We start from the raw sequence: 115343 nt of genomic DNA, 5'->3' as shown, positions 1-115343 counted from the left end.
ATAGCTAGAACATCAGATTTTTTCTCTAAAAGCGGACCTTGAATATATTTTATTTTAGAATTTGTAACATTTGCAATAATATTTGCTAATGTTGTCTTCCCCATCCCAGGTGGTCCATAAAATAATATATGATCCAATGAATGGTTTCTCTTTTTAGAAGAAGCAATTAAAATTCGAAGTGTTTCTATTAATTTTTTTTGACCTATAAAATTTTCAAAACTATTAGGTCTAATTTCTAAATTCTCTTGCATTTGAAATTATTTTAATAGCTTGTTCTATTAAATGCTCAAAATTTTCCGAAGGTTCTACATTTGCCAACGCATAATTAATTTGCTTTTTTTGAAAACCAAGAGTTTTAAGTGTGTTTTCAAGCTCAACTGCAATTTTTTGTTCTAAATTAGTTTTCTGAAAAATTTGTTCAATAATTTCTTCATCTGTTGGCAGTTTATTGGAATCACCATTATTTTGAATTGTTTTTGTAGTTTCTGCCATTTTGGCATATTTTTTTTGAAATTCAAAAACAACTTGTTTGGCATTTTTTTCACTTACATATTGAATTTTAGCAATATTTTTTCATTGACCCAAAATTATATAATCGATAATCTTAGTCCAACCATGATTTAAAGCAGAAATTGCTGTTTTGGGGCCTATTCCCTGAATTGATATTAAATCCTCAAACAAAATACGCTCCTTAAAATTTTCAAAACCATATGTTATTTTGGAATAATCATTTTCGTACTCATAAACATAAATTTTGCGAGTTTCATCTTTGTTAAATCGCTCTATGAAAGGCACATATATCAAAAAACCATTGCTACCTTGTTCAAGAATTAAATAATTTTTATTTTTAGAAACTATTTTACCTATTTTATAAATCTGCATTTGACTCCTTTTGTATATTCACCTAAAATATAGTTTTTTTTAATTTTTTTTCAAAAAAAAGACAAAAATAGGAAAAAATAGGTATTTTTACTCATTTTCTCATGTGTAAATGTTCAAAAAATGATCAAAATTATCTTTATTAATTTTTAAATTGGGTGGTAAAACTAAGTTAATTTTTTCTTTAGACAAATAATCTGTTAAAAAACTAAATATAGTATGTTCACTACTTTGATCTTTTATATCTAAAGAAGAATTTATAAAAAGGTATTTTGGTTTATATAAAGTTAATACAAAAAATAATCTATCATCCAAAGTAGCAGAATATGAAAATTTGATTTTTTTAGAAAAAAATACTAATTCAGAATCTGTAAGATCATTTAAAAAAAAGTCAATATCATTTGTATCTAAATTTTCTTTTAAAATTTCTTCAAGAATTTTTTTATTTATATAATAAATTTTACCTTGATGAATCAGTCTATGAGAACTCTTGAAAAAATTTATAATTTGCTCAATTTTTTCATTATTAAAAATATTCAAATTAATTAGCTTTAAATTAATATTAGAATTAGATTTTCATATTTGTTTAGATACGCGTTCAAAATTTATTTTTTTATGACTATCAATGTCTAATTCTTTTAAATCGGAATGTTTAAATAAATAAAAACCATTATTAGATGAAGCTCTTTCTAAACAAATGGAAACAATATCTGCAATATTTTCCTTATAATTACTAATATCTACAATTGCTCAATGTCTAAATATTTTTGAACGTGTTTTAAAAAACTTAATTGTCTGTTCTATTTTCATTTTTGCATCTAGCGAAGTCTTGAATGCATAATTTACAATTATTATCTGATTAATATGTGAAATTTTAAACTTAATACCTTTAATTTTTTTTAAAAACAAAGAATTAAAAGATAAGAAAAATTCTTGAATTTGAAAGTTAGATAAATTTGAATTTAAATAAAATAAAAATAAAAATTCATATTTAGTATTCAAAATGTTAATCTTATTATCAACTTCAAAATTACTTTTTTTTATTAAAAAATTAGTAAGCTTATATGTTTTTTGTATAGGTATTAAAACAAAACTTTTGTGTGGGTCATTTGAAAATAAAATTTCAAATTCTTTTTTAGCAAAAAGTTTTGTTTTTAAATAAATATTAGTTTTGTTTTTATTTCAATTTTGTAATAAAATTGCCAACTTAATAGAAGAAGATTTTTTTAACATAGCCAAAAAATCTTCTTCCGAAACTCACATACATTCTGAAAAATTTTTATTACTAAACACTTTGCTAACAAACTTAGAAGATTCTATATTTGAAATTCTTAATCTTTTTTTTAATTTATCATATGTTATTGGAATTGCATAATACTTTGAATTTTGTTTTTCTTTGTAATTTAAAAAAACTATTCAAGAAATAAAAACGAATAACAATAACAAAAAGAAAAAAACAATAATAATTAGAAAGAAAAAAGCCATTATTTATTAACTTTAGATAAAAATTTGTGAGTTTTAATAATAGTTCTATACTCTTTGTTATCTTTAGCAAATTTAATTTGTAATGAGTCGTGCTCAACAACAATTACAACACCTTCACCAAAGGTTGTATGGTAAACTTTATCGCCCTCTTCATAATCTTCAGCACTAACTTTATGGTAATTTAATTTACCATGCATATCAAGTTTCGTAAATTGATAAACTTGCTCAGCATGTAATTTCATCTCACCAACGAAATTAGAAATTTCTCCTAAATTGTGTGAATTTTTTTCTTTTTCTCAAGGTTTTCTATCAGTATTGTTGATAAAGCGTTTAGTTTCAGCATTGCTTATAAATAATTTATTTTTAGCTCTCGTAATCGCAACAAAAGCTAGTCTTCGTTCTTCTTCATAAGCATCTACATCATTTGTTTTAAGAACTTTTACTGAAGGAAATATTCCTTGTGTCATTCCAACAAGAAATACACTTTCAAACTCTAGCCCCTTTGAAGCATGAACAGTCATAAGTAAAACTTGATTTTTTTCTATTTTATCACTTACACCATCAAGTGCTATATCATCAATAAAATCTCTAAGTGTTTTTGTTGAATTGTTTTTTTGTCATTGATCCATTTGTGCATAAAAATCAACAAATTTTTTTTCAATATCAGCACTCTCCTTACTATCTTTAAAACTTTCAAAAAAACCAATTCCACTTAAAAAAGTCTTTAAAATAGAAGAAAATTGTTTAATTTTGGGTTGATTTTTAGCTTCGTTAATATTTGTTGATACATTAGTATCATCAATTTGAGAATTAGTATAAACTTCTATTTCATTTTTTTTCTTATTAGCTCATAAAATATGACTTAATAGACTACTAATTTTTTTCTGAACTTCTATTTTTAATGGAATTTTTTTGTCAGAATTTAACTTAATTTTATTAGTATAATATTTTAGAAAAAAATCAATTAATGAATGACCATGCTCTCTTGCTAAATCATTTAATTTTTCTAATGTTGTTGGTCCAATTTTTTTAGATGGTACATTTAATATTTGTTGAAAAGCGAAGTTATCAAAATTGTTGATTACTTTTAAAAAATAAACAGCATCTTTAATAGATTTATTGTCAGTTAATGATATATTTCCAAAAGCTCGATAAGGAATTCCTTTTTTTAACAAAATATCTTCAATAGTACGAACGTAGTTGTGATTACGATATAGAATTGCAATATCTGAATATTTACTTTTTTGCTCAGAAACTATTTTTTGAATTTGAGAACAAACTCATTCTGCCTCACCCATTGGCGAATCTCCATGATAAAATTTAATTTCCATTTTATCATTATTATTAGATATTAATTTTTTATCTATTCTATTTTTATTGTTAGCAATAAGTTCATTTGCAGCATCTAAAATTTGTTGATTAGAACGATAATTTTTATTTAAAATAATAGTTTCTAATTCTGAAAAATCTTGATTTAAATTTAAAATTAAACCAGGTTCTGCTCCACGTCAACTATAAATGGTTTGATCTGGATCGCCAACAACTACCAATTTGTTATTATCTTTTATGAAGAATTTTAAAATTTCATATTGAATGGATGATGTATCTTGAAACTCATCAACAAAAATAAGCTTAAATTTTTTTTGTCATTTTAGTGCAATTTCAGAATTTTTTTCAAATAATAATTTAACAAAAATCTGAAGATCATCAAAATCTATAACACCTAACTCAGCGGTTTGATTAATGTATTTATCATAAATTTGAGCATAGATTTTTGTTTCAATAGTTTTAGATTTTTGATAAACTTCTTCAATGGTAATCTCTTTATTTTTATTTTTACTTATAAAATCTAAAGCATGAGCATATGGATATGTATCAGCCCCAATATCTAGCTTATCATAAATTGTGCTCAAAATTTTTCGTTGATCATTATCATCTATAATGTTGAAGGAACTATCTTTTAAAGGTATTTCATCAATTTTTGCAATATTTTTTGCTTCATATTTTAAGATAATGTTGCAAAGTGAATGAAAAGTATAAATTCAAACACTTTCAGCTTTTTCACCAACCAATTTTGCAAGTCTTTCGCGCATTTCAGCTGCCGCCTTATTAGTGAATGTTAATGCTAAAATTTCTTGTGGATAAGCATCTTTTGCATCATTTATTGCATATGCTATTTTAGATGTTAAAACACTAGTTTTTCCTGTTCCAGCACCAGCAACTATCCTTAAATATTGCTTAGAACTAATAACTGCTAATTTTTGCTCTGCATTTAAATTTTGTAAAATATGAGTGTTAGATTTTGCCATTTAAATTTCTTCCTTTCATTCAACTGTTTGTCAATTTGATAAAATTGGCTTTATTTCAAATGTTTCAAATGAACTTAATTCCTTATATTTGTAAACAATTTTAGTTTTAGCCAAACGGTCAGCAAAACTAGAATGTTTTTTGTTAAATAAAATAGAAATAGCATTAATTAAAAAAGTAAAGCCTGTTATTTTCGACATCAAAACAACAATAGACAAAATAATCCTTTTATCTAATGGTAAATTTTGATTAGATAAATAAAATTGTCCAAAATTAGTATTTAATTTTTGTGCAAAATTTGGATAAATCATCAATATTGAAATAAAAAAAACAATAAGTCAATTTAAGCTAATTAATAATTCACGTAGTATTATTTGTTTTATTAATTGTTTTGAATTTATTATTTTTATTTCAAAATTTATTTCAATTTTCAAAAGTTTTTGAGCCAAACTTTGATTTGTGAAAAAAGGAAACACCAACCTAAGGAATAAAACTTCAGCAATAGTTAGCAATCCTCATAAATAATATTTTCAAGCTGCAAAATTTTGATTTCAAAACAAAAAGTAAGCAAATATAAAAGATATGCCTGCAATAATTACAATATCTACAAACCCCGAAATAAATCTAATTCAAAAACCTGCAACTTTTTTCATTACATTAAAACATTTTTGTTAGTTCTAGGGTAAGGAATAACATCACGAATGTTATCAATTCCAGTTACATACATAACTAGTCTTTCAAATCCAAGACCAAAACCAGCTGAACCAGCATTTCCGAACTTACGCAAGTCTAAGTATCATTGCAAGTCTTCTTGATTCATTCCAAGTTCATTAATTCTTTGTTCTAGTTTTTCATAACGAACTTCACGTTGTGAACCCCCAATTAATTCCCCAATTCCTGGGACTAAAAGATCAAAGGCTGCAACTGTTCTACCATCATCATTTTGGTGCATATAAAAAGCCTTAATATCTTTTGGATAATTTGTAATTGCAACAGGTGCTTTAAAAACTTGCTCAGCCAAAAATCTTTCATGTTCAGTTTTTAAATCTGCTCCAAACTCTAAATCTTGATTTTCAAACTGATCTTTGTGCTCTCTCAAAATTTTTAAAGCGTCTTCATAATTAACTTTTTCAATTTGATTTTTTGAAAAGTCAATCAAACGTTTACGCAAATTAATTCCAGTGTATTTTTCTAAAAAATCAAATTCATTACTATGTTTAGAAATAACATTGACAATAGAAGTTTTGAGCATTTTTTCACCTAAATTAATAATGTCATTTAAATCAAAAAACGCAACTTCTGGTTCAACCATTCAAAATTCAGCAGCGTGTTTTTTTGTATTTGATTTTTCGGCTCTAAAAGTAGGTGCAAAAGTATAAACTTTTTGAAAACCAAGAGCATAGGATTCAGCATGTAATTGCCCTGTAACACCTAAAGTAGTTTTTTTGTTAAAAAAACCACCTTTTTCATCATCAACAATAAAAGTTTCACCCGCTCCTTCACCATCATTTGATGTCAAAATAGGTGCAGAAAAGTTAATAAAACCTTCACTTTGAAAGAAATTATTAATTTCAAAAAAAAGTGCTGAACGCAATATCATAATAGACTTGAATAATCTTGTTCTATGGCGTAAATGTGGCATTTGTCTCAAAACTTCAACACTAATTTCTTTGTTTTGAATTGGATACTCATCTAACTTAACCAAAGATAAAATTTCAATTTTTTCAACAGAAACTTCAGCTTTTTGTTGCTTATCAGGTGTTGAAATAAACAATCCAGTGATTTCAACACTTGAACCAAGTCCTAAATTTTCTATAGATGCAAGGTCATAATTATCATTTTTTAAAACACACTGTAAATTTAAAACAGTGGAACCATCATTAATTTCAATAAATTTAACTTTAGCGTTTCCACGTACATTAGACACTCAACCTTTAAATTTTACTTGTTGCCCGTTAAACATTTCAGGCTGTTTTAAAACTTCTTTGACAAACATAAAACCTCACTTTAAATAATCAATAATTTTACCATAAAAATGAATAAACACAACTATCAGACCAAAAACTTGGAAAAAAAATTTTTTATATTATAATTAACTTACTCATTAACAGTGGAAGGCCAAGCCGTTAAAACCACTAAGAGATTTTTTATTTATCGAAAGGATGCTCGAAATGGCAAAAAAAGAAATTGTTAGAATCGCTAAATTGCAATTCAATGCAGGGCAAGCGAAACCCGGACCAGCTCTTGCTGGTTTAGGAATTGTAATGCCTGAGTTTACTAAAAAATTTAATGATGAAACTAAAAATAGAGGAAGTGAACCAGTTCCAGTAAAAATTACTGTTTACAAAGACAAAAGTTTTGACTTCCAATTATTTACTTCACCTGCTTCTTACAAAATTAAACAAGCTGCTAAAATTGAATCAGGTTCTAAAGAAACTAAAAACAAAGTAGCAAAAATCACTTTAGATCAACTTAGAGAAATTGCTGAATACAAATTAGTGGACCTAAACACCAAAGATGTAAATAAAGCAATTTTAACTATCTATGGAACTGCAAAACAAATGGGTGTTGAAGTTGAAGGTATTGAAGAATTTATTAAACAACAAGGAGCTAAATAATAATGAAAAAAATTAGTAAAAAACTTGCAAACGCTCGCGCCTTAGTTGAAAAAGATCGCTTTTACTCACTAGAAGAAGCTATGGATCTTGTTAAAAAAACTTCATATACTAAATTTGATGGATCAGTTGATTTAGCTGTTAAATTAAATTTAGACACTAGAAAAACTGAACAACAACTTCGTGGAAGTATTTTATTACCACATGGTACTGGTAAAAATATTCGTGTTTTAGTTGTTTCAGATTCACAAGAAACTACTAACAAAGTTAAAGAAGCTGGAGCTGATTTAGTTTACACACCAGGAGAATTAGAAGAAAATCTAAAAGTTGATAATTTTAATTTCGATGTCTTAGTTGTTGAACCTAAATTCATGCCTCTATTAGGTAAATATGGTAAAAAACTTGGGCCTAAAGGTTTAATGCCAAACCCTAAAACAGGAACAGTTACTCCTACTCCTGAAAAAGCAGTTGCTGAACTTAAAAAAGGTAAAGCAAACTACCGTGCTGATAAATATGGAATTGTGCACTCATTAGTAGGTAAAACTTATATGGATGTAAATCAATTAGTTGAAAATGCACAAACTTTAATTCAATTATTACGTAAATTAAAACCATCCACAGTTAAAGGTGCTTACTTCAAAAACCTTACTGTTTCTGCTTCAATGGGACCTTCTATTAAAATTAAATTTGATAATCTTTAATATTCGAATATATAATTAAATAAAAAATACTACACATCTAGTTGTAGTATTTTTTATTTCAAAAATTGACAAATACACTCATCATATATAAATAGTCATCAAATTTTTGACTATCCAATTCAAAATAATCAATAATTATACTTTTATCAATGTTGAGGTTCAAGTGCAGGCATACAAAATCAATATATTCACTTCCTAATCTTACTCATTCAAAATCAATTAAATCTATCTTTGTTTTTGTTGCTGTTTCATTAATTATTATATTTTTAAACTGCAAATCACAATGAACAACAACCAAATTATCTTCTTTATATTTATCAACTAGTTGAAAATATTTAAAATCATTTATATTATCTAGAAATCAATCAAATTTTTCTAAATTAAAAATTTTTAATTTATGAAAATTTTTTATTGTTGAAAAAAGCAAATTTGTATGCTTAACTAAATCCTTTTTGGTTAGCACATTTCCATCTATTCACTTTTTTATAAAATTACCTTTTTTATAAAATAAAAAAGTATTAGAAAAATATTTAACAACTTTTTCTTCATTAGTTCAATTAACAAATTTATTTTGAGTTATTCTTATTTGAACTTTATCTCCATTTAAGTAACCGATGTAAGTTTTATTGTGTAATCCAGAGTAAAATTTAACAACTTTTGTTATTTTTTTCAAGTATTCTAAATTTAAATTAAAAATCATTTCTTATTATTATATACTTAAATTGAAACATCTATTTTTTGTATACTATTTTTAAAAAATAATATACAATATTATTAAAATTATTAAACCACAAAAACAAGGTTGTTTGCTAGCAACCTTTTATTATTTTTATATAAAAGGAGTTTTTGAAATGAGTATTAACAAAAAAAGTTCAACTAAATCTGCTTTTTTTCAACAATTTGAAGATATTTCAAGTAAACATAAAATTTCAGTAGAAGAAGTAATTCAACTTTTTTCTGCTGCAATTGAAAAAACAATTTTAAAAAGAATAGATCCTGATGCGGAACTTGAAATAATTTCTGATCCAAAAAAACAAATTTTTCAAGTTTTCAACAAAAATGGAGAAGTAGTTGAAAATGATTTTTTTCTTGGACCTATTTCTAATTACGAAAAAGTTATTTATATAACAGAAAAAATGGCTAAAGAAAATGATCCAAATGCTAAAATTGGAGACACTTTTACCATTGAAATAAAAATTGATGAATTTGACAAAGATATACACGAGCCTTTAAGTCAACTTTTTAAGCAAAGCATTTCAGATGTTGCACGTCAAAAAATTTATGAAAAATATTTTCCTTTAAAAGAACAAGTTGTGATGGCTACACTAACAAATAAAATTTCATCTGGTTTTATCTATGAAATTGATGGTGATAATGTTGCCGCTTTTATGCCAAGCAACTATGCAACCGATAAAAATATAACAATAGGTACTCGTGAAGAAGTTGTTATCGAAGATGTTAATAAACACGCAAAACAAACACAAATCGTAGTATCTAGCAAGTCAATTCAAATTGTTAAATCTAAAATTATTGAAGCTATTCCTGAATTACAAACTAACCATTTAGAAATTGCATCAATTGCAAGATCTCCTAAAGAAAAATGTAAGGTTGCTATTCGTAAAGTAGAGGGTTCAGACTCTCAAAATATTTCAGAAATTGGTTCAATTATTGGTTTAATGGGTTCAAGAGTTGAAGCAATTTCAAAAGAATTAAATGATGAAAAATTAGAAATTATTAAACATGATGACAATATTTTAACATTTATTTCAAACGCTATTGCACCTGCTAGAGTAATTTGTGTCAAAGAAATGAAGACAAACTCAAAAAACAAAAAATACACTGTAGTTGTTCCTGATTTCCAACATAGTTTGGCTATTGGTAAAAAAGGTGTTAATGTTCGTTTAGCTAGCGACCTAACTCGCGCTAACCTAGAAATTTTACCTTACTCACAAGTGTTAAAAGATGGTAAATTTAAAATTGAATGAAATGGAAACATTCAAGATGAAAATGAAATTTTAAGTTTAAAAAATGAGTATTTAAATCGTCGTCAAACCACACATAATTTATCAAAAGAATACAACAATGAAAATTTTGATTTATTTTTAGAAGAATTTGAACATGAAATGCACAATTTTGAACAAGATCAATCTTTTGAATATAATCAAGAAACAGAAAATAAAACAATTTTATCCACACCTACTTCTTCTCAGGAATTATCCGAACCTAAAAAACTAAAAAATACTACTAAAGCGCAGACAGAAACAAAATCTAATAAAATAAAATCCAATAAAATAAACGAATCTAAAGGCGATCTTTTTGATGCTGATAACATTTTACAAAATGCTCTTAATGAGTCTATTACTCAAAACAAATTGATCGACCAACTTCAAGAGCAATATGATGAAACTAAAACTGCACAAAATTCAGATTTAGAAACATCAAAATCTGACAAAATCAGCAAAAATATAAATTTAAAAAATACAAAAAATTCTCAAATGAATGAAAATGAATTTGAAAACACTTTAACTTCATTAACTAATGAAGTTAAAAATAATATTGAAATTAATAACAAAGTTTTAACAAAAACTTCTAAATCTCAAACTATAGCAACTGAATCTAGGTTTATTCAACGCGAAGTACAAAACTTCAAATCAGATAAAGATCTTGAAAGTTATAGTGGAGTAGATGAATTAGATCTAGATTTAGATGACCTTGATGGTTTTAAGTAATATAAATGAATTTCAATCATAGTCGCAAGTGCATTGTTTGCCAGCAAATTTTCCACATTAATGAGCTATTACGTTTTGTTTATAAAAATAAGCAAGTTTTTTTAGATAATTTTTTACAAAACACTAAAATGTCTGGTCGTGGAGCTTATGTTTGTAAACAAGAAGACCAAATTGCACTTCTTTTTAAAAAAAAGCTATTAAATGGGTCTTTTAAGACTAAAATTAATAGTGAAGTTTATGAGCAATTATTAATAGAGGTAGAAAAAAATGGCCAAAAAAGAACATCGTAAATCAAATATTGAGCAAATAAAATCTCAACTAAATCCCGTAAAAGTAGAAGTGCAAGATGGAGTTTTTGTCTTTAGTGGTCCAATGAGCATTGCGGATTTAGCAAGTAAAATTAACAAAAGTGTTAATGACATTATTACTTTGTTTTTCAAACAAGGAAAAATGTACAACCTAAACCACATTGTAAACGAAGAAGAAATTGGTGAAGTTTGTGTGGAATTTGGTTTGTATTTTGAACACAAAAAAGAAGTAAACGCTAGTAATTTCATGGAAGAAATTAGCATTGTTGATGACAACAATGAACTAGAAAATCGCCCACCAATTATTACTGTAATGGGCCATGTTGATCATGGTAAAACCTCTTTATTAGATTATATTCGTAAATCAAATGTAGCAGGTGGTGAATTTGGGGGAATTACTCAACACACTGGAGCTTATCAAGTCAATGTTGATGGTAATTTGATTAACTTTATTGACACTCCAGGTCATGAAGCCTTTACCCAAATGCGTGCACGCGGTGCAAAAGTTACAGACATTGTAATTTTAGTTGTTGCAGCTGATGATGGTGTAATGCCTCAAACAAAAGAAGCAATCCACCATGCTCAAGCTGCTAATGTACCAATTATTGTTTTCGTAAATAAAATGGACAAGCAAAACAAGGATATTGAACGAATAAAAAATGAACTAAGCACACTAGATGTAGTACCTGAAGAATGGGGTGGTTCAAGTATGTTTGTTTATGGAAGTGCTTTAACTGGTCAAGGAATAGACGAGCTTTTTAAAGCTATTTTATTGCAATCTGAGGTTTTAGAATTAAAAGCAAACAAAAATCGTTTTCCAATTGGAACAGTTTTAGAAGCTAAATTGCACCATGGTAAAGGTGCTATAGCAACTTTAATGGTTCAAAATGGAACTTTAAAAATTCGTGACTTTATTGTTGCTGGTCACCAATATGGGCGTATTCGTAGTTTAGAAAACACAGTTGGTCAAGCAATTGAATCAGCCTTACCAGGGACACCAGTTGTTGTAAGTGGGCTTAATTATGTTCCACAGGCTGGTGATCGTTTTTTTGGTTTTCATGAAGAAAAATTTGCTAAGCAATTAGCGGAAGAAAAAAAATCAATTCAAAAAAGTCAATTATTCAAACAAAAGACAGCTACAAACAATGTGGATGAAAAAGACAAAGTTATTAATTTAATTATTAAGGCTGATGCTCAAGGAGTTGTTGAAGCTATTGATAATGCAATTAGCCAATTAAGTTCTAAATATGTTCAAGTTAATATTTTACACTCAGGTGTTGGCGCTATAACTACAGCCGATATTTTGCTAGCACAAACTTCTGAATCTATTATTTATGTTTTTAATTTACCTGTTAATAATCAAATAAAAACTCAAGCAAAACAATCTAAAATTCAAATTCGAGAACACACAATTATTTATAAAATAATAGATGAAATTAAAGCAATGGTAAAACAATTACGTACAATCAAGTATGAAGAGGTTCTTTCAGGTACTGCAAAAATTATTAAAAAGTTTTGATTTTCAAAGGTGGGTTCTATTGCTGGATGTACAGTTTTAGATGGAAAAATTGTTAGCGAATCTAAGATTGAACTATATAGAAATGGTAAATTGATTCACAAAGGTCGTCTTGAAACCCTTCAAAGAGATAAAAACAATGTCAAAGAAGTTAGTGTTGGTAACGAATTTGGAACCCACATTGTCAAATTCAATGATATTGAAGTTGATGATATTATAAAAGCATATCAAGATGTTGAGGTGGAAGATTAAAATGAATAGCATAAGTCACCAAAAACGTGAAACTCATTTTTTACGCTTAATTAGTGAAATTTTTCAAGAAAATTTTAGTGATAAATTTGGCGTAACAGTAAGTTGAGTTAAGCTTACAAATGATAAATCTCATCTTTATATTTACTTAATATTCGATCAGGATGAAGAACAAAATTTAAAATATATACAAAATGCTGGCAAATTCATTAGACTAAAATTGGGAAATATTGCTGTAGGATTCAAAGTTCCGCAACTACACTTTGAAATAGATCCTGTTACAAAAAGGGTAGAGTCAATTGATAAAATATTGGAAAAAATTCATCATGAAAATTAGAAAATCTATTAAATTATTGTCATTATTATCTTTACCTATTTTGCCAATTGCATTTGTTTCTTGTGGTCACTTTGATCAGGAGCTTTACAAAGCTTTTAGAGAAAATAAATTTTCTAATTTAAGACCTAAAATAGTTCTTGGAGATAACGAAAGTGATGGAATAATTCCTGCTTTAGAAAAATCTATTGATAATTTTGTAGAAACAGAAAACAACGTTGAAAACACACGATTTCAAAGACCAGAATCTGATTTATGATTCAAATATTATGATAGTAAATACCCTGATCGTGAAAAGAAAATAAAAGGTGAACTTAATGAAAACATACAAAAAGATTTAAATAATTTTAATATTTTCTTTATCCAAGATAATTTTGACTATTCAAAATTTAGATCATGATTATTTGATAATTTGCCAAATAATTCGCCGCTTTGAAAAGAAAAACTTCATGAATCATTATTTTTTCCTATAAATCCAAACATGAATACTATAATAAATGATTTGTGAAATCAAATTGAAGATACTAAAAAATTTGTAGTACCAATTTTGATTAGATCTCAAGACCCAAATTGAATTGTTGGTTATGCAAGTGCTGCATATTTAGCAAATAAATTTCCCAAGGATAATTTTAAGCGAAAGATTAGTTTTATTTTAAACACAAAACACAAAAGTGAAACAAATAATCTAGTTGGATTTTTAGCGGGTGTTTCTTTTTGAAATAGTTTGAATCCTGGATTAGTTGTAAAAGTTAACAACAATGATGAGCAAATTTTTATTTATTCACCCGGAGACAACCAAGAACAAATTCAAGAAAAAATAAAACAAATAGTGTCTCCTGATAATAGTCAATATCACTCTGAATTAATTTTTGTTGCTTCTCCAAATTTAAATAATTTAGTTAGCAAAGAATTAACTAAAGGTCAACAAGTGGTTTACAATGATTTTAATAACAATAATTTAGATTCACTTATAACAATTAAGCAAGATTTAAAACAATTTATTTATGATTTATTAAGTGATATTTACACACATAAAAAAGGTAAGCCAGAGGCTAAAATTTTAAAATCTGATGAACCTTCACAACAAATTTTAATGCACTTACTACTTAATGATAGCAAAGGTGATCCTGCAGATGTTTTAAATTCTAAATATTTTAAATTTAAAGTAAATCAAAATTTTAAACCTTTTTTTTATGAAGCTATAAATGAGTACTTCAAAGACACACCTGCTTTGCAAGATATTAATATTACAGATAGTTCTTTACCACCACTAGGCACAGCAACTCAAATTAACGAAACTAATCAGGATAAAATTAAATCAAAAATTCAAGATATATTGAAAAAACTAAATAATTCACAACAATAATTTATGAAATTAATAAATCTGCACACAAATAGTGAATATACTTTTTTATCATCTACTATTAAATTGGACCTACTCATTGATTTTGCTATAAAAAATCAGTTTGACACTCTTGCCCTAACTGATTTAAATAATATGTTTGGGGTTCCAAAATTTTATAAACTATGTAAGCAATACGGAATTAAACCTATTATTGGATTAGAAATTGTTGCTGAGAATTTTCATTTTATTTTGTTAGCCAAAAATTATAAAGGTTATCAACATCTGTGCTATTTATCTTCAAAAAAAATGCACAATCAAAATGTTCAAATTAATGAATTAGAAAGTGATAATATCATTATTATTGATCACCCTGATTTTGGATATTTCACTAAAAACAAAGAGCAATTAAAACTTAAAAATTACTATATAGTTGCAAATGATCCTAGTATTTCTAATGCCATTTGAGTTCAACATCGTAATGTTTTAAATTCTGATGAAGAAATGTATTTGATTGAATTGGCTAAGATTCGTGGTGTCCAATATATACCACAAGATTTATACAATTTTGATCAATGAAGTATTAATGTTGATAAGCAAATTATAGAAAGAACTAATAATTTAGTAGCTGATATTAATATCGAATTCCCAAAACCCTTTTTAAATTTACCTTCGGTTGTAGGTTTAGAAGATCTTGACCCAAATATTGAATTAAAAAAAATTTTACGGGATGCTTTTAAATCTAAAGAAGATGAATTAAAAAATTTTTCTTCAGCCCTTAAACGTCTTGACTTTGAATATAGAACTATTAAGGATCTTAATTTTTCTAATTATTTTTTACTTATTTGAGATTTTCTTAAATGAGCAAGAGAACAAAAAATTTTAATAGGTCCTGGACGTGGTTCTTCCTCTGGTTCTTTAGTATCTTATCTACTAAACATCACACAAGTTAATCCTTTAAAATATGATTTGCTATTTGAAAGATTCCTAAACCCAATGAGAATTACAATGCCTGATATTGATATTGATATTCAAGATACTAGGCGAAATGAAATTATCGATTATATTCAACAAAAATATGGTTTTGAACATACTGCTACTATTGTAACTTTTTCTACTTTAGGTGCGCGTAGCGTTTTTCGAGATATTTCTCGAAATTTTGGTATTTCAGAAACTGAAATTAACCAAAACAGCAAACTTATTAAAATGGGACAAACTCTTGAAGAGTGTTACAACGAAAAAAGATCTAATTTTCGAACTTTAATTGAAAAACCTAACGAAAATGGTGAATATATTTATAAGCAAATTTACGAAATTGCTACATTTTTGGAAGGGATGCCACGCCAATCCGGAACTCATGCTGCTGGAATTGTTATTTCTAAAGAACCATTAACTAATTTAGTACCTACTTTACTTTCTCGCGAAGGTTACAACCAAGTTCAGTTTAGTGCAGAATTTTTAGAAGAGTTTTCTCTTTTAAAAATAGATTTGTTAGGACTTAAAAATTTAAATATTGTTAGCGAAATTCTTAATTCTATTCAAGAAGATGGTAAAAAAATAGAATTTGAAGATTTACCGCTTTCTGATTTAAAAACCAATAAATTACTGTCACAAGGTTTTACTAAAGGGATTTTTCAATTAGAATCTCCAGGGATGTCTTCCACTATCAAAGGAGTTGGTGTGGATTCTTTTAATGATGTGATTGCAACTATTTCGTTATTTAGACCTGGACCAATAAAGCAAATTTCTGTTTATAAAACTCGTAAAAATGAAGGGGTAGAATGAAAAAAAATTCATCCTGATTTCGATAAAATTCTCGAATCCACTTATGGAATTATTATTTATCAAGAACAAATTATGCAGATTTGTCAAATAATTGCTGGTTTCGATTTGGCTCAAGCTGATTTGATTAGAATAGCTATTTCTAAAAAAGACGAAGGAAAAATGTCTGAAAATAAAGAGCTTTTTATTCAAAAAGCAATTGAAAGAGGACATAACATAAGCTATGTTAAACAAATTTATGATTTGATTCTAGAATTCGCAGCATATGGGTTTAACAAAGCTCACGCAACAGCATATGCAACATTAGCTTATAAAATGGCTTTTTTAAAATCAAGGTATCCTGCTCAATTTTATTGTTATTTAATCTCAAATGAAAATGGAAATCAAGCTAATATTGAAAAATATGTTAAGGAAGTTAGGCAACTAAAATATAAAGTAATTCCACCAAATGTAAATAAATCATTAGTGGATGCTTTTTATGATAAAAAAACTCAAACCATTGTTTTACCACTTATTATGATAAAACAAATTGGTGAAGTGGCTGCAAAATCACTAATAGAGGAACGCCAAACCAATGGTAATTATCAAGGATTTGTAGATTTTGTTTTAAGAATGAAATTTATCAATTTTTCAACTATTAATATTGAAAAATTAATTAAAGCCAATGCTTTATCAGATTTTGGAAACCAACAGACATTACTTGCCAACTTGCAAAGTGTTCTACAATTCCAAGATTATATTTTTTATGATGAAAATAAACAAATAAAAATAGATATTGATTTAATAAATTCTAAATTTCAAATACAAGAATTAGATATTGATTTAAAAGAAAGTCTAAAAAATGAATATGAATTTTTGGGAATGAATTTTATAGAATTACCAAGACCTACAATTTTGGCTGACCAACCTAGTCTAGATAACTTGCACACAGGTGTTGAATATCAAATGATTTTAAAAGTTCTCAAAGTTGAAAATAGCAAAACTAGAAATGGCGCAGATGCACTAACATTACATTTAACAGATTTATCTAATAAAATAAAGGTTTGAGTTTTTGGTTTTCGAATAAACTATTTTAAAAATTTAAAAGTTAATAAATCATACAAATTGTTTTTAACTATTAATGAAAAAAATATGTTTTCATTTACTAGAAATGAATTTATTGAGGTTGATTATGACTAAAAAAGCATTATTAATTGATGGAAATTTATTGTTATTTAAATCTTATTACGCAAGTAGTTATGGTTTGATTATGCAAAATTCTAATGGACAACAAACAAATGCAATTCATACATTTTTTATGACTTTTTTTAAACTCATTAAACTAATGCAACCAGATTTTTGTTTTTTTGCTTTTGACAAAGGGAGCAAAACTCCTAGACATCAAAGTTTTGTTGATTATAAGAAAGGTAGAACTCAAGCACCTGATTCATTATTTGAACAAATGAAAATAGTTAAACAAATCTTAAGCTTTGCTGAAATCCCTTGAGCAGAGAATTTTGATTTTGAAGCAGATGATTTAATCGCTTCAATGAAGTATACTTTGATTCAACAAAACCCAAACACTCAGATAACAATTTTTTCTTCTGACCAAGATTTACTTCAGTTAGTAGACAAACAAACAACCGTTGTTGATTCCATCAAAAATGATGTTATAAGTGTTAAAAATATAGATAATTTTGAATCTATTATGAATATGTTGCCATCTCAAATTGTAGATTTTAAAGTGCTAGCAGGTGATAAATCAGATAATATTAAAATTATTGAAGGTTTGGGAGAAAAAGGGGCTCAAAAATTATTAAAAGAATTTAAAAATTTAAGTAATATTATTAAAAATGTTGAAATTCTAACACCAAAAATTAGTAATCAAATTAAAGAAAAAAAAGATAAATTACTTTTTTTTCAAAATTTTATAACTTTAAGAAATGATGCAAGTTTTGACCAACACATCATTGAAAAAAAATTCCAAATTTTAATAAATGATGAGTTAATTTCTTTATTAGATAAACTTGAATTAAAAACAATAAAAAATAATTTTGTTGCATTTACAAAAAATTAAGAAAATTGGTAAATTTTTTTAATTTTTTGTACAATTTTTGCATGAAGAAAAAATTTAAGTATATTTTAATTTCTAGTTTAATTCTAACTATGAGTATGGGAGTTGGTATTGGTTTAGGTGTAAAATATGCACTCAAACATGATAAGCAACAATATCAAGGCGTTATTGTTGGTGATTCAGAAAATAATACTTCAAAAATATCTAACAACTCCTTAAATCAATTTAAATCATTGCGAATTGGATTTTGAAATGTATTAAATTACATTAATAAAGAAAACAGCGCTAAAAGTTTAGCCATTGCGGATGTAATCAACTATAATAAAGCTGATTTAGTTGGACTTGCAGAAATAAAACCCCAAAGTGATGGTTCTATAATTGTAGATGATTTAAATAAACTAGATCCTAAGGCAGAGTGAGCTCAATTAACTACAGAATCTGAGGGCAAACCTAACCAAAAAGAAAGATATACTTTTTTATACAAAAAATCATTATTAGAAATTATTGATTTTAATTCATCCAAAACCAACCCTTACCTAATAGCTAAAACTACTTTCGAATTTGCAAGACCAGTTGTAGCTGTAAAATTTCAGACCAAGGGTGATATTAAAAATGATTTTACTGTAGCTTTAGATCATTTTGATGCTCCTGGTCCTAATAAAAAGCACCACGAAGCTTCAAGTAGTTACAGCGAACAAGGTGAGCAAGAAGTAAAAGAAGGTGAGCATTTGATTGATGCTCTAAATTATGTAGATGAAAATGATGGTTCAAATAATGAAATTATTTTTATGGGGGACACAAATATTAAAGGTAAGAATCACAGCGGTGTTTTTGCTAACACGCTCAAAACTTATAGATCTTTATTAAGTCCTAATGATCTTAGTTCTCTTGGTAAATATAAAAATAAATATTCAAATTCATATGACAAAATCTTTTATAAAGGGGATTTAAAAACTCGAGATGCAGAGGTTTTTGATTTGTGAAGTGTTTTTGATAAAAATATTATTGATGAAGATGTTTTTCAAAACTTAAAAAAGAAAGATAACAAATTAAAACATCTAAAAGACATTGAATCTAAAATTCGCACAGGTATAAGCGATCATGCCCCAGTCTTTTTCACTTTAGAACTTGATAAAAATGATAAAGATTAATTATTAAAAAAAGTGTTTAAAATAAACATTTCTTTTAATATAAATTTACTAATAAATTTAAACTAATTTGAAAAAAGTTCTATTATATGCCACTATTTTACCTTTGATGGCTTGTAGAACATCAGTTGCATTTAGTTTTTGTCCTTTAGTTTTTTCGATAATTTCTCAATCAATTTCTTGGTTGATTCCAAAAATTTCTAAACTGTAATTCCCTTGCCCATTTGTGAAACCAGGCAAAAATAATAAACCATATGAATGATTGATTAAATCAAAATCTGTAACATTTTTTCCTATAATAGATGCAATTGTTTCAGCACTAGGTCCTGCAAAAGTGTTTTGAATTTGTATTAAATCTTTGCTTTTTTCAAAAGGATCATTCCCTGCTAAAACAATAGTTTTATAACTATTATTTGCTTTTTTAATACCAACCTTAATTCAACAAACAAGTCCTACTCCAAGTGAAGATGTTTCTGCAAAACTAGTAACTAAAAGTACATATTCTTTAATATTTTGTGACTCACTATAAATTTCTAAATCAAAATTTTGAGCACCATAAATCAATGAAGGGGCTTCTTTTCCAAGATGTTTTATATCTAAAAGATGATAGTTGTTGTTTCTAGCTTGTAAGGCATTTGAATGAAAATTAATTTTGTCAAAACTAACAAAAAAATTACTTTGTTCTTCAGAAAGAGGTAAATTTAATTCATCTTCTGTAATTTCTAAAGGAATAATTCGACCTTCTTCAACCTTAGAACGAGAACGATATAAAAAACTTGTAACGCCTCAATCAATTATATGATTTTTAATTAATTCTAAAAACTGATCATAAAATAAAGGTTGTTTTGGATCGAATGAAGAATCTTCTAAAATATCGCTAACATCTAAAGCAAAAACTTCTAAACGGTAATTATGGTCACAATCAGGTGGAAAAGGACCAAAGTAAACACCATTTGGATGACTTTGATAAAATGATTCTAACATATAAGCACTTGCTTTATTTGTTACACTATTTTCAAATTGAAATAGTTTGTCTTTTTTTGAAAAAGAATCATCTCATTTTAGTTTATTTGTTTTAATATTAGCAACCACTCAATGAATAAAAACAGTACCCAATGTATTTGTAGACTCATAGTCTACTAAAGTCACTGCATATGATTTTGCATTTTTAACTTTAGACCAACTCAAAGGAAAACTAACAGAATTTCTAAAATTTCCTCCTAAATTACCATTACCAAATTGAGTATTTAAAACTCCTCCCACAACATTGGGAATTTTAATTTCAATCATTATTTTTAATTACCCTTCAATAATGATGCGTCAAAAGGTAATGGATAACCTTGATCAACTGCTAAAACATTTCAAAGAGTATGAACAAATAAATCTTTATTAAATTTTCAATTTTGAGGCTCAATTGTGTTGTTTTCTGTTGTTAAAAAATTATTGACAATGATTCTTCTAGTCAAACTGATCACCTTTATTTTTTTAGGATTATTGTTATTACCTGATTTTTCAGCTGCATTTAACTCTTCAATAGAAAAACTTGGAGCTGTAATTAACACACTTGGATCTACATTTTTAGGTTTGTTAGTAGTTTGCTCAACTAAATATAACTTATAAATAACATTTTCTAATTGGTTAGCTGAATTTGCTTTAGTTTGTGAATCTTGAAAAAAATAAGGTTTTAAATAAAACTTAGTTTCTGTTTCATTTTCTTGGTTTTGCCCAATTTTTGTATCTTGAATTTTTGAATCTTCTTTATTTTCAACACTATTTTTACTGTTTTTTTCAGGGTTCGTGTCTTTTTCAGTTAAATTATTTAAGTTTTTTTGATTATTTTGTTGATTTTGATTTTCAGAGTTATTTGATGTATTGGTTGTATTTTCTTTTTCATTTTTTTGACTATTTTTTTTATTTGCATCCTCAACCATTTGTTGAAATTCATTCATTAATTTAGATTGTTGTTCAAAAATAGATTTTTTAAAAATACCAAAATTAATACTTGTGTCTTTTAAAGAACTTTCTATTACTTTTTCAATATAATTAAGTTTGTTAAAATCATAATCGAATCAAAAAGCATTTTCATGACCATTAGATGTGTTTTCAATAAAATTATCAAGGTTAGAAAGTGAACTTTGTAAAATAGTTATCTCACTAGGTTTTTCATTGTTAGATATTTTTACTGCATAAGTTTTTTTAGCAAGTTGAAGTGCAAGTGAGTTGTACAAATATAAGGGATTAAAATTAATATTACCTTTATTGAAACCAGCTCCATAATTATAAAATCAATTGTAACCTGTGATTAAAGTTTTGTTATCTTTAGAATATGTGCCTAATTCTCTTCATTTGCCCAAGTACTCACTAGCATTTAAATAGGATGTACCTTCGTAAAATCTTTTTACATATTTTTGAAACTCATTTTTGACTTTTTCTGAATCAAAATATTTTTCCCAATCTGTTGTATTTACTATATCAAATATTTGATCATTTATAGAACGTATTATATTAGTTAATTTAGTAATTGTTTCTTTTGCTTTTGCATCATTTGTTGTTTGATTATCTATTGATTTTACATCATTTAGTGCTGTGTCCAATTTCGCTTTAAAATCATCAAAGTTCTTTTTTTCATAAATGCTAAAATTGGTATTTATTAGATTTGCTATTTGTTCTATTTTACTTATTGTTTCATTAAGTGTTTCTTTGTACTTCTCTGCATCACCTATTTTGTTAGCAAGCGGGCTAACTGTTTCAATCATATCATTTACTTTGCTATTTAAATCAGAAAAGTCTTGGGCTGCATAACTAGCTATAACTTGATAATAAAATGTGTCAGCATTTTGTGTTTCAATCCCAAGTGGAACATCAATAATATTTTTAAGTAATTCTTTTTCGCTTTTCTTCAGTTCTTTTTTTTCAAGTGTTTGATTTTGTGCACAAGCCACAAATACAAGTGGAACTAAAATAGAAGAACTCAAAAAGAGTAGTTTAGTTAAAGATTTTTTCATTATCGTCCTTTTTTAAAACCAAAAAATCTTCAATAAAAGTAAACTTGTTCTTTTGAATCACCATTTAATGCTTTAATTAGCAAATTTTGATAATACTTTTTAGAAAAAAATGGGATTAAACCCTTATAAATTAAGGTCAAGCCTTTTTTATCAAAGTAAATTTTACAATTTTTTACTGGTTCAAACAAAATTTTAGCACCATTATCTAATTTTTGTATTTCATTAATGTTTAATTCAAAATCAAAACCTCTAAGTTTTGTTAATAAATTAAATTTTTTAAATTGTTTATCACCATTAAAATTAAAAATAACTTCTTTATTTTGCAAATTAAGAAAGCTCACTATATCGGTTAATTTATTAAATTTTTTAATTGACATTGTTGATATTTTGAATGAAAAAAACAAATTTTGAACTGAAGGAACTACTCAAAAACCATTATTATGATGATTTATCTTAACTTTAGTTATTTGATTTCATTTATTCATAATTCAAAAACTTCACTATACCTTTATTGTCGCAAGAATCCGTTTCAAATGTCGCAGCTTTTTTAACAGATGGTTGCGCCTGGCCCATAGCAACAGAATATTTAACCCGACCAAACATTGGAATATCATTTTCTGCATCACCAAATGCAATAGTTTCTTCTAAATTTAGATTGTAATTTTCTTTTAAAAATAACAAACCTTGACCTTTATCAAAACCAGCCAACATAATATCAACCACTTCACTTTGACCTTGAACTAAATAAACATCCTTAATAGATTTAATAATATTTTCAACTTCTAAAAAATTAGATTCAGGGCTATCTGATTTAATTAGTAAAAATTTTACTATTTTATGATTATTAAGTTTTTCTCAATCATAAGTAAGTAAGTCATAATAATTTATAGGATTTTTAAAACAATCAACCGTACTTTTATTATATTCTTCTAATTTATTGAATCAAAATCCTTTAGTTTTATTAGGGCTAAAAGCTAGCATTTTTTCAGTTGTATATATCAAAAAAGTAATTTCTTTTTCTTTAAGTATTTTTACAATGTGATCTACTTTTGACTTTGCAAAAAATTTTGCATAAATAACTTTATCTTTGATATGATCATAAATCATTGCGCCATTGCAACTAATTATTGGATAATCTGGCTTAATTTGTGAATAATATTTCTTTGTGTAGTATCATGCACGACCAGTGCAAAAAATAATTTTTTTACCCTGATTTTGAAGATTGTTCAAAGCTTTAATTGATGAATCATCAATAATTTTTTCGGTATTTAATAATGTTCCATCTAGATCAAAAACAAAATTTTTAATTTTAGAATTTATTTCTTTTTTTGTCATTTTTTACTAATAATTATTTTTTATTCTGTTTATATTTATTTGATGTTTTTGTTCATAAGCTTTAAAAATCATATCATCAGTTCAACCTCGAAGTTTCGCAAAGCCTAAAAAATAACTAAATAATTCACGTAAATTTTCAGCTGTTTTGTTATTTAACATATTTGTTGCTAGACTAAAAACTTTTTTAGTTTGTTCATTTAAATCTTTTGAAACAACAACTTTTTTTTCAATTTGAGAATCAACTGCAAAGTGTAGACAAGCTGAAGCTAAAAAGTGAATTGCATCAGCAAATTCCTCTATTTCTTTTTCATGATTATTTTTTTTATGTTGTTTTCAATATTTAAACGCCTCTATTTCATTACAAAATTCCGCAATTTCAATAATGGCCGCAATAATCACTTGGTCTTCTCAAGTTGAATTTTGTGAAAATGATGGATTATTGTTTTTCTTGATATATTCACCAAAATTTTCATCTAATTGTTTTTGTTTGAAAAATATCTCTTTTAAATTCATAATTATAATTTTACTATTTATTATAATTTAAACAAATGAAAATTAATTGATTTCCTGGCCATATGGCCAAAGGGCTACGCTCTATACATGAAAAAGCTTTATTGGCTGACCTTTTTATCGTTGTTTTAGATGGTAGAGCGCCGTTAAGTAGTTATAATCCTGATTTAGATAAAATTTACCCAAATAAACCCAGGTTGATTTTAGTTACTAAAAGCGATTTGTCTGATAAAACTAAAATCAATCAAGCTATTGATCAATTAAAAAGTAAAAATAGCGAAGTTTTAGTTTTAAACTTAAAAGATATGAGTTCTAAAAAAATTATTTTTAATAAACTAAACATATTTTTACAACAAAAAGTAGATAAATTAAAAAATAAAGGTTTTATTAATACTGATTTAAAAATTTTTGTTGTTGGTATTCCAAATGGTGGTAAATCTACTTTAATTAATTTGTTAACTAAATCAAAATTAAAAACAGCCAATATTCCTGGAGTAACTAGATCTAATCAATGAATAAATGTGGGTAATTTTATGTTTTTAGATACGCCTGGAATTATGTTTCCAAAAATAGAAGATCAAACAAATGGTTTTAAATTAATTATTTTAAATGCAATTCCTATCGATATTTTTGATTTAAAATTCTTAACTCTCAATATTTATAAATTAATTTCAAATTGTTGTTCTAATATTTTGTTGCAATTAAACTTGGAACCATCAGAAGATGAATTTGTTATTGAAAAAAATCTTGAAAAACTAGCTAAATTGAAAAATTTTTCTTCTAAAAATGGTTTTGATTTAAATAAAACTATGTATTGATTTATTAATTTTATTAAAAACCAAAAATTATTTTTAGATTAATAAATTTTTATTTTCAAAACAAAAATAAAAAACCCGAATAATTTCGGGTTTAATTATTTAAATTATTTATTTTTTTAAAATAAATTCAATTAATGATTTAGTCATCACACCGGTTGGTGTTCTTTTAACATCAGCTGTTCCAGCAATATCAAGATGTAAGAAAGGTTTGCCTTCACTAAATTCATCTAAAAACATAGCGGCTGATGAAGATCCTGCAGCACCAGTTAAATCTGTGTTTTTTAAATCTGCAATACTAGATTTACGAATTTCTTGAGCAAAATCCTTGTGAAGTGGCATTCTTCAAATTAATTCACCACTTTCCTTTGTTGCTTCATTAAAGGTTTTAAATAATTTTTCATCTGTTGCAAATGCACCAGTAAAGGTTTCACCAAGAGCTACTCTAATTGCTCCAGTTAAAGTTGCAATAGTAATGACCTCTGAAGCTTTTAATTCGCGAATTGCATATGTCATCGCATCAGCAAGGACTAAACGACCTTCAGCATCAGTGTTGTTGATTTCAACAGTTTTACCATTCATTGATTTTCAAACAGCATCAGGAGTGTTTGCATCCCCATTAACTCTATTGTCAGTTAAAGGTAAGACTGCACAAACATTTGCTACTGGAGCAAATTTAGCAATAGCGTCCATTGCAGCTGCTGAAATGATTGCTCCTGACATATCATATTTCATGTTAGCCATATATGATGATGGTTTTAGATTGTAACCACCTGAGTCAAAAGTTATCCCTTTTCCAACAAAAGCTGTTTTTTGTTCTGAACCTGGAGAACCGTTATATTCAATAACCACTAATCTTGGTTCATAAGTAGACCCTCTATTAACAGATAAAAATAAATTCATTTTTAAATCTTTAATTTCATCCGCATTTAATACCCTGACAGTTAAATTAGAATTTTTAGAAAGCTTTTCTTGAATCTTTTTAGCTAAAAATTCAGAATTAGCAATGTTAGGTGGCATGTTTTGATAATGACGAGCAAAGTTAACTGCTTGATTAATGGTTTGATATTTATCAACTAAAGGTTTGAGTTTGTCTACATCTTTACTTACAACAATAATATCTTTGAATTTAGCTCTAGTTTTTTCTGCATCTGAACGTACTGAAAAAATATCTGATCTAACAAAAGCAACAACTTCAATCAAATACTTTAAAAAATTTAAATTAAATTTATCATAATTAATTTGAATATCACGTGGAAGTTGGGCTATTTTAGATGCAAGTTGACGCATACGGTCTTTGCCAAACTCTTTATTTTTACTTCCTAAAAAAATGTATGCTTTCTTTTCAGAAAGGAATTCAGTAATATGAAAATCTTCCTTTATTAAGTAAGGAATGTTGTCTTCGGTGTATGCAGGCTCAAGTGTAATAATACTTGAGTCGAATTCATTTGCATATTTGATAAACGCATCAATAAATTTTGTCATAATATAATAGCCTTTGTTATATTTACTGAAATAATATTTTCTAAAATTTTAAAAATAATATATTTTATATATTATAATCCAAAATTTTAAAAATTAATTGCTTAAATTTTACCAAAAAAAAAAAAAAAGCTTAAAAATTTAGTTATAAAGGGTGCGCTTCTAAATAAAAAATATTTTTTCCTTTTTCAGTTCACTTTTTTTCATAACTTGTTTGAATATTCTCTTGAGCAAAATAAGATTGGGTAATGTCATTAATTGCATAATCAATAACTCATCTATTTTCAATTAAAGATTCTTTACTAAAGTTAAAAAAACTTTCACTATCAGTCTTTAGTCTTAACTTTCCATTAGAAGATAATAATTGTTTGTAAACATTTAAGAATGTTTTATAAGTTAACCTACGTTTTAAATGTTTCTTTTTTGGTCATGGATCACTAAAAGTTAACCATATTTGATCAACTTTACCTTCTACTCAATTAGAAACTTCTAATAAGTCCTTGCACAAAATAAATAAATTGTTAGATGTATGATTTTTAACAAATCTTGCAATTTTTACTGCAGCAGAAGGGAATTTTTCAACACCTAAAAAATTTTGATTTGGATTTTTTTGAGCTAGAGAAGCTATCATCTCACCCTTACCCATACCAACTTCTATAATTCAATTTTCATTAACTAATATAGGTTTAGTTACTAACAAATTTAATTCTTCTAGTTTTTCAAGAGCGTTTGGTATATTTTTTAATCTCATTTAAAATTTAAATTTAATTTCTATTTGGACAATCTGGATGGTGGTTGCTTCTTAAACTAGCATGACTATCTATAATTCCTGCTTCAATTTCAAGAATTGAAAAACTTTTGTGATTAATGTGATTATAGTGAGGTGTTAAGACATCAATTTTTTCTCAATCATTTATTTTAACTAAATAGCCATCTTTTTGCACACCTTTTAATATCATTACTAATGATATTAAATTTCAAATTATAACAACAACTAATAAAAGTACACCAAATAATGTTATCCCAAAAACTTTATTAGAAATAACATCTTGTATACTTGATGCATCATACATTGCTCTTGAAATGAAAACACACAAAATAGCAACAATAGTTAATCCTGCACGAATAATTGCTTGGTTAATTCGACCTAAATATCACAAACCTGCACCGAATAAACCACCTACTGCTTCATAAAAGAATGCTTGACTTTGTGATAATCCGTCTTTTCTAACTTTAGATAATTTGCTCATAATATTCCCTTTATTATAAATTAATTAAAGTATACTATAAAAATAATTTTTTAGTCTGTTTTTTAACAACTATGTTTAAATAATAAGTATTATTTTTTTAAAAGTGATGTAATTTTTTGCTTAGATGGCTTATGTGCTAAAAAAGTCCCAACAACAACTATATCTGCACCTGCTTCAAAAACTTTTCATGCATTAAAGTCTTTAATACCCCCATCCACTTGAATCAAAACATCTAATTTATTTTCATTTATGTAAGCTCTTAATTGCGAAATTTTTTCATAACTAGATTCAATAAATTCCTGTCCTCCCTTGCCGGGGTTTACTGACATAACTAATATTAAATCTATTTTTTTTAACAAGTATAAAATAGATTCAACTTTTGTTTCTGGTTTTATTGCTACTCCTATTTTTATACTAGTTCTAAATTCCGTTATTATTTGGTCAAGTTCTTCTTTTGACACACTTTCATAATGAATTGTTGCATAATCAACATAAGATATTAATTCTTGAATAACCATTCTTGGATTTACACACATTAAATGAACGTCACTTGTATATTTTGAAAATTTACCAATAATCTTTTTTATTTCTGAAACTGAAATTGCTGCAGACTGAACAAATTTTGAATCCATATAATCATAATGAATTCACTTAATTCCTAAATTAAATAATGTTTGTGCTAATTTAATTCTATTTGATTTTGTTGCGTTTAATAGTGATGGGCTAATAATTTTTTTCATCTTGTTTCCTCAAAAAATAAAGATAATTTTTATATCTAAAAGGCAAAATAGTTTTCTTTTCAACTTCTTGCTTTACAACGCAAATTTCTTTATTTTCTTGCATGTGAAGACAAGTATTAAACTTACATTTTTTAGCTAGTGTAGCAAATTGTTCAAATGCAACTGCTATTTGTTGTTTGTTTAAATTAATTTCAAAACTTGAAAAACCAGGTGTGTCAATAATTTGAAAATTTTTATACCTAATGACTTGAGTCACTCTAGTTGTATGTTTTCCACGGTTTAGTGCTTTTGAAATGCTTTGAACTTTATAATTTCCATTTGTTAAATTATTAATAAAACTTGTTTTTCCTACCCCTGATTGGCCAACTACAAAACATAATTTATTTTCCAAGATATCTATAAGTTGTTGATTAATTTCTTCTTTATGGTTTAGAATAAAAATTTTGTAACCCATCTTTTGATAATTTAAAATGTCCGTTGGGATAGACTCAACTAAATCAGCTTTAGTAATTATAATAATTGGTGTAATTTGTTTGTATTCAAATAAAAGTAAAAGTTTATCCACTAATAAAGATGAAAAATTAGGTTCTACAACTGAAGTGACAATAATAGCTAAATCAATATTGGCAACTTTCGGTCTATCTAAAAAATTTTGGCGTGTTTTTACAATTTGAACCAAACCTTGAGGATCAAATTCAACAATATCACCAACTAAAGGTGTGATATTTGATTTTCTTAATTTGCCACTTCCACGCAACAGTTTATATTCTTTTTGATTTTCAAAACTTAAAACATCATAAAAACCTGAAATAATGCGTGTAATTCTACCTTCCACTAACAATGCCCTTGTTGTTCATCTAGCAAAATTTTTTCAATTTTGGCAACACAATCAGCAATATTATCATTGACAACAGTGTATTTAAATAAATGTTTTTGTTGAATTTCTTGTCTAGCTTTTGCCAATCTCTTAAAAACTTGTTCTTTTGTTTCTGTTAATCGATTTATCATTCTTTTTTCAAGTTCTTCTAATGATGGTGGTTCAATGAAAATAGTAATAAGCTCTTCGCTACGATTTTCTTTTTTATAGTTTTCGATAATTTGAAGAGCTCCAACTGTATCAATTTCTAATAAAGGCAAATAACCATCTTCTTGAATCTGTGAAATTTGAGATTTTAAAGTTCCATAGTAATTATCAAAATGAGAACTTCACTCTAAAAAATCAGAATTTGCAATTTTAGATTCAAATTCTTGTTTAGAAATAAAGTAATAATTTACTCCATGAACTTCATTTTCACGTTTAGAACGAGTTGTTGCTGAAATAGAAAGTTTCATTTTTATTGCTTGGTTTTTAAATAAAACAGATTCAACGGTTCCTTTACCAACCCCGGAAGGTCCAACTAAAATAATTAATTTATTCACTTATAACACCATTATTATTTTGTAAAAAAAAGACAGTATTAGGTCCATATTTTTTAAATTTCGTTATTTTAAAACCACCTTTTTCTAGTGGAATTAATTTTGAACCTAAATTAGTTTTGTAAATTAAAAATCCATCATCACTAAGTAGTCCTAGTTTGCTAATATGACTAAAACATTCTTTAGTTATTTGTTCATTTTTATGCGGAGGATCTAAGAAAATAATATCAAATTTTTGACCCTTAACAGAAAAAATAAGATCTATTGCGCTTCTATTAAAAACTTGATAGTCTTCAATTTTGTACTTTTTTACAACTTCTACAATATTATTAAAAACTGATTTGTTTAATTCCGAAGCCAAAACTTGTGAAGCACCTCTTGAAACTGCTTCAATTCCTATTGCACCCGTTCCCGCAAACAAGTCTAAAACTTTTTTATCAATTAAAAAAAATTGCAAACTAGCAAAAATAGCTTCTCTAATGCGATCAGACATTGGACGAACAATTTCAAAATCAGGATTTTTTATTTGAGCTCGTCGATATTTTCCAGAAATAATTCGAATCATAAATTAGCAAAATTTTAGCATATTAATTGAACATATATGTATTTTCAATTAAAAAATTGTAAATAATTTCAAAACAAATAAAAGAATAATTATAGTTAATTTGATTTAAAAATATTGATAAACTAAAATTAGACCAATAAAAAATTGCAAGAGCATCTTTTTTTATAGCTTTGTGAAGTAAATTATTTTCATGCTTCAAGCATTGCATTCCTTTTTCAAAATCAAAATTCACTAAATTTTGATTAGTTCCACAAAAATAACACTTATGAAAATTTGTAATAAATCCTTGAAGTTTAATTCATTGAATTAGTAAATAAACAATTATTGCTTGATAATTTTCACTATTTCACTTCAATAATGCTTGTTCTAAAGATGAAAATAATTTAGGCAAATAGTTTGACGTAAAAGTTAATTGACTTATTATTTTTCAAAGTTGTATACCAATATTTTGAGTAGTATTTAATTCTTTAATAAGATAAGCTTTCTTTAGTTTAGATATTTTACCTTCTTGTCTAGCAAAAAAAATTTCAAATTCAGCCAAAGTTCCTAAATTTAAACTTGAACGATTTTTACTTGTAGCTCTAAGTGTACCCAAAGCTATAAAACTAATAATTCCTGTCGAAGTTGCAATTTTTACAATTTGATCAAAATCAGCATAATTTTGAGTAGAAATTACAATTCCTTTAATAATTTTTTCAGGCATATTTACAAATATTAAAAAAACCCCAAGGGGGTTTGAAAAAAAGATTAAACAAATTCTCAGATTAATGAGATATGGTGGCTCCGACAGGAATCGAACCAGTGACACACGGTGCTTCAAACCGTTGCTCTACCTACTGAGCTACAGAGCCATGGCGGTCTAGACGGGGATCGAACCCGCGATCTCCTCCGTGACAGGGAGGCGTATTAGCCACTTTACCACTAGACCATTGGTTGCGGAGACTGGATTCGAACCAGTGACCTTTGGATTATGAGCCCAACGAGCTTCCACCTGCTCTACTCCGCTATATTACTTTTCATATTTTTGGCGGGCAATGAGGGATTCGAACCCCCGCGGGCTTTAACACCCCTGCCAGTTTTCAAGACTAGTCCCTTCAGCCACTTGGGTAATTGCCCAAACTGGTGGACACAACTGGATTCGAACCAGTGACAAGCCGGTTATGAGCCGGTTACTCTAACCAGACTGAGTTATGCGTCCAAGATAGAAATATGAATAAGAATAAATGTTTGATGGTGGCTCCAAAGAGACTTGAACTCTTGACCTTTCGGGTATGAACCGAACGCTCTAGCCAGCTGAGCTATAGAGCCATAATGGTGGAGAGGAAGGGAGTCGAACCCTCTACCTCCTGCGTGCAAAACAGGCGCTCTAGCCAGATGAGCTACCCCCCCATAATGGTGAAGAAGACAGGATTCGAACCTGCGACCACTACGTCCCAAACGTAGCGCTCTACCAAGCTGAGCTACTTCTCCGTGTGCATTTTTTCAAAAGCAAAAAAAGATTATAACACATTTTTGAAAAAATTTTTAAAAAAAGTAGATAACTTGTTTTTTTAAATCCTGCTTAATTGGTTAATAATGTTATAATTTTACAACAATTATGCTAATTTTAGATATTATTTTTAACATTATTTTTTTAATAATAGGATATTTAGTAGGTTCTATCAATTTTTCTATTATTTTTTCAAACAAAATTTTTAAAAAAGATATAAGAAAATTTGGTTCAGGAAATCCTGGTTCAACTAATGTTTTAAGAATTTATGGTAAAAAATGGGCAATTTTAACATTAATAATTGATGCCTTAAAAAGTATTATATCTATTTTAATTACTTTTATTTTTTATAAATATGCGCCTTTATTTAGTCAATTGTTACCCATAGTTGCTGGAATAGGAGCTGTTTTAGGTCATATTTTTCCAATTTGACACAAATTCAAAGGTGGAAAAGGAGTTGCAACTTTACTTGGTTGTTTTGTAGCTTTTAACTTAGTTTTAACTTTAATTGGATTTTTTATTTTTATTTGTATTGTTTTGCTTTGACGTTATGTTTCTTTAGGCTCAATTTTAACTCCGCTAATTATAATATTATTAGCCTTTATTCCTTGATTTACCACAGGAGAATTAGGTTTTTTAAATAACAAAAAAGTGGATTACTTTATTCATCCACTTTTAATGTTGTTTACACATTTGTTTGTTATTTTTTCTCATAAACAAAATTTAGTTAGATTGTGAAATAAAACTGAAACTAAATTTGGTTCTAAAAAATAATTAAATGTGTCCTAATTTACGTAAAGTTTTTTTGGTTTTAGCGCTAACTTTTAAAGTTATTTTTTGACCATTTTCATTTTTAATAACAACTTTTTGTAAGTTAACATTAAATTTACGTTTGGTTGCCTTTAAAGAGTTAGGTCTATTATTACCACTCATTGGCCCAACATTTGTAAGAGCGTCTCTTCTTGCCATTTTTTTCCTATTTATCAATTAAAATTATTTTGCATTTTGTGCAAGTTTTACAATTTCTGAAAATGCTTGAGGTTGTTGAATTGCAAGCTCAGAAAGCATTTTACGATTAATTTGAATTTCAGCTTTTTTAATTCCGTTCATTAGTTGTGAGTAACTAATACCTTGCTCACGGGCCGCTGCATTTATACGACTAATTCAAAGTTTACGAAATTCACGTTTTACTTGTTTACGGTCACGGAATGCATAAGTTCATGATTTAACAACAGCTTGCTTTGCAACTTTGTAACCTATGGACTTATGTCCCCAGTATCCTTTAGCCTCTTTTAGTCATTTTTTACGACGTTGACGAGTAACGGTTCCACCTTTAACTCTCATAATTAATTCCTTTCAAATTGAATATTAATAAAAAATTTAAATTATTTAATAATTAAATCTTTTAATCTTTTTGCATCACCACTTGACATTAGTGCTGATTTTCTTGAGTGACGTTTTTGTTTAGTTGATTTATTTTGAGCTAGGTGAGAACGAAAAGCATGTTTATGCTTAATTTTCCCACTTGCTGTAACTTTAATACGTTTTTTAAGAGCTGATTTGCTTTTAGCTTTGATTTTCATTATTAGCTTGTAACTCCTTTTCGATTTCTAGTAATTCTTTTAATTGTTTAGAAGAAGTGATTTTAGGAATTTTTTTCTTGTCACGTTCTAAATGCATATTAAGAAAATTACCATTTTGATTTATTTCTTTACTCAATTTAGCAATATACTTAACTTCTTCAAAAAATTGATTTAGAACTTGTTTTCCTTGTTCAATTTTAGTAATCTCACGACCACGAAAACGCAAAGCCACTTTTACACGATCCCCATCAAGAAGAAATTCTTTTGCTTTTTTAGCTTTAATTTTGATATCTTGCAAGTTTATGCTAAATGACATTCGAATTTCACGGTTGACAGTAAAAGATTGCTTTTCTTTTTCTGATTTGTGTTTTTTCTTGTTATCATAACGGAACTTGCCATAATCAAGAATTTTTGCGATTGGTACATTTAAAACTTTACCATCACGGCCTTCTACTTCTTTAATAGAAACTAAGACAAGATCTAAACCTCTCTCTTTAGCTAATTCAATTGCTTGACTAGTTGGCATATTACCAATTTTTTCATTATTATCATCAATTACATAAACATTCGGAAAACGAATATTTTTGTTAGTTTGGTGATCAAATGTTGGTTTAGATCGAGAAAAAAATTTTGGATTCAATAGGAATTTACTCCTTAAGTAGTTTTACTACACTTTCTAAATTTAAAAATAAAAAAGCGGATTTGAAATCCGCTATACTGAAAAAAAACAATAATTTTTAATTAAAAAATTAAAGTTATTATTTTTTTCTAATTAACCCACAGCCATTTGGCCATCAGGTGAGAGCGAATCTTCTTTCTTGCAATAAAATGCAACTTTAATTGTACTATATTTATTAATTTTTAATAAGTAAATTCTGTTACTTTTTCGTTTTCAACAACTAGGAATGTATCTCCTGGTTGAACTCCGAAAGGTTTTAAAACTTCTCTAGCAAGTTTGTAATCGCTTTTAATTGCTTCAAAATCTGCTAGTGAATTTAGTGAAACAAACACTGAAGATGTAATTCCAAATCCGCCAATTAAATCAGGATTGTTAAGCACACCAATAACGGCAGTGTTTGGACGAAACTTAGCAATGGTTTTTAATAACTCACCTGTTCTTGAAAGAACAATAGTATATTTTATTTCACGATCTTGTGTAATATGTGCAAGTTTATGAGCTATTTTAGCACGATTACCAACTGAATTTTCAGTAATTACAGCTAATTGTTTATCATAAAATAATTTGTTATAAAACTCACGTTCTGCTCTTTTATTAATAGTTGCCATAACTTGAACAGATTCAAGGGGAAATTGACCTTGAGCTGATTCACCAGAAAGCATTGTTGCATCAGCTCCAAGTTCAGTTGCTCAATAAACATCAGAAACTTCTGCTCGTGTAGGTTGGGCTGATTTTTCCATTGAATCAAGCATTTGTGTTGCGACAACAACAGTTTTACCTGCAAAACGACATTTACGAATAATTCTTTTTTGTTGATAAGGAACTTCTTGAAAGGGAACTTCAAGTCCTAAATCTCCTCGAGCAATCATAATCCCATCAGAGTGCTCAATAATTTTATCAATATTTTCAAGTCCTAATGTGGATTCAATTTTAGAAATAATTTGAATATGTTTTCCACCATTTTCATCTAATAATTTACGCAATTCTAAAACATCTTCTGGTGTATTCACAAAAGAAGCGGCTACATAATCAACTTTTTGTTGTATTCCAAACAACACATCTTTTTTATCTTTTTCAGATAAAAAAGGTAGCGAGAAAACCACTCCTGGCATATTTAGACGTTTATTAGATCTTAAAAAGTGAGCATTTTTAGTTCTTACTTTAACTTGGTTTTTAAAAATTTCAACCACAATAGATTGTAACTTTCCATCATCAAAAAGTACTTGATCACCAACTTTTAAGTCATTATCAATTTGGTGAGAAACTGTGATAGCTGAGCTAGTTCCTTCAAAATTTTGATAATCATTTGTACTTGTTAAAACAATCAATTCTTGATTGGCAGATATTTGTTGTCCACCATTTAACATTTTTCCAACACGAATTTCTGGTCCTTTAGTATCAAGCATAATTGAAATAGGAATGTTTAATTCGCGTGAAGCTTTTTTAGCATTTTCAAATTTATTTTGCTGTTCTTCATATGAACCATGAGAAAAATTAGCTCTAATTGTGGTTACACCAGCTAAAATTAGCTTTTTAAGAACTTCATAATCTTGAGTAGAAGGACCCACTGTAGCAATAATTTTGGTTCTTTTTGAAATAAAATCTTGCATATCGTATAGCATAAATTGTTCAACCTTTTTGTGAATTTTTATATTTTGCAAGTAAACAAAATGTGTATGAGCAATAACTCTTATTGAAAATAATACCACAAAAAAATAATTTGTGAATTTAAAAGTTTTTTTATTCTTTTAAAAAATCTTCTTTATTTGCTTATTAAAAGAAAGTTTATCCAACTTTTTTTATAACAAAAAGCACACTCTATCTGTTTCTTTTCTTAATTTTTATATTAGTATATTTTTTAAAAAAATATATTTACAAAATGACAACTTATTAAAGTTGTATTATCGACTAGAATTCAACAAAAACCATATCAAAATAAATATTTCCCTGATTTTAAAGTTCAGTTATATTAAATTGGTAATTATCTAAATTGTTAATTTTATCTACAATAACAAAATGAGTTGTTGATGAAAAACCAAGACTAGGTGAAACTGCTATTAATTGATTTTCTTTTGGTTCAATATGTTTATATTCAAATTCAATGTTGATTTTATTATTAACAATCTCTAAATTTTTAATTCAATATCCCGATCCTTTAATTACTCAATTATCTGAGTAGGTTTGAAAATCCAAACCATTAACAACCAATATTGATTTTAAGCTAAAATCAAATTCTTTAAATGCTTGTTTAAATTCGCTAGCTTCAAGTTTGTTTAAATCTTCAAATCTATTAACGATGCGAAAAATTTTATTTTTATTCAAAAGAATGTTGTTGCTTTGTCAATCACTAGCAATTTTTAATTTTATTTCTTCAATCTTATTTAGTAGTTGTTCTCTTTTTTTTCGTTCCAACAGTAATGATTGATAACTTTTTGCATCAGATTTTACATCAGAAGATTCATAATATTGCTTTTCAATTTTTTTAATTTCATCAAAAGAATCAGAATATTTTGTTTTAAAATTATCATCAATTATTCTTTTTTTCTCTAGTAAAGAAAATAAATTTAATGCACCTCACAATCTTCCTTCAGAAAAATGTCCAAAATTAGGACTGTGCAACCTTAAAACTTTTAGCCCATTTTTATTTTCAGATTTTGATCAATATGATTCATTTGTCAATTCATTATGCTTAACACACGATACAACTATTGATGGAATTGAAACTAAAAGTGATAAATTAATCAAAGGAATTATAAATTTTCATTTATTTTTAATAATATTTATTAATAATTTTCTGCAACTTAACATATTAAAATAATACAATAAAAATTTTTATTTCTAAAAAATTTTTATTATTTAGATTTTTTCCAAAAATTGCATCTTCTTTTTTTTTTTTTTTTAAAAAAAAATGCAAATTGTTTAAAAATTTTTTGTTTTTTAAAATTACTATACAATTTTTAGTTCTTTCTCAAATTTTCGTTCTAATTGCACTTTTAGGTTAAAAGTCTTATTTAATTCATGATTTAAAACAAAAAATGTTAAATCTACTTTTTCAACACCAAATTTATTTACTTCTTTATTATTGTGCAAAACAATTTGTTCTAATTTAGTTCACTTAAATGAATTAAATATTTTAAACAAGTTGCCAAATTCAAGTTCTAATGAATTTGAATTTTCAAATAAATCAAAATTTTTATAAAAATCAAGAGTTAATGTTGTGAATTCAATTGATTTTGAGTTACTTGATAAATCAAAATCACCTCAAATATGAACTATTTTTGGTTCATTAGTTGCAAAAGCAAAATTATCTAACACAATTTCTTTTTTTTGAAACACAATTTCATCCAAAGGGTTACTTTCTAATATATCATAACCTATTTGATCAATTGAAGATTTTAAATAAATTGTTTTTATTTTATTAAAAGAAAAAGAACTATTATCTATTATTTTTAAGCTAGATGGCAATTCTAAATTTGAAATTAAATTATTTTCAAATGCTGATTCACCAATTTCTTTTAACCCAAAAGGCAAAACTACATTTTTTATTTTATTTAACATAAAAGCAGATTGTCCAATTTTTTCTAAGGTATTTGGCAAAATTAGTTTTTTAATCTTCAAATCCAATGCTGAAAAAGCAAAATCATTAATTTTGCTAATTTTTAGCGATGACAAATCCAAAATTTCTTTATTAAAATAAGTTGGATCCTGCAAAATTTCTAAAGCCTCAGCTCTAGAAATAGTATTTTTAGTTAAATTTTTCACTTTTTTTCCATTTTTTTTAATTTTTATATTTTTTTTCTCATCTTATAGCGAAAGGAGGTCAAATGAAGCCAAATACTAGTTTTGTAAAATTAAGTGAGCAAGAAAAGTATGAAAAGGGTGGAGCTGGGTTTGTGGCTCAAATTCCTAATATCATTCTTTTAGCAAATGCTATTGGTCCTTTATTTTTATCATTAATCGGCGGAATCAAATCACTTTTTAGTCATTCTGGTGAAACTAAAATTAATAAAGATTCTTCAATTAAATGAGATGGCAGCAATTCTAAAACAGGAAGTTCAACTGCTGCTTCAAAAGAAACTAAACAACCAATCTACTTTATTTATTAACCCTATTACTTATTAATTAAATATTTTATTTTTTATTACTTATAAACAACTTTAGATAATTGTTCATTATCAAATTCTAAAATAAACTTTTCAATTAAATTAATTGCTGCTTCAATATCTTTTAGACTTACCACCCCATAAGTTGAGTGAAGATATCTTTGAGGAATTGAAATACTTACAGTTGGAGCTCCATATGCAGAAAATTGCAATTCATCAGCATCTGTTCCACCACCTTGTGAAACATATTTATAAAAAGGAATTGAATGTTCTTTAGCTATTTTTTCCAAAATTTTAACAATTTTAGGGTCCATCATAGTGCCTGCATCAGCTACACTAACAGCAACGCCAGCCCCTAATTTTTGAATTCCTGGTATTGCTCCTTCAGTATCGTGTGAAGCTCCAGTGTCTATGGCAAAAGCGATAGTAGCATCATATTTTTTAGCAATCATTTTTGCACCACGACTACCAACTTCTTCTTGAACAGTACCAACTAAAATTGGATTGTTTGGTAAATTTTTGTGCGCAAGACGATGTGCTAACTCATCAATGACAACCACTCCTGAGCGGTTGTCTATTGCTTTTCCTGCAACAAAATCATTATTCTTAAATAAAAATGTTTCATTTTTTAGGTAAATTCTATCACCTGGTTGAACACCCGCTTCTTCTGCTTCTTTTTTTGAAGCAAAACCAAAATCTACAAATAAATCACTTACCTTTAGAGCTTCTTTAATTTTTGCAGATTCCATAATATGAACAGATGTGTGCCCTACTACACCAAAAAATTCTTGGTCAGTTGAAGTGATTAGTTTAACTTTCGCACCAATAAACACATTACCTCATATTCCGCCAACAGATTTAACTTTAATAAATCCTTTTTCAGTTACATCAAGAACCATTAATCCAACTTCATCCATATGAGCTGCAACTAAAATTTTAATTTCTTTATCTTTATTTAGTTTGCTTTGTATTATTAATGATCCTAAACCATCACGGTCATAGTCAACTGGTAAAGTGCTTGTGCTTTCTTTTAATTTAGCAACAACATCATCTTCAAAACGTGACATTCCATCAATTTCAGTATATTCTTTAAGTTTTTTAAATAAATCTTGTTTATAAGTATTCATAAATCTCCCTGGGATAATCAAAATTATTTTACCAAAAAAACTATAAACATCAATCGATTGGCTCTATTAATTTACTTTTTAAAAATTTGTTTATATCTACAAAAACTTTAGAACCTAGAAAACTAATATGAGCACTAAATGGTGAAGGATGAGAAAGAGAAAAAACTTTTTGATTAGAAAAATCTATGTTTTTACACATTTCATAGGCGTGCTTTCCTAGTAATAAAAAAACAACATTTTTTTTATTTTTCACTATAAAATTTAACAAATTTTTTGTAAATTCTTGCCAACCTAAATCTGAATGTGAATTAGGTTTGCCTTTTTCTACAGTTAATACAATATTATGCAATAACACTCCTTGTTTGGCTCAATTTTTTAAGTTACCATCATTTTTTTTGCATGAAAAACAATTTTCCAATTCTTTAAAAATATTTTTAAGTGATGGTGGCAAAATCTTATTTTGAGTTGAAAAGGCTAAGCCATCTGCCATGTTTGGTGTGTGATATGGATCTTGACCTAAAATCACTACTTTTAAATTTGGAAATTTGCAAAATTTAATAGAATTAAACAAATTATTTTGAGAAGGAAAAATTTCGTTATTTTCATAAGATTCTTTTACTTTTTTTAATAAAGTTATAAAATAATTTTTTTTCTTTTCTAAGTCAATAAAATCTGAAAAAGTTATTAATTTATTATCCATAATTTGTATAAGTTTAATGCTAATAAAATATTTTTGAACAAAATAAAGGAAAATCTTAATATTTTCAAAATAAATTGTATATAATTTTAAAGTTACTTTTTTTCTATAGAATTCAAATCCGAATTATTAAAACATAGTAACCATTCTGAAAAGGCTTAAGCGTAGCGCCTCAAAGATGATATTGAACACAAGGAGTTTTATGTTTGCAATTATTAAAACTGGCGGAAAGCAGTTGATAGTTAAAAAAGATGAAACTATTTTTAGTGAAAAAATAGAAGGTGAAGTTGGACAAGAAATTGAATTTTCTGAAGTTCTATTCATTAATGGAAAAGTAGGAAAACCTTTTGTTGAAAATGCAAAAGTAGTTGGTACTATCGAAAAACAAGGAAAAAGCAAAAAAATTGTTGTTTATCGCCACAACCCTAAATCTACTCACAAAAGAAAATTAGGTCACAGACAACCTTACACTAGAGTAAAAATTACAAGTTTGAAAGGATAATTCGAAATGGCAAAGACTAAAGCAGGTGGTTCCACCAAGAATGGTCGTGATTCCAAGGGAAGACGACTAGGTATTAAATTAAGTGATGGTCAATTTGCAACAACAGGTTCAATTATCTTTAGACAAAGAGGAACTAAAATTTTTCCTGGAAAAAATGTTGCAAGAGGCAATGATGATTCACTATTTGCTTTAATTGATGGTTTTGTAAAATTTGAAACCGTGAAAAAACGCAAATATGCTTCTGTTTACACAGAAAGAATGTAAACTAACAAAGCTTTAATTATTAAAAAAGTCCTAAACTTAGGACTTTTTTAATTTAAATTTATTTTTTTGATATTATTTTAAATATGAAATACTTAAAAATTAAATTAGTAGATAGATCTACCTTAACTTACGAACTAGAAGAAGATGGGCAAAAAGGAGATAGATTTTCTTTTAATAATGAATTAAACTTGTTTATTGAAGAACAAAAAAAAGAAATTATTGAGCAAACAAAAAAAACTACAATTGATGATGTTTTACAAAATCATCCTGAAATCAAAAAAATGCGTGAACAAATTCATCTATTAAATAAGGAGAATCAAGAAAGCAATCAGCAAGTTGCTCATAGCCAAAGACAAATTAGTGAATCTGCTAAAGGATTTGAAATTCAAATTATTAAATTAAAAGAAACAATTAAAAATTTAGAGACAACTAAAAACAATGAAATTCAAAAGGAAATCGCAGAACAACAACAAAAACTTCAAGAAGAATTTTCTAAAAAAGAAATTGAATTAACAGAAACTTTTTTTCAAAACAAAGAAATTCTTAACAACGAGTTAAAAAACAAGGAAACTAATTTAATTGAAAAATTTAATCAAGAAAAAATAAAATTTCAAGATGAAATGAATGAAAAAATTAAATTAGCAGCAAAAAACAAACTAGAAGAAGAACTTGAACTGAGAACTCAAGTGTATATAGAACAAATAAAAACCTTGAAAGAACAAAACAAGGAATTACAGGATAACATTGATAAGTTTCGAGAAAAAAATATTAATTCTAAAATAATTGGTGAAGGACTAGAACAATGAATTTTAGAAAATTACAATAGAATCTATCCTAGTATTGATACTAGTAGTGAAGAATTTAGTTTTACTTTGCAAAAAGATAATAATGTTGTAGAGGGTGATGATGGTGCAACTAAGGCGGATTTTATTTATACAATTTTGAATAATAAAACAAAAAAAGAAGACATAATTATAATTGAAGCTAAAAGTGAGTCTAAAAATAAAGAAGGAAATCAAAAAAATGCAAGTTTTTTTCGCAAACTCGAGTCTAATCGTAAGAAAAAAGGTGCAAAATATGGGATTTTGGTTACAGAGTTAGAAGATAAAAATTATTTTACAATAGAGAAAGTTCCTGGTTTTGAAAAACTTTATATGTGTCGCCCTTATTTCTTTTTATCTTTTTTAAATATTTTAAAAACTTTTATAATTAAAGAAACAAAAATAAATGCTATTAGCTGAAATTTTGAAGAAAGCAACAAAATTTTAGAAACATTTAATAAATGAAAAGAAGATAAAATTATAAAGTTGTCTGAAAAAATAAAAGATAAACTAGAAAAAATTATTGAAAACGCAGATGATATTAATAAATTTGCTGAAAAAATTAGTAAGCAAGCCGACAATATTAGAAATGTTATAGATGAAGTTATACAAAAGTATAGCAAAAAACTCACTGATGAAATAGAGACTTTTAATATAACTAGAAAAATTGTTAAACCTATTGAAAAATTAGAAAACAACCAATAAAAACAAAAATACACTAAATAATTAGTGTATTTTTTATATATAAAAAAGAGTCAGTTATCTGACTCTTGGTCTTTTTAAAGATATGGGGCAGATGACGGGGATCGAACCCGCGTATGTCGGAACCACAACCCGATGCGTTAGCCACTTCGCCACATCTACCATGTTTATACCTTTGTAATAAAGGTATATTAACTTAAAAAATAATTATAAATTATTTTTTGTAATTTTAGTAATAAAAACTTAATATTTTATAACTCAAGCAATCAAATCAAATTATTTAAAATATTTTAAAAAAATAGAAAACCCTTCTTTTTCCAAGTCTTCTTTAGCTATAAAACGCAAAGAAGCCGAATTTATACAATAACGCAATCCACCTTGCTCTTTAGGACCATCTTTAAACACATGACCTAAATGTGAATCGGAATTTTTAGACCTAACTTCAGTGTATACATGCCCTGGATATGAAAAATCAGGCACTTCTACTATTAAATCATTATTAATTGGTGCGGTAAATGCAGGTCATCCAGAACCCGAATTGTATTTAGTGGTGGATAAAAATAAAGGTGTTCCATCAACAATGTCAACATAAATTCCATCTTTATAATTGTCATTGTATTCATTTTCAAAAGGTTTTTCTGTATAGTTTTCTTGAGTTACTTTGTATTGCAACTCAGTTAAATGATCTAGCTTTTTTTTAAAATTTGACATTTTGCAATCCTAAATCAAATAAAGTTAATTAAGATTATTTACTATAGAATTCAACAATTAGTGACTCTTTGATTTCAGGATTTAATTCACTTCTCTCTGGGAAACGAAGAACTTTAGCACTAAAGTTTTTAGCATCAACTTCTAATCAAGCTGCTGGAGTTTTTGTTTCCAAAGCTTTTAAAATTTGCTCATTTTTACGAATTTTGCCTTCTTTTTTGGTTGAAAGTTCAAACACATCACCTACTTTTAATTGAATTGAAGGAATGTTAACTTTTTTACCATTTAATGTAAAGTGGCCATGGTTAACTAATTGACGAGCTTGTTTACGAGTTTCAGCAAAACCTGCACGGTAAACTAAGTTATCAAATCTTGACTCCAATGCTTTTAAAAAGTTAGTTCCGGCAACCCCTTGTTTCTTAGTTGATTTAACAAAAGTGTTACGAAATTGTTTTTCACTAATTCCATACATAAAACGAACTTTTTGTTTTTCATTTAAGTGTAAACCGTATTCAGAAAGTTTAGCACGACGAGTTGGACCATGTTGCCCTGGTGCATAACGACGTTGTTTTCCTTTTGCAAATTCTTTGCCAGTTTCTAAAATTGAAAAATTAAAACGGCGTGATTTTTTAAATACTGGACCAGTATATCTTGACATAATTCTCCTTGGTTTAAAAATTTTTACATTTAATTAAATCCAGAGAATAAATAATTCTTTGTATAATTTTAAATCTAATGCTTTTGTTTTACAGCATAACTACTCGCAAATCTATGCAAATTTAAAATGTTAGACAAATATTATTTTGCTGTTAATTTAAGAAAATGTTCTTAAAATTATACTATAATTATTAAATTATTCAAGAATTAAAGCAATTCTATTTAGTTTGTTTTAAAATAGAAAGGCTAACTATGTCATTTTTCAAAAAAATTAAAGAAAAATTACTTGGTAAAAAAGACAACCAAGAAAATTTAATAGAATTTAGAGAAAAAATAAATTTAGAAACTGACAAATACGTAGCAGGTTTAGAAAAATCTAACATTTCTTTTTCTCAACAAATAATCGAACTAACTAAAAAACACAATAAAATTGATGAGGAATATTTTGAAGAACTTGAAGAAGTTTTAATAATGTCCGACATAACTCCCAGTTTTGTATCAATTATCATTCATGAATTAAAAAGAGAAGTTCGAAATCAAAACTTAGTAAATACACACTTGATTCCTGAATTAATTGTTGATAAAATGTATACAATTTATGCAAATAGATCTATTGTTAACACAAATTTAAATATTCAAAAAAATAGACTTAATGTTATTTTAGTGGTAGGTGTTAATGGTTCTGGAAAAACAACATCAATTTCCAAAATTGCTCACAAATTAATTAAAGAGGGCAATAAATTACTAATTGTTGCAGGTGACACTTTTAGAGCTGCTGCTGTTGAACAATTAGAAATTTGAGCCAATAAAATAGGTGCCGATATTTTAAAACCAAATGAAAAAGAAACTGACCCAGGTTCAGTTGTTTATAGAGGATTGGAAAAAGCAATAGAACAAAAATTTGATGTTGTAATAATAGACACAGCTGGTCGTTTACAAAATAAAGTAAATTTAATGAACGAATTAAAAAAAGTGAATAAAATTATTGCTGATAAAGTTGATGGTGCACCTCATGAATCTTTACTAGTTATAGATGCAACAACTGGGCAAAATGGAGTTTTACAAGCAAAACATTTTGCAGATGTTACACCTATTAGTGGTATTGTGCTCACCAAAATGGATGGAACTAGCAAGGGTGGGATTATTTTTTCAATAAAAGATCAATTAAACATAGATGTAAAGTTAGTTGGTCTTGGTGAAAAAATTGATGACCTTCAGCCATTTGACTTAGACAAATTTATTTATAGTATGACACGGCAAATTAGCAAAGAATATGAAGAATAATATTAATGAAAAAGAGTTTTTTTTAGATCTTTTTGATCAATTTGGATTTTTGTTAACTCAAAGTCAAAAACAAGTTTTTTTGCTTTATTTTCAACAAAATTTATCTATAGCGGAAATAGCAAAAATAATAATATCTTCTAGGGCTCTAGTTTTTGATACACTCAAAAAAGCTAAAACAAAACTACTAAAATTACAAGAAAAACAAATAAAAAGTAAGGAGTTATAATGGCGAAAATAAGTTTTTTTGCTCTTGGTGGTCAAGATGAAAATGGAAAAAATTGTTATATTCTAGAAATAAATGACAATATTTTTGTAATTAATGCAGGTGTAAAAATACCTTTAAATAATAATATTGGAATTGATACAATTATTCCTGATTTTTCTTATTTAGAACAAAACATCAATAAGGTAAAAGGTGTTTTTATAACAGATGCTAAAAACGAGTCCTTTTCAGCACTTCCATGACTAATAATGAAAGTAAAAAAAGTCAAGATTTTTTGTTCAGTTTTTACTAAAACACTAATCATTGAAAGAATGAATAAATATTTTATAAATTCACAAGATTATGAAATTCAAACAATATCAAGCAAAATAAGTTTTGGCAAGGGTGTGTCCGTAATACCTATAAATTTAGCTGGTTCTATTCCTGGTATTTTAGGTCTGATTTTTTTAACAGAAGATGGTGCTATTTTGTTTATGGCTAATTTTCTAATAGGAAATTTAGGAATTTATGGAAATACTAATTTAGCAAAAATACAACAATTTTGTCAACACCCAAAAGGTGTTTTAGCTTTGATTGCTGATTCGGGAAGATCTAATTACCCTGGTAAAACTATTGACAAGATTTTTGCTAAAAAATTCTTAGAATCTACTTTTTTATCCGCCGACTCACAAAGTAGGATTGTAGTAGGTGCTTATGATGAAGAAATGTTATCTATTCAAGAAATCATAGATCTTGCTATTAAATTTAAAAGAAAAATTACTACTTATGGAAAAAAATACGACAAGCTTTATGATATGATAAGCAAGCTTGAATCTAAAACCAAAGTAATTCAAAATCCTAGACCAACTTTTTTTGATTACAAACTCGCAAACAAAGAAGATAATTCTGTAGTTTTAATTACTTCAACTCCCGAAAGAATTTATTCACGTTTTGAACGTATCTTAAGTAAAGAGGATGTATTTTTTAAACTTAAAAAAACTGATCATGTAATTATGATTACTCCTCCAATTAATGGGATGGAACAATCTCATGCTAAAGTGCTGGATGAGATCGCAAAAGTAACATCCAACCTAATCGATATTACTGAAGCTAATTTTAGTACTTGCAGACCTTCTCGTGATGACTTGCTTGAATTAATTCAAGCAGTAAAACCTAAATATTTTTTTCCAATACAAGGTCTCTATAGATATTTGGTAGTTGCTGGTAATCTTGCTTATAAAGCAAAAGTTCAAAAACAAAATATTTTAATTTTACAAAATAAAAGAACTGCCAACTTTATTAATGGTGTTCTTTTTTCTAGCAAGAAGGCCATTAAGTGTGATAACGAAGTTTTTGTTGATGGTTTTGGTGTAGGTGATATTTCTTCTGAAGTTTTAAAAGAACGCGAAATGCTTTCTCGCGATGGTGTGCTTATTATTTCTTTTTTATATGACCACAAAACACGAAAAATAGTAAGCAAACTTAGCATTACAGAATATGGAATTTTGTCTAAAGAAAATAGAACAGATGTTCATAAAATTATCGAAGATGTTATTGCCACAAATTTTCAATCTATAACTAAAGTTAATGATAAAATAATAAAAGAAGTGCAAGAAAAAACTCAAAAAATAATCAAAAGAAAACTTTTCCGTTTTTATGACAAAGAGCCTGTTGTTTCTGTTTTGATTCAAAATGTTCTTGGATAAGGAAAGGGAAATTAGTACAAAAATAAAGGAGAAATTATGAAATTATTAAAATGAGAAGATGCTCAAAAAGAAATTGAAACTGGAGTTGTTTATTTAGAATTTGCTGTTGATTGATGTGGAGATTGCAAAATGCAAGAACCTATTAATCAACAAGTTGCTGAGCATTACAAAAATAGAATTGATGTTAAATTAATTAAAGTTAACGCTGAAGAAGCTGGTTTATTTCGTAAACCTGGAACACGTTTTGAAGTTTTATATGTTCCAACACATTTAGTTTTAAAAGATGGTGAAATTCTTTTTAAAAAATTTGAATATGCACCAAAAGAAATGTTAATTAAAAATATTGATGCTGCACTAGAAAAATAAAAAACAAATATGTAATAAAAATGGCAATTAAATGCTTTCATTGCCATTTTTTTATTTTTTTTGGTAAAATTAATGTGTTATGAAAAACAGATTGGATGATAAAAAAGCTAATTATTTAAAACAAATAGTGGAGCATTTTATTCAAACTGGACAACCAGTTGGATCTGCTAACCTAAAAGAAAATTATAAAATTAATAAATCTTCTTCTCATTTAAGAAGTATGATGAATAATCTTGAAAAAGATGGGTTTTTAGAAAAACACCACAATTCAAGTGGGAGAGTTCCAACGTTACAAGGTTTTAAGTATTATGCCGAATTTCTAAGTTATGATGGAAATCAAGAATTAGAAAAAAAACTAAAAGACATCTTTGCAAAACGGCGAGTAAATATAAATGACACAATTAATGAAGCTATAAAAATTATTAGTGAAGTGACTGGAGCAGCCCTAATTACTAAATCTAATGATATTTTTGAAAAATTAATGTCAATAAATTTAACAATTATCAATGATAATTCAGGAGTTGTGGTTTTAATAACATCAAATGGAAGTGTTGAAAACAAAATTATTTATTTTGATAACTCAATTAAAAAAGAGGATGTTAAAATCGCCATTAAATTATTTCAAGATAGGCTTATCCCCTTGCCGCTTAGTCAAATTTCAGAAGCTATTCAAATATTAAAACCAGTTTTAGAAAATCAAATTAAACATAGTGAAGATTTATTGCAACATTTTATTCAAAATGTTTTTAATTTTGAAATTAAACCACATTCTAAAGTGTTTAACAAAAATTCTTTAATTTTAAACAATGATATTTCTAGAAACAAATTGGTTGAACTCTTAGATATAATTGAGCAAAAATCTATTTGAGAAATTTTGGATGAAAGCACAGAAAGTGAAGATGAAACTATCAAAATTAGTATACCTTCAGAAGAAACTTCGTTTATTTCCAAACAATTTCCTCAATCTTCATCTATTAAAGAAATTAGCCTCATTGGGTCAACTAAAAAAATAAATTATTCAGCCACATGAACTGGCTTGAAATTACTAGAAGATTTTTTAAGTAAAAAGGACAAAAAATAATATGATTTTAGACCAAAATACCAACACAAACACCGAAGAACAAAAGGATAAAAACCTTAATGAAGATCATACAAATGATTCTTCTGTAAAAAATGAAGAAAAAATAAATAAAAAAAATAAAAAAGTAGATCAACCAGCAGATGAAAAAAGTGAAAAAAAACTTGACAAAAAATTAATTAATAAAATTAACAACGACTTGGTAACGAAAAACCTAAATTTAGAATTAGAAATTTCTAAATTACGTGACAAAATTAAAACTTATGAAAATGATTTTAAATCACAAATTCAAGCTTTCGAAGAAAAAGGAAATCAAAAAGTTAAAGAATTAAAAAAAGAACTACATAAAAAATTTGAACAAGAATCTAAAAATCTTAAACTTTATGGTTCTCAATCTTTTTTTGAAAATTTTTTATCACCTTTTTTGAATTTAAAAATGGCTATTGATTTTGGAAGTAATTCAAACGATGCCAACGTGGCTAATTATGTAAAAGGTTTTAATATGCTTTTTACGCAACTAGAGACAATAATGGAAAATTTTGGAATTACCAAAATTGAACCAGAAGTTAATCAAATCTATAATCCTGAAAATCAACAAATTTATCAATTAGAAAATGGTAAAAAAGACAATATTTTAAAAGTACAATCTATAGGTTTCAAACTTCATGATCGTGTGATAAAACCTGCATTAGTCGTAGTTGGTAACGGCAATGATAAATAAAATAAAAAATGCCGTTATCAAGGCTTTTGAATCACGAAATTTGACTTTTGATTCAAATAAAATTATTGTTTCTAAATCTAAGCATTTAGGAAATTTTTCAACAACTGCTGCTCTTATTTTTGCCAAAAAAAATAATATGAATTCAATGGATTTAGCACAAAAAATTGTTGACTTTATAGATAAAAATGAAATTTATGCAACAAAAATTGAAGTAGCGGCTCCTGGTTTTATTAATTTTTATATTTCTAATCAAGGGTTTGTAGAAATTGTAAAAAAAATTATAAAGCAAGGGTTAATTTATGGTTCTCAACAACAAAATCAAAAAATTAATATTGAATTTGTTTCCGCAAACCCCACAGGATTTTTACATTTAGGTCACCTTAGAAGCGCTATAATTGGTGATGTTCTATCTAATGTCATGAAATTTTGTGGTAATCAAGTTTTTAAGGAATACTACATCAATGATTTTGGTGTTCAAACAGATCGTTTAGCAGAATCTACTATTGCACGTTATCAACAAATATTCAATCCTGAGTTTCCAATGCCAGAAGATGCTTATAAAGGCGAAGATATAATTTGAGCTGCAAATCAAATTAGAGAAAAATTTGGTAGTCAATTTGCAAGTCAACCCATAAATGAACAACAATATAATTTATTTAAGCAGGAAAGTTTATCTATATTTTTAAAAGAAATTAAGAATGATTTAGCTAAATTAAATATTTATTTTGATAAGTTTTCTTCAGAAACTGATTTACACAAAAACACTTTGTTTTTAAAAACTATTACCAACTTACCCAACACTTACACAAAAGATAATGCTCTTTGATTGAAGACGAGTGATTTTGGTGATGATAAAGATAGAGTATTAATTAAATCAGATGGTAAATTAACATATTTTGGTGCTGATATTTTTTATCACTTAGAAAAAATTAAATCAAATTTTAAACCTGATATTTTAATTAATGTTTGGGGTGCAGATCACATAGGTTATGTAGATCGTATTCAATCCGCCCTCAAAATTTTAGGTTTTTCTGATAAATTAAATGTGTTACTTTATCAAATTGTTAAACTGTTAAAAAATGGTAATGAATTTAAAATGTCAAAACGTAAAGGTTCTACATTTACAATTAAGGAACTTTTAAATTGGGTCGATGTTGATGCAATAAGGTTTTTTATGATTGAACGTAGTGAAAATAGTTTGATTGAGTTTGATATTGATAAGGTTTCCAATCTAAGTGAGCAAAATCCTTTGTTTTTAATTCAGTATGCTCATGCAAGAAGCGAACAACTTTTAAACAAAACAATTTTTAATATTGATAAAATTGTAGATTTTCATAGCGATTATGAAATAAAATTAATTAATGATTTAAAAGAATTTGAAGAAATAATTGCTAAAATTAGTAAGAATTACAAAATTAATTTATTGAACAAATATCTATTAACTTTAGCCAATAGTTTTAATGCTTTTTATTCAAATTGCAAAATTCTTGAATCACCTAATCAAGATAGTTTGCTTTCTTTAGTAAAAGCTACAAATATTGTTATCAAAATTGGCTTAAGTTTATTGGGTATTAAAGCCAAAGAAAGGATTTAATTATATGGAAACAATTATTAGTATTGCAATTGAATTTTTAAAAAAACATCGAGAGGCTGCTTTTAATGAAATTTTTTTAGAAATTCAAAAACGTTTAATGCCGAAATGAGAAAGACAACTTCCAAATGAATCTGCTGAGCAAATTCTAATTCGTAAGCGTGGTGAACTTTACAAATTGCTTACAATTGACGGTAGTTTTACACCTCTAGGCGAAAATATCTGAACACTTAGAAGTGATTTAGTATAAATATAAAACAAAAAGGGAGTTAATGTGAAATTAGTTAACGCAAAAACAATATTAAATCACGCACTAAAAAACGGATATGCTGTTCCACATATTAATATTAACAATCTAGAATGAACTAAAGCTGTTTTATTAGGGGCGCAAGCACAAAAATCACCTGTAATTATTGCAACATCAGAAGGTGCATTAAAATACATGGGTGGTTTAAAGACTGTTTACAACTTGGTAACCAATCTAATTGATTACTTAAAAATCGATATTCCAGTTGCACTTCACTTAGACCATGGAAGCTTTGAAGTTTGCAAACAAGCTATTGAAGCAGGTTATACATCAGTAATGTATGATGGTTCTCACCAAGACTTTGAAACCAATAGAGTTAATACACAGGAAATTGTTAACTTAGCACAACAAAAAAATGTTAGTGTTGAAGCTGAGGTAGGATCAATTGGTGGTGAAGAAGATGGAATTATTGGTAATGGAGAAATTGCTGATCCAGAACAAGCTTTAGCTTTAAAGAAAACAGGGATTACAATGCTAGCCGCTGGAATTGGAAATATTCATGGACCATACCCATCATCTTGGAAATCACTTGCATTTGATGTGATTGAGAAATTATCTAAAACTACAGAAATTCCACTAGTTTTACACGGTGGTAGTGGAATTCCACTTGAACAAGTTCAAAAAGCTATCAAATTAGGTGTAGCAAAAATTAATATTAATACTGAGTTGCAACAAGCAAATGCTGCAGCAATTGAAGAATTTGTCTTTTCAGGCGAGTCTAAAAAAGGTAAAAATTTTGATCCAAGAAAATTTTTAGCACCTGGAATTAAGGCGATGCAAGCGGTTGTTGAACAAAAAATTAAAGATTTTGGTTCTGACAACAAAGCTTAATTAATGTTTTGTATCGAAGTAAATTTAGACCAACAAGGTAGGTCTCTTTTAAAATTTGCTAGCAAAATACTTGCAAATCAAAGTTATAACCAAATTGAAAAACTATTTCGTTTAAAAAAAATTAAAGTTAATGGTAAGGTTGGTAAAAAAACACAATTAGTCTATGAAAAAGATAAAGTTTGTTTTTTTATAGTTCAAGACCAATTGCTTTTAAAAACACAAACAACAAAAAATATTAAAATAAATTTTAAAACAATATATGAAGATGAAAATATTTTAGTTGTTAGCAAAAATACAAACACTGTAATGCATAGTCATAATTTTAGTTTAGATTCTATGGTGAATACATATTTGAAAGTAAATAATAATGATTTATTTTTACCAACTCATATAGGTCGACTTGATAGATTAACTTCTGGAATAGTTTTGTATGCGAAAAATTACCAAAGTGCCCAAGAGTTGTATAAAAAACAACATTTTTTTGTAAAACAATACACTTTTAAATCAGACATTAATCTTGAAAATAAAAAAGAAATTAGTCTTTGAATTGCCAAAAATAATGCTAAACAAAAAATGGAAGTAGTCAAAAAAAATAGTGAAAAATCCGCCTTAGCTACTACTATCTTCTTTAAAAATAAGATTAATAAAATAGCTCAATTAAAAACGGGTAAGAAACACCAAATTAGATTAACTTTAGCACATCTTGGTTTTCCAATTTATGGTGATTTAAAATATGGTGGAAAACAAGCAACTCGCCTATTTTTACATTCATATTTTCTAAAGTTAACAGGTTTAGAAAACAAGCTAAGTTACCTAAACAATAAGGAATTTATAGACAAACCAACTTGATGGAGTGAAAATGAATAGAGAAAAAATAATAAAACTAGCAAAAGATTTGTACTTCAGACCCAAAGAAGAAGTTATTAAAATAGTTTTATATGAAGCCGAAAAAATGAAGCACAAAATTGAATTTTTGTTTCAATTTGATACAGAAAATATTGCTCCAATGGACAGAGTTAATCAAAATATTTTGCCTTCAAATTATTTGAATTTTGCAGAGCCTGTTCATCTTGATTATAGAGAAATTTTATTTAAAAATTCCACTCACAATCAAAATCAAAATATTGTAATAAAAAAGGTGATAAATGATTAAACACAAACTTGACTATAATCATGCTAAAGAGCAATTGAAAAGTGATAAAAATAATTCAGTAGCTTATTTTTTTGAACAAACAAACACTAAAACAGGACCTCTATCTGGTTCATTTTTTAGTATCAAAAGTAACTTTGCAACACAAGAAGGAATTAGTCATGCTTCTTCAAATGCTTTAATTAATTTTTCTCCTTCATACAATGCAACTGTTTTTGAAAAATTAATCAATAGTGGAGCACAACCAATTATTAAAGTTCACAATGATGAGTTGGGTTTAGGAGGGAAAGGTTTGTATTCTCATTTTGGAGAAATTTATAATCCCTTAGATTCAAGCAAAATTGTTGGTGGTTCATCTTCTGGAAGCGCTGCAACAATCAAGTATGTTCACTTCGCCATTGCTAGTGATACAGGCGATTCTGTTCGTAGACCCGCAAGTTTTGTAGGTTCTGTTGGATTTAAACCTTCATATGGTGCTGTTTCACGTTATGGATTATATTCTTATGGAACCTCACTAGACACTGTTGGTTGATTTACCCATAATGTTAATGATGCTATTGAAGTTACTAAAGTAGTTTTTGGGAAGGACTCCAAGGATTTAACTTCTGTTAATGTTCCTTTAGAAACAATACAAGAATTAAAACCTAAAAAAATTGGAATTTTAAATTTTAATTACGAAATAGAACCGTATCTTGCAAACAAAATTGATGAATTAAAACAAACTCTTGAAAAAGATGGTATTCATGTTGAAAGTATAGAACCTGATAAAAAATTATTTAATGCTGTCAACACTGTTTATGGAATTATTTCTTATTCTGAAGCTACTAGTAATTTATCCGCCATTAATGGAATCACTTTTGGGAATGCTCCTAAAAATGAAGGTTGACAAGATATTTTGTTCAAAACTCGTAGTGACGGTTTTGGTTTTATGCTTCAAAAACGTTTGATTTGAGGTTCTTACTTTTTGGAACAAGAAAATCAAGACAAATATTTTCTTAAAGCCAAAAAAGTTAGAAGATTAATTGCAAACTACTATAATAGCTTGCTGGAAAAATATGACATTATTTTATTTCCACCATTTTATGGTGTCGCACCTGAAGTCTCAGGTGAAAAACAGGAAAAAGAAGATAAAATTACTTCTTTTATTCTCACAATTGCAAACTTAACTGGAAACCCTTCTATCAGTATCCCGCTGGGTAAATTTGAAGGATTACCATTTAATATAGCTGCTGATGCTGCAATTTACAATGATGCAAAACTTTTAAGTTTTAGTTTATACTTAGAGAAAAAAATAGGTGAATTAAATGAGTAATTATGAAGTAATTATTGGTGTTGAAATTCACTTGGAACTCAACACAAAATCAAAAATGTTTTCAATATCTCCAAATGGAGAAGGTGAACCTAACACACTTTTTAATTTATATGATTTAGGATACTTGGGAACCTTGCCACAAGTTAATGGAGATGCTGTTAAAAAAGCTATTGCACTAGCCAAAGCATTGAAAATGGAAATTGCACCTGTATTAGCTTTTGATCGTAAAAATTATTTTTACCCCGACTTACCAAAAGGTTTTCAAATAACACAACAATTCGAACCCATAGGTAGAAATGGTAAACTAACTATTAAAAACAGAGAAAATAACACAATTAACAATATTTTAATAGAACGCATTCACCTTGAGGAAGATACTGCAAAACAAATTCACACTGAAAATTCAAGTTTTTTAGATTACAATAGGTGTGGGGTTCCTCTAATCGAAATTGTAACAAGACCGGTAATTAATTCTGCTCAAATGGCTGCAGATTATGTTGACAATATTCGTAAATTAGCTTTATTTTTAGAAATTTCTGACGCTAAATTAGAAAATGGTTCTTTGAGAGCAGATATAAATATCTCTGTTCGCAAAAAAGGTCAAACAAGCTTCAATCCAAAGGTGGAAATCAAAAATATTAATTCGATTTCTAACATTAAAAAAGCAGCTGAGTTAGAGATTCAAGAACAAATCGAAATATATAAACAGGGAAAAATTGCTCAACAAGTTACAAAACGTTTTGATGACCAAAGCCAAACTAATAAGGTTTTACGTTCAAAAACAGATGCTATTGATTATAAATATTTCCCTGAACCAAATATACCTTTAATTGAAATTAATCAAGAATTTATAGATTCTGTTGAGCAAAAAACCACCCCTAATGAAATTGAATCTTTATTAAAACAAGAAAATATTACTGATTTTTATATTGAACAAATTTTAAATAGTGTTCAAATTTGAAACTTTTTAGAAAGTAGTCAGCCAAAAAATTGAAATATAGCAGTTAAGTTATTTTTTGCTGAAATTATGCCAATTATCAACAAAACTGGTTGACAGGAATTAAAAATCGATTCTATTTTTTTTGCTAAATTAGTTCAAAATCTTGAAAATGAAAAAATTAATTCTAGTAATGCTAAAAAAATAGTATCTATGAAACAAATAGAAAATCAAGATTTTGAAAAAATTTTTTATGAAATTACAGGTTCTAAATTAAACAAAGAACAAATTATAGAAATTATAGATAGTTTGTTTAAAAGTGAAGCAAACCAAATTGAAAAAAACAAAGATAATAAAGATAGATTACTCAAGTTTTTAACAGGAAAAGTTATGCAAGTTAGCAAGGGAAATGCTGATCCCAAAATAGTAAATAGTATATTATTGGAAAAAATTAATCACTAATATTGTCATAAACAAAAACACCCATTTGGGTGTTTTTGTTTTTAAAACTTTTTTTATATACATTATTTTATAAATTATTAAACACCAGAAGGGAATAACGCGGTTTTCCCAAAATCTTTAAAATCAGATGAATTATTATTTGTTAAATATCTTAAATTTTGTCGATATGATTTTTGTTGTTTAGGAAATTTGTGACTATCAGTACCATCAATTAAATTGTGTGCAGGACCTTTTTCAGGATCATCATGAACTTGCACCAAAAAGGTGAAACCACCTTTATTACTTGTATTTGTTTCACTATCTCCTGTATTATTTCTAGCAATAGAAACAGTTGAATAAATTCCTATTGGTAACCCATATTCATTTACAACCATAGATCCTGAAGCACCGTATGAAAGACTGCTATAATCAACATTAGCATTAAAACCAAATCCACTAGCTTGAGTATGCTCATCTAAAGGTTGGTTAATAGGAAGCCCTTTGGTGAAACTGAGCCCGTTAAAAACATCTCGAGGAATACTTGAATTAGATGGATAGTTTCTTCACAACATTTGTCTTCCAGAAATACTTGGAAAACCTAAAATGTAAGCTCTTTCTATATTTAATGAAGTGTTTGCATTTAAAGTAATGCCTTTCTCTTTATCACTTCATGCAGAAGGGTAATCAAAACTTAGATAAGGAACATCTTGTGGATCGTGATTGAGATATTTATCATTTTTAAATGTTTGAACATCGGTACCAATCGACTTCATAGCTTTCTTTATGTGATCAAGTAGTAATTCAAGTGCATTATTATGCTTTGCTTCTTCCATTAATTTTTTGTAATTAACTTTAACACCAAAAACAGCAAAATCTTTTCCAATATATTTGCGTTGAGCGTTATTATTATACTGATCTACAAGTTTGCTATTGTCAGCTGAATCAAAAATATTTAAAGCAACAAAAACAGTTCTAGGATTTGAAAATAAATCCTTATCTACAAAATGCAAATCCTTGTTACTTCTATCTGAACTAAATAAAGCTGAATCTGATGTATTTACAAACCAGGTTAAATTATTTTGTTTTTCATAACTAGAACCTGATGGAATAGCCTTTAAATCAGCATCTTTCTGAGGAACAGCTAATGCAAAACTATCAACTCTAGCATTTTTTTGTGATTCTTCTGCAAAATATTCTGGAAAATTGTTTTTAAATTTTGACTCCATAGCATTAAATGCACGAGCATAAACATGGGCATTAGTTGCTATATAAAGCATGAGTTCGTCTGCTTGGTTTTGGCCGTTTTTTCAAGCATAATCTAATAATCATCCTGTTCCTGTGGGTATAAAAGGAACCACAGATGTATTTGTTTCATGTGTTCCTGGATCTATTGTATAATCCACACTATTAAACCCAATTGCAAATGAACGATCCTTAATTTTTTCGTATGCTTTATCTTCTGTTATTTTTAGTTCAGTTACTTCCTTGGAACGAGGTCGATTTTCTTCTTTTTGTTTTTTTGCTTCATTGATTTTATTAAGGAAAGCAGTTAGCGCTGATGGATCTAACATACCAGGAAAGTTATCACCCTGAATTGGGGTTGAATTTTTAGAGTGTTCTGTATTTTCCACTTTTACAGAAATTGAAGGATTTTCGTTTGTATTATTGTTTTCTTTTAGTTGAGAATCTTCCCTTTGACTAGCATTTTCTTTTGCTTGTGAATCTTCTTTTTTGTCGTCTCTTTCTATTTCTGAAGAGTTTTCTTTTTTATCATTTTCTCTTGTTGTTGAAGAAATATCTTTTTTATCATTTTTTTGTGTTGTTGAAGGATTACCCTTATCTTTATTTTTATTTTGTGTTGGGATTGAAGAGGTGTTTTTGCTCCCTTCTTCATCTGGATTTCTAGTAATTTCAGCATCTGATCCCAAGGTCGTAAACTCTAAATTTTCAGAATCGCTAAATGGATAATCTTGAACTATAGAAGGTTTTATATCATCTTCATTATTGTAAATATTAACTTGTGTAATATAGTATGTTTCATTTGATTCTAATGGTTGTTCTGAAAATAAAACTGTTGCAATTCCATTATTATCAATTAATACTTTGTCTGATGCTGTATCTGGTTCACTAGGAGATGGACTAACATGCACATCAACATATTTGTTAGAATTATCAGAACCAACATTTAATTCCAAACTATAATTATTATTAGTTAAATTTAGTTCTTTTGAAATCAAAGAAACATCTAAACTATTTGTTTTTTCTGTTTGTGTAGGAGTGCCGCAGGAAGTTGCAATTGCTACTACACCTACTGAAGCAGCAATATTAATTCCTGTAGTAAAAAGTGTTTTTTTCTTAATCATAATAACACCACATTTGTTTAATTTAAATAAATTATAATTAAAGAAAACTATTTTTGAATTATAAGTAATAATTTTCTTTACTTAGAACTAATATTATAAATTCAAAATTATTTTTTATATCTTGATTTTTGCATTTTATAAAAAAAACACAAATATCTTTTACAATAAATGTGTTTTTTGTTTTTAAAATTTGGGTTTTATTTATAAAGCAAAAGGTAAACTAATAGCTAATAAAAGAAAACCAACTATGTATCCTAATAAAATTGGAATTAAAGTTTTTTTTGCTCGTTTATTAGATAAATCTTGTAAACTCATTTTTTTATTAATTTCATTTGAACCTGCTTTTTTTAATTTGGCATTATTGTTTTGAATTTTTCAATTATTGTAGGTTAAAGTATATGAACTAAAAAAACCAGCTCGAATTACAGTTGCTAAAATACTAATAGCAATCATAAAAAGTGAAATAGTGGATATTCCATTATATCAAGATTCTTTTTTTAAAAAATACAATAAAAGAAATAAGATTAAAAAAAATACAAATCAAAATCCAATAATAAAAAAAGATATTGCATTAAATTCTCTTAAAATTTTTTTTTTATAAAAACTAGCTAACTTAGACATTTTTTCTAGAGTGCAATCATTTTCTAATTTGCATTTCTGTTCCATAAATATAATGGTCTTTGTTGTCCACTTTTTGTTCAATAATTACATTTGGATGTTTTTGCTCTTGCAAGTATTGATTTTCAAAAACTATAGGTTTAAAAGGGATGTGAGCATTTGAAATTTTTGGAACAGAATTTAACAAGTTAATTGTATAAGGGTGGATAGGGTTTTCATAAATTTGTTTTACATTACCTTTTTCCACTATTTTTCCAGCATGCAAAATTATAACTTTGTCAGCTAAATGCTCAACAACTGATAAATCATGGGCAATAAAAATTAAAGATAAGTTTTTTTCTTTAACCAATCTTTTTAATAAGTTAATTATTTGAGCCTGAATAGAAATATCTAAAGAGGCAATAGGTTCATCTGCAATAATAATTTTAGGCTCAACAATTAAGGCTCTTGCAATTGCAATTCTTTGACGTTGTCCACCAGAAAATTCATGTGGATAACGGTAAGCAAAGGATCTTAAAAGACCAACATTTTCTAAAGCTTCATAAATTAATTCATCTAAGATAAATTTTTTAATAATTTGTTTAAATTTTAAATAAAAAATTTTTGGAACTTGCTTTATACCATAAAAAAGTTCTATTTTTTTATAGACTTTTTTCAAGTTTGTTCTTTCAATGTGTGAAGATTTAATTGCATTTACTTTTTCATAAAATTTAGTGTTAGAAATATTAAAGATTTCTAAAAATTTACTTTTAGTTAAATTTGCAAACTGTTTGTGCAATGTATAAGCTTTTGTGTCTAAAATTTCTATTTTTTTTCAATACTCTTGAAAGTTAATTGCTAATTGTTTAATTTTATCTTCAATTTCTTTTTTTCAATTTTCATAATCACTAATAAAAGCTGCTTTATCTTCGTTATAAATTGCTTGTTTTTTTTCTAAATCTGATTTTAGATTTTTTAATTGCTGAATTTGTTCAGAAGTTACATCAATTCTGTTTTTGTTTTTAACAATTTTTTTACTAATGAAAAAAATTGATCTATCATAAACTTGTGAATAAAATTCATATCTTTTTTTATTAGCGAAAGCTTGATATTTATTAAAATCAAATTCTTCTAACTCTTTTTTAATTGTATCGGTAAATTGTTTATTATTGGTTTCATTGCTATTTTTATAATTCACTAACAATATATTAGAGTATCTTGAAGTTAATTTATTTTTAAAATTCGCTAATTCTGAAAATAAATCTTCAATTTGAGATATTGACAAATATGTAAAAAGATGTTTAAAAGTTAGTTTATTAAAGTATTTCATTAACTTTTTGTTAATCAACTTAATAATAATTGCTTCTTTTTGATAATGTGAATATGATTGCAAATCTTTTGAAGCAAAAGTATTGTTTTTTGCAATTTTATACTCATATTTTCATTCCATCCGATATGAATTAAATAAATTTTTTTGACTTCTATAAGCGTCAGTTATTGCATCAATTTTTTTAACTCTAGCGATTTGATTTATATTATCTTCAATTAAGAACAATGCTTTTTGTTTTGCAATTTTATTTTCAAATTCATTCACTTTTTCAGCAGCTTGACGATAATTAAATTCAATTTCACTTTGTTCTTTTTTACGATATTTGTCTTTAATGTCAAAATAATAATTATAAAGAGCACCTATGTTTTTATAACTATTATTGTAATATGAAGTTAAAACTTTTTGTTTTTTTTCAAGATATAAAAAGTATGAATTGAAAAAATCTCTAACTTCTTGCTTATTTTCAAATGAATCTGGAGTGCTTATTTTTTCAAATTTTTCATTTCATTCATTAAGAAAATTTGCAAAATTTTCAACTGTTGCTTCAAGATTTGAAAGTTGAACTTCTAAATATTTGCGTTCAAGAGATCTTTTAAAGTGAAAAGTTACATTTTTTCAATCTGAAAAAATATCTAAAACTTTCATCTTTAAAATTCCATTAATTACTAGTGTTTCACGCAAAATGGAATAAATATTTTTCTGACCGTTAAGTGATGAATAAGGATCTTGAAAAATCATTTGCATATTGCGACGCAAAAATAAATTTTGTTTTTTTGATAATTTTTTTCCTGAAATAATTTGATCTAAAAGACGTGTTTGACCACCATAATTTTCATATAATCGAACCAAGCAACGTCCAATTGTTGTTTTTCCAGAACCTGATTCACCAATAAGACCTAAAACTTCACCTTGCTTTAATTCTAAGTTAATACCATCAACAGCTTTTACAACACCAAATTTGTTTGCAAAGTATTTTTCTAATTTTTTAGCTTGCAAAATTGTAGACATTACAGTACCTCTTTAAATAATTTAATTCTTGTTTTAAGTTCTTCATTTAACTCAACTTTTGGAGCATCAGGGTGCAATAACCAGGTTGCAGCTGAGTGAGTTTTGCTAATTGGAATAAGTGGTGGTTCTTTTTCAAAATCAAGCTGTAAAGCATAGTCATTCCTTGCAGCAAAAGGGTCACCTGAAGTTAAGTTTTTCATATCTGGTGGGTTACCACTAATTGTATATAAATCACCTTGATTGGTTGCTTCAGGAATAGCGGAAATTAATGCTCAAGTATATGGATGTCTTGGATCTGTGAAAATATCAGAACGGGTTCCACGTTCAATAACTTTTCCAGCATACATTACATAAATGTAATCACAGAATTTCGCCACAATAGAAATATTGTGAGAAATAAAAATAATAGAAACATTATACTTATTACGGATATCGTTAAGCAAGGCAAGCACTGATGATTGCACAGTTGGATCAAGCGCTGTTGTTGGTTCATCAGCAATAATAATTTCTGGTTGAGCTGCAACAACCATTGCAATAACAACTCTTTGTTTCATTCCTCCTGAAAGTGTGTGAGGATAAGCATCAAATCTGTCTCGAGCATGTTCAAAACCAAAAGTTTCAAGTAAAGAAATTAAGAACTCTTTTTTCTCTTTTTTAGTTTTAAAACGACTATCTTTTTTAATAGCATCTAAAAGTTGTTTTCCAATAGTTCTTGTTGGGTTTAAAGCAACTAATGGATCTTGTGGAATATAACCTATCTTTTTTCCTCGTATTCTACGTCATTGATGATCTTTTTTGAAATCACGAACATCGATACCAGCAATTTCCATTTGATCAGCAGTTACTTTAGCAAAGTTGTTGATTCCAAGTAAAGACTTAGAAGTTACTGATTTTCCAGAACCTGATTCACCAACAAAAGCTACAATTTGTCCAGGATAAATACTAATATCAACTCCCCGGATGATTTCAATAAAATCTTTACGTCCTGTTTTAAAACTTACACGTAAGTTTTTAACAGCTAAAACTTTGTTTTCCATTAGCGACGTCCTCCTACTCTTGGATCTAAGGCATCGTGAATTCCGTTAGCAATAAATCTAGATGTTACAGCTAAAACAACCAAAATACTTGCTGGGAATAAAAGTGCTCAAACATTTCGTTCTGCAAGTGAAACTGCTGAGTTAATAATTAAACCAAGGTTTGCAGATGAGTCTACTTGCTCACGTAAAAATCCTAAAAATGCTAATGATGCAATAGTTGAAATGGAACTGAAGATACTTCCAACAAAAGTTGAAAGCAACTTACCTAAAATATTTGGCAAGATGTGGAAATAAATTTGTCTTATTTTAGATGCTCCAATAACTTTGGCTGCATAAATATATTCTTCATCTTTGACAATAACTGTATATAAACGAGCTTGATAGGTTGGCCCTGTTCATCCTGTTAGTGATAATAGAAGCACAATAGTTGCTGTATATGGGCCTCAAATTGCAATAAAAATGATGAAGATAACGATTCAAGGAATTGAACCAAAAATATCTATAATTCGAAGCACAATGTTGTCAATTCAAGTTCCAATGTGAAAACCAAGATAAGTTCCTAAAATAACTCCGATTATAAATTGAATTAAAGCAATAGCAACCGCGATTCCTAAAGCATTTAGAGTTCCAATTCAAGTACGCAATCAAATATCACGACCAAATTGATCTGTTCCAACAATACTAATAAATTTTTTCCCACCGTCTAAAACTGACATAATTTGGTAAGGATTGATGTTGACAGACCAACGAGTTGGAAAGATTTCACTTGTTGGTCCATAAATTAATTGAACATGTTTTGTGTTTTCAATTTCACGAATTTTAGCAAGCAAGTCACTAGAAATATTAGTGTGAATAATACCATATCCACTTGGAAGTTGTTCAAAAACAAGAGAAGTATCAGCATTTGAAATAGGTTTAGAGGTGCTATAAGGACTAAGTAATGCTGTAAAAATTGCAATTAATAAGATAATTATTAATAAAATTGTTGAAAGCACTGAAATTGGTGATTTAAAAAATTTTTTAATTGTGTCTTTTCATAAAACAACAATCTTACCTGTCATTTGATGGGTTTCATTATGAACATCAACACGTTTTAGTAATTTTATTTGATCAGAATTCAGTCGATATTTTTGATTAAATTCTTGGGCATTAAACATTTTTTACTCCTTTTTTAATTTCTTTTTTACGTGCTTGTCAGTTTTTAAAGCGCACTAAGTAGTCAGTTGATGAACTGGTTCCAAAAGTAATTCTTGGATCCATGAAAACATAGGCTAAATCACCAATGATGTCAACAATTAATGATAAAGAAGTAAAGAATATAATTGAAAACATTGAAATATTTACTTCACCATCAAAAGCAGCATTTACTAAGATAGATGAAGAACCAGGTATTCTAAAGAATTGTTCTAAAACAATTGAACCTGAAAGAAGAATAATATAAGAAAAGATTAAAGAACGAACTAAAGGAATTGCTGCATTTCTTAAAACATATTTAAAGAAAATTTGACTACGGGAAAGACCTTTAGCTTTTGCAATTAAAACATAATCTGAAGATAAAACGGTAATAATTTGATTTCTTACTAAGAAAACATAACCTGCAATTGATGTTATAGAAAAAACAAAAATTGGTGGAATTAATGAAGCAGCTGTAACACCAACTCCATAAATCGATGGGTCTTTAAATTCAAATGGAAGTCCTAATTTAATTGCAATAATAATTACAAAGGGAGCTAACACAAAACTAGGAATAGCAACAAAAAATGTTGAAAATCCAGTAATTGCTGCATCTTCTAGTCGGTCACGGCGATAAGCGGCGATAGTCCCTAAAATGATACCAACAATTGAACTAATTAAAAATGATGGTAAAGAAACTAAAATAGTGTAACGAAGTGGACCAAAAAATAAGTTAGGTATTGCATTATTGTCATTTGAACTATTTTTGTAAATTGGACCAAAATTACCATGAAAAACATCTTTAGTATAATTTCAAAGACGAGCTACAGGGCTTAAATTAAATCCGAATTGCTCTTTTAGTTTGGCGATTTTTGCAACCTCATCACCTCTTTGAGATGTACTTCCTTTTACATCATCAAAAGGATTCGGCGAAAAACTAGCTATTAAAAGATAGACAATTATATAAATAGCAATAAAAGTAATAAGAGCTAAGAATAATCTTTTAAATAAATATTTCCAGGGCATTATTTTTGATCTCCTTTATTAATTGTAGTGTTTATTTTACTAGCAGTTTTGTAAAATGGTTTAATCACAACCATATCAATTGGTGTAAAATCTCCGTATTCATCTACATAAGGTATGCTAATATTTGGGTTTCTTAAAGTAACACTTGGTGTGGATGAACTAATTGCGATTAAATCATTGAGCCCAAAAGTTAAGAACGAACTAAGTTCAGCACTTAATTTTACTAAATCTTCTTCACTGTTTGCAGCATTTTCTTGATAACCAAGATTAAAAATAGCAGATTCTGCTCCAAAGTCAAAATCAACTTTGTCAGCATCAGTTTTAGCTTTTTCATTAATTTGGTCAACAAAACTCTTGTAAACTTTAACAGTTTTTTTAGGTCCATCAGGTTTGTTTGGATCAACTGGAACTTGTGCATCAACAACACTACCTAAAAAGTATTGTGTTAAATTAGGGTTTCCTTGTTGTTTATCAGCTCCAAAATCATAGGCATTTGGAGCATTTTTTCAATCCTCAAAAGATCTAATCACACCTTTTTTAGCAAAAGGATCAAAAAATTCTTTGGCTGCTTTTGCATATTTGTATAAAAGTGGGTATGATTTAGCAATTTGTGAATTCTCACCTCTATCATAAATAGAAGACAAGATTGCATATGGAACACCTTTTGCTTGCACCCGGCCGTCAAAAGCAGTTCCTATACCATCATAGTCATAACTTCATCAACTATAGCTTAGATGACCAACTCCATATCTAATGTAATTAATACGTTGTTTTAAGTCAGTGATTGGTCATAGCAGTTTCATATTTAAACGTGGATCTAGACCATTAATCGCTTTTTGTGCTTTTTCTAGCGCAGCAATTCAGTTTGAATTTGTATTAACATATCAACTATGATTGGTTCATTCAACTTTAGCATCAGCTGGTAAATTATTGTCTTTGTAAAATTTATCTAGAATTTTCTTCATCTCTGCTTTGAGAACTTCATAATTAGGAGCTTCAAATTGTTTTGATGAATTGTTGACATTATTAAAGTTTTGCTGTCTTTCACTTTCTAGATTTTTAGTATAGAAAATTTCACCACTAGGATCAACTAAATTAATAGTGTTAGCTTCATCATAAAAATCTCTTGGACGTTTAGAATCCGCATTAAATTTGATATGGTTATCAGGGGCTAAAAAGTTATATCAAGGCTCAGCAATTGGAGATGCTGATTGTTGAGTTGTGTATAAATTTCAAGCATTTGCAATAATTTGTCTAAAAGTTAGACCAATACCTGAAGTCAAATAATCAACAATCTGTGCTCCACCAGTAGCAAGTTCTTTTCGAGAAACCCCATAAGCTAGTTTGGCATAGTTATCATTGAAGGCATAGTAGTTTTCATCAAAAACAACACCTGGTTGAGGAACAAAATTTTGTTTAATTGAACCTGGAACCAACAAGTTAAAATAAGATTTTAAAATACTATTTTTAGTTTCAACTCTTGATAATTTTCAACCATATTTGTTTTTGTCTTGTGCAACTAGATTTTTTTGACTATCATTGATGATGTTATAAGACAACATAGGGATTGTTCCCTCTTTATATGAGTTAAACTGTGAATTTGCAAAAGCTTCAGGACTACTATATTTTGTATATAAAAAGTTAATAGTATTATAGTGATAATTAATTGAATCTTTTCAACCAGTTCTTGGATAATATTTATTAATTTCCCAGTTTCTGTGGTGCAAGTCCCAACGAGTTTGGATATATGGTGAGTTATAAAGCATATCTTTATCAAAAGTTTGTCCATATCAGTAAATACCAAATTGCAAAGCATCACCTGTTTCACCATATGGACCTACTTTTTTACCATTAACTATTTTACTAATTTTGGCAGTTCGATCATCTATAAAATCACTTGGTAAAGGTCTAAAAATTCCTGGAATAACAATTTTTCTAAAAAATCCTTTAAAAAATGATTTAGTTGCACTTTTAGCAAGTGAAAATGTAATAGCTTCTTGATTTTTTAATTCAGCATTTGGTCCAGTATATTCTTGAATATACTTGTGTTCATTGTCAAAATCTTGAGTATCAAAACCAAAAAGTTGTAGAAGGTAAAGGTTGTTAATTTCAGAACCTAAATAATCAGCTTTAGGGTCATAATTTGGGATATTTTCTTTAGCTTTTGCATCAACTTCATCACCACCACCGTGGTCATTACGATAGTTTACATATCCAAGACGTTGTCACTTAAAACCATACCAATAATCACGTGGTTTTAGTTTATATTTAGTTTGGTTTCCTTTGCTATTAACCCAATAAACATCATCTTTTAAAAACATTTGTACTTTAACAGCTTGATCTAATTTTGCACCAAAAGTTGGACTATTAATACTATGTGGATCATCAGATGTTAAATTTATGTTAAGAGATGGTGAAACTTGCCCTTGTGGCAATCTACCTTTTTCATGTTTATCATTGTCAAAAACAAATTCATTACCATCCTTGTCAACGATTAAAATTGCTTTTGCATTAACAAAAGATAAGTATTTATAGCTTGGATGTTTAATTTCATAGCTAAAAGACTTATCTTTTTTACCTTGATCTTCTGGTTTAATTCCATTAGATTCAATATCTAGTTCATCTTCATACATTGTTTGAATTAAGTATGAACTAGTTAAGTAATCTTCAATTGCGCTAGGACCACTAAAATTGTTATACAAACTCCCAAAAGCACGTGGAGATGCTGTGGTTGAGTTAATATTTACAAAATATTCGCCTTTTTGCCAAGCTGGTTGAACCCCACAAGAAACAATTGCGGGAATTGTTGCAACACTAGCTAATATTGGAATAAAAAACTTTTTTTTCATTTTATTACCTTTTTTAAAAAAAAAACTACTATTTTTTTTATAAATAGTAGTTTTGCTTTTCATTATTTTTATTAATTATTTAATTTAATTTAATTTAAATTATATCCAAAAACTACTAATACGAAATAGAAAAATGCATAGAATCATTATTAATAATTCTAGAGTGCTTTATATTTCATACGATAATTAATTTTTGCATATGTGAGAATTGTAACATATTTTTAAATTTTAAGAAAAAGAAAATTTAAAAATATCAAAATAATTCTTAGAAAACAATTATTATAAACTTCAAATATTAATTTTTAACTATATATTTTTTTCACACTTTTAAATATGTTATTAATATTATTAATAAATTCTAAAATATTATCTGGTTCACCTGTTTCAACATTACATAAAAAGGGGACTTTTAGTATATGTATGTTAGTTTTTCTCTTATCGTTTATTATTAGTTTTTGGGGAAATGTGTTGTGAGTTTCATTTTCTCACAAAGGATACAGTAAAATTACAGAATTGGCAACTTTGTCTTGATTTATAAATTCTGTATTTTTGTAAGGAGTGCTTAACAAATTGTATGAATATGCTATTAATTGATAAATATCTCTTTTTTTTATATCGCTTAGTTTATTAATTTTTTTATACTTACAATCAGCAATAATATTTATTTTATCTTGAACAATAACTATATCTGGTTCCATTCAAAGATTTAATGATGTAATGTTCTGTAAACTTAAATTGTTAAAATTATTTTGCGTATTTTCTCATTCCCCTAATATATAACTTTTTTTCTCTCTTACTTCAATATTCATTTCTTTTAATTGTTTTTGAACAAATTTTTCAAAAACGTCATACATATTTAATAACAAAGAAAAACCCGTAAACTTTCCGTAATTATTAAAATATGAATTTTGTAAAATGACTTTGCTCATTTGTAAAATGTTTTCAAATTCAAAAGGCACATTGTAAAAATGAATCAAATCACAATCTTTTTTAGAAACATTTGTATCATTAACATCTTGCAAGTATCACAATAATTCTTGAATTAATTTATTAGTATCATTGTATGATTTATCGAGTTTTAACAATATTATTTTCAAACATTTTTTAACAATTTGATTAAACAAGTTTTTGTGAGTGTATTCAAAAAACGAACTTTTAAATTTAAAAAAATATCCTTTTGATATTTTATTTTTAAAATATTCATCAAAATCAATCTTTCCCTTAATAAATAATGTGTCTTTTTTTACCAAATTATATTGATGGTAAACTTGTTTATTAAAAACATCAAACACTTGGCGCACATAGTGCGCTAAAAATCAATCAACTATTGAATAGTTAGACAATTTATTATTTATTTCAGCTATTCCATGGTGATTTAAAAAAGTTTTTTTATTCTTATCATTATTTTGTGCATAAAAATATCAATACTTTATATTAGTAAACAACTTATAATTAGCCTCTTTACCAGAAATATTGTTAAAAATTTTTGGAAAAATATTTATTTCTATTTTATCAAACCAAATGTGACCTACATAATTATTTAAATCAATAGAGTTGTTAAAAGTATTTTCTTTCAAATGATTTATCAAAGAATCAACATCAACATTATTTTTTTTCAATTTATCTAATGTTTGAGTTAACTGATTTTCTCAAATATTGATTTGTTTTATTTTATTATTAGGTAACATTTTATTTACTATTATAATTTTCTACAAATTCATTTATATTTTTTTCTATAATTTCAATATGATTAGGATTTAAATTAATATCACTTTTAAGAAGTGGCCAAATTTCTTTAGATAAAATTTCTTTTATTCTTTCTTTAGTTTTTTTATTATCTATATTTTTTTTAACTTTCATAAAATAACTGTGGCCTATTTGTTTGTTTAAAGAAAATTTAGATTCAATTTCTTTGTTTAATTTTACAAAAACATCTTTAGCATAATCATTGTTTATAAAATCTTTGCTAGGTTTTTTTTCTTCAAAAATAAAACGTCTCCTAAATGCAAAATCAAAATGTGCGATAGAATGATCATTATCATTCATTGTACCTATTATATAAAGGTTATCTGGAATTCCAAATTTTTCACCACTGGTTGGCAAAGTTACCGTTCAACTTCCATATCATTCGCCTTTACAGTTTTCGCCACCAGCACATTGATTGTTATTACAATCATTTCTTAATCTTTTATTAGATTCGATTAATGTAAAACATTCTCCAAATATTTGAGATACATTACCCCTATTAATTTCATCAATAATTAAAACATAGTTTTTGTGATGATTTTTTATTGCTTTATCAACAATATTTCTTAAAATACCTTTTTTTAGCTTGAATTGTAGCATATTTCCAAATTGATTATTTGGAGAGCCATATTTATCCTCGGTATTTCCATCTACAAGAACAGGTTTTATTCCTTCTATAAAGTCTTCATATCCATAATTTTGATGAAATGTTATTATTTCTATTTGATTATCTTCATCTATCTTATGTTTCTCAAATGTTTTTGTTTTATTGTCCAAGAATTCTGATGTTGAACTATATTCTTCTTTTCATTTATTATTTGAGATAATTCAATCAGCTAATTGTTTTGAACAGTAAGTTTTTCCGGTGCCAGGAACACCATAGTAAATTATATTTTTATCATATTTGGTCCATGATATTGGGCAATGAAAATTTTTATTTTCTATTTTGTGAATCTTATTGATTTCATTACTATTTAGAGATTGAGTCTCAATTAAAATCATACGTTTTAGCTTCTTACTTAAATCGGAAATGCTAATATTGCTTTTATTTTCTTCTAAATATTTTTTAATAACAATATCAAACAAAAGTCTATTTTGTTCATTGCAACTAGTTTCTATTTTGTAATTTTGATATTCTTCTTTTGTAAGCCAATTGTTATTATAGCTTTCATTTATAATTTTGTCTTTGACTGAATGAATAAAATCACTTAGCACTTTATCTTTGCTTGTTTGATCTTTTTTTTCACAAAATAAAAAGTTAAATGAATCCTTCTTACTCTCATTATTTAACTTTTTTGAAAATAAGAAAATTTTATCTAATTTTTCTTTGAAACTCAAACTATCATACAATTTAAAATAATTAAGATCATTATTCTTATTTCTCTCATAATATTCTTTAAAATCCCCGCATGTAAGATCTTCTAAAATATTATTACATTTATATGGTTTTAACTCATCTGACATAAGTTGAAATAATCAATAACATGAATCTTTAAATTTATTATGCGAAAAATCAAAATTACTATCTTGACTTTTTTTATTAAATATATACATATTGTGAGGAGTAGTCATTTGTGTTCAGCTTTTTCTTAAAATATCCCCAAAAATAAATTTAAATACTGAGTCAAGAGAATAAAAATAAGTTGTAGATTTTTTAGCTAATTTTTTTAAATGCTCATATTTGAATTCAATAGTTTTCTTATCATGAAGTTGAAAAGTAGTAATAAATTCTTTTCTATTTCTTCTATCATTATTATTTATATCTTTATTTTCATAAGATAATAACATTTTAGCTTTTTTTTATTTCATAATAAAAATATTCAATTTGCAAACTATTTTTATCATAAATAATATGCAATGTTGCTAAAAAATACAAATCTTTTCGTTTGCCCTTTATATCAAAACTTGATACAGCTATATTATTATTTTCTAAAATGTTCATGTTATTCTATTTATAGCATTTTTTTATAATATTAATTAACTATTCAATCTTAGAAATAATTGTAACTGACTGAATTTGGTCTCCCTTTTTAATGTCTATAATTTTTACACCTTTAGTTACACGACTGCTAGTTGAAATTGTTTCTAAATCAATCCGGATTGCAATACCTTTTTTGGTTAAAATCATGGCTTGCTCATCGCCATTAACTGTACCAATAAAGCAAAGTTTTCCTGCTTTTTCTGAATTTAAGGCAAGCACACCTTTACTATTACGGCTTGTTAATCTATACTCATCAACTGAAGTCATTTTTCCATAACCTAAATCACCAACAGTGAAGACAAAACCACCTGTTTGACTGTGGCAAGCCCCAACAACATGTTCACTTGCATCTAACTTAATACCTTTGATTCCAATTGCTACACGACCACTTGCTCGCACAGTTGATAAATCAAATCTATTTGCTCTTCCTGATGAACTACCAATAATAATTTGACTATCATCACTAGCAATCAATGCTTTAACTAATGAGTCATCATCATTTAATTTAAGAGCATATTTTCCATTTTTATTAATATTTTCATATTCACTTAAGCGAGTTTTTTTAATAATACCCTTAGCTGAAACGGTAATCAAAAAGTGTGAATCATAATCCTGATTTCATATTAGAAGTGATGTGACTGATTCATCTTTTTCTAATGGTAATAGGTTAATAAAAGGAGTTCCTTTAGCATTACGCGAAGAGTCTGGAACCATATGAGTTCTTAATTTAAAAATTCTAGCTTTGGATGTAATAATCAAAAGGTCGGTGTGGGTGTTGGCAAATCAAATTCCTTTAAGTTCATCATCTTTATATAACGAAGATGTTGAACTCCCCTTCCCACCACGGTTTTGTGTTCGATATTCATCTAAGTTAATTCGTTTAACATAGTTGTTTTGAGTTAAACAAATAATAACATCTTGACGAGTTATTAAATCTTCGTCAACAATAACACTAAGCTCGCCATTAATTTGTGAACGACGTTTGTCACCAAAGTTTTTGGCAACTTCACGATGTTGCTCAACAATTAAATCTACTAATTTTTCTTCTGAGGTTAAAATTGAATTAATGTAATCAATTTGCTCTGAAATTTGTTGTAATTCAACTAACAATTTTTCAACCGCCAACGAAGTTAAGCGACCTAAACGCATATCAACAATAGCTTTGGTTTGTGTTGAGTTTAAATCAAAACGTTCAGCAAGTCTTTGTTGTGCATCAGCATCAGACTTACTAGATTTAATAATTTTAACAACTTCATCAATATTTTCAACAGCAATTTTAACTCCGAGCAAAATATTTTGTTTTTCTAATGCATTTTTTAAATCGAACTGTAGTGCTCGAGTGGTAATCTCTTTTTGATGTAAAAAGTATTGTCATAGAATTTGCTTAAGGTTCAATAATTTAGGTTGACCTTTTACAAGAGCTAGCATATTCATGCTATAACTAATTTGCAAGTCTGTATCTTTATAAAGTTGGTTTAAAATAATTTCTGGATCAAAACCTTTTTTAATTTCAAAAACTACACGAATTCCTTGCCTATTAGTTTCATCCCGAACATCTTTAATCCCATTAATTCTTTTTTCATGAACTAACTGAACAACTTTTTCAATAATTGCTGGTTTTTTCACCTCATAAGGAATTTCATAAAAAATAATTTTAGACTTACCAGAATTAAATCTTTCAATTTCGGCTTTTGAACGAATGGTAAAACTACCTCTACCAGTCATGTAAGCTTGAATAATACCGCTTTGTCCGAAAATATCAGCACCTGTTGGAAAATCAGGTCCTGGTAAACTTCTTGCCAACTCTTCTTCACTAATATCGTTGTTTTTAGCAAGTAAAATAAAGGTTTCAATAACTTCAGAAAGGTTATGTGGTGGAATTTTAGTTGCCATACCAACTGCAATTCCAGTTACACCTGAAACTAGTAAGTTTGGAAACCTAGCTGGCAAAACTACAGGTTCTTGTTCACTACCATCATAGTTATCAGCAAAATCTACTGTATTTTTTTTAATATTTTCAACCATCAAAGAAGCGATTTTTGACATTCTCGCTTCTGTATAACGCATTGCAGCGGCTTCATCACCATCTATGGAACCAAAGTTTCCATGCCCATCGACTAAAGGATATCTTAGCGAAAAAGACTGAGCCATACGAACCATAGAATCATAAACCGAAGAATCACCATGTGGGTGATATTTACCAAGCACATCCCCAACAATACGAGCGGATTTTTTATAAGCACTATTGTAAGTTATTCCAAGGTCGCTCATTGTATATAAAATACGACGATGAACTGGTTTTAACCCATCTCGAACATCTGGCAAGGCACGAGATATAATAACAGACATTGAGTAATCTAAAAAAGAATTTCGCATTTCTTCTTCAATTACTCTAGGAATAATATTTTTAGTTTCTCCTTCTATTAATTGTGAAGAAATAATATAATCATCTTTATCTTGAGGTATATTTTCTTCTTCAGGATCTTCTTTAGTGTTTTCTGAATTTTCATTAAAAACTACTTTGACTTCCTCATCTTTAATAAAGTCAAATTCTTTTTCTTTATCATCATCAAAAAAAGCCATAATTTCCCTTTGTTTCAATCCCGATTAAATACAAATATAAGTAATAAATTTTACCAAAAAAAGGCCATTTTTTTATAATTTACTTATTTTATGCTTGTATTCTTAATGAATCAAATAACTAACTTAGTAATTTATATTATAAATTAATTATTTATCGAGTAATTAATATCAATTAGCATGCTAATTTGTGTTATTTAAATTAAATTAAAAAGTACCAAAAAGGTACTTTTTAAATAAATTATTTATTTTCTTGTGTAAACTAGTTATTAAAGTATAAATTTAATTTTAACTAGAAGTATCACTTCCTGAGCTTGTAGTTTTAGGTTGCTCTTGTGAAGCTTGATTTTGATTTTCTGATTTTGAAGAAGTTAGTTTGTCTAATTTATCTTTAATCTCTTTAATATCATTAGATAACTTATCAATATTACCTGAAACTTTAGCCAATTTTTTAATATCATCTGGATTAATTGAACCAATTGAGTCAATAACTTGTTTTACTTTTTCAATATTATTTTGAACATACTGAACAGCATCTGTTTTTGTCACAGCATAAAAAGCACCACCAAACATAGTACCTACTACAATAACACTTCCTAAAAAAGAAGAAATAATTGTAATTAAAAATAATGATAATTTAGATATAGGTTTTTTTTTAAAAAGATTTTCTTTTGATATATTATACATTTGATATTATATGTGTTTCTTTCTTTTATTATTTTTTTGATTTAGTTGAACTTTTTGTTTTTGTAGTTTCTTTTTTGTTTGATTCTTCTACTTCATTAATTGTTTCTTTTTTAGCAGTTTTTTTGTCTTTGGACTTAGAAGAAATACTATTTCATTCAATTAATTTATCTAAAACCTTACGGTTTGTGATGTTCATTTGTAAATGTTGAAGTGCAGTTGGATTTGCTTTTAATTCATCAACTTTTTTACCAGTAATTAAACCAAAACGCTCTATTTCTTCATTAAGTTCATTATCTAAAACTGCGAGTGATTCACGTTTTGCGATTTCTGCAAAAACAAAAGAAGTTTGAAGACTCAATACAGCTTGTTGGTTAACTTGCTCAAAAATGTCTTTATTTGAGAATTTAGTTATCTTAAGATATTCATCAATTGTGAATCCTTGACTTTTAAGTGTATCATTAAAACTTCCATAAATTCTAGACATTTCACGATCTAACAATTTGTTAGAAATAGGAATTTCTACTGATTTAAGAATTTCAGCGAAGGCATCTTTTTGAAAATTACTACGAGCCATTTCCATTTGTTCTCTTTTAGTAAGATCTTCTAAATAGGATTCTAGTTGTGATATAGTAGTTACATTATTAATTTTAAGAGCAGCAACAAAATCATTGGTTAACTCTGCTGGTTGATTTTCTTTGATATTGTTGATTTTTACTTTAAAAACTGCTGGTTGAGAAGCGTAGGCCGGAATGTGATAATCCGCTGGAAACACAACATCTATACTTTTGAATTCACCCTTTTTAAGTCCAATCAGTTGTTCTTCAAATCCTTCAATAAAACTTTTAGATCCGATTTTTAAATCAAAATCTTCAGCTTCTCCGCCTTCAAAAGGTTTATCATCAATAAAACCTTTAAAGTTAAAATTAATTAAATCACCATTTTTGATGCCACGATCAACGTCAATATGTTTTCCTTTTGCAGCTAGAAGACGATCAATTTGAGCTTTTACATCCTCTTTTGTTACAACAGGAATTTCGAATTTAGTCTCTAATTTTTTATACTCTGGCAATTTAATTTCCGGATAAATTGGAAATAAAAAGTTAACTTTTAATGTCTCAGCTGTTGATTCAATAACTTGAACAAATGGTTCAAAATCAATAACATGATCATCATCCATTATGTTACTTGAACATTGTTTTAAAAGTGTAGGTATAGCTTCTCTTGTTGCAAGCTCAATTACAGAACCTAGTTCAATATATTGTTTAGCTTTATCAAGTGGAACTTTCCCTTTTCGAAAACCTTTAATTTGAATATTAGCAGCTTTTTTTTCAAACGCTTTGCTAATAGATTTTTGTCACAAATCTTTGTCAGCTTCAATAGTAATTTTTAGTTCAGCTGTTTTAGGTAAAATTTCACGTTTTAACATATTTTACATATCCTTGTTTTTAATATAATTATAAAGGTTTTTTATAATTTTTATTTGTTTTTAAACTATGAAAACTAGTATTTTGTTTTTCTTTCTTTTGAATTAACTGTAGTTGCTTATAAGCAAATTCGATAGATTTTTTAATAATATTAACTCTCGAACCACCTAAATTAAGTTTTCAAACTTTTTCATTTAGTGCAATATAAACTTCACCAACCGGCTTGCCATCTAAAACTTTTGGTCCAGCATTACCTGTAAAAGCAAAGCAATATTTAGTATTAAAAAAAATATTCCCTGCTTTCGACATAGCTAGTGCCGTTTCCCGATTGACAACACCTTTTGAAACATCAATGTCCAATTTTGCTTTAATTTCGTTTTGATAAGTTACAATACCGCCGGCAAAAAATCTAGAGGCACCTGGTTTTGAAACAATTTTAGCAGCAAAACCACCTCCTGTAAATGACTCAATACAAGAAACCAAACTTTTAGTTTCAAAAGTTTGGTTTTTGTTTATTTTATCTTCATTTATTTTTAATTGTCTGGGTTGTACAAAAATTTTTTTAACATTTTTTCTTTGAATTTTATTTTTATTTTGTTTTGTGTTCATTTTGTATTACTCAAACATTGCTTTAGACGTTGTTATAGGTTTGATATCAGATACGAAAATTTGTACTTCATTTGCATCGGCATATAAAACTCCGTCTGCGATCTCAAAAACTTTTCTATTATTGTCGTTTTGAGCACCTATGTAAAGTAATGAAGGGACTAATGTTGCAATTACAGAAATGGCTCCTTGTTGAATTCCACGATATCCATTGGGAGTTTTAAGAGTTACAATAGAATTTTCTTCATTATAAAAAATTCCATTGTGATCGAAAATTTTAATTTTAATCGGTTTCATTTCAGCCCATTTTTTTAGCTTTTTCAAAAGCTTCTTCAATAGAACCTATGTATAAAAATGCTTCTTCTGGCATATTATCATATTTGCCTGAGAGTAATGCTTCAAAAGATCTAATTGTATCTTCTAATTTAATAAATTTTCCAGAAATTCCTGAGAATTTTTCAGCAACAAAAAATGGTTGAGATAAAAAGTTACGAATACGACGAGCACGAGCAACAACTTTTTTATCTTTTTCACTCAACTCGTCAACCCCTAAAATTGCAATAATATCTTGTAATTCTTTAAATCTTTGCAATGTTTCAATAACTTTTCTTGCAACATTGTAATGTTGTTGACCAACAATTGCAGGTTCCAAAATTCTAGATGAACTAGCTAATGGATCGACAGCAGGATAAATTCCTAGTGCGGCAATATTTCTATCTAAAACAGTTTTAGCATCTAGGTGAGAAAATGTTGTTGCTGGTGCTGGATCAGTTAAATCATCAGCTGGCACATAAACGGCTTGAACTGAAGTAATTGAACCTGCGCGTGTTGATGCAATTCTTTCTTGTAATTGTCCCATTTCAGTTGCTAAGGTTGGCTGATATCCAACAGTTGATGGGATACGACCCAACAAGGTAGAAACTTCAGAACCCGCTTGTGTGAAACGGAAAATATTATCAATAAATAATAAAACATCTTGATTTTGAGCATCACGGAAGTATTCAGCCATAGTTAAAGCTGAAAAAGCAACACGCATTCTAGCTCCGGGAGGTTCATTCATTTGACCAAAAACTAATGCTGTTTTATCTAAAACACCAGCCGCTTTCATTTCAAAATAAAGATCGTTTCCTTCACGACTACGTTCACCAACTCCGGCAAATACAGACAATCCACCATGTTGAGTTGCTATGTTGTTAATTAGTTCTTGAACTAAAACGGTTTTACCAACTCCGGCACCACCAAATAATCCAATCTTTCCGCCTTTAACAAAAGGAATTAATAAGTCAATAACTTTGATACCTGTAACCAAAATATCACTAGTTGTCTTTTGATCCAAATAACTTGGTGGAGCAGCGTGAATTGAATGTTTGAGTTCAAATTCAGTATCTTCACCTTCATCAATAGGTTGACCCAAAACATTAAACATTCTTGATAAAACTTGTTTTCCTACCGGAACACGAATTTGTGTACCTGTGTCTAAAACATCCATACCTTTTGAAAGATTATAGGTCATATTCATAGCAATAGTTCTAACAACACCATCACCAATATGTTGTGCTACTTCTAAAACTACTTTATGTGGATTGTCTTCTGTTGGTAATATTTCCAAAGCTGACAAAATTGGTGGCATGTGATTTTCTTCAAATTCTACGTCAATAACAGGACCTAAAATTTGAATAATTGTTCCAATGTTATTTTTTTTCATAATAACTCCTTTAATGCTCTAAGTTTGCACCTATAATTTCAATAATTTCTTGAGTAATAATGGTTTGACGACTTGAGTTAATTTGAAGATCAAGTTTTTCAATAATTTCAGTTGCATTATCACTCGCATTTTCCATAGCAACCCTTCTAGAAGCGATTTCAACTAACTTAGATTCTAAAAATAATTTATGAATTGTTGCTTTTGTATAAAATGGAATTAGCTTGTTTAAAATTTCTTCAGAGGATGGTTCCAAGTCAATAAATTTTTGATTCATTCCCTTCTCTTTTTCCATTTTTTTTAAAGGATAAATTTGATGTACAGAGGGAAGTGAGGTAATAATATTTACAAACTTATTATAACAAACATTGATTTTAGAATAAGTGTTATTTAAAATATAACTAATTATTAATTCTGAAAATTCATTAAGAGTTTCTTCAAAATTATTTTCTTCTATATTTTCATAAATTTTTACAAAATTTTGACTATATTTTTGTAAAGCTACAACACCACGTTTTCCAAAAATTATAATATCATCACCTGGTTTATATTCGTTTTGAAAGCTTTTGATAATAATGTTGTTAAATGAGCCACAAAATCCTAAATTAGAAGTAAATAAAACAAAAAGTTGTTTATTTTCTTTATTAGTTGCAAATAAATTCAAGTTTTCAACACTATTTATAACCAATTGAAAAATAGAATCTAAATTTACAAAAAATTGTTCTGCTTGACTAAATTGCTTTTTAATTTTTGGAATTTTAGCATTAGCTATCATTTCCATAACTTTAGTAATTTTTTCAATATTTTTAATTTGACTAAATCTGGATTTTAACCTATTTAATTTTGGCATTTAAAAAGTTTGTCCTTCATTAAATTTAGTTGCAAAATCTGTAAAAACTTCACAAAGTTCTTTGTTAATTTCACCAGTAATAGCTTGATCTGGGTTAAATGTATTTGCAAAATGAGCAAAATTTTCACTTTTAATAAAACGTAAAAAATGAGTTTGAAAATCTGAAATTTGTTCAAGAGCTATAAGATCAATAAGAGATTCACGAATAAAAACTAACAGCATAACTTGTTCAAATTCACTTAAATGAAAATGTTGGTCTTGCTTTAGTAATGCATAAATTTTATTTCCACGATCTAAAATTAACTGTGAAGTTTTACCAAGATCAGATCCAAATTGAGCGAAAGCTTTCAATTCATTGTATTGTGCAAGTTGTAATTTTAGGTTAGATGATGCTGATTTCATAGCTTTTGTTTGAGCAGTTGATCCAACACGCGAAACAGAAAAACCAATATCAATAGCTGGTTTTTGTCCACTATTAAATAAATTATCACGAACAAAAATTTGACCATCTGTAATTGAAATAATGTTAGTTGGAATATAAGCACTAATATCACCAGCTTGAGTTTCAATAATTGGTAAAGCACTAATAGATCCACCACCATATTTTTCAGCTAATTGTGAAGAACGTTCTAATAAATAAGAGTGTTGATAAAAAATATCTCCTGGAAAAGCTTCACGTCCTGGTGGTCTTCTTAAAAGAAGTGACAGTGTTCTATAAGCAACAGCGTGTTTAGATAGATCATCATAAACTATTAAAACATCTTTTCCACTATGCATTCATTCTTCAGCAATTGCTGTTCCTGTGTAAGGTGCAATGTATTGAAGTGGTGCTAACTCACTAGCTCCAGCAGTTACAACTGTTGTGTATTCCATAGCACCTTGACGTTCGAGAAGTGAAACAATTTGTGCAACTGTAGAATTTTTTTGACCAATTGCAACATAAACACAATAAACATTTTTACCTTTTTGGTTTAAAATTGTGTCAATTGCAATAGTTGTTTTTCCGGTTTGACGGTCACCAATAATTAATTCACGTTGACCTTTACCAATTGGCACAATTGCATCAATTGCTAAAATTCCAGTTTTTAAACCTCTATCAACACTTTGGCGCTCCATAATTGATGGTGCTTCAGAAAAAATTTCTCTTCTTTTCTTAGTTTGAATTTCACCTTTGCCATCGACTGGATTTCCTAGAGCATCAACTACACGACCTAAAAGTTCATCGCCAACTATAGATGAAATAACTTTTCTTGTTCTTTTAACAGTAGTTCCTTGAAATACAGAGTTTTCATCTCCCATGATAACAACACCAACTAGGTCTTGTTCAAGATTTAAAGCAATACCATAAACGTGATTGTCAAATTCAACTAATTCACCAAGTTTTACTTTTTCAATTCCAAAAACTAAGGCAACCCCATCACCAACAACTATAACTTTTCCAACCTCATCTGCTGCGACTTGATTTTCAAAATGTTTGATTTGTTCTCGAATAACTGCTGCAATATTTGTATTTTTAAGCATTTTAGCTCCTTATTTTAATTTTAAAAGGTGTGATTTTAATTCTTTTAATTGTAAATTAATGGAATTTTCAAACACTTGATGGTCAACAATTATTTTAATTCCTGAAATTAAATCTGGATTTATTACTGGTTTGAGAAAAACTTTTTTAGATATTTTTTTAGAAATAAGTTTTTCTAAATCAGCCACTTTTTGATGTGAAATGGGAAAGGCTGTTTCAATTTGACCATGAGCAATATTCAAATGTTCAGAAGCCATTTCGTTAAATTTAGATAAAATCGGTTTTAGAAAAATAACAATATTATTTTTTACTAAAACTTTTAAAAAATTAACTATAAATGAACTAAAAAAAGGACCAAAAACATTATTAATTAATTCATATTTTTCTTCATGAGTAACCAAATAAGAATTTAATATGTTTGCAAATTTACTATCATTTAAAATAATTTGATTAACTTCTTTGCATTCATTTTGCAAATTTGGCAAAATATTGTGCTCTAAACCAACTTCCACTAAAGACTCAGCATATAAATGCAAGATTTTTGGATTTAGCATGTTTAGGCTTCCATTTCTTTTTCAAGTTGATTAATTAGTTCTTGTTGAACTTCTTCGTTATATTCTACTTTGGAACCCAAAAATTTAGCAGCAATGAAAAAAGCACTATCTAGAACATCTTTTTTGTTACGCGCTAAAAAATTAGCTTCCATTTGTTCAACACTTTTTCGACCATCAGATACTATTTGACTTGCAGTTAAATGCGCTTGTTTTACACTTTGTTCTAAAATTTGATTAGCTTCTTGTTGAGCTTTTTCAAAAATTTCTGCTTTGATTTTTTGAGCTTCTTGTAATTCAATATTCTTTTGTTTTTCAAGTTCTAAAGATTTTTTATTATTAGCAATAGTGCTATCAATATGTTGTTGTAAAAAAGCTCTTTTTTCTTCTAAAAATTTTTTAGTTGGCTTATATACTAAAAAAGTAACTATAACAAATAATAGAATAAAAGCTAAAAAGGTTGCGCCAAAAACATACGGATTAGGTAAAACTCCTTTAAAGAGTTCACTAATTCAATGACTAAGCCCCATTTTTGACTGACTATCTTGCATTTTAGTTCCTTAAATTATTGTTTAACAAATATTAGTAAAAGTGCAACAATCAAAGAGTAAATTGACGCTGTTTCTGTAATAGCTGCACCAAGAATCATAACTTTAAAAATTTTCTTTTGCGCTTCAGGATTACGACCTGTAGCTTCAACAGCTTTACCAGATGTAAATCCTTGTCCAACACCAGAACCCACAGCACCAACCATAGCGATTCCGGCCCCTATTGCTGCTCCAAAAGATGAAATATGATCTCCTGAAGCTGCTTGACTCATTTTTTCTACAGCTTTGGTTGTTTCCTCTGCAGCAAAATTAACGATTGAAAAATCCATAATAAATCCTTTCGATTGTAAAAAAACAAAATTTTAAAACTATTTTTATTTTATTTATAAATTTTGGGTAGCTAATTTTTCTTTATTAGCTTTTTGTTGCTTAATTGCTCTTGGCCATTCTTCGTTTATTTCCATTGATCAATATGAAACAGTTAAAATTGTAAAAATAAAAGCTTGAACCGTTGAGTCAAAAATATCAAAATAAACCAATAATGGAGGAAAAATTAAAACAGCTGGTAAATTGAATGCCCCAAAACTTCCTAAAGGTATAAGGTTATAAAGTCCGTGTAAACCATAATAAATAACAAGTAGTAAAACAGAACCACCAATTATATTCCCATACATCCTAAAGGATATAGAAATTAAAGGAGCTACAGCTCCCACTAATTTAATTGGATCTGCGTATTGAATAATGAATCGAAATTTACCATAGAGGAAACCTATAACAAAAATCCCACATCAAGTTATAAATCCTAAGGCCAAAGTAACAGACGAAGAACCTGCAACGGGTTCAAGGCCTACTACTGATAGTAAATTACCAAAGAAAAAAAAAGTAAATAAAGAAAAAATATATGGTTTTACTTTGTTTATATACCCTTCACCAGAATCTTCAACTAAATCATCTATAAAAATAAAATATGATTCCACAGCAAGTAAAAATGCTGAAGGCGCTTTGTCAACTTTAGCACTTTTTATCTTAAAAAAAATAGTAATAGATAAAACTGTTATTATAATTATTAAAATAAAAAATGTAAAAAGTTGCGGTTGTTGCCAATTAGAAAGAAAATCCATCTCACCTCCTATCAATATTTTTTCACCCTCATATAATTAGAATAATTGTGAATGATAAACTACCTAAAATAAATGTAATAAAATTTATTGGTTTTAAAATTACATCCACATTTGATACATGTTCATACTGCTTATTAATAAAAATAACTAAAAAAAAGAAGAAACCATATCCTAAGCTTACAAAAGTAGAATAGGTAAAACTAATAAAAAATGTGGTGAATTTTCGATATTGTTGATTTTGAAATGATTTGATAACCTTTATTTTTAATTTAATTTTAGTTAATCAGGCTCAAAAAACAACAACAAGTGAAGATACTCATCCGAGAATAAGTGAGTAATTTCAAAAAGCTGTTATTAAAAAAACAATACTTAAAATGCTAAAAAAACTAAGATATCAAAAGAAAATATTATTTTTATATTTACTAATAATTTTTTTCACATTTCTCCCGGATGCTAAATATTATAATACTATTTAATTTTTCCTATTATTTTTTTAGCGCTTTTGCAATAATAATTTTTTTATCAAATTTTTTATTTAGATTTTCGATAATTTCTACCACTGTTTTATTTGTTTTTTTATTAATTGTGCTATTTTCAGTTATATTAGTTAAATTAATTCCTAAACCCAAAATATCACTAAAATTTTCTATTTGATTTAGTAGTTCTAATACTTTTGAATAAATAACATCAAAATTAGTTGTTGGAAAATCTAATTTATTGTGAAAATGAGTTGTTTCACCTAATCGAGTTTTAAAAAAAATTTCAACTTTACTTGTTTGTTTGTTATTTACTTCAAGTTTAGTTATTAAATCTTTTAAAAAATCTTTAATTAACAATGTAACTTTTTTATTATCTACATCTTCGGATCGCAAAAAAGTATTAAAATGAGAAATAATTTTAAAATTTGACTTTTTATCAACAATACAATTATCGCCTTTACTCAATAAATTTTCAAAAAAATATTTTAAACTAACTCCAAGAATTTGAAGTAATTCTGGATGCTCTTCGCCCAAAGCAATAAAATCTTTAATAGTTTTAATATTCATTTTTTTTAATTTAGAAATTCTAACTTTACCGATACCTATAAGTTCACCAATTGGTAAAGAAAAAATAAATTCATCAAGCATACTTGGTTTTAGTCAAAGTATGTTTGCTTTGTTTTGTTTTGCAAGATTTGTAGCCATTTTTGCTAATAATTTATTATGAGCCACCCCTATAGAAATAGGTAATTCTAAAGTTTCTTCTATTATTTGTTTTATGTAAAACAAAGCGGATTCTACTGTTTTGAATTTAGATACAAAATTTGAAATATCTACAAAACATTCATCAATTGAATAAATTTCTAAATCTGAACTTATTTTTTTTGCAATAAAATTAAAAAATTGATTTGACAAAAACTTATAATAAGGCAAATTTGGCCTAATAATAACTAAATCAGGAATTACTTTTTTAATTTGAAAAATTTTGTCCGTTATATTAAAACCTTGTTTTTTTAAATTAGAGGACATTGAAATAGCCATTGCAAATTTGTCACTTCTAGCAATTACAATTGGCTTGTTTTTTAAATGCGGTCTTAATTTGATTTCTGCTGAAACAAAAAAAGTATTTATATCAATATGAGCAATTAATTTAATAATTATTAAATTATATTCAATATGATTTTCTTTAATGAAAAAATCTCAAGAAAGAACTTGAGATTTTTTACACTTATAACATTACACAAAATAACATTACAATTATTATTTAATTTTGCTTGAATATTTATTCATTAAATTTAATATATCACCAACAGTTTGAATTTCCATCAATTCTTCATCAGTAATTTCAATATTGAATTTTTGTTCAAAATCAGTTACTATTTCTACAAAATCTAGTGAATCTATACCTAAATCTTTAATATTTGTTGAATCATCAAAGTTACGTTTTGTATACTGAGCAATTTTTTGATAAATAATTTTTTCCATTTTATTCTTAATTATCCTTAGTAAGATTGAAAATATAATTTTTGTTAACTTTGTGTTGTTTATATGATCACAATAGTTCAATAAAAATAGTTTGTTTGTCATCATTTAATTGATATTTAAAATCAATTTTACCATAAGGTACTTGCAAATTAGCCACAATGTTTTTTATAAATTTTTCTACTAACCTTTTATCTATAAACACTTTTCCATTCTCAACTTGAATTGTATCATAAAAATCAGCTGCATAGATGTTGGGGAAAATTTCCTTATCATGAAATTCATCTTTTACATTAAAATCAATATTTGCTTTTTCATCAATTTTATTGATTTTATTTTGATAAATAATATATCCTCCATAAGATAATCCTCCTATTGCCGCTAATGATAAAATTGTTGTTAAAATTTTAACTCAAATTTTCATCTAGTTCTTCTTGTTCATTTTTACTTAAAGCAATATTTTGCAAAATTTCAATTGTAATAGGGTTTTTAGAAATGTATTCAAAATCTGTATCTACAATTGTAATAGCTTTAGTTGTAAGAAAAGGTTTTTTATAAGTTTTCACTTTTAATTTATAAATACCTTCTGTTTTATGTAAAAGACTTTGTTTTATGTTTTGAATAAAAGCAACTGAAATATCTTTATAATCTGAATTAATAGTTATACTTGCTTTTGGAGTAAGTTTTCCACTAAAATTAAAAGGAATTAAGTAACCTTTTTGCGAAAAAGAGTTATTGCCCAAAATCACTTGTTGTTTTTCAGAATCATAAAATGTATTATTGTTGATTAAAATATCACCAATAATGTATTTTCCTTGAATAATTTCAGGTTGAAAATCTTGAGTATCTAAATTAGGTCTAAACTGAAATTTTAAGTCTAAGCTAGCTCTACCTTCGATTGGTATATTTGTCAACTTCCCTGGTGTGATATTAATTTTTTTCCTTAAATTACCAAATTTAAAATCAGTAGGATTAACACCAACTTTAAAAACAATTGTGTTATAAAATTCTTGCCTAAATTTTTCTGGAAACAAATATATTATAAAATTGTTAATTTTTGTAAAACTCTCAGAAGTTTCTCTACTAATTTCATTTCCAAGATTAGCTAATTGAATTGATTTTATACTTTCAAAAGCTATGCCATCATCTTGAATAAAAAAGTCTGTTTTTTGGTTTCCAAGTTCATTAAATTTAATAGAATTAGAAATTGCAAAAATTTTATTTTCACTAATATAATCTGCATAAATATTCATATTTTCTAATTTGGAAAATTTTATAGATTTTTCTGTGATAGGAAAGTACACTTGAGCAAAAGACTCAGGACTGATTTCTACTTTTTGCGGACCTAAAACTAAAGAATTATTGATTTGAACAAACGCATTTAAGGTACTTTCTTTTTTTACAAAAAAAGTAATCAAAACCGTAAAAGAATCTTGACTTAAATCACGTTCAATTTTAACAAATTGACGCAAGCCTTTAATGTTAGGGTTGGTTGTAACTTCAAAAGAAATATCTCTACAACATTCATTAATATCAATGGTTTTTTGCTCAATGAATTGTTGATTTATTATCATAATTTAATTAAAAATATAAATAATATAAAAATTCATCCATTGCTTTATGAATATTTTTATAGTAAGTGGATTTAGATCAATATTTTTTAATTCAAGCTTTATCTTCTTCCAAAAATTCTTTAATTAAAAGAGTAGAATATTTGGGATCAAGGATTGATAAAATATGTTCTATTGGTGATAATCCTTCTACAAGTGATTTATCAGTAATGTTAAGTGCTTTGAAAACCCTAGCTCTTTCATTGTGTTGTTTGGAAATTTCTAAAATTTGAAAAACACCACTAAATATTTTTTTCTTTACTGAAAATGGTAATTTTCTAATTGCTTCACGCATAGAGGACTCACCAAGAATGTTAAAAAAGTCTAATTTCATACAAACTCCAAATGCATTAATTTAACAATATCGCCTTCTTTTATCCCTTTTTTTATTAATTCATCCCATAAACCAATGTTTTTTAATTTAGAATTAAAACGCAAAAGATTATCTTGTGAATTTATAGGAATTTTTTGAATAATTTTTTCAATTTCAACACCTGTAACTTCAAAAACATTATTATTCTTATGAATATAAAAAGGTTGTTCTAGTTTATATTCAAAAACATCTTCTATTTGTTCGATGGAATTATTATTTTTTATAATAACTAATTCTGAAATTTTGTTTTTAATTAATGATAAATCTTTATCACTTAACAATGAAGTTGGAATTACATTAATATTGGGAAATTTGGCTTTAAAATTATAAAAATTTTGTTCAAAAAAAGATAAATCATTTTTATTTGCAATAACAATTTGAGGTAATTCTAATAAATTTGGATTAAAGTTTTTTAGTTCTTCTCTAATATCTTCAAAATCTTTAATTGGATCTTTGTTTTCTGACCCAAAGTCCACAATGTGTGCAATCACTCTACATCTCTCAATGTGTTTTAAAAACGTAATACCCAAACCTTTGCCTTGCGATGCCCCTTGTATCAATCCAGGCAAGTCTGCAGCTACAAAAGATCTATCTGCCGCTTTTACTAAACCTAATTGTGGAACAATTGTAGTGAATTCATAGTCACCTATTTTCGGAACTGCATTAGAAATTTTAAATAGTAATGTAGACTTACCTGCATTAGGCTTTCCAACAAAACCAACATCAGCCATGACTTTTAAAACTAAATTTAAATTAAACTTTTCTCCTGGATCTCCATTTTCACTAATTTTAGGAGCTTTATTTTTAGATGTTTTAAATTTAGTATTTCCACGGCCACCATTACCACCCCTTGCGATTAAATAATTGGATTGAGTGGTTACATCGCAAATTAATCTTTTACCAACAAAAACTTGCGTTCCTAAAGGCACGGGTATAAAAATATCTTTTCCAGAAGCTCCATATTTGTTTTTATTTGAACCATTTTGTCCATCATTGCCTTTAATAATTTTTAATGAATAAAAATTTAGCAATGTGTTAGAACCGGGGTCTCCTGTAAAAAAAATAGAACCACCTCTACCACCATCACCTCCATCTGGGCCGCCTTTATCGACATGCGCTTCCCTTCTAAATGCAATGGCTCCATTTCCTCCTTTCCCAGCTTGAACTTCAATATTAACTTGATCGATAAATTTCATTAATTATCCTTAAAATTTTCTATTTCTTTTGCCAAAATTTCTATTTTTTCAATAAAGATTGTATCTTCAAAATGCTTAGTTTTTTGTGCATTGTTTCACAATATAACCAAATAATTCACAAATATCTTATGAAATAAAAGATATTTAGGGACATAATCATCATATTCTTCTAAAAATATACTTTCTTGTTCCTTATTTAATCTACTAGATTCAATAAAATATGCAAGATCAAAATGTCTGTCACCTTTTGTAGCGTATTCCCAATCGATAAAAAAAATTTTATCCCTTGACGCAACCATATTCATCATTCATAGATCATTATGTAATGGTGTTGTTTTATCCATATTTTTTAAAATTTTACAAATCAACTTGTAATATTTGTTGATTGTAGGAATTTTAATATTTTTAGAATTTATTTCTTTTATATAGTATTTGACTCTAGCTGAATGATTAGATGGAGGAAATGATAATTTAGAATTATGAATTATTTTTAATTGTGAAGCAATTTTTTTTAAATTTGTTGTATTTATTTCAGGTTCTTGACCTTCAATTCAACTTCATTTAATATATTGAGAAGTTTCATCAATTAATTTTGGTACAAAATCAAATAAAGTAAGCTGTTTGTAATTTATTTTATGATTAAAATTATTGTATTTTTTTTCTTGAACAAAATTTTGACCATCTTTAAATGACTGATTAGTAAAACCTTTTAAAATTTTTTCCATATTTACTTATAAATTTTACTAATTTTTTTAAAGATTTCTGTATTTTTATTGCTAGGCATTTTATTTCCTAGCAAACAATATTAAGAAAAATTGTAAAAAAAGACAAAAAAATAAGAAAAAAAGTGGATTTTTTTACTTTTTTTCCATTTTTTAACTCATTTTTCAAAAAATCTTAAAATTAAAATGTGAAAAAGGAAATATTATGTCAAATACAAATTTATTAAAACAAGCTCTTTCAGATATTAAAAAAAAATTTGGAAAAGAATCTATTATGTTACTTGGTGAAAAACCCCCAATTGATACAGAAGTTGTTTCAAGTGGGAGCTTATCTATTGATAATGCGCTCGGAATTGGTGGTTTTCCTAAAGGTAGAATTATTGAAATTTATGGTCCCGAATCATCTGGTAAAACTACAATAAGTTTACATGCAATTGCTGAAGTCCAAAAACAAGGTGGAATTGCAGCTTTTATTGATGCGGAACATGCTATTGATCCCCAATATGCAAAAAATTTAGGAATTGATATTGATAATTTGATTTTATCTCAACCAGATTCGGGTGAACAAGCACTAGATATTGTCGATACATTAGTTAAAACTGGTGCCATAGATTTGGTTGTTGTAGATTCAGTGGCAGCTTTGGTTCCAATGGCAGAGTTGCAAGGTGAAATGAAAGATCAAGTTATTGGAGCACAAGCTCGCCTAATGTCTAAAGCTCTTAGAAAAATTACAGGATCATTAAATAAAAACGGAACTACTGTTATCTTTATTAACCAAATAAGAGAAAAAGTGGGGATAATTTTTGGAAATCCAGAAACCACACCTGGTGGTCGTGCTCTAAAATTTTATTCTTCCATTCGTCTAGATGTTAGAAAGCAACAACAAGTAACTCTAGGAAATGACATTACTGGGCACACCGTAAAAATCAAAGTAGTAAAAAACAAACTTGCAATACCTTTCAAAGTTGCTACTGTAGAAATAGTTTTTGCCAAAGGAATTTCTAAATCTGCAGAACTTGCCCAATTAGCAGAAGAAATGGGAATTGTAGAAAGAAAGGGCTCTTGATTTGCTTATAAAGATCAAAATATAGCGCAAGGAAAAACTAATTTAAGATTACTTTTGGAAAATAACGATAATTTATATAACGAACTAAAAACCCAAGTAGAAAATAAACTTAAAGAATCTAAAAACGAACAATAATTTAGTAAAATTTTTTACATGAGTAAAAAATTACAAGTATTTTTTTATTATTTATCATTAGTAATTGTTTTATCAACTCTTGTTGTTGTTATATATATGGCCTATATTATTCTAATAGGTAGAATTGATTGATATGCTTTTTCCATTATTTGTGTAGTTTATTTGTTAAATTTAATATTTAATTTATATATTATATTTCAAAAAAGACACTTTGATGCAAAAGCATCTTGGCTTGTAATTTTCTCTATAATTCCATTTATTGGCCATTTTTTTTATATTATTTATGGTAGAAGATATTTAAATAGAAAAAAAGCATCTCAATACTTTCGAGAGTATAAAAATTTTATAAACTCTAAAACTACTTTTAGCTCAACCAAAATCAATTATAACCTAAGTGAAAGTGAACAATTATTGTTCAATTACACTAAGACTAAATTTAATTCTCCTATATTAGATTTTAAATCAGAAATTTTTACTGATGGGCATTTGTTTTTTAATAGCTTTTTTGAAGATTTACAAAAAGCTAAAAAGTTTATTTTAATAGATACTTATATAATCAAAAATGATTTTATTTGATTTAAACTAAAAAATATTTTGATCAATAAGGCTAGAGAAGGTGTACAAATTAGAATAATTGTGGATTCTCTTGGCGCTTATTTCATTAAAAATAAACAATGGGGAAGTTTAAAAACCCATAATATTAAAATTATTTTTTTTAATATTATCAAATTTCCTTTTTTATCTGGAAATAATTTGTTTAGAAATCATCGAAAAGTTTACATTATAGATGGTGAAATAGTATACACTGGCGGTAATAATATAAGCGAAGAGTATGCTGGGTTTAATAAAAAATATGGTTATTGAATAGATTTCAATATAAAAATGACAGGATCTATTGTTCAAACATATTGTCAAAATTTTCGTTTTAGTTGACACAAGTGATCTCAACAAAATTTTGAAAAAAACATTGATTTTGATATAAATTTAGACAAAGACAATGTTTTATTACCAAATCAGAATTCTAGTAATGAGTATGGTGTAGTAGTTCAAAGTGGTCCAATTATTGAAGAAGCAATAATGGAAGGTTTTGTTTTAAAATTGCTATATAGTTCCACTAAAAAAGTTCAAGTCTTCACACCTTACTTTACTCCGACTCAAAAAATTTTAGATGCGTTTAAGGATATTTTAAATGCGAAAATTCAGGTGGAAATTTATATACCAGGGAAAAATGATAAAGGGTTCTTAAAACATTTTAACAATTATTTTTGTGAATCATTACAGAAAAAGGGAGCAAAAATTTTCTTTTTTAATGAAGTGTTTTATCATGGAAAAGCAATAATAATAGATGAGAAAATAGGGTTTATAGGAACTATAAATATGGATATTCGATCCATTTTTTCTCAATACGAAATTAACATTTTATTGACAGGAAATGTTGTAAATAATTATTTAAATTATATTCAATCTTTTAAGGATAAAAATATTATAGTAAAGCATACAAAACCAATAAAAGTTTTTTGACTTTATAAAATGCTTATTCCTATATTTAAACCATTAACTTAGATAAACTAAATTTGTAAATTAAAAAATATCTTTTTTATTTCTTCAATATCTTTATTTTCTAATAAATCAAATCGTGTACTTGAAATAATTCTATATTCTGAAATGATTTCTATAAATCCTTCATAAAAATCGTAATAATTAAATAAAATTATTCGATTTTTTTTATTTGATAAATTTATATGCAAAATTCCGGGAAATTTATATTGAGTTATAGGGTTAACAAAATAAATTACATACAAACCCGCATTGGGTCTTATGATATTTTTATTTCACTCAAAAAATAAATCTTTATCACAAAAAATATATGTTAAATAATTATGATTTAAATATAAATTTAAATTTTTAAATTGTCCAAAAATTAAATAGTTTTTTAAAATAGATGTAGACAACTTAACCTTGCCATCAATTTGATAGAAATCCACTATCTCTGTAGAAGGTATGTAATCTTTTAATTTTTTAGCATTTCAACTAGCTAACCTACCAAAATTATAATTTTTTCCTATTACAAAAGCACTAGCACCATATTGGACCAATAGATCAATAAAATCTTTTCCTTCTAGATTGACTATTTTTTCATCAAATTCAATAAGTAAAATATTTTCAATACCCGAGTTGGCAATCATTTGTAATCTAGATTTTAAATCAGAAAAAATTTTCCCATTATTTTTAGGTAAATCTTCTGGATTTGCAATAAGAACCAAAACAATAGGTTTGTTAAATTTTTTAGCGCTTTCTATAAGTTGAAAGTGACCTTTATGAAAAGACTCAAAAGCTCCTAAAACAAAAACCGAATTTTTAAATAAAGGTTTGGCTTTTAAAGAAAATTTAAAAATGTGACTCATTATTATTTAAGAATTTTAAGTTCTTTTATTTTTTTATAAACTCCGTTTTCAATAACATGATCTGCAATATCTTTAGCAACAGCTTTAACTTCTTTAATTCCATTAGACATGGCTACCCCGTAGCCTACATTAGCAATCATGTCAACGTCATTCTGACTATCTCCAAAAGCAATAATTTCTTCATTACTAATATTATTCATTTGTGCTAATTTGTAAAGAGTGTTGTATTTATTAATTCCTCTTGGAACAATAAAAAATCCCCATGATCAACGCGAACTAACATGAGCATCTATATTATTTTCTTCAACAAACCTCACAAAATCTCTTTGAATTTCACTTTCACTTCTTTCTTCATCGATAACAGTGACGATATGAACATCAGAAGAGTAATCAAATTCTTCCATTTTTTTCAATAAATGCAAGTGATCTTTAAGAAATTTAGAATTATAAACATCATAGTTAGAACTATAATAAATAAAATTTCTATTTGCAACAATAAATTTAATTTCCTGATTAATTAAAAAATTTATAATTTTTTTTAAATCATCAATATTTAGCAAACGCTCATAAATAATTTTTTTATCAGAAAATCTATAAATAAAACAACCGTTTCCGCCAATAAAATAATCTATAAATTTAGATTTAATTAACTCACCTATTGTGACTAAGTCGCGCCCTGTTACAAGTGCGGTAACTATATTTGATTTTTGTAATTCCGAAAACATAGTTTGTGTTTCTAATGAAAATTCTTTATGTCCAGAAGGTAAAATAGTATCATCAATATCTGTAGCAACAAGTTTAAATTTATTCATTTTACCTCAAAATTTTATTAATTATGTTACCAAATAATTTTTCTGTAATTATTAAGTTATTTTTAATTTTACCAATTCCTACAATTTTATCAGAATAAACTAGTAAAACTTCTTGTTCTTCTTGTGTGGTTCTAATTTGTTTACCATTAAATAAATTCATTAATTCTAATTTTGAAAGTTCCAAATAAGGTAAATCAATAAGCTCTAATGGATTAATATTTTTTTCAACAAAACTTTTGTCCATACCAGCTAATTCAACTCTTTCTAGACCTGTCATAATAGCGCCGCTTCTTAATAATTTACCCAAATCATTTACTAATGAACGAATATATGTGCCTCTTGAAACTTCAAAACTTATTGAGGTTTCTTGTTTAAATTCATTTCACTCTAGCAATTTTCATTCAAAAACTTGAATTGTAATTGGTTTTAAATTAATCTCATGATTAGATCTAGCTAATTCATAAGCTTTTTTGCCATTAATTTTTTTTGCTGAAAAAGCAGGAGGTAATTGTGAATTTTTAGAACACAATTCTAATAATTTTTCATTTAGAGTCTTTAAATTTACCGATTTACTATCTGAAAATATTTTTATATTACCTTCACTGTCAAAAGTATCTGAAATATAACCAAATTTAATTTTAGTTATATACTTTTTTTTACCTTTATCCAAGTATGGAATCAACTTAGTATCATCATCAGTTGCAACCATCATCAAGCCACTAGCCAATGGATCCAAAGTGCCTGTATGACCAATTTTTTTTATAAAATTATCTTTGGCAAATTGTTTTATAAATTTAAATGAACTAATTCCTGAAGGTTTATATAAAAGCTTAATCATTTCTTTGTGTAAAAATAAAAAAAATCAACAAATAGTTGATCCATTAAATAAATTTATTAAATGGTGCGCAAGAAGGGACTCGAACCCTTACGCCAAAAGCACTAGTGCCTAAAACTAGCGTGTCTCCCATTTCACCACTCGCGCAAACCTTAATTAAAAATGGTGCCATCTATAGGAATCGAACCTACGACCTTTCGCTTACAAGGCGACTGCTCTACCGAACTGAGCTAAGATGGCAAATGGTGGAAGATGAGGGGATCGAACCCACGACCCTCGCCTTGTAAGGGCGATGCTCTCCCAGCTGAGCTAATCTTCCTAAAATAATGGTGACCCGTACGGGACTCGAACCCGTGAATCCATGGATGAAAACCATGTGTGTTAACCGCTTCACCAACGGGCCTTATGGCGCCGATTGCGGGGATCGAACCTGCGACCAACTGGTTAACAGCCAGCTGCTCTACCGCTGAGCTAAATCGGCATATGAATATGTAATTACTAAGGCAAATTACATATTATAACAAAAATTTTATTTTTTTATTATTTTTTATTTATTTTGAATCATTTAATGCTTTAAAAGCAACAATTTTTCTACCATTATAGAAACCACAAAATAAACAAGTGTGATGTTGTTGTCTTTTGTTAGAACAATTTGAACATACTACTAAATTAGGTAATGCTAAACTATCATGTGTTCTACGTTTGTGTTTGCGTTGTTTAGAGGTTTTACGCTTTGGTACTATTGCCATAATTTTCCTTTTATATTATTTAATTATATTATAAATTGAATTAATTGGGGTTTCCATTAAAAGTCAAAACATAATTATAACACTAAAACCTAAAAATAATAAATATATTTTTATTTTTCTGCAAAAATACTATCTAATTTCACTATAGCATCACTTTCACAAATAACATGAAGTGTGACTTTAATTTTATTGTTTATAACAACTTTATCTTTTATAGAAATACTAAAAATATTTGGTATTTCGTTAATTTGTTTTAAATAACTTTCAATTGATTCATTTTGTTCTAAAGATAAGGTTATATCTCTTGTAAACATAGATCCATTTGTATAATCATTAAATTTAGTTAATGCTTGTTGAAAATTACTTAAAACAGTTAAATTAATTTCGCAATAAGTAATATTTGCCAATTTGTATTTAGGGTGTGGTTCCCCAATTCAACCTATTAATTGATCATCAAGATAGATAAAAGCAGATTTTCCAAAATGAAGGTGATTATTAGCTCTTTTAAATTCAAAATCGAACTTAAACAATGAAAATAATTTAGATTTTAAATCAAAAAAATCTAAATTACTAGAAGCAAGAATTAAAGTTTTTTGTTCTTGTGCAATAGACCCGATTTCAAAAAAATTAAATTGTGACAATTTTCTTTTTAAATTGTAGCTTGCTATTTTAGATAAGCTAATAGCTTGAGAGTAGCGGATTTCTGTAAATTCATTCGAAACAAATGTTTCTAATTTGTTTGTAACAAGTTCAAATGGATTGAATATATTTTCTTGCTCTGATACGAGCACAAATGTGTTTATTTCACTAAAACCTTGGGCAACTAGTTTTGATTTTAAATCACTTTCTTGATTAATAAGTATTGGGCGTTGAGATGGAATAGTTTTTTTTATGTTGTTATAACCATAAAAACGCATAAAATCTTCACAAAAATCCACAAAAAATTCAACATCATAGCGATAAAAAGGTGCTATAAAAAATCCTTGACCAATCTGAAAACCTATTTTTTTTAAAGATTCTAAAGTTTGTTTAATCCTTAATGGTTCTAATTTTTGACCTACAAATTTTTCTATATTTTCAATACTAAAATTAATTGAATTATTTTGAAATTCTTTTTCAAAATTAATAGGCACAGAAAAATTACTTAAATAAGAAGTTAAAAAATTCATAGCAAGTTTAGTTGTTCCTAAATTTATACCCTTACTTGATTGTTGTGCTCCAAAACTATTAATTTTTAACTTTCTAATATTATTTCTTATTAAGACAGAATCAAAAATTGGCAATAAAAACAAAAAAGAATCTGTATTTTCTAAAAGATTTGTTAATTCCTGGCTAGCAAAATTTAAGGTTGATGACCCATTTTTAATCGCTAATAACTCAACATTTGGTTCATTAGATTCTAAAGTAGCATTTACTATTTTAGCTTCAAGGGGTTTGCTGACTTGGTTTCTAGAATAAATTTGACAAGGTTGACCTGTATAAATAAGAACAAAATTAGCTAAATCTTGCACATTATCATGAAAAGAAATTCCTGATTTTAATAAAAGTAATTTATCAACAATTTCAAGATTAGGGTTACCTTTTACTTCTATTCCTTGTAAATGTGCGAATTCATTGCTAATTAAATTAATTTTAGATTCAAAAGTAGCTGATTTTTGTTTTAATGGTAAAGCAGTAGTGCCAAAATAGGCGGCAAGTTCAGTGGCCATAACTAAATATGAATTAGCATCTGCCCGATTAGATAAAATTTTAACTTCAATTAACTTGTCGGATAATTCGAAAAATTTTAGTGGATCTTCAAATAAATCTACTGGTCCAAAAGTGAAAATTCCATCTTGCTTTGATGTAAGAAGATGTTCGCCAAATCCTAGTTCTGAAAGCGAAACTAACATCCCTTCTGAGACAATACTTTGCATTTTTTTAGCTTCAAAAACCATTTTTCCATTTGTGGATCCGGGGATAAAAGCCATAATATAGTCACCCGCTTGAACATTGTTGGCTCTTGTTTGAATTATTCGGGGTTTGTCATAAAATTCAATATTACATACAAATAAATTATTTGCATTAGGGTTTTTTTCTACTGAATTAACTTTTCCGAACTTAATGCCTTGGATTTGGTTTAAAGGAGAAATAGATTCAACTTCAAAACCTAAATCATTTATTGCTCTAATAATTTCTTCATCGGAAAATAAAGATAAATTTGCTAGTTTTTTTAATCTTACTAAAGAAAAAATCATAAATATTCCTATCTAAAATTGTTTTAAAAAGCGCAAATCATTTTTGTAAAATTCACGAATATCAGTAATTCCGAACTTAATCATTGCCAGACGTTCAATTCCAATTCCAGCGGCTATAGCTTGCATTTCATTGGTATAACCCGCCATTTTAAGAACTTTTGGGTGCATCATTCCACATCCTAAAATCTCTATTCATTGATTATTGTAAAAAATATCAACTTCCAATGAAGGTTCAGTAAAAGGGAAAAATGAAGGTCTAAATCTGGTCTGCATTTTTTCTTCAAACACATAGTCCAACAAGGATTGAATAGTCCCCATCAAATCAGTTAAACTTAGGTTACCAACGGCAACTAAATCTAATTGACGAAACTGGTGAGAATGTGTTCTATCCTCTTCATCATTTCTAAAAACTTTTCCAATAGTGAATTGAGCGAAAGGTTGATTTTGATTTTTTTCCAACTCACGAGCACTTACACCCGTGTTGTGAGTTCTTAAAAGCAAGTTTTTATTAAAATATAAACTATCTTGCATTTGACGAGCTGGGTGATTTTTAGCAATATTTAAACGTTCAAAGTTGTATTCATCAGTTTCAATTTCACTTGCTTGAACCTCATAGTAACCGTGACTAATGAGTCAAAAACGTAATTTATTTTCAATTAATGACAGTGGGTGTAAACCACTTTGTAAAGTATTGGAAAAACTATGAATATCTAATCATTCATTGCTAATTTTAGCTTCAATTTGTGCTTCCTCAATTTTTTTAGCAGCCTGGTTAAAAAATATTTCAGCTTTATTTTTAAGTTCACTAATTTGTTTACCTAACTCACGTTTCTCTTCTGGTGATGCTGTTTTTAATTGTAATTGTAATTTAGCTAAAAAACTATCTTTTCCAAAAAATTGATTTTTAGCTAGCTTTAAATCCTCTAAATTCTCAATTTTTGTTTCACTAAAAAATTTTTGAATATCCATGATTCTCCTTTAAAAATAATATTTTAATATTTAAAATTACAAAATTACTTTATTTTAATAGTAATTTTAAATATTGACCAGTAAATGAATTATCATTTTTAGCAACAGCTTCAGGGGTTCCTTTGGCAACAATGCGCCCACCCCCTTGTCCTCCAGTTGGGCCCAAATCAATTATATAATCAGCAACTTTAATCATATCAAGATTATGCTCAATAACAACAACACTATCACCATTGTCTACAATTCTATTTAAAACATTTATTAAATTGGCGACATCATAGCTATGTAATCCAGTGGTTGGTTCATCTAAAACAAAAAGTGACTTTCCTGTTGGTTTTTTTTGTAAATATGTTGCTAATTTTATACGTTGAGCTTCTCCACCTGAAAGTGTGGTGGCTGATTGACCAAGACTAATGTATGACAAACCTACATCAATTAAAGTTTGTAATTTTTCCTTTATTTTTACACGATTTGCAAAAAATTCATAAGCTTGCTCAATAGACATTTCTAAAACATCTGCAATAGATTTTCCCTTGTATTTAATTTCTAAAACTTCTTGTTGATAGCGCTTACCATTGCAATGATCACACAAAACATAAATGTCTGGCATAAAATACATTTCGATTTTAATTTGACCGTCACCCTGACATTTGTCGCAACGCCCATGTGGTAAATTGAATGAAAATTTACCTTTAATGTATCCACGAGCACGAGCCTCTTCTGTGGCTGCAAATACATCTCGAATTTCATCAAAAACTCCTGTATAAGTTGCTGGATTTGAACGCGGAGTTCGTCCTATAGGTGATTGAGAAACTGAGACAATTTTGTCTAAATTGTAAATTCCTTTAATGTTTTTGCATTCACCAACTTTTACTTGAGTTCCGTGCAGTTCTTTTGAAACACCTTTGACTAAAATTTCATTGACAAGGGATGATTTTCCAGAACCTGAAACACCAGTGACAACAACGAATTTACCAAGTGGAATATCTACACTTAAATTCTTAAGATTGTTTTCTTTTGCGCCTTCAATAATTATGTGTTGTCCATTGCCTGGGCGACGAATTTTGGGAACTTTTATTTCGCGTTTTCCACTTAAAAATTGTCCTGTTAATGATTCGGATGCATCTTTAATAGCTTGCAAGTCACCTTGAGCAATCAAACGACCGCCTTGTTCTCCAGCAAATGGTCCAATATCAATGATATGATCAGCGGCTAAAATTGTTTCTTCATCATGTTCAACAACAATCAACGTATTTCCAATTTCAACCATTTGCTTTAATGAATCAATCAATTTTTGATTATCTTTTTGGTGCAAACCAATTGAAGGCTCATCTAAAACGTAGAGAACACCTGTGAGTTTGGATCCAATTTGACTAGCTAATTTAATCCGTTGAGACTCCCCACCTGATAGTGTTGCAGCACCTCGATTTAATGATAAATAATCTAAGCCTACATTTTTTAAAAATGATAAACGGGTTTGTATTTCATCTAAAATGGTTTTAGAAACTTTGGTTTCAAAATCATTTAATTTCAATTTTTCAAAAAAATCCAAGGTTTCTTCAATAGATAAATTTCCAAGTTCAAAAATGTTGTAATCTTTTATTTTTACAGAAAGTGCATATTCATTTAAACGAGAACCATGACAACTTTGACATGGAAATTCAGACATAAATTTTTTGTATCAAGCCCTTAATTCTTCACTACTAGTTTCTAAGTATTTACGTTCAATTCTGGTTAAAATACCTGGAATAGGCCTTGAAAATGTGTGTTTTTTACCACTTTCTGAATATAAAGTGTAATTTATGTCTTCATTTGTCCCATATTTAATTATTTTTTTAGCCGCTGAACTAAGTTCGCTAATTGGAACTGATTTATCAATATTGTGTAAATTTAGAAGAACTTCAAATTCTTGCCATTCAATAGATTTTGTGTTTATAGATTTTCCAAAATAACGCAGTCCACCTTGTTCAATAGAAAAGTGTTTCTCAGGAGCAACTAAATCAAAATCAGCTTCTAATTTTGTTCCAAGCCCCTTACAAACTGAACACATCCCATAAGGTGAATTAAATGAAAAGAGACGATTTTCAATTGGTGGCATATTAAAATCACCCTCTTCACATGCCTGTAATTTAGAAAATCTAATACTATGATGACCTACAAAATCAACAATTGCAACACCTTTACCTTGCTCAAAAGCCAAATCTAACGCTGCTGTGATTCTTTGCTGATCATTGCGGTCTAAAACGGTTCTATCAATCACTAACTCAATAGTGTGTTTTTGATTTTTTGCAAGATTAATTTCATCTTGTAAGTAGTAAAAATTACCATCAATTTTGACTCTAACAAAACCTTCCGCACGTAATCGCTCAATTAAATTTTGATGTGTTCCTTTTTCTGACTCCACAATTGGAGCTAAAATAATAACCTTAGTATTTATTGGAAACGAAAAAATTGTGTCTAAAATAGTTGCTATTTTTTGTGCTGTAATTTCTTTTTTGTGAGTTGGACAAAAAGGTTTACCTATTTTTGAAAATAATAAACGAATATAATCATAAATTTCAGTTACAGTTCCTACTGTCGATCTTGGATTATTGTGTGTTGTTTTTTGTTCAATTGAAATTGCTGGAGCAAGTCCATAAATTCCTTCAACACTTGGTTTTTTTGTGCCACCCAAAAATTGACGAGCATAAGAACTCAGCGAATTGATATAACGACGTTTGCCTTCTTCGTAAATAGTTCCAAAAGCTAATGATGATTTACCAGAACCTGAAACACCTGTTACTAAAACCAACTTATTTTTTGGAATAACTAAATCTAGATTTTTTAAATTATTTTCTTTAGCACCATGAATATAAATAAAATTATGAGTGTCTTTGTGCTCCACTTCCTTCTCCTTTAATTTCATTTACTTTGGTTTTTCTTTGTTTGTCTTTAAATTTAGTTCTAAATTTATGTCTTGATGGTTTAGCTTTTTCTTTATATTCAGAGTCATCCATCCTATCTTGTTTAACTTGACTTTTTTTTCTAAACTTATTATTTTTTAGTTTAGGTTTAGATTTAAAGTCTTTATTTTCAATGCTTTTTATAGGTTCTTGACTGTTTTGATATTCTTTTAAAAAATCATAGTTTTCATCTACAAACACAATTGAAGATAAAATTGCTGGTTTACGTCTTCTTTCTTTATAAAAGAAAGTTTGCAACCTGTTTTTGATTAATTGTTTAATTTGTGGAATACTATAACTTTCTTTATTTTTAAGTAAAAATAAAACTGATGAATGAACCAACCTTCTGATTTCATTGATTAAATCAGTTGAGTGTTTAACAACATAAGCTCCACGTGAAATAATACGTATTCTTCCTGCAATTGTATTTTTTTCTTTATTGATAGGTACTAAAACATACACAAAACCATTTTCACGCATTGATTCTCGTTCATTAATAATGCGAGTGTTTTCTTTTGAAATAATTTCACCATCAATATAAATTGGCTCACAAGGTACAAAAGTTTTTGTGGGGCTAATTTCACCTTTAATCATTTGAAAAACTTGCCCATTTTGTGGAATATAAATATTTTTAGGATCAACTCCACACTCAATAGCTGTTTGTTTATGTGATAAACACATCCTATATTCGCCATGGTAAGGAAAAAAATATTTAGGTTTTGTAAATCTAAATATTTTTTCATGCTCTTCTTTATATGCATGACCCGAAGTATGCAAGTAACCATCAGGACCATTTTCTTTAATAATTGCATTTAATTTATAAAGTCTATTAATTAAATGTTCGATTTTAATTTTGTTTCCAGGAATTGGTGAAGATGAAAAAATAACTAAATCTTTAGATTCTATAGACACTTTTGGATGTTTTTTATTGGACATTCTATCAAGAGCTGCCAATTGCTCACCTTGACTCCCTGTAGTTAAAATTAGCAATTCATTTGAATCATATTGTTTTAAATCTTTTTGAGCAAAATATTCATCTGGAATTTGAATATAACCTATTTTACGCCCTATATTTACCCCATTAACCATAGAACGACCAAACATCACTATTTTTTTATTAAGTTTGATACCTAGTTCCATGATGGCTTTGATTCTAGTTAAATTAGAAGCAAATGCAGTAACAATAATTTTTTTAGTGGCTGCCCGCATATGCATTTCTATATCAGCTAAAATATCACGTTCAGATGGTGAATGTGAAGGTCTCATAGCATTTGTGGAGTCAGAAAATAGTAGAGTTAATCTGTCATTTCCAATTTCTTTCAAACGATCAAAATCTGTATAATTTCCTATAGGTGTATAATCAAAACGAAAATCACCAGTACACATAATTGATCCATGAGCTGACTTAACTCTAACTCCAAAAGCATCTGGAATTGAGTGTTGCGCTGTTCAAAAATCAACAGTTAATGTATTAAATTGAAACACATCATCTTTTTGAATTTCAATAAATTCAATATTAGTACGAATTTTTTGCTCAGCAAATTTAGCTCTTAAATATTCTGCAGCAATTCTTGGTGCATATATGGTTGGAATGTGAACTTGTTGAACAAGATAGACTATTCCACCAATATGGTCTTCATGACCATGTGTAATAAAAATTCCTCGAATTTTATGTTCATTAGCTTTTAAATACTCATAATTTGGAACCATTCCTTTGATTCCTGTAGCAAAAATATTAGCAAATTTAATACCCGCATCAATAATGACAATATCATTGTCATCTTCGATTACAAGTGTTGATTTTCCAATTTCTTGCATACCACCAAGCCCGAAAAAACGAGTAGGGTTAAGTGTTGATGCCATAAATATCCATTCTTTTATATAGTTGTGTTTTTAATACAACTAGAATATTAATTATTAATGATTGTTTGAAATATATAATTTTTTACAAATTATACTAAAATTATTGAAGCAAATACTAAAACATTTAAAAAATAAAAATATTTTTATGTTTTAAAATAATAGTAATTTATTACACAAATTATTTTAAATTCATATTAATATTGTAATACAAAATAAAACACATTTAAGTAAAGTAATAATTGATGTGTTTGAAAAATATTTATTTTTTTCTTAAAATAAAAGCAGCACTTATAAGTGATTTTTCGTATTTAATTTCATCAGGATAGCTTTTAACAAGTAAATCTTCAAGTTCAGTTGCTAAAGCCCCACTACCTTGACCTGTAACAATTTCAATTTCATGCTTAGAGGGATTATTTAAAAATTCTTTAATTATATTTGGAACAATTCTATTTAAATCTTGAGTATCTTTACCATGAAAGTCAAAACGTGAATTGTTATAATTCAAACTAAAGTTTAAATTATAGTTTAAATCATATTGGTTGTCTGATATCGATTTAAAAGACAATTCTTTTTCTCATTCTTCAAAAGTTTTGTTTGTTGAATTTATAAATCTTGTTTTTTTATTTTTCATTTTGACATCCTCTACAAAAGTAGGTTCCTCTTCCATTAATTGTTGTTTTTTCTATTATATTGTGACAAGTCGGGCAAGGTTGATCTTTTTTAGTATGAACCTTTAAAAAATTTTGAAACAAACCTTCTTTAGAATCTAGAGATGTGTATGAATTTATACTAGAACCTCCCAATTTTATAGATTCGTTTAAAATTTTTTGGCTATTTTTTAAGATTTCATGTGCCTTGTTTCTGTTAATTGTATTAGCTGGTACTCAAGGCAAAATTTTAGATGCAAATAGTACTTCGTCTACATAAATATTTCCAAGGCCGCTAATTAAACTTTGATCTAATAAAGTGGTTTTTATTGCTCTTTTTATTTTAGATAATTTAAAATAAAAAGTTTCAAAATCGATATCAAAAGGTTCGGCAGCCACATTAATAAGCGGTTTAGTTGTGTACAAATTGTCTAAATTTCTTAAATGAAAAGTCCCAAATTGTCTTGCATCGTTATAAATTAAAACACTTTTGTCTAAAAACTCGAAAAAGATATAATCATGCTTTTGACCCATATGTTTTTGATTAGTAAAATATTTCCCACTCATTCTAAGATGAGAAATGATAACTTTGTTATTATTTAAAAATATTAAAATATGCTTGGCTTTGTTCGTTACTTTTGTAATAGTAGCATTTTCTATTTCATTAGCAAAATTTTCAACTGAAATTTCTTTTATAAATTTAGTATTTTTGGCCTTAAATTTTACAATTTGTTTATTACTAATGTGTTTGTGCAATTCATTAGCTACAGTGACAACTTCTGGTAATTCTGGCATTATTTATCTAACTCGTCAATTCGTTCTTGGTGTCTTCCGCCTTCATATTCACTTTTTAAGAATTCTTCAATAAAAGCAAAATTATCTACATTAGTCGAAAAACGCGCAGATAGAGCAAGAGCATTTGCATTATTATGCGCCTTAGCCAAATAAGCATCATTCACACTTGTTACACGTGCAGCTCTAATGTGTTTAAAGCGGTTTAAAGCATATGACATGCCAAGACCTGTACCGCAAATAGCAATTCCAATATTGTCTGGATTTTTCAGTAAATGATGTGCTAATTTTTTACCATAAACAGTATATGAAACTCTTGATTCATCAAAAGGACCTAAATCTTCGATTTTATAACCTTTTTTTCTCAAAAAATCTATAATTTCTCGTTTTCTTTCAAACCCTGCATGGTCTGATGCTAGTGCAATTGTTGTTTTCATATTCACCGTCTTTATTAAAAAACTTATTTAATAAATTTATCTAAATTAGAGAAACTAACTTGTCTACAAATATAATAAATAGATTCTGACAAGGTTGGGTGAGTATATGCGCTTTTTTGCAAATCGAAAATAGTTAAACCGGCACTCATAGCTAGTGCTAGTTGATTAATTAAAAGCGAAGCGTTATCTAAAAATATATAAGCACCTAAAAGTTTAAAATCAACGGTTGAAAATAAAATTTTAATAAATCCTGTTTGAAAATTATTTTCAGCATGAGCTCTTGGTAAGTTAGCTGCTGGAATTTTAATAGCTTGATATTGTATATTATCTTTTTTAAGTTGCTCTTCACTTTTTCCCAAACCTGCAATTTCTGTAGATGTGTAAATGGTTCAAGGAATTTGAGAAACATTAAATATTTCATTAGAAGTTCCAGTAAGAATGTGTTTTGCAATAATGTCACCATGTTTGTATGCCACAGTTGAAAGCATTAACTTTCCTGTCACATCACCTAAAGCGTAGATATGGGGTTTAGAAGTTTGAAAAAAATCATTTACTTCAATAAAACCGTTTGAATTTAGACTTAATCCAAGTTTTTCAAAACTTTCATTATTTGGAATTCTTCCCACGGCAATTAAAATATTTTTTGTTTTATGTTCAAAAATTTCACCATTTTCTTCTAACAGAAGAGCACCATTTTTATATTCTATAACTTTAGTGTTTTCATATAACCTAATTTGTTTTTCCTTTAAAAATGTAGTTGCTGCTTCATTAATAGAATTATCAAATCTTCCAAAAACTTTAGAAGAACCTTCAATAATTGTAATTTTTTTGTTAAACACATTAAAAAAATTAGCAAATTCCAATGAAATAGGCCCTCCACCAATAATGGTTAGTTCATCAAAATTTATTTTTCCTAAAATTAAATCATCTGAAGTGAAAATATTGACATCTTCTTCACCTTGAATTTTAATAACTCTTGATCTTGAACCTGTTGCTAATACCAGTTTTTCAAACTCAATAATTTTTCCACTTTTAGTACTAATGTGGTGATCATCAACTACTTCTGCTTTTTCTTCAAAAATAGTTACACCTGAAGCTATTAAAGTGTTCTTAATAGAATTTTGTAATTTAGCACTATTGGCTTTAACATTTTTAAAAATTACATCAAAATGAAATATAGATGAAGAACTAATTCCATATTTTTTACTTTCATTTATTAAATTTTGAACTTTGGCTGACTTTAAAAGTGTTTTTGTAGGTATACAACCTCAGTTAACACAAGTTCCACCAAAATTTTTTTCTTCAAAAAGCGCTACTTTTTTCCCACTTTTTCCTAAAATAGCAGCAAGAGAATATCCACCTGGACCCGCTCCTATAATTGCAACATCAAATTTATTCATTGTTTCTCCTTTTGTTTTTAAATTTAGTATTAATTTTATCATTTTTCTTTTAAATTAATCTAAGTAAAAAGTAATAAATTTAAAATGAATTATTTTAAAAAATTCAATAAATTTATAGTCCTTTATTAGCAAAATGCTTTAAAACTATGGACATTAACTCTTCGTTGTGTTTATTTAAACTGGAAATCTGTTGAAGCTCTTTGTTTGAAAAAGTAGGCATATTAATTTCTTGAACTCCATCCAAATTTAGTTTCATAGGTAAAGAAAAATAGCAATTTTTTAAGTAATCTACTTTTGTGTTTTTAACATTTAAAACAAAATTTGCATTTTCATTATTAATTATACTTTTTATAATTCTTGTTATTCCAAAAGCAGATGATCAATTGCAATGTTTTTTTAGCATCTCAATGTATTCAGTTTTGCTATTTATATCGTATGTATTTTTATCTAGATCAAGAGAAGAACTTGAAAATGATGTATATTTTAAAAGTAAATCTTGCAAAGCTAAAAAACTATTATTTGAATCACCAACAGCATATGCATCATAATTAAATTTATCGATTTTTTCAGATAATAAATTATTAAATCTTATAGTTTCAACGTATGTTCCAAGACCAATAATTTTTTGAGAAACCAAACCACTTACTTGTTCAAACACTTGACACATTAATGAATTGGGACTTGTTAAAATAAAAGCTAAACCATTAAAATTACTTTTTCTAACTTGATAACCTATTTGATACATAATTTCTGAATTTTCTATAGCCGTGTCTTTAGATGACATCCCTGGAAAAAAACGAGTTTTAGCATCAATAAGCAAAATATGAGCATCCTTTAATTCACGATAATCCCCATGTTTTACAGATGAAAAACTTGATTTAAGTGCAAAAGTATCTTCAAAATCATTTATGTGTGCTTCTACAATTTTGTGATCATTATCTATGATAACAAAGTCAACATTTAAATTGTCATTTAAAAAATTATTAACAATTGTCATTGATCGAAGTGAGGCACCTATCACACCTATTTTAATTTTCATAAATTTTCCTTTATTTCATTTAGTTTGTGTTAAAATTTTAGCAAATTTATTTTATTTGCTTATTCATATTCAAAAAAGCAAAGTAGAAGAGGCAATTTTGCAACAGCAAAGTAATACCTTTATTTTTCAAAAAAATTATTATTTTAAATTATTATTAAAACTCACTCTTAAGAAAAAAGCCATTTATGTAATTGGTATTGTTTTACTATTAATGACTATTTTTTTAGCGATAATGTCAAAAGTTTATGCAAATCAAAGCAACTTTAGCTTATTTTCATTTGTTAACCTTTTTGTCAGTTTGTCACTTACAATAATATTGGCTTCTTACTTATTTCTTGTAATTTTTAAAGATTTATCTAGTCAAAGTATTGATATAATTGCTTTTACAAAACCTTATAATCGTAAGTATTTTATTGCTACAAAAATTCTTTTTTTAATATTTTCAGCATTTGCTTGGTCTATTGTTTTCTATATAAGTTCATTAATTTTTTATTTAATTAATTTCACTTTATCTAAAGAAGCACCTTACTTTTTTATTTGAGCATTTTTTAGTCCTTTTTTTGCTTTTCTAATTTTTGGTTCAATCACAGCATTAATTAGTATTAAATTTAGTGGAAAAATTGCTTTAGCAAGCACTTTGATTAGTTTTAGTCCTTTTGTTTTGTTAGGATCTGCTAGTGCATTTAGTTCAACATCTACTACTGATCGCTTTGCAAGAATTTTGAATTTAGAAAATGCACCATATGATTCAAACACTATAGTTGATGTTGAAAAATTTTATTTAAATGACAACAAAGATCATTTTTTTATAATTCCAAAAAATGTAGACAATTACAAATTCTCAGATCGTCAAACTAGATATATTGGCCAAGCTTGAAATGATAGTACTTCAGCACCTCAATTATGACAAACAGCATCTTATCTTTTATTGTCTTATCAATTTATTAATGCTTTTGATAAAAAAGACAATGACGCATTAGTTAATGCTATTGCTCAGCCAAAAAGTAATTTAAAAAATTTTCTTTACTACAATAATTTAGATAGCAAAGAAAATGCTTATTTTATTGAAACAACTCCAAACTTACCTCTTTATAAAGATGGTGAGAATAAAAGCATATATTTAGTTCCTGGTGCTTTAAAAAATGAAAGTCATTTTGTAAATGAAAATGGCAATGACCTTGTAGATGATAATTTAGCAAATCGTCAAATTATTTATGCAAATGAGCATGCTACTGATTTTAATATTGATTTACCTGAAGATTCACAAACTATTGGAGCATCATCCCTATTAGTAGGTAAATTAAAATGAAGTTTGTTTAAAAATCTTTTAGAATCAAATATTTTTGGTAATTATGCTAAACATTTTTTTGACAAAATTGACAAAAAGTCTTCTCGAGAAGAAATTCTTGAAAAAATTTCAAATGTAATTTCAGAAGATACAACACTTTTAAATTTAAATGACCCTAACTCTGCAATTTTAAATCCTATTGTAAATACACAAAAAATTCAAAGTGAAACACAAAGAAAAATTTATTTGGGTCTTGGATTAATTTATTGATTGTATTTTAATAATCCTTATTCACAAATATTACAAACTATTTTAAAAGATAGTGATACAGGTTTTTTTGATCCACAACAAATTGATTTAAAAATTGATAATTCAACTTATAAAATTGGTGGTTATTCAAGTTATGCTGCGCAACAAAGAGTTAGCGAAAAAACAAGGCGTGTAATTACCAGATTCAGCTTAACAAATAGTGATAATTTTGCTTTCCAACCTGTGAGTCAAATTATAGAGGTTAAAGTTGGACAAAAAGTAGTTGTAAAAGGTGTCTATCCTATCATTTGATTATTAACTAGTTCAATATTGTTATATTTTATTTTTAGACTTTATTCAAAAAAGGATTATAGATAATGTCCAGTGTTATTTTAAAAATCGAAAATTTAACCAAAATTTATCCAAAAAGCGAACGAGGGGTAAGTGGTGTTTCTTTCGAAGTAAACAAAGGTGAAATTCACGCATTTATAGGTGAAAATGGTGCCGGTAAAACCACAATAATCAAGTGCATTGTAGATGCTTACCAAAGTTTTGATGGTTCAATTTTAATTAAAAATTATTCAAACAAAACTCCTAATGCTAAAAAATTTATTGGCTATGTTCCTGAAAATAGCATTTTTCCAAAAGAAATAACTAGCTATGAATTCTTGTATGAATTTGCATTACTTTCTGGTGTATCTGCTGAATTAGCCAAGGAAAGAATTGATTCATACATTAAACTTTTAAAAATTGAAGACCTAGCAAATTTGAAACCATACAATTTTTCTTCTGGTCAAAAACGCAAAATTATGCTTGTTCAATCTTTGATTCATAATCCTGAACTAATAATTTTGGACGAACCCTTTTCAAACTTAGATCCTTCAGCTCGTAATGAATTTTTATCCATTATTAATATTTTAAAATTAGAAGGTAAAACTATTTTTTTATCTACACACAACTTAGAAGAAGTAAATAAAGTTTGTGATAGTTTGACTTTAATTAACAAAGGACAAATTTATTATAACGGTCCTAAAAAACAAGACTTAAATGAGATTTATGAAAAATATGTTTTAAAAAACAAAGAAGAGTTTACAAATGAAGAGTAGTAAGAAATTTTTATTTTTTTTACCGCTAATCTTGAGTGGTGCTGCATTAATATCTTGTACACAAGTTTATGAGTTTTACAAACAAGATAAAAAAACAAATAAATCTCCTAAGTTTTTTACAAATGATGATTATAAAAGTTTATTTGACTCTATTTATTCTAATAACAACTCAATTAGAAAAAATAAACTAATTGAACAATTAAATGTGGACCCTATAAAAGCTGAAGTAGAATTAAAATATTCTTTAGCCATTTCTAGACCATTTTTCCCAAGACAGGAACCAAATGGTTATTCTACATTAGTGAAAGATTCTAATTACACTGTGAATAATTATTTAACTAAATATTGATTTTTTTTGTTAAATAATATTGATAAAATTAGTTTTGTTTATAATCCATACACAACAAGATTGGATAAATACAGAGCAACTAATGGTTCTCCCGATTACATAAAAACCGCTCTTGCAAATGGGACAAAATTAGAAAAAGAAGCTGAATCTGCTCAAACAATAATTAGAATTAAAAACAAAAATTTTCAATTTATAAAAATTGACAAAGATCAAACTTTATTACCTGGTAGTGCCACTTATTACCTTATTTTTGATGGTAATAAATTTATAAGATTGACAACTTTTGCAGATGATGAGGGGCAACCTCAAGTAAGGTTAGACTATAACCTATTTTTATTAAATAAATCAGACAAAAACCCTGATCCTTTTTTATTTGCAAACGAAATTGAAACTTGAATTAATAAAAAAGAACAAGATCATTTGAAAGAGAAAATTAATGAGAAAAAAAGTGATTTAGAAGACAATTTTAACGATATTAAAGAAGATTTGAATTCAAAAATATCTAAATTACAAAATGAGTTAAACGAGCTAGACAATAAAATAGATGAGTCTGATTCCTCTGATTCCGATAGCACGACCCAAGAAGAATCCAATCATTCTAATGATCACAATAGCGAATCTAACACCTCACCTCAAAAAAGTAATGATTCTAGTGGTGATAGTAGTGATGATGAAAATGAAGATGATGAAGATGACAACTCAGAATCTAATCCTGAATTAGATCAAAAAAGACAAGAATGGCTTAAAAAAATAACTAGTAGAAAATTGACATTTGGAGAAGGTCTAGATCTTTCAGCAAAAAGTGAGAATGGAACAAAACCTGTTGAATCTACACCAAATCTCGATTCAAATGATGAACAAAAAAAAGAATTTTATAATTCTCAAATTAAAAGCCTTCAATCTGAACTTGAGCAAAAAACAACTCAATATGAAAAAGATTTAAAACAAGTTGATCAACTAGCTACTCAAGATTTTGTAGCCGAAAAAAAACAAATAAATGAATCTAACTTTTTTACAGATATCACAAGCGATATTGCTCAACTAAATACTAGTTTTGAGTTTGCCAAATATAGCTTAGCCTCAATAGACATCGAACCAATACAACAAAGTTTTCAAAAACATAACAAAAACAATCCAAATACACACTTAAATAGAAGTCAAAATGATTATTATTATCAATTTTTTAAAAAATATATTGACCCTTCTTTAAATGTAACAACAAATGAAGAAACACCTGATGAAAGAGAAACTAAAAATATTTTCAACTATATACTAGAGTTGGCTTGGGGGCACAATGAAGCAGGTAAAGTTGAATTTTTAAATCAACAAAATAACCCTGAACACATTGAACAACTTGAAAAAAAATGAAAAAAAATTAGTGATAGTTTGGGAAGTTCTGAGAATATAGATCCTGATACTTATAAATTGTATGAAAGTTTTGTAAGAGAGAATTGATATTTTATTTTACAAAGGATTGGAAAACTAGAACTGGTGTTTAAAAATTGATTTAGTTTCCCTGATAAAGAGTACAACGGACAAATAGTTAGTCATTCTAAAGAATTTAAAAAAGAAGTTGCTGAAAAGGACCCAATTCCTGGTGCCATTGTTTATGCGAACTCAAATTTAGAAAGCATTTCCGAAGGTGACACTTCTAAGTTAGCTGATAATTTTAGAGACTTATATATTTTAAAACAAAATTCTTTAATAAATATTCGTATCGACACTGCTGGTGATAATCCTAAAATTACACTAAACCCTTTAATTTTATATTTTCAAAAACCAAGAAGTAAAATTTCTGTAAAAGTTTTGACTGAAATTTTTCACCAAGCCTTATATCATTATTCACAAAAAGCTTATGATAGTTTTGAAAAAGATTTTGTCAAAAAATTCCGTTATGGTTTACCTGCTCAAATGGTTCTAAAGGAGCGAAATGAAAAAGATAGTTAAAAAAATGTCTATTTTTAGTGTTTTTGGAGGTTTTGCTCTTGTTAGTTGTGGGCAAACTAGTGCAATAACAAATTTATCTTATTATGAAAGTTTTGTCCAAAAACCTAATGATTTTCAAAATTTTTTAGATAACCAACCTATTCAAGAACTTCTTAATTTTGTTTTTGAAAATCCGGATAGCAAAAAACAATATATTAATAAAACACAAAATATAAAAAGTGATATCTATAAAAATGAATTAAATTTCAATTTAATATATTACAATACCATTAACAATCAAAGTGATGCGCCAATTGCTGATTTGTTTAGTGAACAACAAAATAATCAACCTATTTTGTATCAAGAAGCCAAAGATAATTATAGCCAATTATTTAACTTAAATTGATTATGATTTCTAGCACATTTAAATCAAGCAATTTTCATTAGAGCCTTGGGTGTTAATGATCAGTTTAGACGTTTAGAAGAAGACTCTAACTTAAGACTGCAAGATAACGCTTTAGCAAATGGTTTTTACCAACCAACAAACAGTGTTTTTAAAGATATTATTATTGTTAAAGGTCAAGAACAGAACGATACCCAAGAATACAAAGCTTTTTTGCTAAATCAAGATAATTTTGTTTTTGAATTTGACATATCTAAAAAAATACAAAATAATAAAATTGTAAGCACAACAGTAAAATTAAGTCCCTGAATTAAAGTGTTTCCTAAAATTTTAGACTTTAAAAATTTGCATTTTCCTTTTTCTGAATTTGTTAGAATGGAAACTAATTTTAATATTGGCGAAGGAAAAGCAAATAATGTTTCTCAAGTAGAAAAATCAATTTTTGAAGAAAATTTGGGTGGTGATCCTTTCTTTTATACATTAATTAATTTTAAAAAATAAAAAAATGATTAAAATTTACTGCTGAATTTATTGATTTTTATGAAAACTAAATTTAAATATTTTATTTTAGGATCAATTATTGTTATATCTTTTTTGTCATTATCTATTTCTATCCCTTTGGTTTTAAAACAAAATAAGAATTTAAGAACAATTGTTCCAGAACCACATTTATTTTATAAATATAATTCTGATATTAATCAAAATCAGTCTAATACTCAAATTATTGAACAAAAATTTTTAAGTCACAATAAAAATCAAATATTTGTTTTACCTGACCAAGGTGCTGATTTAAGATATTTTGAAATAAATCAAATTTTAAATATTGCATCTAATTTAAAAAAAGAAAATATTATTCAAAATTTAAAATCTAAAATTTATAATATTCCAAATTTAGAATTTGTTTCTATTTTAAATTTACCTTATTACTTAAATATCGCTTTCACTCTTAATTTAAATATAAATATAGACGAAATAAAAAAATATTTATTAAAATACACTAAAATCATTGACAATCATAGATTTTTGATTGTCAATGAAGACGAGAATGTTAATCTCACTTTTATTTGAAATTTATATTATGTTTTTAATAAACACAATATAAATTTTGAATCTAATTTTTTTTCATTAAAATGACAAATTCAAAAAGAAGTGCAGAATTTTCAATTTGATTTCAACGCTAAAGATGGAATTTCTAGTTGAAATAGTGGAAATAATTTATTGGCACTTTTAAAATATTTTAATAATATTAAAATTAGTGAAAGCAAAAAAGAAGAAATTCAAACTTGAATAAAAAAATGATCTGATTTTTATAGAAACGAAAACAAACATTCAATTGATGAAGCTGAATTTTATTATTGAAGTGAAAAATTCAACAAAATTAATTTAAGCAAAAAAGAGGAAATTATAAATTTTTTAAAATCTATAATTAAAAATCAAAAAAATATTTCATTATTAAATATAAACTCCATTACTGAAATCTTAAAAAATTATCTAAATAAGATAGATTCAAATTATATTGAAATTATAGAAAGTAAAACGCAGCTTTTTTTAAATGATAATTTAGCTTTTTATCCTATCAGTATTAAAAACACTTTTTTTGCATATCAAATACTGAAAAATAAATATCTAGATTTTAAAAAAATAAAAAATAAACTTAAATCTGCTATTAACAACAAGTACCAGCAAATGATTCAAAAAAATGACCAAGATTTTTTTGTTGATAATTTTAGTTTGGAAGAATTATATTTTTATATTGCTTTTTTAGATAATGAAGATAAATCTAGAATTATTCAAAACCAACAATTAACAAGTTTGGGTAAAAAACTGGAAACTTTATCAATAATTAGCTTTAACTACATAAATAGCCTACAAGATTTATTTTTTGCAGCCAAAATAAGTTCTTATTTTGCTAGCATAACAAAAATTAATAGAACTATAGATGAAAAATTATTTCAAATGTTTAGCAAGACTGACTTAAATTCTGAAGAACAACCTATTTGAACAGTTTTTGTTGATTATTTTTTTAAAAAAATATTTAATGTAAAAATATCTAGCAAGCCCCTTATCGAATCTATAACTAATAATTTATTAAATTTAAAAAAAGAACAAAATGAAGACAATATATGAGAATATTTAGAACAAAATGAGACTTTAGAATCTTTGTTTTTTTCTATTAATGAATTAAAAAATTTTAATCAATTTTTTAATTTAAAAACAATAATAGCACAAATCAAAGAAGCTGTTTTGAGTATTGAAAATATTTTACAAAAAAGAATTAAAAATAATGAATCAGTTCGAATTGCAGATATTTACTATAGTGAACAGCTACTCAATTTAATAAAAAAAAATTAATAATTAATATTTTTATTATTTTTTTAAAAAATAGTAAAATTAATATTTGATTGAGTTACATTTAGGAGAAATAAATGACTAGAAAAAAATTATTGACTTCTCTTTCTTTAGTTGCTGGTTTTGCTAGTGCGGCTGCAGTAGCAACTCCTATCGCATTGTCTAAAAATAATATTAGTGCAAACGCAATTAATCAAGAAAGTATTCCACTTTATTATGATTGAAGTAACCCTCAAAAGCAAATTGAACAAAGTGCAACAATTTACACTGGGATGGGGAAATTTAATGTGAAATTAGAAGGCGTGCAAGATGTACATTATGAATCTATTTTCAAATGAGATTACATGTATTGAAAAGGTTTTGCAACATCACAATTCGATCCTTTAAATGATGATCAAAATTCTGGAAATAGAATAAATAGCAAAGTAACTACTTGAACTTATGGTTGAGGTTATCCACAATTTAGTACTGATAAAGATATTGATAATTCAAAAGAGCCTGGGTATGTAACATCGGCTATTACTCAAAATAACAATGAATTAAATAGCACTGTTTTATTTAACAATGTTTTTGATACTGAGCAAAAATATGGTGGAAAAAGCACAATGTATAAAATTCATAATTATGGGCAAAGACACACAGCTACTTTGCAATCTAAGCAATGATTTATAACATTAGACTCTGACTCTAAAGTTTATTCAGATTCTAGAACATTAACAAAGTTTGAAAAATATGTAAAAGAGGGCGCAGAGGGTAAGAGACAACTAAGATTATTTAAGGAACAAGAGGAAAAAAATAAAAAAGAACGAGAACAAATAGAAGCTGATAACAAAAGATTAGAAGAAATTAAAAAAGCTCAAGACGAAAAAATACGCAAAGAAAAAGAAGAAAAAGAAAGAGAAGAACAACAATTTCAAGCTAAATTACAAGAAATTCAAAGACGCGGTCAAGAAGAGAAAGA

General features: G+C 27.2%; 111 protein-coding genes and 14 tRNA genes (1 of these 125 running past the window's edge). 37 read left to right on the top strand and 88 right to left on the bottom strand.

The features are described from left to right. The 6 genes from ruvB to asnS all read right to left on the bottom strand — a co-directional run. On the bottom strand, positions 1–251 hold the beginning of the coding sequence (ruvB, locus tag ACJHWB_RS01275; protein ID WP_483132701.1) for a Holliday junction branch migration DNA helicase RuvB. The gene continues 709 nt to the left of window position 1, outside the view; the window shows 251 of its 960 coding nt (coding positions 1–251); it begins with the start codon at positions 249–251; its stop codon lies off the left edge, out of view. After that, entirely contained in the window at positions 229–882 is a 654-nt protein-coding gene (gene ruvA / locus ACJHWB_RS01270) for a Holliday junction branch migration protein RuvA (RefSeq protein ID WP_483132700.1), read from the bottom strand. The genes ruvB and ruvA overlap by 23 nt, the downstream gene beginning before the upstream one ends. Before the next feature lie 87 nt (positions 883–969). Further along, entirely contained in the window at positions 970–2364 is a 1395-nt protein-coding gene (locus tag ACJHWB_RS01265) for a hypothetical protein (RefSeq protein ID WP_483132699.1), read from the bottom strand. Then, complete coding sequence (locus tag ACJHWB_RS01260) at positions 2364–4673, bottom strand: ATP-dependent helicase (protein WP_483132698.1); 2310 nt, start codon at positions 4671–4673, stop codon at positions 2364–2366. The genes ACJHWB_RS01265 and ACJHWB_RS01260 overlap by 1 nt, the downstream gene beginning before the upstream one ends. Next, positions 4674–5324: an RDD family protein gene (locus ACJHWB_RS01255; protein WP_483132697.1), complete on the bottom strand. Its 651-nt coding sequence runs from the start codon at positions 5322–5324 to the stop codon at positions 4674–4676. It abuts the gene before it with no gap. Further along, positions 5324–6667: an asparagine--tRNA ligase gene (gene asnS, locus ACJHWB_RS01250; protein ID WP_483132696.1), complete on the bottom strand. Its 1344-nt coding sequence runs from the start codon at positions 6665–6667 to the stop codon at positions 5324–5326. Before asnS ends, ACJHWB_RS01255 begins: the two co-directional genes overlap by 1 nt. 175 nt (positions 6668–6842) lie before the next feature. Here asnS and rplK point away from each other — a divergent pair, with 175 nt between their 5' ends. Both rplK and rplA read left to right on the top strand, forming a co-directional pair. Further along, positions 6843–7289, top strand: a complete 447-nt coding sequence (gene rplK / locus ACJHWB_RS01245; RefSeq protein ID WP_022934961.1) for a 50S ribosomal protein L11 — start codon at positions 6843–6845, stop codon at positions 7287–7289. Beyond that, positions 7289–7987 (top strand): 50S ribosomal protein L1, encoded by a 699-nt coding sequence (rplA, locus tag ACJHWB_RS01240; RefSeq protein ID WP_483132723.1) that lies wholly within the window; start codon positions 7289–7291, stop codon positions 7985–7987. The genes rplK and rplA overlap by 1 nt, the downstream gene beginning before the upstream one ends. Before the next feature lie 37 nt (positions 7988–8024). Here rplA and ACJHWB_RS01235 read toward each other — a convergent pair whose 3' ends face one another. Beyond that, entirely contained in the window at positions 8025–8687 is a 663-nt protein-coding gene (locus ACJHWB_RS01235; RefSeq protein WP_483132695.1) for a hypothetical protein, read from the bottom strand. A gap of 151 nt (positions 8688–8838) precedes the next feature. On the opposite strand from ACJHWB_RS01235, the gene nusA reads away from it, so the two are divergent. Genes nusA through ACJHWB_RS01195 form a run of 8 tightly spaced genes read left to right on the top strand, consistent with a single transcriptional unit; the run spans position 8839 to position 19451 of the window. Next, entirely contained in the window at positions 8839–10716 is a 1878-nt protein-coding gene (gene nusA, locus ACJHWB_RS01230; protein WP_483132694.1) for a transcription termination/antitermination protein NusA, read from the top strand. 5 nt (positions 10717–10721) lie between these two features. Beyond that, the gene (locus ACJHWB_RS01225; protein ID WP_483132693.1) at positions 10722–11006 is read left to right on the top strand and encodes a YlxR family protein; all 285 of its coding nucleotides are present in this window, start codon (positions 10722–10724) and stop codon (positions 11004–11006) included. Next, on the top strand, positions 10984–12792 hold the full coding sequence (gene infB, locus ACJHWB_RS01220) for a translation initiation factor IF-2 (protein WP_483132692.1): 1809 nt from the start codon (positions 10984–10986) through the stop codon (positions 12790–12792). Before ACJHWB_RS01225 ends, infB begins: the two co-directional genes overlap by 23 nt. 1 nt (position 12793) lies before the next feature. Next, positions 12794–13126 carry a ribosome-binding factor A gene (locus tag ACJHWB_RS01215; protein ID WP_483132691.1) on the top strand — a complete coding sequence of 111 codons (333 nt, stop codon included), beginning with the start codon at positions 12794–12796 and terminating at the stop codon, positions 13124–13126. Then, entirely contained in the window at positions 13116–14489 is a 1374-nt protein-coding gene (locus ACJHWB_RS01210) for a hypothetical protein (RefSeq protein ID WP_483132690.1), read from the top strand. The genes ACJHWB_RS01215 and ACJHWB_RS01210 overlap by 11 nt, the downstream gene beginning before the upstream one ends. Before the next feature lie 3 nt (positions 14490–14492). Continuing rightward, on the top strand, positions 14493–17426 hold the full coding sequence (gene dnaE / locus ACJHWB_RS01205) for a DNA polymerase III subunit alpha (protein WP_483132689.1): 2934 nt from the start codon (positions 14493–14495) through the stop codon (positions 17424–17426). After that, positions 17419–18303: a 5'-3' exonuclease gene (locus tag ACJHWB_RS01200; protein ID WP_483132688.1), complete on the top strand. Its 885-nt coding sequence runs from the start codon at positions 17419–17421 to the stop codon at positions 18301–18303. The genes dnaE and ACJHWB_RS01200 overlap by 8 nt, the downstream gene beginning before the upstream one ends. Before the next feature lie 41 nt (positions 18304–18344). Continuing rightward, complete coding sequence (locus ACJHWB_RS01195) at positions 18345–19451, top strand: endonuclease/exonuclease/phosphatase family protein (protein WP_483132687.1); 1107 nt, start codon at positions 18345–18347, stop codon at positions 19449–19451. 57 nt (positions 19452–19508) lie between these two features. On the opposite strand, the gene ACJHWB_RS01190 is transcribed toward ACJHWB_RS01195, so the two are convergent. The 5 genes from ACJHWB_RS01190 to ACJHWB_RS01170 are packed head-to-tail and all read right to left on the bottom strand — an operon-like array spanning position 19509 to position 24301. Further along, positions 19509–20738, bottom strand: a complete 1230-nt coding sequence (locus tag ACJHWB_RS01190; protein WP_483132686.1) for a YbhB/YbcL family Raf kinase inhibitor-like protein — start codon at positions 20736–20738, stop codon at positions 19509–19511. 5 nt (positions 20739–20743) lie between these two features. Further along, entirely contained in the window at positions 20744–22453 is a 1710-nt protein-coding gene (locus ACJHWB_RS01185; protein WP_483132685.1) for a hypothetical protein, read from the bottom strand. Then, positions 22453–22938 (bottom strand): MPN499 family protein, encoded by a 486-nt coding sequence (locus tag ACJHWB_RS01180; protein ID WP_483132684.1) that lies wholly within the window; start codon positions 22936–22938, stop codon positions 22453–22455. Before ACJHWB_RS01180 ends, ACJHWB_RS01185 begins: the two co-directional genes overlap by 1 nt. After that, a complete protein-coding gene (locus ACJHWB_RS01175; RefSeq protein WP_483132683.1) occupies positions 22931–23788 on the bottom strand; it encodes an HAD family hydrolase in 858 nt (285 codons plus the stop codon). Before ACJHWB_RS01175 ends, ACJHWB_RS01180 begins: the two co-directional genes overlap by 8 nt. Before the next feature lie 6 nt (positions 23789–23794). Beyond that, on the bottom strand, positions 23795–24301 hold the full coding sequence (locus ACJHWB_RS01170) for a dUTP diphosphatase (RefSeq protein WP_483132682.1): 507 nt from the start codon (positions 24299–24301) through the stop codon (positions 23795–23797). A 35-nt stretch (positions 24302–24336) separates the two neighbouring features. On the opposite strand from ACJHWB_RS01170, the gene ylqF reads away from it, so the two are divergent. Further along, the gene (gene ylqF / locus ACJHWB_RS01165) at positions 24337–25158 is read left to right on the top strand and encodes a ribosome biogenesis GTPase YlqF (protein WP_483132681.1); all 822 of its coding nucleotides are present in this window, start codon (positions 24337–24339) and stop codon (positions 25156–25158) included. 66 nt (positions 25159–25224) lie between these two features. On the opposite strand, the gene ACJHWB_RS01160 is transcribed toward ylqF, so the two are convergent. The 16 genes from ACJHWB_RS01160 to ACJHWB_RS01085 all read right to left on the bottom strand — a co-directional run bounded on the left by ACJHWB_RS01160 (position 25225) and on the right by ACJHWB_RS01085 (position 32036). Next, positions 25225–26598 carry a M17 family metallopeptidase gene (locus ACJHWB_RS01160; protein ID WP_483132680.1) on the bottom strand — a complete coding sequence of 458 codons (1374 nt, stop codon included), beginning with the start codon at positions 26596–26598 and terminating at the stop codon, positions 25225–25227. A gap of 142 nt (positions 26599–26740) precedes the next feature. Beyond that, positions 26741–27346: a tRNA (guanosine(46)-N7)-methyltransferase TrmB gene (gene trmB / locus ACJHWB_RS01155; RefSeq protein ID WP_483132679.1), complete on the bottom strand. Its 606-nt coding sequence runs from the start codon at positions 27344–27346 to the stop codon at positions 26741–26743. A 13-nt stretch (positions 27347–27359) separates the two neighbouring features. Further along, the gene (locus tag ACJHWB_RS01150; RefSeq protein ID WP_483132678.1) at positions 27360–27845 is read right to left on the bottom strand and encodes a hypothetical protein; all 486 of its coding nucleotides are present in this window, start codon (positions 27843–27845) and stop codon (positions 27360–27362) included. Positions 27846–27934: 89 nt separating this feature from the next. After that, positions 27935–28585 carry a ribulose-phosphate 3-epimerase gene (locus tag ACJHWB_RS01145; protein ID WP_483132677.1) on the bottom strand — a complete coding sequence of 217 codons (651 nt, stop codon included), beginning with the start codon at positions 28583–28585 and terminating at the stop codon, positions 27935–27937. Further along, positions 28569–29420, bottom strand: coding sequence for a ribosome small subunit-dependent GTPase A (gene rsgA, locus ACJHWB_RS01140; RefSeq protein ID WP_483132676.1), 852 nt, complete (start codon positions 29418–29420; stop codon positions 28569–28571). The genes ACJHWB_RS01145 and rsgA overlap by 17 nt, the downstream gene beginning before the upstream one ends. Then, positions 29420–30004 carry a guanylate kinase gene (gmk, locus tag ACJHWB_RS01135; protein ID WP_483132675.1) on the bottom strand — a complete coding sequence of 195 codons (585 nt, stop codon included), beginning with the start codon at positions 30002–30004 and terminating at the stop codon, positions 29420–29422. The genes rsgA and gmk overlap by 1 nt, the downstream gene beginning before the upstream one ends. Beyond that, positions 29997–30566 (bottom strand): 16S rRNA (guanine(966)-N(2))-methyltransferase RsmD, encoded by a 570-nt coding sequence (gene rsmD / locus ACJHWB_RS01130; RefSeq protein ID WP_483132674.1) that lies wholly within the window; start codon positions 30564–30566, stop codon positions 29997–29999. The genes gmk and rsmD overlap by 8 nt, the downstream gene beginning before the upstream one ends. A gap of 22 nt (positions 30567–30588) precedes the next feature. Beyond that, positions 30589–31269, bottom strand: a complete 681-nt coding sequence (gene recO, locus ACJHWB_RS01125) for a DNA repair protein RecO (protein ID WP_483132673.1) — start codon at positions 31267–31269, stop codon at positions 30589–30591. 72 nt (positions 31270–31341) lie between these two features. After that, positions 31342–31417: transfer RNA gene (locus ACJHWB_RS01120), tRNA-Phe, on the bottom strand. A gap of 1 nt (position 31418) precedes the next feature. Next, a tRNA-Asp gene (locus tag ACJHWB_RS01115) sits at positions 31419–31494 on the bottom strand. A gap of 2 nt (positions 31495–31496) precedes the next feature. After that, positions 31497–31572: transfer RNA gene (locus tag ACJHWB_RS01110), tRNA-Met, on the bottom strand. Positions 31573–31591: 19 nt separating this feature from the next. Continuing rightward, positions 31592–31682: transfer RNA gene (locus ACJHWB_RS01105), tRNA-Ser, on the bottom strand. 4 nt (positions 31683–31686) lie between these two features. Beyond that, a tRNA-Ile gene (locus ACJHWB_RS01100) sits at positions 31687–31764 on the bottom strand. 33 nt (positions 31765–31797) lie between these two features. Beyond that, positions 31798–31874, bottom strand: a tRNA-Met gene (locus tag ACJHWB_RS01095). A gap of 4 nt (positions 31875–31878) precedes the next feature. After that, positions 31879–31955, bottom strand: a tRNA-Ala gene (locus tag ACJHWB_RS01090). A gap of 4 nt (positions 31956–31959) precedes the next feature. Continuing rightward, positions 31960–32036 (bottom strand) — tRNA-Pro (locus tag ACJHWB_RS01085). Positions 32037–32163: 127 nt separating this feature from the next. On the opposite strand from ACJHWB_RS01085, the gene plsY reads away from it, so the two are divergent. Then, positions 32164–32829: a glycerol-3-phosphate 1-O-acyltransferase PlsY gene (plsY, locus tag ACJHWB_RS01080; RefSeq protein ID WP_483132672.1), complete on the top strand. Its 666-nt coding sequence runs from the start codon at positions 32164–32166 to the stop codon at positions 32827–32829. Here plsY and rpmB read toward each other — a convergent pair whose 3' ends face one another. From rpmB to ACJHWB_RS01045, 7 genes are all read right to left on the bottom strand, one after another. Beyond that, the gene (gene rpmB / locus ACJHWB_RS01075; protein WP_022934936.1) at positions 32830–33024 is read right to left on the bottom strand and encodes a 50S ribosomal protein L28; all 195 of its coding nucleotides are present in this window, start codon (positions 33022–33024) and stop codon (positions 32830–32832) included. A 24-nt stretch (positions 33025–33048) separates the two neighbouring features. After that, positions 33049–33399 carry a 50S ribosomal protein L20 gene (gene rplT, locus ACJHWB_RS01070; protein WP_483130154.1) on the bottom strand — a complete coding sequence of 117 codons (351 nt, stop codon included), beginning with the start codon at positions 33397–33399 and terminating at the stop codon, positions 33049–33051. A 41-nt stretch (positions 33400–33440) separates the two neighbouring features. Further along, complete coding sequence (rpmI, locus tag ACJHWB_RS01065) at positions 33441–33641, bottom strand: 50S ribosomal protein L35 (protein WP_483132722.1); 201 nt, start codon at positions 33639–33641, stop codon at positions 33441–33443. After that, on the bottom strand, positions 33622–34278 hold the full coding sequence (gene infC, locus ACJHWB_RS01060) for a translation initiation factor IF-3 (RefSeq protein WP_483132671.1): 657 nt from the start codon (positions 34276–34278) through the stop codon (positions 33622–33624). Before infC ends, rpmI begins: the two co-directional genes overlap by 20 nt. Positions 34279–34499: 221 nt before the next feature. Continuing rightward, positions 34500–35927, bottom strand: coding sequence for a pyruvate kinase (gene pyk / locus ACJHWB_RS01055; RefSeq protein ID WP_483132721.1), 1428 nt, complete (start codon positions 35925–35927; stop codon positions 34500–34502). Positions 35928–36270: 343 nt separating this feature from the next. Then, positions 36271–37125 (bottom strand): hypothetical protein, encoded by an 855-nt coding sequence (locus tag ACJHWB_RS01050; RefSeq protein ID WP_483132670.1) that lies wholly within the window; start codon positions 37123–37125, stop codon positions 36271–36273. Positions 37126–37263: 138 nt separating this feature from the next. Next, positions 37264–38079: a leucine-rich repeat domain-containing protein gene (locus ACJHWB_RS01045; protein ID WP_483132669.1), complete on the bottom strand. Its 816-nt coding sequence runs from the start codon at positions 38077–38079 to the stop codon at positions 37264–37266. A 62-nt stretch (positions 38080–38141) separates the two neighbouring features. Between ACJHWB_RS01045 and ACJHWB_RS01040 the strand changes: the two genes are divergently transcribed. Next, positions 38142–38423: a hypothetical protein gene (locus ACJHWB_RS01040; protein WP_483132668.1), complete on the top strand. Its 282-nt coding sequence runs from the start codon at positions 38142–38144 to the stop codon at positions 38421–38423. Positions 38424–38458: 35 nt separating this feature from the next. Here ACJHWB_RS01040 and ACJHWB_RS01035 read toward each other — a convergent pair whose 3' ends face one another. Continuing rightward, complete coding sequence (locus ACJHWB_RS01035; RefSeq protein WP_483132667.1) at positions 38459–39547, bottom strand: M42 family metallopeptidase; 1089 nt, start codon at positions 39545–39547, stop codon at positions 38459–38461. A 40-nt stretch (positions 39548–39587) separates the two neighbouring features. Beyond that, on the bottom strand, positions 39588–40247 hold the full coding sequence (locus ACJHWB_RS01030; protein WP_483132666.1) for a uracil-DNA glycosylase: 660 nt from the start codon (positions 40245–40247) through the stop codon (positions 39588–39590). A 199-nt stretch (positions 40248–40446) separates the two neighbouring features. Between ACJHWB_RS01030 and rplU the strand changes: the two genes are divergently transcribed. The 3 genes from rplU to ACJHWB_RS01015 all read left to right on the top strand — a co-directional run bounded on the left by rplU (position 40447) and on the right by ACJHWB_RS01015 (position 42536). Then, a complete protein-coding gene (rplU, locus tag ACJHWB_RS01025) occupies positions 40447–40746 on the top strand; it encodes a 50S ribosomal protein L21 (protein ID WP_483132665.1) in 300 nt (99 codons plus the stop codon). 6 nt (positions 40747–40752) lie between these two features. Further along, entirely contained in the window at positions 40753–41010 is a 258-nt protein-coding gene (rpmA, locus tag ACJHWB_RS01020) for a 50S ribosomal protein L27 (RefSeq protein ID WP_483132664.1), read from the top strand. A gap of 83 nt (positions 41011–41093) precedes the next feature. Further along, complete coding sequence (locus ACJHWB_RS01015) at positions 41094–42536, top strand: DUF2130 domain-containing protein (protein WP_483132663.1); 1443 nt, start codon at positions 41094–41096, stop codon at positions 42534–42536. A gap of 83 nt (positions 42537–42619) precedes the next feature. On the opposite strand, the gene ACJHWB_RS01010 is transcribed toward ACJHWB_RS01015, so the two are convergent. The 3 genes from ACJHWB_RS01010 to rpsD all read right to left on the bottom strand — a co-directional run bounded on the left by ACJHWB_RS01010 (position 42620) and on the right by rpsD (position 43899). After that, a tRNA-His gene (locus ACJHWB_RS01010) sits at positions 42620–42695 on the bottom strand. Between the two features lie 114 nt (positions 42696–42809). After that, a complete protein-coding gene (msrB, locus tag ACJHWB_RS01005) occupies positions 42810–43244 on the bottom strand; it encodes a peptide-methionine (R)-S-oxide reductase MsrB (protein WP_483132662.1) in 435 nt (144 codons plus the stop codon). A gap of 34 nt (positions 43245–43278) precedes the next feature. Beyond that, positions 43279–43899 carry a 30S ribosomal protein S4 gene (gene rpsD / locus ACJHWB_RS01000; protein WP_483132661.1) on the bottom strand — a complete coding sequence of 207 codons (621 nt, stop codon included), beginning with the start codon at positions 43897–43899 and terminating at the stop codon, positions 43279–43281. A 251-nt stretch (positions 43900–44150) separates the two neighbouring features. Here rpsD and ftsY point away from each other — a divergent pair, with 251 nt between their 5' ends. The 13 genes from ftsY (at position 44151) to gatB (ending at position 55845) form a co-directional block, all read left to right on the top strand. After that, the gene (gene ftsY / locus ACJHWB_RS00995; RefSeq protein ID WP_483132660.1) at positions 44151–45182 is read left to right on the top strand and encodes a signal recognition particle-docking protein FtsY; all 1032 of its coding nucleotides are present in this window, start codon (positions 44151–44153) and stop codon (positions 45180–45182) included. Next, entirely contained in the window at positions 45172–45408 is a 237-nt protein-coding gene (locus ACJHWB_RS00990; protein WP_483132659.1) for a hypothetical protein, read from the top strand. The genes ftsY and ACJHWB_RS00990 overlap by 11 nt, the downstream gene beginning before the upstream one ends. Then, the gene (locus tag ACJHWB_RS00985; RefSeq protein WP_483132658.1) at positions 45408–47090 is read left to right on the top strand and encodes a ribonuclease J; all 1683 of its coding nucleotides are present in this window, start codon (positions 45408–45410) and stop codon (positions 47088–47090) included. Before ACJHWB_RS00990 ends, ACJHWB_RS00985 begins: the two co-directional genes overlap by 1 nt. A gap of 36 nt (positions 47091–47126) precedes the next feature. Continuing rightward, a complete protein-coding gene (locus ACJHWB_RS00980; RefSeq protein WP_483132657.1) occupies positions 47127–47456 on the top strand; it encodes a thioredoxin family protein in 330 nt (109 codons plus the stop codon). A 79-nt stretch (positions 47457–47535) separates the two neighbouring features. Further along, entirely contained in the window at positions 47536–48537 is a 1002-nt protein-coding gene (locus tag ACJHWB_RS00975) for a heat-inducible transcriptional repressor HrcA (protein WP_483132656.1), read from the top strand. A gap of 1 nt (position 48538) precedes the next feature. Next, positions 48539–49255, top strand: a complete 717-nt coding sequence (locus ACJHWB_RS00970; RefSeq protein WP_483132655.1) for a nucleotide exchange factor GrpE — start codon at positions 48539–48541, stop codon at positions 49253–49255. Then, on the top strand, positions 49245–50849 hold the full coding sequence (gene argS, locus ACJHWB_RS00965; RefSeq protein WP_483132654.1) for an arginine--tRNA ligase: 1605 nt from the start codon (positions 49245–49247) through the stop codon (positions 50847–50849). The genes ACJHWB_RS00970 and argS overlap by 11 nt, the downstream gene beginning before the upstream one ends. 4 nt (positions 50850–50853) lie before the next feature. Then, on the top strand, positions 50854–51096 hold the full coding sequence (rpoE, locus tag ACJHWB_RS00960) for a DNA-directed RNA polymerase subunit delta (protein ID WP_483132653.1): 243 nt from the start codon (positions 50854–50856) through the stop codon (positions 51094–51096). Between the two features lie 24 nt (positions 51097–51120). Continuing rightward, positions 51121–51984: a class II fructose-1,6-bisphosphate aldolase gene (gene fba / locus ACJHWB_RS00955; RefSeq protein ID WP_483132652.1), complete on the top strand. Its 864-nt coding sequence runs from the start codon at positions 51121–51123 to the stop codon at positions 51982–51984. Positions 51985–51987: 3 nt separating this feature from the next. Next, entirely contained in the window at positions 51988–52851 is an 864-nt protein-coding gene (locus ACJHWB_RS00950; RefSeq protein WP_483132651.1) for a pseudouridine synthase family protein, read from the top strand. After that, the gene (locus ACJHWB_RS00945) at positions 52844–53137 is read left to right on the top strand and encodes a glutamyl-tRNA amidotransferase (protein ID WP_483132650.1); all 294 of its coding nucleotides are present in this window, start codon (positions 52844–52846) and stop codon (positions 53135–53137) included. The genes ACJHWB_RS00950 and ACJHWB_RS00945 overlap by 8 nt, the downstream gene beginning before the upstream one ends. Continuing rightward, positions 53130–54446, top strand: a complete 1317-nt coding sequence (locus tag ACJHWB_RS00940; protein ID WP_483132649.1) for an amidase family protein — start codon at positions 53130–53132, stop codon at positions 54444–54446. Before ACJHWB_RS00945 ends, ACJHWB_RS00940 begins: the two co-directional genes overlap by 8 nt. After that, entirely contained in the window at positions 54439–55845 is a 1407-nt protein-coding gene (gene gatB / locus ACJHWB_RS00935) for an Asp-tRNA(Asn)/Glu-tRNA(Gln) amidotransferase subunit GatB (RefSeq protein ID WP_483132648.1), read from the top strand. Before ACJHWB_RS00940 ends, gatB begins: the two co-directional genes overlap by 8 nt. A gap of 77 nt (positions 55846–55922) precedes the next feature. Here the strand turns inward: gatB and ACJHWB_RS00930 are convergent, their stop codons facing one another. From ACJHWB_RS00930 to ACJHWB_RS00785, 30 genes are all read right to left on the bottom strand, one after another. Next, positions 55923–58187: an MIP family Ig-specific serine endopeptidase gene (locus ACJHWB_RS00930; RefSeq protein ID WP_483132647.1), complete on the bottom strand. Its 2265-nt coding sequence runs from the start codon at positions 58185–58187 to the stop codon at positions 55923–55925. Between the two features lie 201 nt (positions 58188–58388). Further along, entirely contained in the window at positions 58389–58808 is a 420-nt protein-coding gene (locus tag ACJHWB_RS00925) for a DUF3899 domain-containing protein (protein ID WP_483132720.1), read from the bottom strand. Beyond that, complete coding sequence (locus ACJHWB_RS00920; protein ID WP_483132646.1) at positions 58801–61122, bottom strand: ATP-binding cassette domain-containing protein; 2322 nt, start codon at positions 61120–61122, stop codon at positions 58801–58803. Before ACJHWB_RS00920 ends, ACJHWB_RS00925 begins: the two co-directional genes overlap by 8 nt. Then, complete coding sequence (locus ACJHWB_RS00915; protein ID WP_483132645.1) at positions 61122–62159, bottom strand: ABC transporter ATP-binding protein; 1038 nt, start codon at positions 62157–62159, stop codon at positions 61122–61124. The genes ACJHWB_RS00920 and ACJHWB_RS00915 overlap by 1 nt, the downstream gene beginning before the upstream one ends. After that, a complete protein-coding gene (locus ACJHWB_RS00910) occupies positions 62159–63316 on the bottom strand; it encodes an ABC transporter permease (RefSeq protein ID WP_483132644.1) in 1158 nt (385 codons plus the stop codon). Before ACJHWB_RS00910 ends, ACJHWB_RS00915 begins: the two co-directional genes overlap by 1 nt. Beyond that, positions 63309–64358, bottom strand: coding sequence for an ABC transporter permease (locus ACJHWB_RS00905; protein WP_483132643.1), 1050 nt, complete (start codon positions 64356–64358; stop codon positions 63309–63311). The genes ACJHWB_RS00910 and ACJHWB_RS00905 overlap by 8 nt, the downstream gene beginning before the upstream one ends. Then, a complete protein-coding gene (locus ACJHWB_RS00900; protein ID WP_483132642.1) occupies positions 64358–67207 on the bottom strand; it encodes an OppA family ABC transporter substrate-binding lipoprotein in 2850 nt (949 codons plus the stop codon). Before ACJHWB_RS00900 ends, ACJHWB_RS00905 begins: the two co-directional genes overlap by 1 nt. A 302-nt stretch (positions 67208–67509) precedes the next feature. Further along, on the bottom strand, positions 67510–68895 hold the full coding sequence (locus ACJHWB_RS00895; protein WP_483132641.1) for a 5-methylcytosine restriction system specificity protein McrC: 1386 nt from the start codon (positions 68893–68895) through the stop codon (positions 67510–67512). Between the two features lies 1 nt (position 68896). Beyond that, positions 68897–70741 carry an McrB family protein gene (locus ACJHWB_RS00890; RefSeq protein WP_483132640.1) on the bottom strand — a complete coding sequence of 615 codons (1845 nt, stop codon included), beginning with the start codon at positions 70739–70741 and terminating at the stop codon, positions 68897–68899. Position 70742: 1 nt separating this feature from the next. Then, entirely contained in the window at positions 70743–70895 is a 153-nt protein-coding gene (locus ACJHWB_RS00885; protein WP_483132639.1) for a hypothetical protein, read from the bottom strand. Between the two features lie 39 nt (positions 70896–70934). Then, positions 70935–73517 (bottom strand): DNA gyrase subunit A, encoded by a 2583-nt coding sequence (gyrA, locus tag ACJHWB_RS00880; RefSeq protein WP_483132638.1) that lies wholly within the window; start codon positions 73515–73517, stop codon positions 70935–70937. Positions 73518–73802: 285 nt separating this feature from the next. Continuing rightward, entirely contained in the window at positions 73803–74201 is a 399-nt protein-coding gene (locus tag ACJHWB_RS00875; RefSeq protein ID WP_483132637.1) for a hypothetical protein, read from the bottom strand. 28 nt (positions 74202–74229) lie between these two features. Next, positions 74230–75627, bottom strand: a complete 1398-nt coding sequence (tig, locus tag ACJHWB_RS00870; protein WP_483132636.1) for a trigger factor — start codon at positions 75625–75627, stop codon at positions 74230–74232. A gap of 28 nt (positions 75628–75655) precedes the next feature. Then, positions 75656–76234 carry a CinA family protein gene (locus ACJHWB_RS00865; protein WP_483132635.1) on the bottom strand — a complete coding sequence of 193 codons (579 nt, stop codon included), beginning with the start codon at positions 76232–76234 and terminating at the stop codon, positions 75656–75658. 6 nt (positions 76235–76240) lie between these two features. Then, a complete protein-coding gene (locus ACJHWB_RS00860; protein WP_483132634.1) occupies positions 76241–76528 on the bottom strand; it encodes a hypothetical protein in 288 nt (95 codons plus the stop codon). Further along, positions 76515–77936: a F0F1 ATP synthase subunit beta gene (gene atpD, locus ACJHWB_RS00855; RefSeq protein ID WP_483132633.1), complete on the bottom strand. Its 1422-nt coding sequence runs from the start codon at positions 77934–77936 to the stop codon at positions 76515–76517. The genes ACJHWB_RS00860 and atpD overlap by 14 nt, the downstream gene beginning before the upstream one ends. A gap of 10 nt (positions 77937–77946) precedes the next feature. Continuing rightward, positions 77947–78783, bottom strand: a complete 837-nt coding sequence (gene atpG / locus ACJHWB_RS00850) for an ATP synthase F1 subunit gamma (protein ID WP_483132632.1) — start codon at positions 78781–78783, stop codon at positions 77947–77949. Continuing rightward, a complete protein-coding gene (gene atpA / locus ACJHWB_RS00845; RefSeq protein ID WP_483132631.1) occupies positions 78784–80304 on the bottom strand; it encodes a F0F1 ATP synthase subunit alpha in 1521 nt (506 codons plus the stop codon). A 9-nt stretch (positions 80305–80313) separates the two neighbouring features. Further along, positions 80314–80856, bottom strand: coding sequence for a F0F1 ATP synthase subunit delta (locus ACJHWB_RS00840; protein ID WP_483132630.1), 543 nt, complete (start codon positions 80854–80856; stop codon positions 80314–80316). A 2-nt stretch (positions 80857–80858) separates the two neighbouring features. Then, the gene (locus ACJHWB_RS00835; protein WP_483132629.1) at positions 80859–81404 is read right to left on the bottom strand and encodes a F0F1 ATP synthase subunit B family protein; all 546 of its coding nucleotides are present in this window, start codon (positions 81402–81404) and stop codon (positions 80859–80861) included. Positions 81405–81418: 14 nt separating this feature from the next. Continuing rightward, a complete protein-coding gene (gene atpE, locus ACJHWB_RS00830) occupies positions 81419–81730 on the bottom strand; it encodes an ATP synthase F0 subunit C (RefSeq protein ID WP_483132628.1) in 312 nt (103 codons plus the stop codon). A gap of 54 nt (positions 81731–81784) precedes the next feature. Further along, positions 81785–82522, bottom strand: a complete 738-nt coding sequence (locus ACJHWB_RS00825) for a F0F1 ATP synthase subunit A (RefSeq protein WP_483132627.1) — start codon at positions 82520–82522, stop codon at positions 81785–81787. Continuing rightward, positions 82506–82961: a hypothetical protein gene (locus tag ACJHWB_RS00820; RefSeq protein WP_483132626.1), complete on the bottom strand. Its 456-nt coding sequence runs from the start codon at positions 82959–82961 to the stop codon at positions 82506–82508. The genes ACJHWB_RS00825 and ACJHWB_RS00820 overlap by 17 nt, the downstream gene beginning before the upstream one ends. A gap of 46 nt (positions 82962–83007) precedes the next feature. Next, positions 83008–84132: a Y-family DNA polymerase gene (locus tag ACJHWB_RS00815; protein WP_483132719.1), complete on the bottom strand. Its 1125-nt coding sequence runs from the start codon at positions 84130–84132 to the stop codon at positions 83008–83010. A gap of 129 nt (positions 84133–84261) precedes the next feature. Beyond that, complete coding sequence (locus ACJHWB_RS00810; protein WP_483132625.1) at positions 84262–84486, bottom strand: acyl carrier protein; 225 nt, start codon at positions 84484–84486, stop codon at positions 84262–84264. A gap of 7 nt (positions 84487–84493) precedes the next feature. Then, positions 84494–84907, bottom strand: coding sequence for an MHO_1590 family protein (locus ACJHWB_RS00805; RefSeq protein WP_483132624.1), 414 nt, complete (start codon positions 84905–84907; stop codon positions 84494–84496). Then, positions 84891–86057 carry an MHO_1580 family protein gene (locus ACJHWB_RS00800; protein WP_483132623.1) on the bottom strand — a complete coding sequence of 389 codons (1167 nt, stop codon included), beginning with the start codon at positions 86055–86057 and terminating at the stop codon, positions 84891–84893. The genes ACJHWB_RS00805 and ACJHWB_RS00800 overlap by 17 nt, the downstream gene beginning before the upstream one ends. 7 nt (positions 86058–86064) lie before the next feature. Further along, entirely contained in the window at positions 86065–86427 is a 363-nt protein-coding gene (locus tag ACJHWB_RS00795; RefSeq protein ID WP_483132622.1) for an MG284/MPN403 family protein, read from the bottom strand. Continuing rightward, positions 86418–87662, bottom strand: a complete 1245-nt coding sequence (gene obgE, locus ACJHWB_RS00790; RefSeq protein ID WP_483132621.1) for a GTPase ObgE — start codon at positions 87660–87662, stop codon at positions 86418–86420. Before obgE ends, ACJHWB_RS00795 begins: the two co-directional genes overlap by 10 nt. Next, on the bottom strand, positions 87662–88387 hold the full coding sequence (locus ACJHWB_RS00785) for a phosphotransferase (RefSeq protein ID WP_483132620.1): 726 nt from the start codon (positions 88385–88387) through the stop codon (positions 87662–87664). The genes obgE and ACJHWB_RS00785 overlap by 1 nt, the downstream gene beginning before the upstream one ends. Positions 88388–88589: 202 nt before the next feature. On the opposite strand from ACJHWB_RS00785, the gene recA reads away from it, so the two are divergent. Continuing rightward, positions 88590–89585: a recombinase RecA gene (gene recA / locus ACJHWB_RS00780; protein WP_483132619.1), complete on the top strand. Its 996-nt coding sequence runs from the start codon at positions 88590–88592 to the stop codon at positions 89583–89585. A gap of 18 nt (positions 89586–89603) precedes the next feature. Further along, on the top strand, positions 89604–91148 hold the full coding sequence (locus ACJHWB_RS00775) for a phospholipase D-like domain-containing protein (protein WP_483132618.1): 1545 nt from the start codon (positions 89604–89606) through the stop codon (positions 91146–91148). A gap of 5 nt (positions 91149–91153) precedes the next feature. On the opposite strand, the gene ACJHWB_RS00770 is transcribed toward ACJHWB_RS00775, so the two are convergent. The 18 genes from ACJHWB_RS00770 to ACJHWB_RS00685 form a co-directional block, all read right to left on the bottom strand. After that, positions 91154–91990, bottom strand: a complete 837-nt coding sequence (locus ACJHWB_RS00770; RefSeq protein WP_483132617.1) for an FAD synthase — start codon at positions 91988–91990, stop codon at positions 91154–91156. A gap of 2 nt (positions 91991–91992) precedes the next feature. Continuing rightward, positions 91993–92802, bottom strand: a complete 810-nt coding sequence (locus ACJHWB_RS00765; protein WP_483132616.1) for a YcsE-related riboflavin metabolism phosphatase — start codon at positions 92800–92802, stop codon at positions 91993–91995. Between the two features lies 1 nt (position 92803). Then, positions 92804–93640: a tRNA pseudouridine(55) synthase TruB gene (truB, locus tag ACJHWB_RS00760; protein WP_483132615.1), complete on the bottom strand. Its 837-nt coding sequence runs from the start codon at positions 93638–93640 to the stop codon at positions 92804–92806. Between the two features lie 61 nt (positions 93641–93701). Beyond that, positions 93702–93784: transfer RNA gene (locus ACJHWB_RS00755), tRNA-Leu, on the bottom strand. A gap of 16 nt (positions 93785–93800) precedes the next feature. Continuing rightward, a tRNA-Thr gene (locus tag ACJHWB_RS00750) sits at positions 93801–93877 on the bottom strand. Positions 93878–93880: 3 nt separating this feature from the next. Continuing rightward, positions 93881–93956: transfer RNA gene (locus tag ACJHWB_RS00745), tRNA-Val, on the bottom strand. An 8-nt stretch (positions 93957–93964) separates the two neighbouring features. Continuing rightward, positions 93965–94040 (bottom strand) — tRNA-Glu (locus tag ACJHWB_RS00740). 3 nt (positions 94041–94043) lie between these two features. After that, positions 94044–94118, bottom strand: a tRNA-Asn gene (locus tag ACJHWB_RS00735). A 70-nt stretch (positions 94119–94188) separates the two neighbouring features. After that, positions 94189–94386: a 50S ribosomal protein L32 gene (rpmF, locus tag ACJHWB_RS00730; protein WP_483132614.1), complete on the bottom strand. Its 198-nt coding sequence runs from the start codon at positions 94384–94386 to the stop codon at positions 94189–94191. A gap of 110 nt (positions 94387–94496) precedes the next feature. After that, a complete protein-coding gene (locus tag ACJHWB_RS00725) occupies positions 94497–96623 on the bottom strand; it encodes a phenylalanine--tRNA ligase subunit beta (RefSeq protein WP_483132613.1) in 2127 nt (708 codons plus the stop codon). A 12-nt stretch (positions 96624–96635) separates the two neighbouring features. After that, on the bottom strand, positions 96636–97592 hold the full coding sequence (locus tag ACJHWB_RS00720) for a tRNA ligase subunit PheS family protein (protein WP_483132612.1): 957 nt from the start codon (positions 97590–97592) through the stop codon (positions 96636–96638). A gap of 49 nt (positions 97593–97641) precedes the next feature. Then, entirely contained in the window at positions 97642–100476 is a 2835-nt protein-coding gene (gene uvrA / locus ACJHWB_RS00715) for an excinuclease ABC subunit UvrA (protein WP_483132611.1), read from the bottom strand. Beyond that, the gene (locus ACJHWB_RS00710) at positions 100454–102397 is read right to left on the bottom strand and encodes a ribonuclease J (protein ID WP_483132610.1); all 1944 of its coding nucleotides are present in this window, start codon (positions 102395–102397) and stop codon (positions 100454–100456) included. The genes uvrA and ACJHWB_RS00710 overlap by 23 nt, the downstream gene beginning before the upstream one ends. Positions 102398–102656: 259 nt before the next feature. Beyond that, complete coding sequence (locus tag ACJHWB_RS00705; RefSeq protein ID WP_483132609.1) at positions 102657–103028, bottom strand: hypothetical protein; 372 nt, start codon at positions 103026–103028, stop codon at positions 102657–102659. Then, on the bottom strand, positions 103018–103839 hold the full coding sequence (gene mutM, locus ACJHWB_RS00700) for a bifunctional DNA-formamidopyrimidine glycosylase/DNA-(apurinic or apyrimidinic site) lyase (protein ID WP_483132608.1): 822 nt from the start codon (positions 103837–103839) through the stop codon (positions 103018–103020). The genes ACJHWB_RS00705 and mutM overlap by 11 nt, the downstream gene beginning before the upstream one ends. Continuing rightward, entirely contained in the window at positions 103839–104273 is a 435-nt protein-coding gene (locus ACJHWB_RS00695; RefSeq protein WP_483132607.1) for an RpiB/LacA/LacB family sugar-phosphate isomerase, read from the bottom strand. Before ACJHWB_RS00695 ends, mutM begins: the two co-directional genes overlap by 1 nt. Positions 104274–104296: 23 nt before the next feature. Continuing rightward, a complete protein-coding gene (locus ACJHWB_RS00690; RefSeq protein ID WP_483132606.1) occupies positions 104297–105673 on the bottom strand; it encodes a dihydrolipoyl dehydrogenase in 1377 nt (458 codons plus the stop codon). Between the two features lie 112 nt (positions 105674–105785). Next, positions 105786–106712 (bottom strand): lactate/malate family dehydrogenase, encoded by a 927-nt coding sequence (locus tag ACJHWB_RS00685; RefSeq protein ID WP_483132605.1) that lies wholly within the window; start codon positions 106710–106712, stop codon positions 105786–105788. 232 nt (positions 106713–106944) lie between these two features. On the opposite strand from ACJHWB_RS00685, the gene ACJHWB_RS00680 reads away from it, so the two are divergent. The 6 genes from ACJHWB_RS00680 to ACJHWB_RS00655 form a co-directional block, all read left to right on the top strand. Further along, positions 106945–108627, top strand: coding sequence for an ABC transporter permease (locus ACJHWB_RS00680; RefSeq protein ID WP_483132604.1), 1683 nt, complete (start codon positions 106945–106947; stop codon positions 108625–108627). Beyond that, positions 108627–109355 (top strand): ABC transporter ATP-binding protein, encoded by a 729-nt coding sequence (locus tag ACJHWB_RS00675; RefSeq protein ID WP_483132603.1) that lies wholly within the window; start codon positions 108627–108629, stop codon positions 109353–109355. Before ACJHWB_RS00680 ends, ACJHWB_RS00675 begins: the two co-directional genes overlap by 1 nt. Next, positions 109345–111651 (top strand): aromatic motif membrane protein, encoded by a 2307-nt coding sequence (locus ACJHWB_RS00670; RefSeq protein ID WP_483132602.1) that lies wholly within the window; start codon positions 109345–109347, stop codon positions 111649–111651. The genes ACJHWB_RS00675 and ACJHWB_RS00670 overlap by 11 nt, the downstream gene beginning before the upstream one ends. After that, positions 111635–112534, top strand: a complete 900-nt coding sequence (locus ACJHWB_RS00665; protein ID WP_483132601.1) for an aromatic motif membrane protein — start codon at positions 111635–111637, stop codon at positions 112532–112534. Before ACJHWB_RS00670 ends, ACJHWB_RS00665 begins: the two co-directional genes overlap by 17 nt. Positions 112535–112573: 39 nt before the next feature. Further along, positions 112574–114385 (top strand): hypothetical protein, encoded by a 1812-nt coding sequence (locus ACJHWB_RS00660; RefSeq protein WP_483132600.1) that lies wholly within the window; start codon positions 112574–112576, stop codon positions 114383–114385. A gap of 74 nt (positions 114386–114459) precedes the next feature. Next, the coding region (locus tag ACJHWB_RS00655) for a hypothetical protein (protein WP_483132599.1) at positions 114460–115343 on the top strand (884 nt) is incomplete at its 3' end.

The sequence above is a fragment of the Mesomycoplasma sp. genome (genome assembly GCF_056854695.1).
This window is presented reverse-complemented; position numbering and strand designations above follow the sequence as displayed.